Origin of the sequence: Pseudobutyrivibrio sp. UC1225, from assembly GCF_900115215.1 — a bacterium.
Classification (GTDB): Bacteria; Bacillota; Clostridia; order Lachnospirales; family Lachnospiraceae; genus Pseudobutyrivibrio.
Window position 1 is genome coordinate 57,672 of record NZ_FOVQ01000005.1, and the last position, 115,343, is coordinate 173,014.

General features: G+C 39.5%; 96 protein-coding genes and 2 tRNA genes (2 of these 98 cut by a window edge). 89 read left to right on the forward strand and 9 right to left on the reverse strand.

What is annotated here, in order from left to right; all coding sequences use genetic code 11:
* Together BMZ41_RS08015 and BMZ41_RS08020 are read left to right on the forward strand one after the other, a co-directional pair.
* A protein-coding gene (locus BMZ41_RS08015) for a virulence-associated E family protein (protein ID WP_242942028.1) crosses the window boundary here: on the forward strand, positions 1 to 389 show its end. It extends 994 nt beyond the left edge of the window; only the last 389 of its 1,383 coding nucleotides appear in the window; its start codon lies off the left edge, out of view; it ends in the stop codon at positions 387 to 389.
* Positions 390 to 573: 184 nt separating this feature from the next.
* A complete protein-coding gene (locus BMZ41_RS08020; RefSeq protein WP_090528476.1) occupies positions 574 to 2,007 on the forward strand; it encodes a tyrosine-type recombinase/integrase in 1,434 nt (477 codons plus the stop codon).
* Positions 2,008 to 2,022: 15 nt separating this feature from the next.
* Here the strand turns inward: BMZ41_RS08020 and BMZ41_RS08025 are convergent.
* Positions 2,023 to 2,095: transfer RNA gene (locus tag BMZ41_RS08025), tRNA-Gly, on the reverse strand.
* A gap of 180 nt (positions 2,096 to 2,275) precedes the next feature.
* Between BMZ41_RS08025 and BMZ41_RS08030 the strand changes: the two genes are divergently transcribed.
* The 4 genes from BMZ41_RS08030 (at position 2,276) to BMZ41_RS08045 (ending at position 5,261) form a co-directional block, all read left to right on the forward strand.
* Positions 2,276 to 3,511 carry a transglutaminase domain-containing protein gene (locus BMZ41_RS08030; protein ID WP_090528479.1) on the forward strand — a complete coding sequence of 412 codons (1,236 nt, stop codon included), beginning with the start codon at positions 2,276 to 2,278 and terminating at the stop codon, positions 3,509 to 3,511.
* Between the two features lie 20 nt (positions 3,512 to 3,531).
* Positions 3,532 to 4,065: a hypothetical protein gene (locus BMZ41_RS08035; RefSeq protein ID WP_090170142.1), complete on the forward strand. Its 534-nt coding sequence runs from the start codon at positions 3,532 to 3,534 to the stop codon at positions 4,063 to 4,065.
* Positions 4,066 to 4,180: 115 nt separating this feature from the next.
* Positions 4,181 to 4,253: transfer RNA gene (locus BMZ41_RS08040), tRNA-Gly, on the forward strand.
* Positions 4,254 to 4,676: 423 nt separating this feature from the next.
* Positions 4,677 to 5,261: an NUDIX hydrolase gene (locus BMZ41_RS08045; protein ID WP_090528483.1), complete on the forward strand. Its 585-nt coding sequence runs from the start codon at positions 4,677 to 4,679 to the stop codon at positions 5,259 to 5,261.
* A gap of 55 nt (positions 5,262 to 5,316) precedes the next feature.
* On the opposite strand, the gene BMZ41_RS15610 is transcribed toward BMZ41_RS08045, so the two are convergent.
* Complete coding sequence (locus BMZ41_RS15610) at positions 5,317 to 5,478, reverse strand: hypothetical protein (protein ID WP_207646139.1); 162 nt, start codon at positions 5,476 to 5,478, stop codon at positions 5,317 to 5,319.
* Positions 5,479 to 5,659: 181 nt separating this feature from the next.
* Positions 5,660 to 5,905 (reverse strand): hypothetical protein, encoded by a 246-nt coding sequence (locus tag BMZ41_RS08050; protein ID WP_090528486.1) that lies wholly within the window; start codon positions 5,903 to 5,905, stop codon positions 5,660 to 5,662.
* A gap of 199 nt (positions 5,906 to 6,104) precedes the next feature.
* Here BMZ41_RS08050 and thyA point away from each other — a divergent pair, with 199 nt between their 5' ends.
* From thyA to BMZ41_RS08185, 27 genes are all read left to right on the forward strand, one after another.
* On the forward strand, positions 6,105 to 6,956 hold the full coding sequence (gene thyA / locus BMZ41_RS08055) for a thymidylate synthase (RefSeq protein WP_090169471.1): 852 nt from the start codon (positions 6,105 to 6,107) through the stop codon (positions 6,954 to 6,956).
* A gap of 8 nt (positions 6,957 to 6,964) precedes the next feature.
* The gene (locus BMZ41_RS08060; protein WP_090169473.1) at positions 6,965 to 7,450 is read left to right on the forward strand and encodes a dihydrofolate reductase; all 486 of its coding nucleotides are present in this window, start codon (positions 6,965 to 6,967) and stop codon (positions 7,448 to 7,450) included.
* 36 nt (positions 7,451 to 7,486) lie between these two features.
* On the forward strand, positions 7,487 to 9,178 hold the full coding sequence (gene ilvB / locus BMZ41_RS08065; protein ID WP_242870685.1) for a biosynthetic-type acetolactate synthase large subunit: 1,692 nt from the start codon (positions 7,487 to 7,489) through the stop codon (positions 9,176 to 9,178).
* Positions 9,179 to 9,207: 29 nt separating this feature from the next.
* The gene (ilvN, locus tag BMZ41_RS08070; protein WP_090169593.1) at positions 9,208 to 9,717 is read left to right on the forward strand and encodes an acetolactate synthase small subunit; all 510 of its coding nucleotides are present in this window, start codon (positions 9,208 to 9,210) and stop codon (positions 9,715 to 9,717) included.
* A gap of 6 nt (positions 9,718 to 9,723) precedes the next feature.
* The gene (locus BMZ41_RS08075; protein WP_090528488.1) at positions 9,724 to 10,959 is read left to right on the forward strand and encodes a cell wall hydrolase; all 1,236 of its coding nucleotides are present in this window, start codon (positions 9,724 to 9,726) and stop codon (positions 10,957 to 10,959) included.
* A 108-nt stretch (positions 10,960 to 11,067) separates the two neighbouring features.
* Complete coding sequence (gene deoD, locus BMZ41_RS08080; protein WP_090169477.1) at positions 11,068 to 11,784, forward strand: purine-nucleoside phosphorylase; 717 nt, start codon at positions 11,068 to 11,070, stop codon at positions 11,782 to 11,784.
* A gap of 305 nt (positions 11,785 to 12,089) precedes the next feature.
* A complete protein-coding gene (locus tag BMZ41_RS08085; RefSeq protein ID WP_177184184.1) occupies positions 12,090 to 13,331 on the forward strand; it encodes an LCP family protein in 1,242 nt (413 codons plus the stop codon).
* A gap of 14 nt (positions 13,332 to 13,345) precedes the next feature.
* A complete protein-coding gene (locus tag BMZ41_RS08090) occupies positions 13,346 to 14,512 on the forward strand; it encodes a glycosyltransferase family 4 protein (protein ID WP_090528493.1) in 1,167 nt (388 codons plus the stop codon).
* Between the two features lie 16 nt (positions 14,513 to 14,528).
* Positions 14,529 to 15,281, forward strand: a complete 753-nt coding sequence (locus tag BMZ41_RS08095) for a glycosyltransferase (RefSeq protein ID WP_242942029.1) — start codon at positions 14,529 to 14,531, stop codon at positions 15,279 to 15,281.
* Between the two features lie 14 nt (positions 15,282 to 15,295).
* Positions 15,296 to 16,630, forward strand: coding sequence for a hypothetical protein (locus BMZ41_RS08100; RefSeq protein WP_090528499.1), 1,335 nt, complete (start codon positions 15,296 to 15,298; stop codon positions 16,628 to 16,630).
* A 149-nt stretch (positions 16,631 to 16,779) separates the two neighbouring features.
* Complete coding sequence (locus BMZ41_RS08105; protein WP_090528814.1) at positions 16,780 to 17,523, forward strand: ABC transporter ATP-binding protein; 744 nt, start codon at positions 16,780 to 16,782, stop codon at positions 17,521 to 17,523.
* A 1-nt stretch (position 17,524) separates the two neighbouring features.
* Positions 17,525 to 18,286 (forward strand): ABC transporter permease, encoded by a 762-nt coding sequence (locus BMZ41_RS08110; RefSeq protein WP_090528501.1) that lies wholly within the window; start codon positions 17,525 to 17,527, stop codon positions 18,284 to 18,286.
* Positions 18,287 to 18,296: 10 nt separating this feature from the next.
* Positions 18,297 to 19,061, forward strand: a complete 765-nt coding sequence (locus BMZ41_RS08115) for an ABC transporter permease (protein WP_090169488.1) — start codon at positions 18,297 to 18,299, stop codon at positions 19,059 to 19,061.
* Positions 19,058 to 20,110 (forward strand): glycosyltransferase family 4 protein, encoded by a 1,053-nt coding sequence (locus tag BMZ41_RS08120; RefSeq protein WP_090528504.1) that lies wholly within the window; start codon positions 19,058 to 19,060, stop codon positions 20,108 to 20,110. Before BMZ41_RS08115 ends, BMZ41_RS08120 begins: the two co-directional genes overlap by 4 nt.
* A gap of 15 nt (positions 20,111 to 20,125) precedes the next feature.
* Positions 20,126 to 21,214 carry a glycosyltransferase family 2 protein gene (locus BMZ41_RS08125; protein WP_090169492.1) on the forward strand — a complete coding sequence of 363 codons (1,089 nt, stop codon included), beginning with the start codon at positions 20,126 to 20,128 and terminating at the stop codon, positions 21,212 to 21,214.
* Between the two features lie 31 nt (positions 21,215 to 21,245).
* Positions 21,246 to 22,394, forward strand: a complete 1,149-nt coding sequence (locus BMZ41_RS08130; RefSeq protein WP_090169494.1) for a glycosyltransferase family 2 protein — start codon at positions 21,246 to 21,248, stop codon at positions 22,392 to 22,394.
* A gap of 40 nt (positions 22,395 to 22,434) precedes the next feature.
* Complete coding sequence (locus BMZ41_RS08135) at positions 22,435 to 24,678, forward strand: polysaccharide pyruvyl transferase family protein (protein ID WP_090528507.1); 2,244 nt, start codon at positions 22,435 to 22,437, stop codon at positions 24,676 to 24,678.
* 12 nt (positions 24,679 to 24,690) lie between these two features.
* Complete coding sequence (glf, locus tag BMZ41_RS08140) at positions 24,691 to 25,803, forward strand: UDP-galactopyranose mutase (RefSeq protein WP_090528510.1); 1,113 nt, start codon at positions 24,691 to 24,693, stop codon at positions 25,801 to 25,803.
* 5 nt (positions 25,804 to 25,808) lie between these two features.
* Positions 25,809 to 27,929: an HAD family hydrolase gene (locus tag BMZ41_RS08145; RefSeq protein ID WP_090528513.1), complete on the forward strand. Its 2,121-nt coding sequence runs from the start codon at positions 25,809 to 25,811 to the stop codon at positions 27,927 to 27,929.
* Positions 27,930 to 28,164: 235 nt separating this feature from the next.
* Positions 28,165 to 29,166 (forward strand): glycoside hydrolase family protein, encoded by a 1,002-nt coding sequence (locus BMZ41_RS08150; RefSeq protein ID WP_090169501.1) that lies wholly within the window; start codon positions 28,165 to 28,167, stop codon positions 29,164 to 29,166.
* 420 nt (positions 29,167 to 29,586) lie between these two features.
* Positions 29,587 to 30,789, forward strand: a complete 1,203-nt coding sequence (locus tag BMZ41_RS08155) for an acetyl-CoA C-acetyltransferase (RefSeq protein WP_090528516.1) — start codon at positions 29,587 to 29,589, stop codon at positions 30,787 to 30,789.
* A gap of 41 nt (positions 30,790 to 30,830) precedes the next feature.
* A complete protein-coding gene (locus tag BMZ41_RS08160; RefSeq protein ID WP_090163742.1) occupies positions 30,831 to 31,703 on the forward strand; it encodes a 3-hydroxyacyl-CoA dehydrogenase NAD-binding domain-containing protein in 873 nt (290 codons plus the stop codon).
* Positions 31,704 to 31,726: 23 nt separating this feature from the next.
* Entirely contained in the window at positions 31,727 to 32,896 is a 1,170-nt protein-coding gene (locus tag BMZ41_RS08165; protein WP_072918642.1) for an acyl-CoA dehydrogenase, read from the forward strand.
* A gap of 39 nt (positions 32,897 to 32,935) precedes the next feature.
* Positions 32,936 to 33,718: an electron transfer flavoprotein subunit beta/FixA family protein gene (locus tag BMZ41_RS08170; protein ID WP_028246262.1), complete on the forward strand. Its 783-nt coding sequence runs from the start codon at positions 32,936 to 32,938 to the stop codon at positions 33,716 to 33,718.
* A gap of 18 nt (positions 33,719 to 33,736) precedes the next feature.
* Positions 33,737 to 34,783, forward strand: a complete 1,047-nt coding sequence (locus BMZ41_RS08175; protein ID WP_072918639.1) for an electron transfer flavoprotein subunit alpha/FixB family protein — start codon at positions 33,737 to 33,739, stop codon at positions 34,781 to 34,783.
* Between the two features lie 214 nt (positions 34,784 to 34,997).
* A complete protein-coding gene (locus tag BMZ41_RS08180) occupies positions 34,998 to 36,359 on the forward strand; it encodes an MATE family efflux transporter (protein ID WP_090528519.1) in 1,362 nt (453 codons plus the stop codon).
* Between the two features lie 55 nt (positions 36,360 to 36,414).
* Positions 36,415 to 38,169 (forward strand): glycoside hydrolase family 2 protein, encoded by a 1,755-nt coding sequence (locus BMZ41_RS08185; protein WP_090169507.1) that lies wholly within the window; start codon positions 36,415 to 36,417, stop codon positions 38,167 to 38,169.
* Here the strand turns inward: BMZ41_RS08185 and BMZ41_RS08190 are convergent.
* Both BMZ41_RS08190 and BMZ41_RS08195 read right to left on the reverse strand, forming a co-directional pair.
* Positions 38,135 to 38,590 carry a threonine/serine exporter family protein gene (locus BMZ41_RS08190; RefSeq protein WP_090169509.1) on the reverse strand — a complete coding sequence of 152 codons (456 nt, stop codon included), beginning with the start codon at positions 38,588 to 38,590 and terminating at the stop codon, positions 38,135 to 38,137. The genes BMZ41_RS08185 and BMZ41_RS08190 overlap by 35 nt on opposite strands.
* Complete coding sequence (locus tag BMZ41_RS08195) at positions 38,580 to 39,365, reverse strand: threonine/serine exporter family protein (RefSeq protein ID WP_090528521.1); 786 nt, start codon at positions 39,363 to 39,365, stop codon at positions 38,580 to 38,582. Before BMZ41_RS08195 ends, BMZ41_RS08190 begins: the two co-directional genes overlap by 11 nt.
* A 450-nt stretch (positions 39,366 to 39,815) precedes the next feature.
* On the opposite strand from BMZ41_RS08195, the gene BMZ41_RS08200 reads away from it, so the two are divergent.
* The 3 genes from BMZ41_RS08200 (at position 39,816) to BMZ41_RS08210 (ending at position 42,138) form a co-directional block, all read left to right on the forward strand.
* Positions 39,816 to 40,679: an Mrp/NBP35 family ATP-binding protein gene (locus tag BMZ41_RS08200; RefSeq protein ID WP_090528524.1), complete on the forward strand. Its 864-nt coding sequence runs from the start codon at positions 39,816 to 39,818 to the stop codon at positions 40,677 to 40,679.
* A gap of 115 nt (positions 40,680 to 40,794) precedes the next feature.
* Positions 40,795 to 41,316, forward strand: a complete 522-nt coding sequence (locus tag BMZ41_RS08205; protein WP_090169515.1) for a peptidylprolyl isomerase — start codon at positions 40,795 to 40,797, stop codon at positions 41,314 to 41,316.
* Between the two features lie 111 nt (positions 41,317 to 41,427).
* Positions 41,428 to 42,138, forward strand: a complete 711-nt coding sequence (locus BMZ41_RS08210; protein WP_090169517.1) for a hypothetical protein — start codon at positions 41,428 to 41,430, stop codon at positions 42,136 to 42,138.
* Here the strand turns inward: BMZ41_RS08210 and BMZ41_RS08215 are convergent.
* The gene (locus BMZ41_RS08215; protein ID WP_090169519.1) at positions 42,101 to 43,375 is read right to left on the reverse strand and encodes an HlyC/CorC family transporter; all 1,275 of its coding nucleotides are present in this window, start codon (positions 43,373 to 43,375) and stop codon (positions 42,101 to 42,103) included. The genes BMZ41_RS08210 and BMZ41_RS08215 overlap by 38 nt on opposite strands.
* A gap of 176 nt (positions 43,376 to 43,551) precedes the next feature.
* Here BMZ41_RS08215 and BMZ41_RS08220 point away from each other — a divergent pair, with 176 nt between their 5' ends.
* The 19 genes from BMZ41_RS08220 to BMZ41_RS08310 all read left to right on the forward strand — a co-directional run bounded on the left by BMZ41_RS08220 (position 43,552) and on the right by BMZ41_RS08310 (position 68,851).
* Positions 43,552 to 44,505, forward strand: a complete 954-nt coding sequence (locus BMZ41_RS08220; protein ID WP_090528527.1) for a tetratricopeptide repeat protein — start codon at positions 43,552 to 43,554, stop codon at positions 44,503 to 44,505.
* 301 nt (positions 44,506 to 44,806) lie between these two features.
* Complete coding sequence (locus BMZ41_RS08225) at positions 44,807 to 47,194, forward strand: ribonucleoside triphosphate reductase (protein ID WP_090528529.1); 2,388 nt, start codon at positions 44,807 to 44,809, stop codon at positions 47,192 to 47,194.
* Between the two features lie 250 nt (positions 47,195 to 47,444).
* Positions 47,445 to 51,839 (forward strand): Ig-like domain-containing protein, encoded by a 4,395-nt coding sequence (locus tag BMZ41_RS08230; RefSeq protein WP_090528532.1) that lies wholly within the window; start codon positions 47,445 to 47,447, stop codon positions 51,837 to 51,839.
* 150 nt (positions 51,840 to 51,989) lie between these two features.
* On the forward strand, positions 51,990 to 53,525 hold the full coding sequence (locus BMZ41_RS08235) for an FHA domain-containing protein (RefSeq protein ID WP_090169527.1): 1,536 nt from the start codon (positions 51,990 to 51,992) through the stop codon (positions 53,523 to 53,525).
* A 10-nt stretch (positions 53,526 to 53,535) separates the two neighbouring features.
* Positions 53,536 to 54,327 (forward strand): PP2C family protein-serine/threonine phosphatase, encoded by a 792-nt coding sequence (locus BMZ41_RS08240; protein WP_090528534.1) that lies wholly within the window; start codon positions 53,536 to 53,538, stop codon positions 54,325 to 54,327.
* 13 nt (positions 54,328 to 54,340) lie between these two features.
* Positions 54,341 to 56,020, forward strand: coding sequence for a serine/threonine protein kinase (locus BMZ41_RS08245; RefSeq protein WP_090528537.1), 1,680 nt, complete (start codon positions 54,341 to 54,343; stop codon positions 56,018 to 56,020).
* 8 nt (positions 56,021 to 56,028) lie between these two features.
* Entirely contained in the window at positions 56,029 to 56,520 is a 492-nt protein-coding gene (locus tag BMZ41_RS08250; protein WP_090528541.1) for a hypothetical protein, read from the forward strand.
* A gap of 16 nt (positions 56,521 to 56,536) precedes the next feature.
* Positions 56,537 to 57,364, forward strand: coding sequence for an FHA domain-containing protein (locus BMZ41_RS08255; protein ID WP_090169534.1), 828 nt, complete (start codon positions 56,537 to 56,539; stop codon positions 57,362 to 57,364).
* Positions 57,365 to 57,375: 11 nt separating this feature from the next.
* Entirely contained in the window at positions 57,376 to 58,434 is a 1,059-nt protein-coding gene (locus BMZ41_RS08260) for an AAA family ATPase (protein ID WP_090169537.1), read from the forward strand.
* An 11-nt stretch (positions 58,435 to 58,445) separates the two neighbouring features.
* Complete coding sequence (locus BMZ41_RS08265) at positions 58,446 to 58,697, forward strand: EsaB/YukD family protein (RefSeq protein ID WP_090169539.1); 252 nt, start codon at positions 58,446 to 58,448, stop codon at positions 58,695 to 58,697.
* Positions 58,698 to 58,707: 10 nt separating this feature from the next.
* Positions 58,708 to 63,237 carry a type VII secretion protein EssC gene (essC, locus tag BMZ41_RS08270; protein ID WP_242942030.1) on the forward strand — a complete coding sequence of 1,510 codons (4,530 nt, stop codon included), beginning with the start codon at positions 58,708 to 58,710 and terminating at the stop codon, positions 63,235 to 63,237.
* A gap of 2 nt (positions 63,238 to 63,239) precedes the next feature.
* Positions 63,240 to 63,578, forward strand: a complete 339-nt coding sequence (locus BMZ41_RS08275) for a WXG100 family type VII secretion target (RefSeq protein ID WP_090169541.1) — start codon at positions 63,240 to 63,242, stop codon at positions 63,576 to 63,578.
* A gap of 17 nt (positions 63,579 to 63,595) precedes the next feature.
* Positions 63,596 to 64,075 (forward strand): hypothetical protein, encoded by a 480-nt coding sequence (locus BMZ41_RS08280; protein WP_090528544.1) that lies wholly within the window; start codon positions 63,596 to 63,598, stop codon positions 64,073 to 64,075.
* A gap of 2 nt (positions 64,076 to 64,077) precedes the next feature.
* A complete protein-coding gene (locus BMZ41_RS08285; protein WP_090169544.1) occupies positions 64,078 to 65,637 on the forward strand; it encodes a hypothetical protein in 1,560 nt (519 codons plus the stop codon).
* A gap of 27 nt (positions 65,638 to 65,664) precedes the next feature.
* Complete coding sequence (locus tag BMZ41_RS08290) at positions 65,665 to 66,297, forward strand: hypothetical protein (protein ID WP_090169546.1); 633 nt, start codon at positions 65,665 to 65,667, stop codon at positions 66,295 to 66,297.
* Positions 66,298 to 66,371: 74 nt separating this feature from the next.
* The gene (locus BMZ41_RS08295) at positions 66,372 to 67,667 is read left to right on the forward strand and encodes a tetratricopeptide repeat protein (RefSeq protein ID WP_090169548.1); all 1,296 of its coding nucleotides are present in this window, start codon (positions 66,372 to 66,374) and stop codon (positions 67,665 to 67,667) included.
* Positions 67,668 to 67,684: 17 nt separating this feature from the next.
* Positions 67,685 to 67,969 (forward strand): WXG100 family type VII secretion target, encoded by a 285-nt coding sequence (locus BMZ41_RS08300; protein ID WP_090169550.1) that lies wholly within the window; start codon positions 67,685 to 67,687, stop codon positions 67,967 to 67,969.
* 33 nt (positions 67,970 to 68,002) lie between these two features.
* Positions 68,003 to 68,299 (forward strand): WXG100 family type VII secretion target, encoded by a 297-nt coding sequence (locus BMZ41_RS08305; RefSeq protein WP_090528547.1) that lies wholly within the window; start codon positions 68,003 to 68,005, stop codon positions 68,297 to 68,299.
* Positions 68,300 to 68,323: 24 nt separating this feature from the next.
* Positions 68,324 to 68,851: a hypothetical protein gene (locus tag BMZ41_RS08310; RefSeq protein ID WP_090528549.1), complete on the forward strand. Its 528-nt coding sequence runs from the start codon at positions 68,324 to 68,326 to the stop codon at positions 68,849 to 68,851.
* A gap of 101 nt (positions 68,852 to 68,952) precedes the next feature.
* Here BMZ41_RS08310 and BMZ41_RS08315 read toward each other — a convergent pair whose 3' ends face one another.
* On the reverse strand, positions 68,953 to 70,836 hold the full coding sequence (locus tag BMZ41_RS08315) for a glycoside hydrolase family 11 protein (RefSeq protein ID WP_090528551.1): 1,884 nt from the start codon (positions 70,834 to 70,836) through the stop codon (positions 68,953 to 68,955).
* A gap of 305 nt (positions 70,837 to 71,141) precedes the next feature.
* On the opposite strand from BMZ41_RS08315, the gene BMZ41_RS08320 reads away from it, so the two are divergent.
* From BMZ41_RS08320 to BMZ41_RS08360, 9 genes are all read left to right on the forward strand, one after another.
* Entirely contained in the window at positions 71,142 to 72,194 is a 1,053-nt protein-coding gene (locus BMZ41_RS08320) for an ABC transporter substrate-binding protein (RefSeq protein WP_090169560.1), read from the forward strand.
* A 20-nt stretch (positions 72,195 to 72,214) separates the two neighbouring features.
* Positions 72,215 to 73,162, forward strand: coding sequence for an ABC transporter permease (locus BMZ41_RS08325; protein WP_090528557.1), 948 nt, complete (start codon positions 72,215 to 72,217; stop codon positions 73,160 to 73,162).
* On the forward strand, positions 73,155 to 73,955 hold the full coding sequence (locus BMZ41_RS08330) for an ABC transporter ATP-binding protein (RefSeq protein WP_090528561.1): 801 nt from the start codon (positions 73,155 to 73,157) through the stop codon (positions 73,953 to 73,955). The genes BMZ41_RS08325 and BMZ41_RS08330 overlap by 8 nt, the downstream gene beginning before the upstream one ends.
* 101 nt (positions 73,956 to 74,056) lie before the next feature.
* The gene (locus BMZ41_RS08335; RefSeq protein ID WP_090528564.1) at positions 74,057 to 75,379 is read left to right on the forward strand and encodes an aspartate kinase; all 1,323 of its coding nucleotides are present in this window, start codon (positions 74,057 to 74,059) and stop codon (positions 75,377 to 75,379) included.
* Between the two features lie 76 nt (positions 75,380 to 75,455).
* Positions 75,456 to 76,745, forward strand: a complete 1,290-nt coding sequence (locus tag BMZ41_RS08340) for a dihydroorotase (protein WP_090528567.1) — start codon at positions 75,456 to 75,458, stop codon at positions 76,743 to 76,745.
* Positions 76,726 to 77,646, forward strand: a complete 921-nt coding sequence (gene pyrF / locus BMZ41_RS08345) for an orotidine-5'-phosphate decarboxylase (protein ID WP_090169572.1) — start codon at positions 76,726 to 76,728, stop codon at positions 77,644 to 77,646. The genes BMZ41_RS08340 and pyrF overlap by 20 nt, the downstream gene beginning before the upstream one ends.
* Positions 77,646 to 78,410: a dihydroorotate dehydrogenase electron transfer subunit gene (locus BMZ41_RS08350; RefSeq protein WP_090528570.1), complete on the forward strand. Its 765-nt coding sequence runs from the start codon at positions 77,646 to 77,648 to the stop codon at positions 78,408 to 78,410. Before pyrF ends, BMZ41_RS08350 begins: the two co-directional genes overlap by 1 nt.
* Entirely contained in the window at positions 78,410 to 79,318 is a 909-nt protein-coding gene (locus BMZ41_RS08355; protein ID WP_176754539.1) for a dihydroorotate dehydrogenase, read from the forward strand. Before BMZ41_RS08350 ends, BMZ41_RS08355 begins: the two co-directional genes overlap by 1 nt.
* 270 nt (positions 79,319 to 79,588) lie before the next feature.
* Entirely contained in the window at positions 79,589 to 80,287 is a 699-nt protein-coding gene (locus tag BMZ41_RS08360; protein WP_090169580.1) for an adaptor protein MecA, read from the forward strand.
* 991 nt (positions 80,288 to 81,278) lie between these two features.
* On the opposite strand, the gene BMZ41_RS08370 is transcribed toward BMZ41_RS08360, so the two are convergent.
* A complete protein-coding gene (locus tag BMZ41_RS08370) occupies positions 81,279 to 81,476 on the reverse strand; it encodes a YjfB family protein (RefSeq protein WP_072915921.1) in 198 nt (65 codons plus the stop codon).
* A gap of 307 nt (positions 81,477 to 81,783) precedes the next feature.
* Here BMZ41_RS08370 and BMZ41_RS08375 point away from each other — a divergent pair, with 307 nt between their 5' ends.
* From BMZ41_RS08375 to BMZ41_RS08460, 18 genes are all read left to right on the forward strand, one after another.
* On the forward strand, positions 81,784 to 82,704 hold the full coding sequence (locus tag BMZ41_RS08375) for an alpha/beta hydrolase (protein WP_242942031.1): 921 nt from the start codon (positions 81,784 to 81,786) through the stop codon (positions 82,702 to 82,704).
* Between the two features lie 105 nt (positions 82,705 to 82,809).
* Entirely contained in the window at positions 82,810 to 84,057 is a 1,248-nt protein-coding gene (locus BMZ41_RS08380; RefSeq protein ID WP_090169584.1) for a condensation domain-containing protein, read from the forward strand.
* Positions 84,057 to 84,725: a DUF6320 domain-containing protein gene (locus BMZ41_RS08385; RefSeq protein WP_090169586.1), complete on the forward strand. Its 669-nt coding sequence runs from the start codon at positions 84,057 to 84,059 to the stop codon at positions 84,723 to 84,725. The genes BMZ41_RS08380 and BMZ41_RS08385 overlap by 1 nt, the downstream gene beginning before the upstream one ends.
* A gap of 49 nt (positions 84,726 to 84,774) precedes the next feature.
* Positions 84,775 to 87,351 (forward strand): EAL domain-containing protein, encoded by a 2,577-nt coding sequence (locus tag BMZ41_RS08390; protein ID WP_090528576.1) that lies wholly within the window; start codon positions 84,775 to 84,777, stop codon positions 87,349 to 87,351.
* 85 nt (positions 87,352 to 87,436) lie between these two features.
* On the forward strand, positions 87,437 to 88,240 hold the full coding sequence (locus tag BMZ41_RS08395) for an enoyl-CoA hydratase-related protein (RefSeq protein ID WP_090528579.1): 804 nt from the start codon (positions 87,437 to 87,439) through the stop codon (positions 88,238 to 88,240).
* Positions 88,241 to 88,364: 124 nt separating this feature from the next.
* Positions 88,365 to 88,862 (forward strand): DUF4190 domain-containing protein, encoded by a 498-nt coding sequence (locus BMZ41_RS08400; protein ID WP_090528582.1) that lies wholly within the window; start codon positions 88,365 to 88,367, stop codon positions 88,860 to 88,862.
* A gap of 103 nt (positions 88,863 to 88,965) precedes the next feature.
* Positions 88,966 to 92,124 (forward strand): isoleucine--tRNA ligase, encoded by a 3,159-nt coding sequence (gene ileS, locus BMZ41_RS08405; protein ID WP_090528585.1) that lies wholly within the window; start codon positions 88,966 to 88,968, stop codon positions 92,122 to 92,124.
* Positions 92,125 to 92,247: 123 nt separating this feature from the next.
* The gene (locus tag BMZ41_RS08410; RefSeq protein WP_090528587.1) at positions 92,248 to 94,704 is read left to right on the forward strand and encodes a glycogen/starch/alpha-glucan phosphorylase; all 2,457 of its coding nucleotides are present in this window, start codon (positions 92,248 to 92,250) and stop codon (positions 94,702 to 94,704) included.
* A 17-nt stretch (positions 94,705 to 94,721) separates the two neighbouring features.
* The gene (locus BMZ41_RS08415; protein ID WP_090170487.1) at positions 94,722 to 95,606 is read left to right on the forward strand and encodes a CPBP family intramembrane glutamic endopeptidase; all 885 of its coding nucleotides are present in this window, start codon (positions 94,722 to 94,724) and stop codon (positions 95,604 to 95,606) included.
* 160 nt (positions 95,607 to 95,766) lie between these two features.
* Complete coding sequence (locus tag BMZ41_RS08420) at positions 95,767 to 96,792, forward strand: hypothetical protein (protein WP_090170489.1); 1,026 nt, start codon at positions 95,767 to 95,769, stop codon at positions 96,790 to 96,792.
* 45 nt (positions 96,793 to 96,837) lie between these two features.
* Positions 96,838 to 97,890: a sugar ABC transporter substrate-binding protein gene (locus BMZ41_RS08425; protein WP_090170490.1), complete on the forward strand. Its 1,053-nt coding sequence runs from the start codon at positions 96,838 to 96,840 to the stop codon at positions 97,888 to 97,890.
* Complete coding sequence (locus BMZ41_RS08430; protein WP_242942032.1) at positions 97,877 to 99,355, forward strand: sensor histidine kinase; 1,479 nt, start codon at positions 97,877 to 97,879, stop codon at positions 99,353 to 99,355. Before BMZ41_RS08425 ends, BMZ41_RS08430 begins: the two co-directional genes overlap by 14 nt.
* Entirely contained in the window at positions 99,348 to 100,937 is a 1,590-nt protein-coding gene (locus tag BMZ41_RS08435) for a response regulator (protein WP_090170492.1), read from the forward strand. Before BMZ41_RS08430 ends, BMZ41_RS08435 begins: the two co-directional genes overlap by 8 nt.
* A 36-nt stretch (positions 100,938 to 100,973) precedes the next feature.
* A complete protein-coding gene (locus tag BMZ41_RS08440) occupies positions 100,974 to 102,017 on the forward strand; it encodes a sugar ABC transporter substrate-binding protein (protein WP_090528590.1) in 1,044 nt (347 codons plus the stop codon).
* A 174-nt stretch (positions 102,018 to 102,191) separates the two neighbouring features.
* Positions 102,192 to 103,313, forward strand: a complete 1,122-nt coding sequence (locus BMZ41_RS08445; protein ID WP_090170496.1) for a substrate-binding domain-containing protein — start codon at positions 102,192 to 102,194, stop codon at positions 103,311 to 103,313.
* Between the two features lie 171 nt (positions 103,314 to 103,484).
* A complete protein-coding gene (gene mmsA, locus BMZ41_RS08450; protein WP_442960246.1) occupies positions 103,485 to 104,990 on the forward strand; it encodes a multiple monosaccharide ABC transporter ATP-binding protein in 1,506 nt (501 codons plus the stop codon).
* A gap of 14 nt (positions 104,991 to 105,004) precedes the next feature.
* Complete coding sequence (mmsB, locus tag BMZ41_RS08455) at positions 105,005 to 106,174, forward strand: multiple monosaccharide ABC transporter permease (protein WP_090528595.1); 1,170 nt, start codon at positions 105,005 to 105,007, stop codon at positions 106,172 to 106,174.
* 17 nt (positions 106,175 to 106,191) lie between these two features.
* Positions 106,192 to 107,373 carry an ABC transporter permease subunit gene (locus BMZ41_RS08460; RefSeq protein ID WP_242870708.1) on the forward strand — a complete coding sequence of 394 codons (1,182 nt, stop codon included), beginning with the start codon at positions 106,192 to 106,194 and terminating at the stop codon, positions 107,371 to 107,373.
* 110 nt (positions 107,374 to 107,483) lie between these two features.
* Here BMZ41_RS08460 and BMZ41_RS08465 read toward each other — a convergent pair whose 3' ends face one another.
* Positions 107,484 to 109,010, reverse strand: a complete 1,527-nt coding sequence (locus tag BMZ41_RS08465) for a radical SAM protein (protein WP_090528826.1) — start codon at positions 109,008 to 109,010, stop codon at positions 107,484 to 107,486.
* 239 nt (positions 109,011 to 109,249) lie between these two features.
* Here BMZ41_RS08465 and BMZ41_RS08470 point away from each other — a divergent pair, with 239 nt between their 5' ends.
* The 7 genes from BMZ41_RS08470 to BMZ41_RS08500 form a co-directional block, all read left to right on the forward strand.
* A complete protein-coding gene (locus BMZ41_RS08470) occupies positions 109,250 to 109,837 on the forward strand; it encodes an LURP-one-related/scramblase family protein (protein WP_090528597.1) in 588 nt (195 codons plus the stop codon).
* 79 nt (positions 109,838 to 109,916) lie between these two features.
* Complete coding sequence (locus BMZ41_RS08475) at positions 109,917 to 110,450, forward strand: hypothetical protein (RefSeq protein ID WP_090528599.1); 534 nt, start codon at positions 109,917 to 109,919, stop codon at positions 110,448 to 110,450.
* Positions 110,451 to 110,459: 9 nt separating this feature from the next.
* Positions 110,460 to 110,786: a GGDEF domain-containing protein gene (locus BMZ41_RS08480; protein WP_090528602.1), complete on the forward strand. Its 327-nt coding sequence runs from the start codon at positions 110,460 to 110,462 to the stop codon at positions 110,784 to 110,786.
* A 263-nt stretch (positions 110,787 to 111,049) separates the two neighbouring features.
* Positions 111,050 to 111,565 carry a hypothetical protein gene (locus BMZ41_RS08485; protein WP_143071336.1) on the forward strand — a complete coding sequence of 172 codons (516 nt, stop codon included), beginning with the start codon at positions 111,050 to 111,052 and terminating at the stop codon, positions 111,563 to 111,565.
* A 285-nt stretch (positions 111,566 to 111,850) separates the two neighbouring features.
* Positions 111,851 to 113,374, forward strand: coding sequence for a ribosomal protection-like ABC-F family protein (gene abc-f / locus BMZ41_RS08490; protein ID WP_090528608.1), 1,524 nt, complete (start codon positions 111,851 to 111,853; stop codon positions 113,372 to 113,374).
* A 120-nt stretch (positions 113,375 to 113,494) separates the two neighbouring features.
* Complete coding sequence (locus BMZ41_RS08495) at positions 113,495 to 114,187, forward strand: flavodoxin family protein (RefSeq protein WP_090528611.1); 693 nt, start codon at positions 113,495 to 113,497, stop codon at positions 114,185 to 114,187.
* Between the two features lie 154 nt (positions 114,188 to 114,341).
* Positions 114,342 to 115,343: the 5' portion of an alpha/beta fold hydrolase gene (locus tag BMZ41_RS08500; protein WP_090528614.1), read on the forward strand. The gene runs 63 nt beyond the window's last position; the window shows 1,002 of its 1,065 coding nt (coding positions 1–1,002); it begins with the start codon at positions 114,342 to 114,344; its stop codon lies off the right edge, out of view.

Here is a 115,343-nt window from a genome sequence, read left to right on the forward strand (position 1 = left end):
CTGAAGCCATGGAGATATATCGAAGTGGTAACTACAAGCTTGCATTTACAAAAGAACTTCAAAAGGAGCTTGTAAGGCTTCAATCAAAATATACACCTGAAGATCCTATGGAAACTGCAATACTAAATTTCATAGAAGAAAATCAGCCTGAATACGTTTGTGCAAAGATGCTATATGTGGAAGCTTTAGGCAATAGCCCGTATTCATCCACAGCGTCATGGGAATCTAAGGCTATAGGCGAAATAATGAATCAGAAATGTCCTGATTATAGAAATATTGCAAGCCATGTATTCAAAGACTATGGCAAGCAACGAGCCTGGGTTAATACAAAAAAGCCTGATTTTAAACCAATAACTGATGATGAGGAGAAGGAACTACCTTTTAAGTAGACCTTCTCCTTTTTTGTTGCCCTTTTTTCTTAGAGCAACAGATAAACGGATAAACACACAAAACTGAACATTTTGATTTTCATAAACAATGATTCTTCTTTTTGGAAAATCGCTGTTTATGTGTTGCTCGGAGTAGTTAAGCCTTTGTCGGCTTGCTTCTCCTTTTTTATTTGGAGGAGGATACATGAAGCAGAAAGGAAAAAATATTGAGATTATTAAACTAATGTACAAACTTCAAGCTGATGTAGAGAGCTTGAATTCAGAGATTAATCTAGGTATCATTGATGCAAGCGGTGCTAGAGATGAATTAGAACTATTGAACATTAAACAACAGAGGTTACGTGACCAGCTGGTCTTTTCAAATCATGTAACAAACGATGGACAGCCACGTAATATCAAGCATCACACACCAACCGATGGTGATCCAAAAGATTACTACATCACCATTATGGCTGATGGCAAAAGAATTAAGGCTGTTAGTTATGACAAGCTTATTGATAAGCTTTATAACTACTACGCTGATGGTTTGTTGGATTTTTCTGTTGCATCAGTATTTAATGCCGCTCTAAATGAAAAGGCAGTTACTGAAAATCCAAAACCTAGAACTATCGAAAAGAATAGGGGTGATTTCAAGCGATTCATAAGTGATGATTTTGCAAAAAAAGATATCAGGACTATTTCTGAAGTTGATTTGAAGAAATTCATCCAAGAATGGGTCACTGAGACTACTCCAAAGAAAAAGACTTTTCTTAGTTTCAAAGGAATTCTAAATATGATTTTTGAGTATGCTTACATGCACAAGATTATTGTAGAGAATCCTGTTAGCTATGTTAAAAACAGACCTTATATGAAATCCTGTGATACTTCTAAGGCTAAGTCCGAAGAAAAGATTTTTTCTCCAGAAGAAATCCAGATGTTAAAGGATGAGGTTAGAAGACGTATCAATTCAGGATTAAAACGATTTGGCGATTATTACATCAATGGATATGCAATGCTATTTGCTATCGAAACTGTTGTTAGAGTTGGTGAATTGTGTGCACTAAAGTGGGAGGATATCCACGAAAACTATATCCACATTCATTCTCAGCAATTATTTCAAAACGTAGATGGTAAAAAGGAAGTATATTATGCTCCTTACACCAAAAACGAGAAAGGCATATCTGAGGACGGAAGACAGTTTCCACTGACTAATGCTATTGCATCATTACTTGGTGAAATCAAGGAAAAGCAAAAGAAACTAGGGATTGAATCAGAATTTATCTTCTGCAATGAAGATGGAAGATGGATTATTGAAGAAGCCTACACTTCATTCCTTAGAAGGTTATGTCGTTCAAAAGGACTTACCGTAACTAATAACCACGCTTTTCGCATGTCCCTTAATTCAAATGTGTTAATTCCTATGGGAATATCTGTAGCTGATAGAGCTGCTATGTTAGGACATTCAATTGAGACTAACTTGAAGTACTACAGCTATGCACAGAAGGATTATCTAGAAGATGTGAAAGCAAAGCTGGATGCGATGGGTTCTACCACTCAGGGAACACCTGGGGGTCACCCAAAAATCGTTCCTTTCGCAAAAAAAGAAAGCCTAGAAAACTTGAATTATCAAGCATTCTAGACTCTCTAAACGTCGAGCGCGAGACGGGACTCGAACCCGCGACCCCCACCTTGGCAAGGTGGTGCTCCACCAACTGAGCCACTCGCGCATAACCTGTCGTTCCTGACGACAATGGTTATTCTATAGGAAGATTAAGCATAAGTCAAGAAGAAATTTATATTTTTTTTGATATATGTTAATATTTGTTAGGATAATGATAATACCGCTTGTTTTTTGGTCGAATTTAGGTTGCATTATCATAATTAAATATAGAAAAAGGAATTACTAAATGAAGAAAAAAAGCTTAATTATATTAGTAATAATTCTGCTCATCACCATCATTGGTGCAGGAGTTGGATTGATTGTCTTCTATAATATGAAGTCGGATCTTGTTTACTCCGAAGTTTATGTGGAGGCTGGCACATCAGAATGTGATGTAACTGAGTTCCTGAAGCGTAGTGAACCAAGCGCTCACTTTACGGATGATTCCAAATTTGATCCTAGAGTTCCTGGTGATTATGAATTAAAAATCGCATGGAAGATGCCAATCTTTGGAAATGTGACAAACACAACTACTCTTCATGTACAGGATACAGTTGCTCCTGAGGTTACTCTTTCTGAAGATACTGTTGAAATGTATGTAAATGCACAGGCGCCTTCTGCTGCTGATTTGGTGGAAAGTGTTAACGATGTAACTAATTGCACTATTGATTTTGCAGAGAAATATGATTTCACTAAAGATGGTGAATTCGACATTGCTATTGTTGTAACTGATGAAGCAGGCAATCAGACCGTTTGTACTGTTCCTTGTAAAGTTATTGCAGACACTACTCCGCCTGTAATAAACGGAGTTGAGCCCTTACAAATTGCCCAAGGAGATGCTATTTCTTTCAAGAGGAATATAGAGGTTATTGATGATATTGATGACAATCCTACACTTGAGGTTGATAGCAGTGAAGTAAATGCTGATAAACGTGGAGTTTACAATATTACATATATAGCAAGAGATGCTGCTGGAAATGAGACTAAGAAATCAACAACAGTAAAAATAGTTTCAGCGAAGATTTCTGAGGCCACTGAGGAAAATGTTAATGCTTTAGCAGATGCTGTCCTAGAAGACATTATTAAGGACGGGATGGACCAGAAGGCTCAGGCTAAAGCGGTATTCAACTGGGTAGTTAATAATATTACTTATTCAGAGTCCGCAGGAATTGATGATTTATATTCTGCAGCATATAAAGGAATGTATTACCATGTTGGTGATTGCACCGTAAAACAAAAGACCGCTGAGGTATTACTGAATCGTCTTGGAATCAAAAATATGGAAATCGAAAAGATTCGTGATACAAGAGGGCATTACTGGTTGCTAATTGATATCGGTGAGGGCTGGTATCACTATGATCCTAATTTACAGCTGGATGGTACTTTGATATTCTATTGGCATGATGCAGATTTGTGGGCATATTCAAATGCGCACAAAAACACACATAATTATGATCCAAGTAAGTACCCTATTATACAATAAAACTCGGAGGAAAATTGACAATGAAAAAGAAGCTTTTAACACTTGGAATGATTGGAGTAATGGCACTTTCGTTTGTTGCTTGTGGTGGTTCATCTGACACAAAGGTTATTGAAGGAAGCAACAGCACAACAGCTTCTGCAGAAGCTACAGGCTCTGCAGGATATGTGTTTTCTTACAATGGAATTGATATGCCAGTAGACGCTGATGTTGCACCTATTCTAGAAAAGCTTGGAGAGCCTAAGGAAGAATTTACATCACCTAGTTGTGCTGGACAGGGAGATGGTCATCTTTACACATATGATGATTTCCAGATTCAGACATATCCAGATGGTGATACCGATTTAATTCTTTATGTATCACTCAGAACAGACAATGTTGCCACAAAAGAGGGCATCGATTTGGCAAGCTCAAAGGATGATATCCTTGCTGCTTATGGTGAGCCTTCAGAAGAATCAGCTACCTCATTAAAATTCGAAAAAGATGGTGTAAAGCTCGTCTTCATTTTTGATGGTGACAGCCTTATTTCTATCGAATATGACAGTCCTAAAAACTAATAGAATATTCTGAAAAACAAAGGGATTTTTTAAAGCTTTGCAACTTTAGAAAATCCCTTGACTTATACCGTTTTATCCTATAGAATAACCATTGTCGTCAGGAACGACAGGTTGTGCGCGAGTGGCTCAGTTGGTGGAGCACCACCTTGCCAAGGTGGGGGTCGCGGGTTCGAGTCCCGTCTCGCGCTCTTTTTATTTGGCTCAGAAATGTTGAGAAATCAATATTTCTGAGCTTTTTTGTTATCATCTAACCATTTACAAAGTGGGTACAATAAGGGTACATCAACAATTTGAAATCTCACCATTCCTTTTTTTAACAATTTTAGCAATCTTTAAACCAAAATATAGGGTATATTTATGGACACCAACTTGGGTTACCCTGTACATAGTTACAGTTGACACAGGGAACCTATGGAGGTGTTTTTATGAAAGGATATGTTGTTTCAGAAGGTTATATGGGACTAGTTGATGGTGTATATGAGCTTTTTGCTACAGAAGATGAATACTATGAATATGTTGCTTAACTTTATTGTTCTATAAATTATCTTTACATCCAACTCAAACTACATAATAATATATTCATTGATAGTTCATGACAGGAGGGGCATATAATGCAATCAGACAAAGATTTAGAGTGGGAGTTAACATCCTGCGAGCATATAGTGGAAGATGAGTATATTGATTTTAGAAAATGTGCATACAAGCTTCCAGATGGAACTATCTTCGAGCCATTCTATAATTATAGTAGAAGAGATTACGTTGTTATCGTTGCAACAGATGAAGACGGTAAATTCATTTGTGTAAAGCAGTTCCGTCACGGCATTAACAAAGTGACTGTTGAGTTTTGTGCCGGTGGACTTGAGAGGCTTGATGGCAAAGAATATGGAAGCTGTAATGATCCAGCTCAGGTGGAAGATGGTTTGGAAGCGGCAAAGCGAGAACTGCTTGAAGAGACTGGCTATGAGTCAGATGATTGGAAATACATTTTTAGAGTTCCTTCCAATGCTACAATGGCAGACAACTATGCGAATATCTATGTGGCAAAGAATTGTCGTAAGGTTGCAGCGCAGAACCTTGATGATACAGAATTCCTGAACGTACATCTGTATACCAGACAGGAAATTGATAATCTGATTCAGTCAGGGGATTTTCCACAGATGTCCCACATACTTGCACTTTTGCTTTCGGAAAAATAAGGATTAAAAAAGCGGGTACCCTGTGGTATCCGCTTAAATTCTATATTTAATTCTATTATTTGTTGAAGGTATTAGGAGTCATAAAAATTCCCCAGGTGGCAGACTGTGCATACATCTGATCTTCCTTCTGTTGAATACGCTCGCTTATACTCTCAATCAATTCTTTACTAATCCCTTCGGCCTTAAGGTCCTGGAATAAACTTACATCAAACATCACAGATCCCCTCCTTGCAAAAGTTATATATAAAGTAATTGCTTTGCTTTTTCTATAGTCATTATAACACCACAAATAGTTAAAGTGTGAAAGAACTGTGATTTAAATGTGAATTTTAAGACAAAAATAAACAACTGTCCGCACATGGCGAACAGTTGCAAAAATCATATCATTTGTTGTGGAATTAATTCAATGATGAAAGATAATCCTGAATAGCTGCAGTATCGATGTCATAGTACTCATATGTAGCATTCTCGGCAGCTGAATCCTGAACCTTTGTATATACTGAATATCCAACCCAACCTAAAATGGCAATTCCAATAACTGCAACAATTGCGAGGCTTAATACTTCCTCGATTTTTTTCTTTCTAAGTGTTGATCTACGATTCTTTTTATCTAATTTCTTCTGATCTACCTTCTGTTGACTCATTTCTTCTCCTATTTGTCAGGCCCTAGATTTTCCCGTGGAAGACCCAACACAACTATAAAATATAGTAACGCAACAGATATGTATTTTCAAGGATTATCGAGTCTTCTTGAGAATAATCTCTATCAAAACACAATTCATTGTGATAAACTTTTATTAGTGTATTTAGACTAGGATAACTATAGGTAAAAGGAGAGAATTAATGAGCAAAGCTGATGTGATTTTTAAGGCTATGTGCCGTGATATCTTGGAAAATGGTACTGATACAAAGGATGAAATTGTACGACCAATCTGGGAGGATACAGGTGAAAAAGCCTATACTATCAAGCAGTTTGGTGTTGTTAATAAATATGATTTAAGAGAGGAATTCCCAGCTCTTACTCTTAGAAAGACTGCCCTTAAGACCGCCATGGATGAGATTCTTTGGATCTACCAGCGCAAGTCAAACAATATCAAAGATTTAAAGGGCCACATTTGGGATGAATGGGCAGATGAAAATGGTTCTATCGGTACAGCATACGGTTATGTTGTAGGAGAAAAGTTCGAATTTAAGGGCGAAATGATTGATCAGATGGATTATGTCTTAAAGCAGCTTAAGGAGACACCTTATTCACGCCGCATCATGACTAATCTTTATCAGTTCCACGATTTGGCTACAGGCCATCTTGATCCATGCTGCTATTCAGCTACATATAATGTTACTAAGGACAAAAATTCAGATAAGCTTGTTTTAAACATGGTTTTAAATCAGCGTTCACAGGATATTCTTGCAGCTAACAACTGGAACGTGTGTCAGTATGCAATCCTTCTTATGATGGTTGCACAGGTTAATGATATGATTCCAGGTCAGCTTATCCATGTTATTGCAGATGCACACATCTATGACAGACATGTGGATATTATCAAGGAGCTCATCGAGCGCCCAGAGCTTCCAGCACCTACCGTCCGCCTCAATCCAGAAGTGAAGAATTTCTATGACTTCACCACAGATGACCTTATCGTAGAAGGCTACGAGGCTGGAGAACAAATACGTAATATACCTATAGCTGTTTAGGAGGACATATGAATTTAATAGTTGCAGTAGATAGAAACTGGGCAATTGGCAAGGATAATAAGCTTCTTGTGAGCATCCCAGATGATATGAAGTTTTTCCGTGAGACTACTACAGGAAAGGTGGTCGTCATGGGACGAAAGACACTTGAAAGCTTCCCAAATGGCAAGCCTCTTAAGAATCGCGTGAACATCGTGCTAACCCGTGATCCTAATTATCAGGTGAAGGACGCAATCGTTGTTCATTCGAAGGATGAGCTTGATAAGGAGCTTGCAAAATATAACTCCGATGATGTTTTTGTTATCGGTGGAGAGAGTATTTACAGAATGCTTCTTGATGATTGCAATCGAGCATTTGTTACATACATTGATTATGCATACGATGCAGATACATTCTTTCCAAATCTGGATGAAAAGCCAGAGTGGAAGCTTGCAGAGGAATCAGAAGAGCAGACATATTATGATATAGAGTTTTATTTCAGAGCATACACAAAATAGCAACCGCAAACCAGCACCTACAGTGAGGACATAATAATGGCATTGAATATTACAGGAAGAAAGTTGTTTGTTAAGGCGTTGAAGGAAGAGGGAGTAGACACTATTTTTGCCTATCCCGGAGGTATGATTACGGATATCGTGGACGAGCTATATAAGACCGAAGGAATCAGGGTCATTTTGGGTCGTCACGAGCAGGCTCTTGTACACGAGGCCGAAGGCTACGCAAGAGCTACGGGGAAGACTGCCGTCGTACTGGTCACCTCGGGTCCAGGAGCTACAAACACTATCACCGGTATCGCAGATGCTTATTATGACAGTATTCCTATGGTGATTTTTACGGGACAGGTTCCACTTCACCTTATTGGAAATGATGCTTTTCAGGAGGTGGATATCGTCGGTATGACACGTTCCATCACAAAGTTTGGCGTGACAGTTCGTAACAGAGAGGATATGGGACGTTTGTTAAAGATGGGATTCCAGATTGCTTCCACAGGAAAGCCTGGTCCGGTTCTCATTGATATTCCAAAGGATATTCAGGTGACTTCTGGTTCTCCGGATTACCCAGATCATGTTGATATCAGAGGATATCATCCAAATGAAAATGTTCATATCGGTCAGCTTAAGAAAGCTTATAAGCTTTTAAAATCAGCAAAAAGACCTTTGATTATGGCAGGTGGCGGTGTGCGTATTTCAGGAGCAGAGAAAGAGCTTCAAGCCTTTGCTACAAAGATGAATATTCCTGTTACTACTACAGTAATGGGTAAAGGTGTTATGCCTGAGGACAGCCCACTTTACATCGGTAACTGTGGTATGCATGGTAGATTCGCTGCCAATAAGGCGGTCACAGAATGCGATGTGCTGTTTTCTATCGGTACTCGTTTTAACGACAGAATTACAGGCGACCTTGAGAAGTTTGCTCCAAAGGCGCAGATTGTTCATGTGGATATTGCATCTGCTTCAATCTCAAGAAACGTAGTAGTAGACGTTCCAGTTACAGCTGATGCAAAGATGGCGTTGGAGAGACTGGTTGAATATGCTGAGGAGATGGACACTGAGAAGTGGCTTGATATCATCAACAGATGGGAAACTGAGCATCCTCTTTCTATGCCAGTTCCAAAGGTTGGTATTTGTCCACAAACCATTTGCGAAGCAGTCAACATGGTTTTCTCAAATGCAAATATTGTAACGGATGTTGGCCAGCATCAGATGTGGGCCAGCCAGTTTATTAAGCTTAAAAAGGGACAGGAATTTATTACATCAGGTGGTCTTGGTACCATGGGATTTGGTTTCCCAGCAGCAATTGGAGCGGCTGTGGGCAATCCTAAAAAGCCAGTAGTATTGATTACTGGTGACGGTGGTTTCCAGATGAATATGCAGGAAATGGCTACAGCTATGACAGAAAAGATTCCTGTTGTTATATGTATATTTAATAATTCGAATCTTGGAATGGTTCGTCAGATGCAGCAGCTTTTCTATGGTAAGCGCTATGAGATTACCAATCTTGCAGCAGAGGATGGCAGCTATTATCCAGATTTCTTAAAATGGGCCGAGAGCTATGACTGTCTTGGAATCAGAGTTACAAATCCCGCAGACGTCGTTCCGGCACTAAAAAAGGCCAAAGCAAATAAAGAGGGTCCAACAGTTATCGATTTTATAGTTTCACCAGATGACTTAGTTCTTCCAATGGTTAAGAGTGGTACACCACTTTCAGACATGATACTTAAATAGCATTTACTGAGGTAGAGGACATGGAAAAGATGAAAAACAGATGGATAGCTTTATACGTTGAAAATCAGGTTGGTGTACTTGCAAAGGTTTCGGGGCTTTTTTCAGCAAAGTCATACAATCTTCAGACCCTTACAGTTGGCACTACAGAGAGAGAGGATGTTTCCAGAATGACTATCTCTGTAAAGGCTGACGATGTGACTTTTGAGCAGATTAAAAAGCAGTTGAATGCGATGGTGGAGGTTATAAAGGTCATTGATCTTACCACTATTCCAATTCATATGAAGGAGATTCTTTACGCTACAGTTTCTGGGCTTGATGTTACAGGAAAGACAGAGGCATTTCAGATTGCAGAGGTATTTGCCAGAGGCGGAAGCGTTAAGATTTGTGATATAGGAGGGGATTCTGTTCTATTTGAATGCACCCTTACAGAAAACAAAAATAATGAGCTGATTTCTCTACTTAAATCGAGATTTAAAAAAGTGCAAATCGTTCGCGGTGGAGCGGTTGCTGTGGAGGCTATCAGCCGTTCTAACAGGTAGGACAATATGGGGGAACGTTTTAAAAAGAGAATTGTATCTGTGTTGGCATTGGCAGTTGCGGTGTGCCTTTGCTTTAGTAGTTCGGTGCAGGCTTCTCAGTCTGAAGTAGACAGGCTGAAGGAAGAATCTAAGAACGCTACACAAAAGGTAGATGACATTAAAAATAAAAAAAAGCAGGCACAGGATTCAAAGGATCAGCTGCAGGGGCAGGCGGATAGTTTGGCTGGGCAGATTACAAGTCTTAATAATCAGATATCCACCGTAACAGGAGAAATATCTGAGACTGAACAGAATATAGCAGTGGTTGAAGCAGATTTGGAAACTTTGTCTGGTGAAATAGAAGAAATACAAAATTCACTGGATGTTCAAAAAAATGCAATGAAACTTCGTATAAAATATATGTACGAGAACAGGACTACAAATACTCTGGTGAATTTCGTGGAAAGTGGCTCCATGGCAGAGTTTTTGCAGCGTTTGGAGTACATGGCTCAGATTACTGCTTATGATCAGAAAGCTATAAAGAAATTTGAAGCAACACAGCTTGATTTGGAAGAAAAGAAGGCAGAAGTAGAAGAAAAAAATAAACAGCTTAGTGCATATCAGGATACGCTGATTTCAAAGAAAAGTCAGTTGGGTTCATTGGTGGGAAGCACCACCTCGGCGCTTAATACTACAAATGGTCAGATCGCTGATACGCAGGCTGCCATCGAGGAGCTTGAAAGGCAGCAGAAGGAAGCTGAGGAATACGAAAAGAAGATTCAAAAGCAGTATCGTGATGCTCAGTTGGCACTGGCCCAAAAACTGGCTGGTGAACATGGTGCATATTCAGGTGGATATAGCACAGACGATGAAGAGACATTATTACTTGCGGCATTGATTCAGGCAGAGGCAGATAATCAGGGAGCCGATGGAAGATTGGCGGTAGGCTCTGTTGTTATGAACCGTGTTGCAAGCTCAAAATTTCCAAATACAATTGCCGGAGTAATTTATTCTCCGGGCCAGTTTGCACCTGTTGCATCAGGACGTGTTGCTTTGATACTTGCCAACGGTCCAAACAGTGGTTGTCAGTACGCTGCGGCTCAGGCAATTGCGGGAAATACTAATACTGACGCGTTGTTTTTCTTTACTGTAAGCTATGCTCAGAATCTTCACGACAGACAGGTTGCAGAAGGTAAGGAAGGATTCCTGGATAGAACAGAGGGTGTTACTATAAACGCTCACTATTTCTACAATTATAAATAGTCTGTAAATAGGCTATTTCATTGAAAAACTAGAACTAATAAGCTAGAATAAAATCCTAGCTTTGAAATTAAAGAATGTTTTAATTAATAATTAATAAGGAGGTCGCATATGGCAACACCACATAATGAAGCGAATAAAGGGGATTTTGCTAAGACAGTTCTCATGCCTGGAGATCCACTTCGTGCAAAGTTCGTAGCAGACAATTTTTTAGAGGATGTTAAGTGTGTAAACACAGTTCGTAACTGCCTTGGTTTTACAGGTACTTACAAGGGAGTTCCTGTATCTGTAATGGCTAGTGGAATGGGTATGCCTTCTATCGGTATTTATTCATACGAGCTTTTCGCATTTTATGATGTAGAAAATATTATCAGAATTGGTTCAGCAGGAAGCTACACAGATAAGCTTAATGTTCTTGATGTAGTTATTTCTGAGAGCGCATTCTCTGAGAGTACATTTGCTAAGTTTACAAACGGAGTAGAGGAGAAGACACTTTACCCAAGCAAGAAGATTAACGATATTGCTATTGCAAAGGCTAAGGAGCTTGGCATCAACGCAAAGGTTGCAAAGGTTCACTCTTCAGATCAGTTCTACACAGCACCAGAGATGGGCGGCTGGAAGGCTGTTAAAGAGCGTTGCGGTTGTGATTGCGTAGAGATGGAGAGCTTCGCTCTTTTCAATAATGCAAACATGCTTGGTAAGAATGCTACATGTATGCTTACAATTTCTGATTCATTTGTAACATCAGAGGAGATTCCAGCTGAGGAGCGTCAGAAGTCATTCACAGAGATGATGAAGCTTGCTCTTGAGACAGCTATTGCACTCTAATAACAATTAAAATTTCTAACACCTGGTAACATTAGTTACTGGGTGTTATTTTTTTACCTCAAAATAGTAAAGAAATTGTTAATAATCCATATATGAAAATTTTGTGAAATATGTTAGAATGTCTAACGTTATGAGAATAATTGGAAAATTCTTTCATATCTACTAGATATTTTCAATTCACTTGAAGGGGAGATTGATTTCCAGAAAATTAATACTAAATTTAATAAAGTTAGGTTCAATAGATGATACGCATTATTATACTCCTAGTTATATTAATACTGATTCTTCTTGGAATAGGCGGATACTTGGTTACACGCAAAAAGACCTCATATAAAGCAATAGGTGCGTTAGTAATATCAGCTTCATTAATCATTAGCATCTATGGAATATATTTTTACGTTAATAGTGTAAAAGCTTTAGAGAAAATAGCCAATCAGACTACTGAAGTAACTACTTACGGAATCTATGTATTAGGCGATTCCAAGATAAAAAATATCGACGATTTCAGTAATGAAAAAATAGGCGTTGCCAAGGATATTACAAACGAAGAGTTGTCAGAAACTCTGAAGGAGTATTCCTTTGATTTGAGTTCTTATGATAGTCAGTTGGATTTAATTGAAGGGCTTAAAAATAGAGAGTGTTTAGGCGCTGTCTTGAGTACATCTTACGTGAGTATGCTTGAGGAAAATGATGTTATTAAAGAACTAGGTGTGGAGCTTAGCTTACTGGATGAAGTAGACGTTTCAAAAGTAGTAGAGGCGCCAGCGGTAATCACACCTGAGGAACCATTTATTGTATATATCAGTGGTAAGGATACTTGGGGACATATTTCAGTGTCCAGCCGTTCTGATGTAAATATTCTTGCGGCAGTTAATCCTGAAAAGAAACATATCCTTCTTGTTTCCACCCCAAGAGATTATTATGTTCCACTTTCAATAGCTGATGGTGCCATGGATAAGCTTACTCACACAGGTATCTATGGAATAGATGTATCTAAAGACACAATGGAAATGCTTTATGGCTTGGATATAGACCATTATTTTAAAGTGAACTTTAGCGGCTTTGAAGGCTTGATTGATGCCATGGGTGGTATTACTGTCTGGTCCGATTACGATTTTGATGTAGAAAATATAGGACATTTTAGTAAGGGCGATAATCAGCTGACTGGACTTGAAGCCTTGGCTTTTGCCAGAGAAAGACATTCCTTCCCAAGGGGAGATATAGTCCGAGGCGAAAACCAAATGAATGTAATACAATCTGTTGTTCAGAAAATGACTTCTAAAAGTACATTGATGAATTATGCAGAGATTTTGAATAAATGCGATGGCACTTTCGCCACCGATATATCAACGGCTGAGATAGCGAATTTGGTTTCATATCAATTGTCAAATCCAGGAGAGTGGGAGATTGAGAAACTAAGTGTTGGGGGTACAGGCTCACACCAACATGTTTACTCACTTGGTAAGAAATCTTATGTAATGAAACCAAATGAAGAAGATATAAATAACGCTAGAGAGAGAATTAGAGAAGTATTAGAGGAAGAGTAACGGGAGAAATATTTGTGAAAGCTTTAATCGTTTCGTCTGTTTATGGCTTTTTATCCAAATTTGAGAGACAAAATGTTGAGCTGTTGGAAGGGATGAACATCGAGGTTCTTTATGCCTCAAATTCTAAGAATGTTGTTTACGAAGATAATGAGGATGTACTAAAGGAATTAGGGGTTAGATATCATGACATTCCAATTACGCAGTCACTAACAGATGCTAGGGCTAATATTAAGGCTACCATAGCCTTAAGAAAGCTTATTAAGAGAGAAAAAATCAATATTATTCATTGTCATACGCCAACAGGCGGTATGGTTGCAAGACTTGCATGTCTGGGAATCAAAGACGTGTATGTAATTTATACTGCTCATGGTTTTCACTTTTATAAGGGTGCATCAAAGCTGCGCAATCGTATTTATTATTTGGCAGAGTATTTTATGAGCAGAAATACAAATGCACTTGTGACGATTAATCATGAAGATGAGACAGCTGCTAAAACTATGCGTGCAGATTGTGTTTATCGCATTCCTGGTGAGGGGGTTGACTCAAAATATTATTGTCTTACCGATGAAGAAGACAAGATAAAAGAACGAATAAAGCTAGACATTAAAAAAGATGATTTCTTTGTAATTAGTGTTGGCGAAGTAAGAAAAAATAAAAACCAGAAAAAGATTATTGAGACTATACGATATTTTGAAAACAATAATCCTAATGGAATGAACATAGTATATGGAATTATTGGAAGTGGTAGTCAGGAACGGGCATTAAAGAAATATGTCAAAAAGTATCATCTGGAACACAGTGTTAGATTCTATGGTTACGAGGTTGATATAAGAAAGTTCCTTCGAGCTGCTGATGTCATGGTATTTCCATCTATCAGAGAGGGACTGGGAATGGCTCCTCTTGAAGCTATGTTTACAGGTCTTCCAGTAATTGCTTCAAGCAATAGAGGTTCAAAAGAATATATTAAAGACAAGAAAAATGGCTTGTTAGTATACGAAGATACGGTAGATGCATATGCTAAAGCGATTCAGCAGATGTATTTATATAAGCTAGAGCATAAAAAATACAACAGAGAGAATATTAGAGAATCAGTTACATCCTTTGAAAAATCAGAATCAGAAAAAGTTATGAGAAAGGTTTACGAAGATGCCTGCAGTAAGTGTAATGTTTCCGGTTTTTAATTGTGAAAAAGCATATTTGAAAAAAGCGGTTGAGTCTATTCTGCGTCAAACTTTCACAGATTTTGAGCTCATTATTTTTGACGATGGATCAGTTACTGACGTAAAGAAAGTTATTAGCGCTTATGCAAAAAAGGATTCAAGAATAGTATTTCTCAGAGAAGAAGAACATCATGGCCTGGCATATGGTCTTAACAGAATGGTGAAAGAGGCTAAAGGACAATATTTAGCTAGGATGGATGCAGATGATATCAGTGCTCCTGACAGATTAGAAAAAGAATTTAAATTTTTGGAGGCTCACCCTGAGTATGGATTTGTTGGGGGAAACCTGCTCCTGATGGATGATGATGACAGGGTGTATGGAAATCGAAAGTATCCTGAGAAGCCAGAGGAAAAAGACTTTCTGAAGTTCCAGCCATATGCTCATCCAACAATGATGTTCAGAAAGAGCATCTTAGAGATGGATAATCCATATGGAAGTGCAGAAAAGCCTCGCCGAGGTGAGGACTACGAGCTGCTTATGAATCTTACTGCTGCCGGAATACGAGGATACAATCTACAGGAGAATTTGCTTTACTACAGGGAGACAATAGCTAGCTATAAACGTAGAAGACTAACAGATCAGATGGCTGAAGTTACCATCAGATGGAATGGATTTAAGAAAATGGGATTGAATCCATGGCATGAAATTGGATATGTAATAAAGCCTATTGCGGTATGGATGGTTCCTGACAAAATTGCTTTTAATATCAGGAATAGTTCCAAGGGCTAAGGGAGTTTAGACTTTTGAAAGAGGATAAAGAAAAGCAGGTTGTTTTTCAAACTGGAAAGAATGTCTTTGCACCAGTATTAAATAGTTACGTTTTATATGTACTAACTGATGCAATGAGTAAGGGAATCAAAACCTTATATTTTTTGGCGAGAGATGCATACTTTGATTACCTGATAGCAGAAAAATATGTTAAAGAGTTTGATCTGGATATTCAATGTAAATATCTATATGTTTCAAGGTTATCACTTAGAATTCCTCTCTATCATTTAGATATTAATCAGGCATTATCATATATTACCTTAAGCGGTGTAGATGTTACGCCGACTAAGGTGATTAATCGTACTGGGCTTTCTTCACAGGATAAGCTCATAGAAAAAATAGCAGATTATCTTGGTGTAGAAAAAGATGAACAAATACCAAGACACAGGCTGGGGGAATTAAAAGATTTTTTAGCGGAAGATGATGAGTTCATAAATCTTCTTGTTGAGAATTCTAAAAAGGAGTTTTCCAAGGCCCTTAATTATCTTAAGGGAGAGGGACTAGGAACAAAAGAAAAAATAGCAGTTGTAGATAGTGGCTGGGTTGGTTCAATTCAGCAAAGCTTGAATGTTTTCCACAATTATCTTGGTGGAAAAGAGCCTTTAGAAGGATATTACTATGGCTTATACGAAATACCTTCTGGGGCTGAAGAGCAATATTATCATTCATTTTTGTTTGGACCAAGATCCAGATTAAAAAAGAAGGTAGCTTTTAATAATTGTCTGTTTGAGTGTGTTTTTTCTGCACCACACGGAATGACTACAGGATATAAGGGGGAAGAGGATAATTATGCTCCAATTTTATCCACTGTATCTAAAAGGCAAATTGACTATTTGAAGCAAATTGAAAAGCTTTTAAGGGATTATCAGTCTGAGGTTGTTAATAAGCACAACAGCTTTCAGGAGATATGTGGATTATTTAATAATCCTTCGGCTCAGAAAAATATAGAAAAAGAATTATTTAGATTCATGGCAAAACCTTCCTATGAGGAGGCTGAGGTGTTTGGGAAACTACATTTTTCAGATGATGTGATTGACTACAACAATGCGGTTTTGGCATCAAAGCTTTCTGAAAGAGATTTGATAGATAATCATTTTTTAGTGAGAGTTTTTCTTGAGTTGAGAGAGATGATTTTTGGACAAAGGTATGTTGTTAATATATCGGGGTGGTACGAGGGCTCAGTTATGCTTTACTCGAAACCATTCAGAAAGCACCATCATTTAACTGCATATAACCATTACAAATATTATATGCAATATAGTAAGCAAAGACGCTGGATAAAAGAGCGTGAAAGAAATGAGAGGACATAATGATATTAGGAAATAGGAAGAGAAGAAAAATAGCTGAAAATAAATCTTCTAGAGGCAATAAGTATTTTAAGGATTCGTTTGAAGTTGAAGATTTGAGTGAACTAAAGGAATCTGAAGAAGAAACAGTCATCTCTGTGCAAAATGTGACAATGAAATTTAGGGTTGCCACACAAAATGTATCTGGCATAAAGGAGTATTTTATACAACTTCTAAAAAGGAATATTACCTATAGAGAATTCAAAGCATTAGATGATGTAAGTTTTGACGTCTATAAGGGCGAGGTAGTTGGAATTATTGGAACAAATGGTTCGGGTAAATCTACAATTCTCAAGATTGTTTCCGGTGTGTTGCGTCCTACCGAAGGAACCGTAAAAGTTGATAGAAAAAAAGTTCAGCTTCTTACATTAGGTACAGGTTTTGATATGGAGCTTACAGGACGTGAGAATGTTTATTTGAACGGGGCTATAATCGGATATTCGCGTGAGTTTTTAGATGCACATTATGATGAAATAGTAGCCTTTGCTGAGCTTGAAGACTTTATGGATGAAAAAGTTAAAAATTATTCAAGTGGTATGGTGAGCCGTTTGGGATTTGCTATAGCAACAGCAGGTGATGCGGCTGAAATTTTAATTCTTGATGAAGTACTTTCTGTAGGTGATGAATTCTTCAGAAAGAAGTCACTTGCTCGTGTAAAGGAAATGATTCATGGCGGCAGCACAGTTCTTTTGGTAAGTCATAGTATGCCTACTATCAAGGAGAACTGCTCAAAGGTTGTATGGATAGAAAAAGGTAAGTTAAGAATGATAGGAAAGCCAGAGTTGGTTTGCAAGGCATATCAGCAGATGCGCGAAACACCTCAAACGACTTCAACTAAGGCTAGTGAGGTGTCCTAGTATGGAATATGGATTGAAGCAATATATCTTTGTAATACGAGAACTTACATCTAGAGAAATAAAGAGAAAATATTCCAGATCAGTATTAGGCATTCTTTGGAGCGTATTACAACCTTTGTTGTTTATGTTTGTTATGACAGCAGTTTTTAGTGGCTTTACTTTAAATGATATATCATACCCAGTTTATTATCTTACAGGATATACAACATGGTCTATGTTTAGTATTGCTACTACTACTGCCATGACAGCATTTGAAGATAATAAATTATTATTTCAAAAGACAAAGCTTCCTAGAGAGGTCTTTGTTCTTTCGCGTGATTATACGTCATTGGTAAATCTTGGATTTTCCTCAATAGCATTACTACTCGTGCTTATATTTTTCAAAGTTCAAATTAAATGGACGGTTGTTGTATTTTTTATAGATGTGATTTTTGAGTTGATTTTTACTATAGGTATTTCATTCCTACTAGCTACGATATATGTATTTTACAAGGATATAAAATTTATTTGGCAAAATATTATTGTTATGTTAGTTCATATGATTGCCATTTTTTATCCAATAGAGAGATATCCTGATTCTGTGAGAGAATTCACAGCACATAATCCTTTATTTATCTATCCGGATATAGCACGTAAAAGCATTATAAATGGAACATGTGAAGTGGACCAATTGATGGCGATGTTTATGTGGGCAATTGGGGCGTTATTAATTGGTTTAATCATATTTAAGCTGGCAGAGAATAGCATTATTAAAAAAATATAGTGGGTGAAGTATGGAAAGAGTAAAACAATATTTTTTTGTTCTGCAGCAAATTGGATACAAAGAACAACGAAAAAAAAGTTCAGAGACTAATTTGGGAGTTGTTTGGAATGTGTTAAATCCACTGTTGTATATGGTGATTTTATCTACCTATTACAACAATATCATTATTCATGATATAGATAGATTCCCAGTTTTCGTTTTCACCGGAATCACAATTTACAATTTTTATAATTCTGCAACCAAGAGTGCGATGAAATCGCTAGTTAATAATAAAAATCTGTTGATAAAAACTAAATTACCTATTGAGGTGTTTGTAGTAAATAGCATTTACTCAGGCTTTAGGGAGTTTTTATTCTCCTCTATAGCGCTAATCCCAATATGTATATATTATCAAGTACACATAACCTGGAGAGTTATTTTTGTTATCCCTATATTAATTATTACCGCCAGTATTATAACTAGCATAGGAAGAATTCTAGCAATTTGTTATACGTTTTTTGGTGACATTGAGTACTTGTATTCTGTATTAATGTCCATGTTGGTATTTGTATCAGGTACATTTTTGCCGATGGCTAATTATCCGGAGAATATCAGATATATTTTGACGTATAATCCGATTTTCCTATCAATCTTTTTGTATAGAAATAATCTTATGTATGGACTACCTTCACATTGGTCTGTATGGGGCAAGTTTTTAGGTTGGTTTGTGGTGCTTCTGGTTTTATCTCGTCTTTTATTTGATAAAAAGAAGGACAGTTGTGTAAGCATGCTATGATTTCTAAAAAAATATTATTAGTAAGTTTTGAAATGACATACTCTGGTTCACCTGTTGCCACCCTAAAAATGGCACGGGTTTTGAGAAAAATGGGATACCAGGTTGATATTTGGACATTAAATGAGGGGCCATTTGCACTTGAGTTTAGCCGGGATGGCTTTGAGGTTAAAAATATCAATTTCCCAGCAGATGCAGGTCAGGAATTAGAAGATCTGCTAAGTGAGTATAAGCTATGTATCTGTCATACAATTTTTTGCTCAGAGATAGCCTGCTACATCCAACGAATTGTTAACACCGTTTTGTATATTCATGAGGCAGGCAATATTAGTGACCTGATTGATGATTGTGATATTAATCTGGATGACTTTTTAAATATTAAAAGATATTGGTGTGTCAGCGAATACGCAAAAGAGAAGATATTAGAAAAATATAGTCTCAATAAACTGGATATTCTACCTAACTATGTAGATAGATATTTAGTGGATAGAAAACCACGCTCAGATACAAAGCTTAGATTATGTATCGCAGGAACAGTGGAATATCGCAAAGGTTTAGATGTTGTGGTAAAGGCCTTGGACTTATTGCCTGAGGAAAAACAGGAGTGTGTTGAGCTGCACGTAATTGGAAGAATTCCAGTGTGGGCAGAAAGCTATGCATCAGATAATTTGAATCACAAATGTATTCAATATCATGGTGAGATTCAGGATGTCAGTACACTGTTTGATTTATATGCATCAATGGACCTGTTCATTGTAGCTTCAAGAGATGAATCCTGTTCATTGGTGGCATTGGAGGCTGCCATGTTAAAAAAGCCATTATTAGTGACTGAAAACACAGGAGCTAAATATGTCGTTGATAATCCAAAAATGATTCTTAAAACAGAAGATGAACGTGAACTTGCAGATGGAATAATGAATTTCATGGAGAATCGGTCATTAATAAGCTATGAGGGGAATAAAAATTATAAAAGATATAAAAGAAAAGCATCCTTAAGGAATTATAAAAAACAGCTTAAACATAATATTTATAAAATAAAATTTTCATTATAGGGAGGATTTTGAAAAATGAATGAAAATGTAGAAATATCTATCGTTGTGCCAGTGTGTAATGTGGCTGCATATTTGGGAGAATGCCTGGATAGTATTTTAAATCAAACATTCAAGAACTTTGAGGCTATTTGCGTAAATGATGGTTCCACTGATAATTCACTTGATATTTTACGTGAATACGAGAAGAAGGATAAGCGAATTAAGGTTATAACCAAGGCAAATTCTGGATATGGAAATACCATGAATGTTGGTATGGATGCTGCACAGGGTAGATACATTTGTATCATCGAGTCAGATGATTATGTTGATAAGCATATGCTTGAGAGATTATTTGATTCTATTGAAAAGTACGATGCAGACGTAGTTAAATCTGACCATTATATCTTCTCTACAAAGAATGGAAAGAATAGAAGCACATTCCAGCCAGTATGTCCTGAGGAGTACTACAACAGAGTATTGAACGTTACAGTATGTCCTGAGATTTTCACATTCACAATGATGAACTGGACTGGCATATATAAGACAGAATATTTACGTGAGAATAACATTAGACATAACGAAACACCTGGAGCTAGTTTTCAGGATAATGGATTTTGGTTTCAGGCAATATCTTTGGCTAGTAAAATTGTGTTCATTAATGAGGCATTCTACTACTACAGACAGGATAACCCAAATTCTTCTATCAACAATAAGAAGAAGGTTTTCTGCATTTGCGATGAGTACAAATTCATGCGTGAAATATTAGATAGTCACAAGGAGTTTGGCGAGGAAGTACATAAGCGTTTCTTTGAGAAGAAGCTCTTTAATTATCTGAACTCATACAACAGAGTGGCTATCGACTACAAGCTTGAGTTTTTAGAGCATATAAGTAAGGAATTTGAAGAAGATTTAAAGGACCCATTATTGAGAATTGAGTCTCTTGATCCATGGATTTTCATGCAGGTGAATCGTATTATTGACTCTCCAAAGTTATTTATGATTGAGGATTGTTCGGTTAGATATAGAGATAAATACAATGAGTGCCATGAAAAGCTTATGAAGATTAGAAATTCAGAAGAGTTTAAGAGAGGCATTAAAGTAAAAGAATTACTACATGTTAATTAATCGAAAAAAATAGAACGGAGAAATAAAGGTTATGGATAATGAAGTAATGGTTAATGAATCAAATGACGTAGAGAGTGAATACAATCCTGTAATATCAGTAATTATTCCTGTATACAACGCTGAGAAGTACGTAAAAAAATGTTTGGAAACTATTATAAACCAGTCATACTGGCATCTTGAAATCATCTGTGTTGATGATGGTTCTACTGATCATTCATTGGAGTTATTGGAGTTATTTGCCAAGAAGGATGACAGAATCAAAATTATTAAACAGAAGAACTCAGGGCCTGCTGCTGCCAGAAATGCTGCACTAAGAGAGGCTACTGGTGATTTCATTAGCTTTGTTGATGCAGATGATTATCTGGAATACAACGCATATGAGATTCTCATGAACAAGATAAAAGAAAATAATAGTTGGGATTTGGTTATTTTTGGTGGAAATGTTGTTGGCGAGCCTAATGATTACATTTCAGGAGTGTTAACTACACAGTACAGCGAGCATATTAATTGCAGACCAAGTGAAATAATCTTTAGAGAAAAGGCTGCCAAGCCATTCCTTTGGTTGCATTTAATCAAAAGAGAATTACTAACAAATCCTACAGAGTTGTTCTTTGATGAAACAATGAATTTGGGAGAGGATCAGATATTCCAATTCGGTTACGTGCCACGTGCTAAAAATGTTCTTGTTATTGAGGACAAGTTATACAACTACAGAATTACTAAAAATGCATCATTAATGCAGTTGTATAGCCACAGACGTGTTAAGAAAACTGAAATGCACTTTGAAATCATTCGAAAAGTCGTAAGTGAGTGGAAGGACATGGGCTACTATGATTCAAACAAGGATGAGCTTTGGACATGGGCTGTTAGTTTCATTTATTGGACTATCATAGATTTCCCTGTAGAGTATAGAAAAAAATATGCTCAGGAATTTGTGGACCTTTTTGAAAAGGAAAATCACGAGGGTGCTTATATCATTCTTGAATATGAGATTGACCATTACGATGAGATGCGTGAATGGACTCTAAACGATTATTCAGAAGAAAAAGAGTTAGCCAGATTAATAAAAAAGATTGAGCATGATAATTATGAGGTTCAGGAGACTCTTAAATCAAGAGCATTTAAGATTGGAAGAATATTAACACCTGAAAGCAAGCGCTTAGACTTGTCTGCTTTTTAATCGACACAGACGATACTAAGAAAAGAATGGAATGATATAAATGGATAAATCAATTATTAATGTTAAAAGAATAGATTGTACTGGCTGTGGGGCGTGTAAGGTTGCATGTCCTGTGGATGCCATCAAACTAGAGTATGACAACGATGGATTTTTATATCCAGTAGTAACTGACGCCTGCATTAATTGTGGTAAGTGCGCAAAGGCATGTCAGGTTATACATCCAGTGGAGAAATATCCTACACCTAAGGCATACGCATTTATGGCTACACAGCAGATTAGAGAAGTAAGCTCCTCAGGTGGATTATTCTCATTATTAGCTACTTATGTCATTGGTCAGGGTGGTGCAGTTTTTGGTGCAGTATATGGAGATGGATTTAAAAGCGTATACATGACAAAAGCTGAGACTATCGATGAGATTGCTCCAATGAGAGGTTCTAAGTATGTATTCTGTGAGACAAGAGATACATATAAGGAGGCAAAGGAGTTACTTGAAGCAGGACGTCAGGTGCTTTATACAGGAACTCCTTGTGAAATCGCTGGATTGAGAACATATCTTGGCAAAGAATACGACAACTTATTATTAGTGGATTTTGTTTGCCACGCAGCAAATTCTGTTAAGGCTTATAAGGCATGGCTCAAGGAATTTACAGAAGGAAAAGAGCTTAAAAAGCTGGATTTCAGAGATAAGAATTTTTATAAGTGGTCAACGCCAGCTGTAGCATATTTTAAGGATGGAACAGTCAAGAAACAGCCATACAACGAATGCTTCTGGTACAACGGATTCCTTGAGGGTGTTATCAATAGAGATAATTGTGCTCATTGTGAGTACGCTTGTGCAGAACGTGTTTCAGACATCACCATGGGTGATGCATGGCAGGTTTCACGCATAAATAAAGATTATAGTGATGGTATAGGAACCTCTTTAGTTCTGGTAAATTCTGAAAAGGGTGAAGAGATATTCAATAAGATTCAGACAGAGTTAAAGAATATTATCACATTATGCGAAGAGATTCCATTGGAGGAAATCAGAAAGTATAACGGAAATATCAATTTCCCTCAGAAGCAGAGCCCAGCAAGAAAGTTCTTCTTCTCTCACTTAGATTCCATGGGTTATCACAATGCGTTATGGTATGGCAGAGGAAGAAGATGGGATTTCGGTCTTGTAGGCTGGTGGTTTGCATCAAATTACGGAAGTGCTCTCACATATTTTGCACTTGCAAAGGTGTTAGAGAAGATGGGCAAGGCTTCTATCTTTATTCCTATTCCAAAGCTGGATGGAACACCTTGGGATGATGATACAAAGAATGTTGAAGCCTTTATCGGAAAGCATTTTCGTATTGCTAAAAAGAGAGACAAAGAGCATATGCATGAAATGAATCATTTTTGTGATGCCTTCATGCTTGGCTCAGACCAGATGTGGAGAGAGTCTACAACAAAGCTTGTAGGACATACATTCTTCCTTGATTTCGTAGCTCAGGGAAAAAAGAAGATTGCATGTGCACCTTCATTTGGCGCTGGCAAATATTCAAAGGATGCCAACCTGAGAATGGAAGCATCTGTTTTGCTTGATAGCTTTGATGCTGTAAGTGTCAGAGAAACAAGTGGTGTAGATATTTGCAAAGAAGTGTTTGGCGTAGAGGCTCAGCAGATAATCGACCCAATTTTCTGGGTAGATACAGATGTATATGACGAAATTGCAGAGCAGTCAACAGTGAATGATCTTCCAGAGAAGTACCTGTTTTGCTATGTGCTTGATCCTACTGACGAAAAGATTAAGATTGCAGAAAGAATTGCAGCAGAGCGTAATCTTGAGGTTATTACAATTCTTGGAATGCGCGAAGCTAAGTATACTCGTGATAAGTGGACTGTTGGAAGAATTATTGATAATGCTTCAGTGGAAGACTTCGTAAATGCGATTCGTAAATGCGAATATATGTTTACAGATTCACACCATGGTGTTTGCCTTGCAATCAAATACAATAAAAATTACGTTGCCATTGGAAATGTGGCAAGGGGCTTAGACCGATTTACCACTGTAGGTGGATTGTTAGGATTAAATGAAAGAATTATTTCTCTTCCAAATCAGGGAGAGGATGATGTAGTTGCACTTGCAGATATTGATTACGCACCTGTTAACGAAAAACTTTCATATGAGATTAACCGTGGAATAACATGGATGGACGAAGCTATAAAGCGACCAGTAAAACCAGAGACACCAATGTATTCAATGCTTCGACGTATAGTGTCTTTAGAGAAAGAAGTAGCGGCATTAAAAAACAGATAGGAGTGTAAGACAATGTACGATTATTTGATTGTAGGCTCAGGTCTTTTTGGAGCTGTATTTGCAAGACAGGCAACAGACGCAGGTAAGAAGGTTCTCGTTATTGATAAGAGACCTAATATAGCAGGTAATGTTTATACAGAGAAGATTGAGGGGATTCATGTGCACAAATATGGTGCACATATCTTCCACACAAACATGAAGCATGTTTGGGATTATGTTACTAAGTTTGCTACCTTCAATCGTTTCACTAATTCCCCTGTAGCAAACTATAAGGGAGAGCTTTATTCTCTTCCATTCAACATGTATACCTTCAACAAAATGTGGGGCGTGGTTACTCCTGAGGAGGCTGCAGCAAAGATAGAGCAGCAGAGACAAGAGGCTGGTATCACAGAGCCTAAGAATCTTGAGGAGCAGGCTATCTCACTGGTTGGAACAGATATTTATGAAAAGCTTATCAAGGGATACACACAGAAGCAGTGGGGACGTCCTTGTACAGAGCTTCCAGCATTCATTATCAAAAGACTTCCTGTAAGACTTACTTTTGATAACAACTACTTCAACGCCCTTTATCAGGGTATTCCAGTAGGTGGATATACAAAGATGGTTGAGAACATGCTTGAGGGCATTGAGGTTCGTCTCAATACAGATTACTTTGAGAACAAGGCAGAGCTCGATGCACTTGCAAAGAAGGTAGTCTACACAGGTCCTATTGATGCATATTATGATTTCAAGCTTGGTACACTTGAGTATCGTTCAGTCAGATTTGAAAATGAGACACTTGATAAGCCAAACTTCCAGGGTAATGCAGCAGTCAACTACACTGATGCAGAGACTCCATGGACAAGAATCATCGAGCACAAGTGGTTTGAGTTTGGAAAAGATGATGAAGGTAATGATATTCCTAAGACCATCATCAGCCGTGAATATAGCTCAGAATGGAAGCCAGGTGACGAGCCATACTATCCAGTTAATGATGAAAAGAATGGCAAATTATACCAGCAGTACAAAGAGCTTGCAGACAAGGAAGAAAAGGTTCTCTTTGGTGGTCGTTTAGGAGAGTATAAGTACTACGATATGGATGCCGTCATTGATTCAGCGTTAAAGTTTTCAGAGAATGAATTATAAAAATTATGAGACTAAAAATTTATAACGCATTAGTTAATAAACATATAGGCATCAGACAGCGATATCATGCCATTCATGACAGCTCTACAGGAATCGTTAAGGTGCTGTCCTGGTTATATCTTCTTTGGCTCAATTTTGCTTACTATGTTTTGTTTATGCATTTCCTTGGGAAAGATGATAAGACCAAGACCTATGAGTACAAAAATGTGGAATATAAGACTTCTGAGATGGGACATTTCAAGAAGGAATTTCCATATATAACCGTCGAAAGTTTTGTGGAAAAGCTTTCAGGGTATGATGTGATTTCCTTTGATATTTTTGACACTTTGATATTCAGACCTTTTTCTGAACCAGCAGATTTGTTTTATTTGATTGGCTGCAGATTAGATTTCCTCAACTTCAAAGATCTTAGAGCGCGTGCTGAATATGAGGCAAGAATAATCAGAGCCGATAAGCTGAAAAAACAAAAGAAGTACGTTGATTACGAGATTGATATAAATGACATCTGGAATCGTATGTACGATATTACTGGTTTGGATGCAGCTAGAGGAAAGGCCATCGAAGAAGAGCTGGAATATGATCTTTGCTACGCTAATCCATTTATGCTTAAAGTTTTTAAGCGCCTTCAGGAAATGGGAAAGCGAATCGTTATTACTTCGGATATGTATTTGACCAAGGATTTCCTTATCAAGATGCTTGAGAAAAATGGTTATTCCGGATACGAGAATATTTTCATTTCCAACGAATATCATAAGAGCAAAAGTGACGGACGTCTTTATGAAGTGGTTAAGAAAAAGGTGGGCGAGGATTTGTCTTATATCCATGTGGGCGATAACACTCACAGTGATATAAAGATGGCCCAGAAGAGTGGCTTCAAAACTCTGTATTATCCAAATGTAAACAGATCGACCTTACTATACAGGACCTTTGATATGTCACCTATTATAGGCGGAGCTTACAGAGGTATTGTAAATAATCGCATCTATTCGGCGACGGATGAAAAGGCCGCTTCTATGGAGTACGAATACGGATATATTTATGGTGGACTTTTTGCCATGGGGTATTGTTCGTATATCCACGAATATGCAAAGCTTCACAATGTAGATAAGTTGGTTTTCTTATCACGTGATGGAGATACCTTAAAACAGGTATATGAAATGATGTATCCAGAGGATAAAGCTTCTGGAAAAATAGAGTATGCCTATTGGTCTAGAAAGGCTGCCACGATCCTTACTTTTGATTTGGATAAAAATGATTATTACCGCCGTTTCCTCTACCATAAAGTTGACCAGGATTATAAGATTTCTGAGATAATATCATCCATGGAATTGGATGTCCTTGCAGATAAAGTTGATGGTTACACAATAGGAAATAGAAAAGTTGATTTAATTGGCAAAGAGGGACGACAGCTTAAGATTCATTTGAAGGATGAACTTACTGTTAAGAATGTTGAGGTTCTAAGAGTGTTCCTGGAAGAGAATGCCAATAGAATTGTGACTCTTTATCAGCAGAGAGACAAGGCTGCAAAACGATACTATGAGAAAATGTTTGCTGGCTGTCAAAAAGCACTCCTGGTGGATATTGGCTGGGCTGGTAGTGGTGCCATAGCTATTCGCCGTTTGTGCCGCGAAAAGTGGGATATTCCTTGCGACATCGTAGGCATGATTGCGGGTACCAACACGGTTCATAATGCTGAACCTTATCAGACAGAAACCTTCCTTCAAACAGGCGTAATGAACGCTTATCTATATTCTCAGAGCTTTAATCGTGACCTGTTGAAAAAGCATGATCCGTCAAAGGATTATAACGTTTTCTGGGAATTAATTCTTGGCTCTCCTACAAAGCAATTTAAGGGCTTTAAATTGTTGGAGAATGGTTCGATAGGTTATGATTTTGGAGATTACGATGATAATCTTGATGGCATAAAAGAAACCCAACAGGGAATCTTTGATTTTTGTAAAGACTACCTTGCCTCCTTTGGTTCACCAGAGAATGGTCTATATAAACAGCTGTATAGAATCAGCGGTAGAGATGCATATTCACCATTAATTGCTGCATCTGGAAACAAAGAAGTATATCTTAAAACTATACGAGATAAATTTAAATTGGAACCAAATGTCGTATAAAAATTTATCAACACCGTGTGTCAAATCGGACACATGGTGTTTTTTATATAAATGATACTAAATCGGTAGGAAAGCAACAGAAAATTTTCGTTTCTGAAAGTTCTGTTAAATATTTATTAATAGAAGGTTAATCTTTGGTATAACTACTGTGAACTTCCGTTTTTAAGCTATTTCACATGCTATTCTTTGTAAAAGAACTATTATTTATCCCCCTGTAGTTTGGGAGGAACAGGTTATGTGGAATAAGCTATTTAAAAAGAAAAATTTACGCTCATTATTAGGCGGTACTCTCATTGCAAGTATTATTATTTTTAGTGCGGTGGGAGCCATTAAAAGCTATCTTGATTCATCCTATTTACTTAGTATCAAGGAAGATGCTGTGCCTTTGGCAATGCAGGGAATTTACAAGTATTGTCCAACCAGCATAAACGGACAGGTACTGTATTGTTCTAATCAGGCGACGCCCGGAGAGGTAAAGGATGGCATATGCTTTAATGAAACTAAAGTCATGTCTACCACGGCAGGTTCGTGGGATTCTGTGCAGGTATGCGATCCCTCTGTTGTAGAAGGTAACTTTATTTATATGGGAAAACCGTATAAGTATTTGATGGCATATTTAGGCTGTGCCACATATGATTGCACCGCTAATGAAATTGGCTTTGCAGTATCAAATAATCTGGCAAGCTGGCGTAAAACTGGACGTGTAGTAGAAGCTATCAGAGATGGACACTGGGGCGTAGGTCAGCCATCGTTGATAAACTATAACGGTATAATTTATCTGTTCTATACCAGCGGAACTGTATCCCAGACCACAACCTTTGTAGAACAACTAGACTGCACTGATTTAGGAAATGTACAGCATCTTGGAAAGAAACAGATTACATGCAGCTATGACTTTATAAGCAACGCTGATTTTGCCTTTACAGATGATGCATTATATATGACCTGTGACACACATCCTTTCCCTGGTGGAGCTTTGAACTTTATATCTGGAACACAATCAGTTTATATGGCGCCATGGAATGGAACCTTCGAATCACTAGATAGCTTGGCATGGGATAGAATAGCATTGATTGGAGCAGAGACTACCGGTCATGGACGTAATCACAATGGCTGCTTCTCTAGAGATGGTTCGGGAAGACTGGCAGCAAGGGTATTATATGTATCAACAGCAGATGAGATAGGAACCTGGAGTCAAAATCTGTTTACTTACAGATTTACGGCGGTGGCCTTTTAAATGGCTTGTTAAGAATTTAACGTAAATTTTCATACGTATAGACACAATTTGGAAACCGTAGATATATACTGCGGTTTCCATTTTTGCGTAAAATCAAGGTTTTTTGATAATTATTTAACGAGCGGAGTGTGAGAATTGAACGAATAGAATTGATATATTCTGAAAATAACTTATTCTGTGATTATTCTGTGAAAATTTTTATTTGAAAATGTGTCTCACATATGATAAGATTTTACCATCGACGGCGTATTGAGGTTTATTTTTTTTGTCCGAGCTCGTTAAAAAATTAACAGTTTGAGTAGTGCTAAATTGTACAAAATGCACAAGCTGGTAATAAAAGGAGCTGAGATATTTAAAAGTAATGCCCGCAATCGACCGAAAACAAACAAAAAGTATTTCTTAAAAAGGAGAAAGAAAAACATGGGAAAAAAAGTAGTTATTGCTAGCGCATGTAGAACAGCCATTGGTACAATGGGCGGATCACTTAGCAACACTCCAGCAGCAGACTTAGGTGCTATCGTAATTAAGGAAGCAGTTAAGAGAGCTGGTATCAAGCCAGAGGACGTAGATCACGTATACATGGGTTGCGTTATCCAGGCAGGTCTTGGACAGAACGTTGCTCGTCAGGCTACATTAAAGGCTGGTCTTCCAAATGAAGTAACAGCAGTTACAACAAACGTTGTTTGTGGTTCTGGTCTTAACTGTGTTAACCAGGCAGCACAGATGATTATTGCAGGTGATGCAGACGTAGTAGTAGCAGGTGGTATGGAGAACATGTCATTAGCTCCATTCGCACTTCCAAATGGTCGTTATGGTTATAGAATGACATGGCCATCAAACAGCCAGGGTGCTTTAGTAGATACAATGGTAAAGGATGCTCTTTGGGATGCATACAATGATTACCATATGATTAAGACAGCTGATAACGTAGCTGAGCAGTGGAAGCTTACAAGAGAAGAGCTTGATGAGTTCGCTGTTAACTCTCAGAACAAGGCTTGCGCAGCTATCGAAGCTGGTGCATTCAAGGATGAGATTGTTCCTGTAGAAATCAAGAAGAAGAAGGAAACAATCGTATTCGATACAGACGAAGGCCCAAGACCTGGTACAACAATCGAAGGTCTTGCTAAGCTTAAGGCTCTTTATCCAGACGGAGTTGTTACAGCTGGTAATGCTTCAGGTATCAACGATGGTGCAGCTGCACTCGTAGTTATGTCTGAGGAGAAGGCTAAGGAGCTTGGTGTTAAGCCACTCGTTACATTCGTAGCTGGTGCTCTTGGCGGATGCGCTCCAGAGATCATGGGTGTTGGTCCTGTTCCAGCAACAAAGAAGGCTCTTGCTAAGGCTGGTCTTACAATCAATGATCTTGATGTATATGAGGCTAACGAGGCATTTGCAGCACAGTCTGTAGCAGTTGGTAAGGAGCTTGGCTTCGATCTTAACAAGCTCAATCCAAACGGTGGTGCTATCGCTCTTGGACATCCAGTTGGAGCTTCAGGTGCTCGTATCCTTGTAACTCTTATTTACGATATGATTCACAACCCAGAGTACAAGAAGGGTCTTGCTACTCTTTGCATCGGTGGTGGTATGGGATGTGCTACTATTATCGAGAAGTATGAAGGTTAATTTAGAAAGTATTTAATTTTAAATATACGGAGGACATTAAAATGAAGGTAGGCGTAATTGGCGCAGGTACAATGGGCCAGGGCATTGCTAAGGCATTCGCTCAGGTTGATGGCTATGAAGTAGCTCTTTGCGATATTAAGCAGGAGTGGGCTGAAGGCGGAAAAGACAAGATTGCTAAGGGTTATGCAAGACTTGTTGAAAAAGGAAAGATGGAGCAGGCAGCAGTAGATGCTATCCTCGCTAAGATCACACCAGGTCTCAAGGAGAACCTTTGCAAGGATTGTGACCTTATCGTTGAGGCTGCTTTCGAGAATATGGAAGTTAAGAAGACAACATTCAAGGAGCTTGATGAAATTGCTAAGCCAGAGTGCATCTTCGCTTCAAACACATCTTCACTTTCAATCACAGAGATTGGTAACGGTCTTAACCGTCCAATGATTGGTATGCACTTCTTCAACCCAGCTGACAGAATGAAGCTTGTTGAGGTTATCGCTGGTGTTAACACACCTGCTGAGACAGTAGATGCTATCAAGAAGATTTCTGAGGAGATCGGAAAGACTCCTGTACAGGTTAACGAGGCTGCTGGTTTCGTAGTAAACCGTATCCTTATCCCAATGATCAACGAAGCTGCTTTCATCAAGATGGAAGGTGTTTCTGATATCGCTGGTATCGATGCTGCTATGAAGCTCGGTGCTAACCACCCAATGGGACCACTTGAGCTCGGCGATTTCATCGGTCTTGATATCTGCCTTGCAATCATGGACGTTCTTTACAACGAGACAGGTGACAGCAAGTATCGTGCTTGCCCACTTCTTCGTAAGATGGTTCGTGGTGGTAACCTTGGATGCAAGTCTGGTAAGGGATTCTACGTATACAACGCAGATCGTACTAAGACAGCAGTTGATGCACAGTAATTAAAAAAAAGGAGATTCAGATCATGGATTTTACATTAGATAAGAAGCATGAGATGGCTAGACAGTTGTTCAGAGAGTTCGCTCAGAACGAAGTTAAGCCAATGGCTCAGGAAATTGATGAGACAGAGCAGTTCCCACGTGAAAACGTAGAGAAGATGATGAAGTACGGTTTCATGGGTATTCCAATTCCAAAGGAGTACGGCGGACAGGGCTGTGACGTTCTTACATACGTTATGTGCGTAGAGGAGCTTTCAAAGGTTTGCGGTACAACAGGTGTTATCGTTTCTGCACATACATCACTTTGCTGCGATCCTATCCTCACATACGGTACAGAGGAGCAGAAGCAGAAGTACTTAGTACCACTTGCAAGTGGTAAGAAGCTTGGTGCTTTCGCACTTACAGAGCCAGGTGCTGGTACAGATGCACAGGGCGCTCAGTGTAGAGCTGACGAAGATGGAGATTCTTGGGTACTTAACGGTTCTAAGTGCTTCATCACAAACGGTAAGGAAGCTGATGTTTACATCGTATTCGCTGTAACAGATATCGTTGAGGATGCTAAGGGACGTAAGTCTAAGAAGTTCTCAGCTTTCATCGTTGAGAAGGATACACCTGGATTTACATTCGGTACAAAGGAGAAGAAGATGGGTATCCGTGCTTCTTCTACATACGAGCTTATCTTCCAGGATTGCCGTATTCCAAAGGAGAACCTCCTCGGCGCAAGAGGCAAGGGCTTTGGTATCGCTATGCACACACTTGATGGTGGACGTATTGGTATCGCTGCTCAGGCACTTGGTATTGGCGAAGGTTCAATCGATGCAACAATCGAGTTCGTAAAGGAAAGAAAGCAGTTTGGTCGTCCAATCGCTGCATTCCAGAACACAGCATTCCAGCTTGCTGATATGAAGGCTCGTATGGATGCTGCTAAGTATCTTGTATACAACGCTGCTTGCACAAAGGACGTTTATACACAGGATCACAAGACAAGCTACTCTATCGAGGCAGCTGAGGCTAAGCTTTTCGCAGCTGAGGCAGCTATGGCTGTTACTACAAAGGCTGTACAGCTTCACGGTGGTTACGGTTATACAAGAGAGTACGATGTTGAGCGTATGATGCGTGATGCTAAGATCACAGAGATCTACGAAGGTACATCTGAGGTTCAGAGACTTGTTATCTCTGGCGCTATGCTTAAATAAGATTGTTTATTATCGTGTAAATAAAAGGAGATTAAATACATGAATATCGTAGTATGTATTAAACAGGTTCCTGACACAAAGGGCGGCGTAAAGTTTAACCCAGATGGAACTCTTGATAGAGCATCAATGCTCGCAATTATGAATCCAGATGATAAGGCAGGTCTTGAGGCTGCTCTTAGAATTAAGGATGAGACAGGCGCAAAGGTTACAGTTCTTACAATGGGACTTCCAAAGGCTGATGATATGCTCCGCGAAGCACTTGCTATGGGTGCTGATGAGGCAGTTCTTGTTACAGATAGACGCCTTGGTGGTGCTGATACTTGGGCTACATCTTCAACAGTTGCAGCAGCAGTTAAGAAGCTTGATTATGACCTCATTATCACAGGTCGTCAGGCTATCGATGGTGATACAGCTCAGGTTGGTCCACAGATCGCTGAGCACCTTGCACTTCCAGTTATCTCTTATGCAGAGGATATCAAGGTTGAAGGCAACAGCGTAATTGTTAAGCGTCAGTATGAAGACAGATATCATGAAGTAAAGGCTCAGATGCCATGTCTTATTACTGCACTTTCAGAGTTAAATGAGCCACGTTACATGACTCCAGGCGGCATCTTTGATGCATATGACAAGGAAGTTACTGTATGGGGCCGTGATGATCTTACAGATCTTGATGATGCTAACATCGGTCTTGCTGGTTCTCCAACAAAGATCGCTAAGGCTTCTGACAAGGTTCGTAAGGGAGCTGGCGAGAAGGTAGCTCTTGACCCTAAGGAGTCAGTAGAGTATATCATGAACAAGCTTAAAGAGAAGCATGTAATTTAATAAGAGGAGGCAAAAAGAATGTCATTAGAAGAATACAAGGGCGTAGCTATATTCGCTCAGCAGGTTGATAATAAACTTAGCTCAATTGCCTTCGAACTTATCGGCAAGGCACATGAGCTTGCAGCAGATTTAGGAACAGACGTTACAGCAGTTGTACTTGGTAAGGATATCGCAGGTCTTGCAGATAAGCTTGGCGAGTACGGTGCAGACAAGGTTGTTCTTATTGACGATCCAGCACTTGAAACATATCGTACAGAGCCATACGCACAGGCTCTTACAGCTTATATTAATGAGTACAAGCCAGAGATCATGCTCGTTGGTGCAACAGCAATCGGTCGTGATCTTGGTCCTACAGTTTCAGCTAGAGTTAAGACAGGTCTTACAGCTGACTGTACATCACTTGAGATTGGTGATTTCCCACTCGTAGCTAAGGAAGGACAGGAGCAGAAGCACAATCAGCTTCTTATGACTCGTCCAGCATTCGGTGGTAACACAATCGCTACAATCGCTTGCCCAGACAACCGTCCACAGATGGCTACAGTTCGTCCAGGTGTTATGCAGAAGCTTCCTAAGGAGGCTGGTAGAAAGGCTGAGGTTATCAACTTCAAGCCAGAGCTTAAGGAGAACAACAGATTCGTTGAGATCCTTAACATCGTTAAGAACGTTACAAACACAGTAGATATCATGGATGCTAAGATCCTTGTATCTGGTGGTCGTGGTGTTGGTTCTCCAGAGAACTTCAAGCTTCTTGAGGATCTTGCAGAGGTTCTTGGTGGAACAGTATCTTGCTCACGTGCCGTTGTAGATTCAGGCTGGAAGCCAAAGGATCTTCAGGTAGGTCAGACAGGTAAGACTGTACGTCCTAACGTATACTTTGCAATCGGTATCTCTGGTGCTATCCAGCATACAGCAGGTATGGAAGAGTCTGATATCATCATCGCTATCAACAAGGATGAGACAGCTCCTATCTTTGATGTAGCTGATTACGGTATCGTAGGAGATCTTAACAAGATCGTTCCAGCTCTTACAGAGGCTCTTAAGGCTGAGCTCGCTGCTCAGAACTAATTTCACGATTTATCGAGTTTACGAAGAAAAATCGTGAACCCCGACAATCCCTTCACCGAAGGTGAACTTAAAATGGGATTGTCTCCTAAAAAAAGGGGCAATATCTCTTCATACAGAGTATGATTAGATTTTTCCTATAATTTCTTTCTTTAATTTTTTTAGAGGCGGGTCCATTGGACTCGCCTTTAGTATTTATAAGTGGTAAAATCAACATATGAACAGTTCAAAAATCGATATGACTCATGGCCCTCTCTTGGGCAAATTAATTATCTTTACTATCCCTATTATTTTGTCAGGTGTGTTGCAGCTCCTTTTTAATGCAGCTGATGTAATTGTTGTGGGCCGTTTTGCGGGCGAAGCCAGTCTTGCAGCTGTAGGTTCCACTAATTCATTGATAAATCTTATGACAAACCTGTTTATAGGTATGTCTGTTGGAGCTAATGTTTGTGCAGCTCAGTTTTATGGCGCAGGACATATAGACGATGTAAAAAAGACGGTACATACAAGCACGGCATTTTCATTGATATGCGGTATTATTCTTATATTTATAGGAGCAGTTGGTGCAAGACCAATGCTTGAGCTTATGGGCTCTCCAGCAGATGTTATTTCGCTGGCAGCTCTCTATGTACGTATATATTTCGTAGCTATGCCAGCTATCATGCTTTACAACTTTCTGGCGGCAATACTTCGCTCATCAGGTGATACAAAGCACCCACTTATTTTTCTTACTATCGCAGGAATAATTAACGTTTTATTTAATCTTGTTTTAGTAATTGTATTTAAGCTTGGAGTGGCGGGCGTTGCCATTGCCACAGTTACATCCAACTATATTTCCTGTGGATTACTTGTAGGCTTCTTTATGAAGCAGGAGGATGCTCTGAAGCTTGAAATCCCAAAGATTTCAATAGATGGAAGGATTCTAAGAAAGATTGTCCGTATAGGTCTTCCAGCAGGTATTCAGGGTACTGTATTTTCACTGTCAAATGTAGTTATTCAATCAGCAATTAATTCTTTCGGTACAGCCGTTATAGCAGGCTCATCAGCCGCAGGGAGTATCGAGGGATTCGTATATATCTCAATGAACTCTGTATCTCAGACCTGTGTCACATTCGTAGGACAGAACTATGGTGCAGGAGATGAGAAGCGAGTTAAACGTGTAATCTTTGAATGCCTTGGAATTGTTACTGTTGTAGGTCTTGTTATGGGAAATCTTGCCCATGGATTTGCAGGAACACTTCTTGGCATTTACACAGACAGCCCAGACGCCATAGCTGCTGGTACACTTCGTCTATTCTGGGTTTGCTGCCCATATTTTCTTTGTGGAGTCATGGATACACTTACAGGCGGACTCCGCGGCTTGGGCAATTCCACATTACCTATGATAGTCTCATTGCTTGGAGCTTGTGTCACAAGACTCATTTGGATAGCCACATATTTCCAGGTTCATCACACACAAAATGTTTTGTTCTTCTCATACCCTGGTAGCTGGTTGCTGACGTTAACCGTCCACGCCATTTGCCTTACAATTTTGTATCGTAAATGGGTAGCGAAGAAGTCATCAGAAATACGTATATAAAAAGGTATATAGATGAGCATCAGTTATCTGATGCGGATTATTATGGAGGGGATTTATGTATTGGAAGGAAATGCTTTCCGCTATCGCAAAGCCGGATAAAAACGCCAAAAGATATGAGCTTTCCACAGACTTTAAATATACAGGTCTGCAGGAATATCCGCGCCCTCAGATGCAGCGTAAATCCTATATAAATCTGAACGGTCAGTGGGATTATCGCATTATAGATGGCAAAGGGCAGGTGGTATGTGCCGGTCCTATAGAGGTTCCATTTTCTCCTGAAACAAGGCTTTCAGGGACAGAGAGGCATATCCTTCTTCCAGAAGAGACTCTTGAGTATACCAAGGTTTTTGATATTGATAAGATAAAGAATAATAAACATCTTCTGATTCATTTTGGAGCCGTTGATCAGGTGGCTCAGGTATTTCTTAATGGTATAAATCTTGGCATACATGAGGGAGGGTATACCTCCTTTACCTTTGACATTACTGATTATGTGGTGGAGGGAGATAATGAGCTGAAGGTAAAGGTTCGTGATTATACAGATAAGGTGGGTTATGCCCGTGGAAAACAGAGCCTTGAGCCATGCGGAATGTGGTACAGCGCCCAGAGTGGAATCTGGCAGACAGTATGGATGGAATGGGTGCCTGATGCTTACGTCAGCAAGATTCTCATTACGCCAGATATCGATAACGACAGACTCACACTGGAGCTTAAGGTTTCAGAGATGAAGGGACAGGTGAAGATAGATACATCAAATCCTGATTTAATAAAAGAGTTTAGCGTAGATAAGATAAGCGATGACAAACTGCTTGTGAGAATTGAACTAAACGATTATAAGCTTTGGACACCGGAAGATCCGCAGCTTTATTTCATAAATGTACACTATGGTAAAGATAGTTTTTCTACTTATTTTGCTATGAGGCATTTTGGAGTAGAGAAAGATGATAAGGCTATTCCACGTCTAAGTTTGAATCACAAGCCATTATTTATGAATGGAGTTTTGGACCAGGGATATTATCCAGAGAGTCTCATGACGCCACCTAGCGATGATGCAATGATTTATGATATCGAGACCATTAAGGGGCTTGGTTTTAATATGATTCGTAAGCATTGCAAGGTGGAGCCTATGCGTTGGTATTTCCACTGTGACAGACTTGGAATGATAGTGTGGCAGGATATTGTAAATGGCGGTACAAAGTACGATATGAACATGATTTGCAATATTCCTACAGTGGTGCGTCCATTTGGAAATACAAAGGATAAAAATCGACTTTTCTTGAGATTTACAGGGCGAAATACAGCAAAATCCAAGGAAGTTTGGCATAAAGAATGCAGAGAAATTATGGAGCAGCTGAGAAATGTTCCATCCCTGGGACAGTGGTGCCTTTTTAATGAAGGCTGGGGTCAGTTTGATGCTAATGATTGTCTGAAATTCGCGTTGAAATTTGATGATACAAGACCTATAGATGCTGCCTCAGGCTGGTTCCATGAGGGATGCGGAGATGTTTTCTCTGAACATAAATACTTCGAAGAGCTTAAGGTAAAGCTTGGTCAGCGACCTTATGTTATATCAGAATATGGAGGTTTCTCACTTAAGGTGGGAAATCATGTGACCAGAGATGTAGTATACGGTTATAAGAAATATAGTCATCAGAAGGATTTGCAGGATGCCTACAACGAATTGATGGCAAAAATAAAGTCCCTCGAATTTGAGGGACTTGCAGGTGCTGTGTTTACTCAGGCCACCGATATAGAGGATGAGGTCAACGGCCTCATTACTTACGATCGGAAGGTGCAAAAACTGTATTAAACCAGCTTTGTGGGAATGCCATTCCAAGAATGATTCCCATTACGATAGCACCAGCTGTCTTAAGTGTAGACAGACCTGACTGACTGAAGTTGTTCATGTCATTCATGATTAAATAGAATGAAGTATAGTAGATTCCTGCGCCGGGTACCAATGGGAAAATTCCTGATATAAGGTAAACGGTGACAGGATTCTTTCTTTTTGAGGCAATAGCTCTTGAAAAGAAGGTAAGGGCTAAAGAACCGACAACATTTCCAAGAGTAGGAGCGCCAAGTGCGTTGGAAATAATTGAATAGAAAATCCAACCGATGGCACCTGAAATACCACAATACCAAAGCTCAGAACGAGGAGCCGAGAAGACGATGGCAAAGGCAACCGTTGCCACCATGGCGACTACAAATTCAATAATATAATTAACGTACATATAAGAAGGCACCTCCTCCGCAAATCTGAACTATTGTGATAACAATACCTACGCCAACTGCGATACAGAAGGCAGTGAGGAGGGCGTCAATTAATCTTATTGAGCCTGAAAGATAATCGCTATTAATGAAGTCTCTGATACTGTTTGTAAGTGGAATACCAGGAACAAGCGGCATGATTCCGCCAATGATAATCTTATCGGAATGGATAGGAAGTCCTGTAAAAGCAAAGGCAAAGGCCAATACAGAAATAACTATACTTCCAAGAACATTAGTGACGGTTTTGGAATTGTTCATTCCTGCTTCAAAATGAAGGAATATGCGAAGTAGACATCCAACAATTGTAGCGATAACTCCGTCTAATGCAGTACCTCCAAAAAGGTATGCGAAGCCACCGCAGCCGATTCCTGTTGCAAGTATCATGATAGGAAGATTATAGCAAGGAAGCTTTTTATATTCTGCAAGCTTTACCCAAGCATCTTCTATAGAAATGTTCTTAGCACAAACTTCTCTGCAAAGACTGTTAAGCGCTGCAATTCTTGCTAAGTGCATAGGGTACATAGGTACATGACGAATCATTGAGCTGGCATGCTCTGTCACCTCATCTGCACTGGCGAAAATTCCATTACTGAGAACGTAAACGTCACAGTCAGTAATATCATATGAATTTAAAATGGCAAGGACACTGTCCTCTACCCTGTAAACCTCTGCGCCATTTCGCAGGAGAATATCTCCTAATTCAACAGCAAAGGATAAGACTTTTTGTGTATCTGTCATAGTGTCTCCCTTAGAAATTATTTCTCAAAATGATTATGTATGAAATTTGTTTTTTTTTCAACACCGGTGGATAAATTTAACGATTGTGGATAACTTTGTGGGAAAAATTTGTTCGTTGATTTATGACTCACTTGGGTTGAAAAGATTGCTGAGACCTTGTGGTTTCTAGATTCAGGAGACAGAAGATTCAGATATTTAACACTTATTTGCACACATGATTGAACTTATCCTCAATTCAGAAAACATAATTGTGGATAATGTGGATAACTGAATATTTAAGTTGATACATAAATCAACGGTATAAAAATCCGACTTTTTGTAAATTAATATAAGAGATGTATTAAGAAATATACTCAAAAAAGAAAACGATTATGTTATACTATTCTGCGGATATTTTTCATATAAGATATGTAAATATATAATAAGTAATACAAAGTAGGAGGTCTAATAATGGCAGAGAATAGTTCATGTTCTTCAGCAAGCAGCTGCTCACGTGGCTCCTGTGAAGGATGCCCATCAGCAGAGGCAGCAAAGGCTGGAGTTAGAAATACAGCTTTTCTTGAGGCACCAAATGCTAATTCAAATATTAAGCATGTAATCGGTGTAGTTTCAGGTAAGGGTGGCGTTGGTAAGTCACTCATCACATCATCACTTGCAGGTGTTATGGCACGTGCTGGCTATAAGGTAGGTATCCTTGATGCCGATATCACAGGTCCATCTATTCCAAAGATGTTTGGTGTTCATGGTCCTGCAGCAGCAAGCGCAGAGGGCGAGATGCTTCCTGAGATTGCTGAGGATGGCACAAAGATTATGTCAGTAAACCTTATCCTTGATGATGAGGAGTCTCCAGTAGTATGGAGAGGTCCTGTTATCGCAGGTGTTGTAAAGCAGTTCTGGACAGACGTAGCATGGGGCGAGCTTGATTATCTCTTCGTAGATATGCCACCAGGAACAGGTGATGTTCCACTTACTTGCTTCCAGTCACTTCCAGTAGACGGTATCGTTATCGTTACAAGCCCACAGGAGCTTGTACAGATGATTGTAAAGAAGGCTTACAACATGGCTGATATGATGCATATCCCAGTTCTTGGTCTTGTAGAGAATTACTCTTACATCAAGTGTCCAGACTGCGGAAAGAAGATTGAAATCTTCGGTGAGAGTCATATCGATGAGGTTGCTGCTGGTCTTAATATCCCAGTTATTGGAAAGCTTCCAATGGATAGAGCATTTGCTACAGCAGCTGATGCAGGTCGTATCTTTGACGTAGAAAACGAGTACCTCGTTAGTGCGAAAGAGATATTAGAGAATTTATAAATTTAGATGAGCTGGTAGGAAACAAGCTCTTAGATTTCTCAAGCGAATCGTGTTAGATGAGCGGAGAAATACTAAGGCTTGTAGCCGTGACCAGCGGATTAAAGGAGAGAGAAAAATGGCACAGAATCCAGTAGTTACAATTGAGATGGAAAATGGCGATATCATGAAAGCTGAGCTTTATCCTGAGATCGCTCCAAACACAGTTAATAACTTTATCAGCCTTATCAACCACAACTTCTATGATGGTGTAATCTTCCACAGAGTTATCAATGGCTTTATGCTTCAGGGTGGAGATCCAGACGGAACAGGAATGGGTGGCCCAGGCTACTCTATCAAGGGTGAGTTCTCAAATAATGGTTTCAAGAATGACCTTAAGCACGAGCCAGGTGTTCTTTCAATGGCACGTACAATGATTCCTGATTCAGCAGGAAGCCAGTTCTTCATCATGCACAAGACAAGCCCACATCTTGATGGCGAGTACGCTGCATTCGGTAAGGTTATCGAGGGTATGGATGTTGTTAATAAGATTGCAGAGGTTCCTACAGATTGGTCAGATCGCCCAACAGAGGAGCAGAAGATGAAGAAGGTTACAGTTGAGACTTTCGGTGTTGAGTATCCAGAGCCAGAGACAGTATAATTCTATTTGCAATTTATAAAATATCATGGTATTATAACGGCACGCTTTTGGCGTGTCGTTTTTTTCGTTTTATATTCTATAAGTCATTCGACTGTGTTTCACAGGAGAAATATGAAATTTAATACTATTTTTTTATGCTGCACGGTATGGGCGGTAGCTGGAGTGTTGGCTATTGTTTTTGCTCTTATGGGAAGTCTTAAAGAAAAAAGAAAGCATTCAGTTAAGATGATTTATTTAAGGCAGTTTATATTAATGGCTCAAAGCGGTAAAACCTCGGGAGAAATCATTAAGGAGCTATACTATTTCTTTGTTGGTAATGAGCCAATGAGAAAAATTATGCTTAGGGCAATGAATATGCCAAATGTCAAAGGTCTGGATTATATTAATAGAAAAATCGGGTGTGATCCAATGAAGATTCTGCATGGGTTTCTGATAAAAAGGGAAGCGCAAAACAGAAGCAGACCACTGCCTTCGATTCCAGATGATATTATTCAATATTTCATTGATTTGACAGACCAGTGGGAGGAAGATTATCAGGAGACACTGCGTCTAAGGAGACAAAGAAAGATTAGAGGTACTCTTGAGATTTGCGCTTTCATGCTGGTGAATTATCATCTATATAGCTGGTTGAGAACGGATTTGAGTTTGTGGATATTTGCAATTGTAAACACCCTTGGTGTGGTTTTCTTTATTATTCTTGAAAATGAAAAGACCCAATCGCCATCCAGAGGAATACAGGGACTGTATCATCTGGCAAGTGGAATGGGTCTCATAATCAATATATTTACTGTTGTGTCTGGGTGGCTTGGGCAGGTAGCTTGATGCGAAGCTTTGTGATTCGCTTTTTTTCTACTGCAAGCACACGGATGATGGTGCCATCCTCGGAAACATAGGTCTCACCCACATTAGGGAAATGGTCGAAAGCACCTACTATGTAGCCGCCGATGGTATCGTAATCATCACTTGTAAAGCCCAGTGGAATCAGCTGGCATAAATCTTCTAGATTCATAGAGCCCAGCACCTGATATTCTCTGTCGCTGATTCTAACAAGAGGATCTTCCTCATCTTCATCATATTCATCACGGATTTCGCCTACGATTTCCTCCAGCAAATCTTCAAGTGTAATCATGCCAGAAAGCTCGCCGTATTCATCTAATACGATAGAAAGTGAAGCGGATTCTTCACGCATTTCATCGAAGAGGTCTGATACGTTTTTCATTTCATAGGTGAAGTAGGTATCTCTCAGATAATCTCTTACAGAGAAGTTATCTGAAGGGCCAACCCCAAGAAAATCCTTCATGTTGATGATACCCAGAACCTTATCGGTATCTGGCTCGCAGACAGGAATACGTGTATACATATCCTCTTTGAATACGGCCATCAGCTCATCATAAGTGATATCAGCATCCACCATTGTCATGTCGATTCGAGGAATCATAACCTCCTTGGCACATGCATCTGAGAAATCAAACACCTTGTGAATCATGGTGCGCTCATCCTGTTCAATGGCGCCACTTTCATGGCTTACATCTACCATGGTACGGATTTCTTCTTCAGTGATGGTCTCATCCTTGAAATCTGGGTCAATGCCAAAGAGCCGGATAAAAAGACCTGCAAGGAAATTAACGATGGCAATCACAGGAGTGAGTATCCACATGAGACCGCCTACTGCAGGTGCATATCTGAGGCTCAGCTTAGTGGAATTTAATGTAGCCAGAGACTTAGGAGTAATCTCACCAAAAATTAATATCAATAGAGTAAGAATTCCTGTGGCAATTCCAGCACCATAGTTACCAAAAATCTGAATTGCAAGAGTGGTAGCAAGTGATGACGCTGACAGATTAACTATATTATTCCCAATAAGGATAGCAGAAAGCATCTTTTTGGGACGGTTAATAACGTTTAACACTCTAGAAGCTTTTTTGTCTCCATCATCAGCCATGGTCTTAATCTTAATTTTATTTACAGTTGTCAGAGCTGTTTCTGCTGATGAAAAGAACCCAGACAAGCCCAAAAGAATAAAAAGAATTATCAACTTAATTAACAAGTGAACATCCAAATGTAAAAATCCTCCTTAAAACACAAAGATAATATCTCTATTTGCGACATATTATAACACATAAGGATAGAAGTGGGGAAATTTACATGAACTGAATTTAATGCATATTTAGTATAGTATTTTCTCTTAAATTGCTTTAAAGTTATTATTAGATTTTTAAGAGAGAAGAAGAGTTTATGAAGAAAAAACTGCTTATATTAGCATTAGCTATAGCTGCAACAGTCGGTTTTGCTGGATGCAGTAGGTACAATCAAAAAGAGATTGAGCTTAGAGACCAGGGCATAGCAGCCATGGATGAGGGTAGATATGAAGATGCCATTGCACTTTTTGATGAGGCCTTGGGTTGTTCCATTGGAAAGGTGACAGACCTGGAGCTGGATGTAGATTATTTTAAGGCAGCAGCCCAGTTTAAGAATGGACAGTTTGAGGATGCAGCCACTACATATTCATACCTTATTAAATATGATGAGAAAAACTATAAGCCATATTTCTTAAGGGGCAGCATATATGCCAGCGAGGGAGAGATTGGTCAGTCTATAAAAGATTATGATGCTGCAGTAGCCATAGATGAGAAGAACTACTTACTTTACATAGAGATTTATGAAAACCTTAATGCTTTGGGATATACAAATCAGGGACTTGCCTATTTGAACAATGCTTTGGAGGTTACAGATAAATCTCCTGAAGCAAAATACTTTAAGGGTAGAATTTATTACATGCTGGGTCAGACCGCAGAGGCGGAGAAGCTTCTGAAGGAAGCCATCGAGAAGGATGTAATAGATGCAAAGCTTTATCTTGCCAAGATTTATCAGGACACTGGGGATTATGTTTCAGCCCAGGATCTTTTGGAAGAATATGCAGAATCCGATCAGGTAACAAGCGATGCTCTGGGTACACTTGGAGATATTGAATTATCCAGTGGCAATTATGATAATGCGCTGGGGTATTATGACGCTGGGTTGAGTCTCGATTCCATCGGCAATATGCCTCAGCTCATGAAAGGCAAGGCAGCAGCCCTTGAAAAGCTATACAGATTTGATGAAGCAAAAGAGGTTATAACACAATATCTTGAGTCTTATCCTAACGATGAGGAGGCAGCAAAAGAGTTAGTGTTCTTACAAACCAGGTAATTTTCTGAAAAGACGCACTACAATATGTGGTGTGTCTTTTTTGTGTTTAAATACTAAATATTGTGTGTGTTGAATCGTGATTCTACTTAGAAAATTATCAAAACTCAAAATCAATTTTAGGTAATTATGACGAAAAACACTATATATGGGTTTAATCATTGACCCACCACCCTATATTTTGTAAACTATAATCAGTCGAGAAAACCTTGGAAGAACGCTTTAGTTAGGACATCGGACAGGTTCATTGGGGAGTCCTTTTAGGGGAGATTTTAATATGAGAAAGGAATATTGGTGAGAAGAATTGTTTGAAGTTGTAAAAAGAGATGGGGAAATTGCAGAATTTAATTTAGGCAAGATTAATGATGCCATCGCAAAGGCATTTGAGGCTACTGGGAAGGAATACAACGACGATATAATTGGCTTACTATCACTTCGTGTTTCAGCAGATTTCCAGAGTAAAATCAAATCTGGCAAGATTTCTGTTGAGGATATCCAGGACTCTGTTGAGAACGTATTAGAGCAGACTGGATATACTGACGTTGCAAAGGCTTACATTCTATATAGAAAGCAGCGCGAAAAGATGCGTAACATGAAGTCTACCGTTCTCGATTACAAGAACGTTGTGGACAGCTATGTTAAGGTAGAAGACTGGCGTGTAAAAGAGAACTCTACAGTTACATATTCTGTAGGTGGTCTCATTTTATCTAACTCTGGTGCTATCACAGCTAATTACTGGCTTTCAGAGATTTACGATGAGGAAATCGCTAATGCTCACCGTAGCGCAGATATCCACATTCACGATCTTTCTATGCTTACAGGCTACTGTGCAGGCTGGTCCTTAAAGCAGCTTATTCAGGAAGGCCTTGGCGGCATCACAGGAAAGATTACATCAGCACCAGCAAAGCACCTTTCAGTACTTTGCAATCAGATGGTAAACTTCCTTGGTATTATGCAGAATGAATGGGCAGGAGCTCAGGCTTTCTCTTCATTTGATACATACCTTGCGCCATTTGTTAAGACTGATAATCTTTCATATGAAGAAGTTAAGAAGTGCCTTGAGGCATTTATATATGGTGTAAACACACCTTCACGTTGGGGTACACAGGCTCCATTCTCAAACATCACTTTAGATTGGACAGTACCAAACGACCTTGCAGAGCTTCCAGCTATCGTTGGAGGCAAGGAGCAGGACTTCAAATATAAGGACTGCAAGAAGGAAATGGATATGGTTAACAAAGCCTTCCTCGAGATTATGATTGAGGGCGATGCTAATGGACGTGGTTTCCAGTATCCTATTCCTACATATTCTATTACTCGTGATTTTGATTGGTCAGATACAGAGAACAATCGTCTCTTATTTGAAATGACAGCTAAGTACGGTACACCATACTTCAGCAACTATATTAATTCAGATATGGAGCCAAGCGATGTTCGTTCTATGTGCTGCCGTCTTCGCCTTGATCTTCGTGAGCTTCGCAAGAAGTCAGGTGGATTCTTCGGTTCAGGCGAGAGCACCGGTTCTGTAGGCGTTGTTACTATCAACCTTCCTCGTATTGCATATCAGGCAAAGGATGAGGCAGATTTCTATGCTCGCCTTGATAAGCTTATGGACATCAGCGCTCGTTCACTTAAGATTAAGCGTGGTGTTATCACAAAGCTTCTTGATGAGGGATTATATCCTTACACAAAGAGATACCTTGGTACATTTAACAATCACTTTTCTACAATCGGTCTTATCGGTATGAATGAAGTAGGTCTTAATGCTAACTGGCTTCGTGCAGATATGACTAGCAAGAAGACACAGCAGTTTGCAAAGGATGTTCTTAATCACATGCGTGAGCGTCTCTCTGATTATCAGGAGATGTACGGAGACCTTTACAATCTCGAGGCTACTCCAGCAGAGTCTACTACATACCGTTTTGCAAAGCATGACCGTGAGCAGTTCCCTGATATCATCACAGCTGGTAAGGAAGGCGATACACCATTCTACACAAATAGCTCACACATGCCAGTAGAATATACATCAGATATCTTTGATGCTCTTGAGGTTCAGGATGAGCTTCAGACGCTTTATACATCAGGTACTGTATTCCACGCTTTCCTTGGCGAGAAGCTTCCTACATGGGAGTCAGCAGCAAACCTTGTTCGCAAGATTGCTGAGAACTACAGATTACCTTATTACACCTTGTCACCTACATACTCAGTATGTAAGGAGCATGGCTACATCTCTGGCGAGCACTACACATGCCCACACTGCGGAAAGCCAGCAGAGGTATACAGCCGTATCACAGGCTACTACCGTCCAGTACAGAACTGGAACGAAGGTAAGACACAGGAGTTCAAGAATCGTAAGCTTTACGATATCGCAGGTTCTGTATGCCGTCGTGCAGGAGAGCAGTATCAGGAGCGCGTAGCAAAGGAAATGCCTAAGGTTAATCTTGAGATTGTATCAGAGGAGCCAAAGACAGGTGTTAAGTATCTCTTCACTACAAAGACATGTCCAAACTGTGCACGTGCAAAGGAGATTCTTGAGGACGAGGAGTACATCCTTGTAGATGCTGAAGAGCAACAGGATCTTACAAAGAAGTATGGCGTTATGCAGGCACCTACACTTGTAGTTGTTAACGGAGATGACGTTAAGAGATATGCTAATGCAAGCAACATTCAGAAGTATGTTGATGAAAATTAGTCAATAAAATCGAGATAATACACAGGAGATGTGGCTATAATGCTACATCTCCTTTTTTGTGTGATTCTTATGTAGAAAACTCATGGCAATAAAACACGTTTTTTGGCAAGAAAGTCGGATTGACCCTCTTAGATAATCATGATAAATTATCATTTGTGATAAATTTGTGAAAAAAGTATGTCCTATATGCGGAAATGACACACAATTGAGCTTTTCGTATAATTTGTCACGAAGTATTGAGAAAGGGAAAATGATATTGAAAAGGCACTTCAAAATCGCCACGTTAAGACGGCTAGTGGCGTTGACGATGCTTTCGGCATTGTTATTTAGTAACACCGCCGTATACGCCGATACGGTCAGTGAAGGCGAGCCTTCACAAGAAGAAGTAGTAAGCGAAACAGGTAATACAGATAGTTTAAGTAGTACATCATCAAGTAATTCTAGCAATAATCTTAACAATACCGTTTCTGGTACAGACATCACAGAAGACAACAACAGTAATACTACAACAGAAGAAAATACAGATTCAGATTCATCTGAGAGAACAGTTTCTTTAGATCTCTCTGATGAGGAAGAAGAGTTTGATTTAGCAGATCTTATTTCAGAATCAAAGTTTGAGATAAACTTTGGTGGATTTGGCAAACAAGATTGCGAGCATGAGAAACTTAATGAGGAAAAGGTTTGTTATGACGTAGATCCTGATAATGATGGACAGCACATTGTTTGCTATTTGTGTGAGGATTGTGGAGAATATGTTTCTTCAGGCAAATCTGTAAAGTGTACATCAGACGAAAAGAATCACTACAAGAAGGCTGACGATAAGCAGCACGTTGTATATAACAAGTGTACAGAATGTGGAAGAGTTCTTAATGAAAAGACAGTTGATTGTACACCAGTAGTAGTTCGCTATGAGCGCAAATCTGATACAAACCACACAGTACACGAAAAGTGCTCTGATTGTGGAAGAGAGTTCCATCATGAGGAAGATTGTGAGTGGGTAGGCCTTGAGGATAATAAGAACCTTAGACACTGTTCACATCAGGATCAGGGTTGCACAAATATCAACGACCAGAGATCACATGATGTTGTTATCTCAAATGTAAAGGTAACACCAGCAGCTAATGCTAAAAATGTAAAAGACGGAGTTACAACATTCGATGAGAAGATTGTTGTAGATTTTGAAGTTAAGTGCGAAGTATTTAACACACTTTCAAAAGAAGAGGTTCAGAGATACTTAACTGTATACGCAGCATACACTGATTATAACTGCAGAAATAATGGTAAAACAAAACGTTTAGAGATGCAGTCTTATGATAAGGGTGTTGCAACATATCAGTTGCGTTCAGAAGATATTAACACTAATGAAGAGCCATTCTACATCACATACATTGCCGCTGAAAGCACATTTGATGGAAGAGATAAGGATAATCTTAAAACTGCTACTGAAGAGCTTAATTACTATATGACATATGGTGATCCAGCAAAGCAGGTTGATAAACTTACTAAATCAATTGTAAGCGGAGATGGTTCTAATTATGTAGAAGGTACTTGGTATTCAAAGCACCTTCATGGTGAGAAAAACTTATTTGTTTCTTATAAGGGTGGTACAACAAAGCAGATTACTAATCCTGTTTTATGGGAATTAGATGAGGCTGGTAACACTTCAACAAAGGTAAAAGAAATTAAAGCAGAATGCGTGGATAAGTCTGTTCGTATTCCAGTTTATTGCCTGTGGTGGCAGGTAGGAGAAATCACTATTCCATACTACGAGAATGATTATGAGTACGAATTAGAGTTATCTGATACAGATGAGAGTGAGCATAGATATGAATTCAGATTCGAGATTGATGGAAAAGAATTCAAGCAGCCTGTAGTTACAACAAAGATTGATAATGTTGCACCTAAACTCAAGCTTACATTTGACAATAATAAGTTTGAGAATGAGAAGTACTATAAGAAAGATAGAAAAGCTACTTTTGTATTAGTAGACAAAAACATTGATTCTAGCATTAAGAATAATGTAGTTATTAATTCTTGTGAAGGTAGCGCTACCATTAACGAAATGACTGGTTCAAATGGCAGCTACACAGGTTCTATCGACTTTAACGAAGATGGTATTTATTCTATTGGAGATATTAAATTTACAGATTATGCTGGTAATGCGTTTGTATTTACAGATGATACTGACAAGAATTACTGCAAAGAGTTTGTAATCGACAAGACAGCTCCAACATTAAAGATTACATTTAATGATGTTAAGCCTAAGAATGAAAAGTACTACAAGGAAGGCAGAATTGCTACATTTGTATTAGAAGATAGAAATATCGATACAAACGAAGCAAAGATGGATGACATTAAGGTACATACTAAAGAAGGCAAAGTAACTAAAGTTAACGAATTCGAATTTAATGAAATGACTGGCTCAAATAGTAAGTATGTTGGTTCAGTCGAATTTAATAATGATGGTATCTATTCAATTGGTGAAATCAAAGACCTTAACTTAGTAGATAAGGCTGGAAACGAGATAGTATTTGCTGATGGTCAGGATATGAACTATAGCTCAGAGTTCGTAATCGATAAGACACCTCCAAAGCTTGATATGATTACATACTCAAAGCCTACTAGCAAAACTGGAAGATACTACAAGAACAATGTAGATATTTCAGTACATGTTTCAGATAGAAACCTTAGCACAGATACTTACATTGGTACTAAGTTAGACGGCAAGTCATTAGAGAAGCAGGTAAACTTATCAAAGGTAGAGGAGGACAATTCAGCTACAATTAATTATGTTGCAGAAGCAGAAGGCAAGCACGTATTAACTGGTAAGATTTACGATTTAGCAGGAAACTGCACAGATATCAACGATGAAAGCAATGAATTCGTAATTGATAAGACTGCACCTACAGTTGATAAGATTACATATTCAGAGCCTACTGGAAGAAGCGGACGTTTCTATAAGAATGATGTACAGGTTTCAGTACAGATTAACGATTTATATCTTAGCGCTGATTCTTATATCACTACAGTGTTAGGAAAAGATTCTTCTGTTGAGTCAGGAGAAAAGGCAAACTTATCTAAAGATACTAACGGCGCTGGCGCTATCGATCTTCTTGTTAAGAAAGAAAGCGAGCACAAATTAATTGGTAAGATTTATGACTTGGCAGGAAACTGCACAGAAATCAATGATTCAGCTAATTTCTTTGAAATCGATAAGACTATTCCAGTTATCGACGTTAAGTTTGATAATAACAGCTCATTAAACGGCAACTACTTCAAGGCTGCACGTAAGGCTGAGATTACATTTACTGAGAAGAACTTTACAGCTGACCAGGTAACATACGACAGAGTAAATGGTAACTTAAGTGTTCTTCCAGGGCTTCAGAGATACTCAAATAAGGATATTAAGAACATTACACACATCGACTTTGACGCAGATGGTCGTTATGCTTTCACACTTGTTTGTGAGGATAAGGCTGGAAATATCTCAGAGAAGTTCGTTTCAGACGAGTTCGTAATTGATATGACTCTTCCAGAGATTGAGATTTCTGGTGTTGAGGATATGTCAGCAAACAATGGCAAGGTTGCTCCTGTAGTTGTTTCTAAGGACGCTAACCTTACAGATGCTTGTACAGAAATTTCCCTTGTTGGTTCAAACAACGGAAAGGTTACACCAAGCATTTCAAAGACAAATGGTACAGAGACATTTACATACTCATTTGCTGATATGGCACATGAGAAGCAGAATGACGACCTTTACACATTGTCAGTTAAGCTTACCGACCTTGCTGGTAATACAGTAGAGAAATCAGTTAAGTACTCACTTAACAGATTTGGTTCTATCTTCGTTCTTAGCGATGCAACAAAGGCTATGGTTGATGGTTACTATGTAACAAAGCCACAGGATGTTGTTATCACGGAGATTAACGTAGATAGCCTTACAAAGAAGGAAGTTTCAGTAGCTTTCGACGGTAGCGTTAAGGAGCTTAGAGAGGGTGCTTCATTTACAACAAATGACACTACAAACTCTAACGGATGGCATTCAATCAGCTACAACGTTGGCAAGGCAAACTTCAAAAAGGACGGTATTTACTCAGTAACAGTATTCTCTGAGGACAGAGCTTCTAACAAGCAGAGTAATCAGTCAAAGGATGCTGAGATTGAGTTCCTTCTTGATAAGACAGCACCAAGTGTTATCGTTTCAGGTCTTGAGGATGGTGGAATCTACGAAGAGGAGAGCCACGACTTCTCAGTAAACGTAACAGACACAATCGGTGTTACAGACATGAAGGTATTCTTAAATGACGAGAAGCTTGCTAGCTTCACAGCTGCAGAGCTCAATGAGAATGGTGGTACAGCAGTACTTACTATTCCTACAATGGATGATTACCAGAAGGTAACAATCAAGTGTACAGACGTTGCAGGTAACGTTGCAAAGCTCGAGTACAACAACCTTCTTGTATCAGTTAAAGCTGAGGAGTTATTACTTGAGGACAACCTCACACCTACAGCTAAGCTTGATGCAGGTATTCCAGCAGTTGCATCTGCTCTTAGATCATCTAAGACTCTTGTAGCAGGAATCATTCTTATTATTGCAGCTTTTGGTTTAGCAGGCGCTACAGTTTATAAGAAGAAAAAGCACTAATTAAAATATATTTGTTACTGCTCACGGTCAGATATTCTGACTGTGGGCGGTAGCAATTATTTAATAATTTGAACCAATAGCTGAGCCTTCAGTTATTAGCTGAGATTATTAATAATGTTATGAAATAAAAAGGAAGAGTAGGAGAAAAAAATGAAATTATTAAAGAGACTTTGTACATTCCTCGTTGCTATGGGGATTGCCTTAGCACCAGTAACACCTGTTGCAGCAGTAGACAGTGTCGTAGATGCAGAGACAGCTAAGCAGGGCGTTGTTCAGGTAAACACAGTTATCGTAGATGAGAATTCAGAAAAGCGTCTTGTTATCGGTGGTGCAGGATTCATCATCGGTGATGCAGAAGGCACTGAGTATGTTATTACAAGCAAGCACATTGTTAGCCCTGATCAGGAGACATTAGGTGCAGCATGCCAGTACTATGGATTAGTTAGCGGCAACGATACTTCTATCAACCTTAGAATTGCTACAGAGGTAGTTATCGAGGGTGACGTTGTATTAAACGCTTCTGTACTTACATCTAGCAACGAGCTTGATATGGTAGTGCTTCAGCTTCCACAGCCTATTTACACAAGAACACCACTTAAGCTTCTCACAAACAAGAAATATGACGTAAATAATCTTCCATATGGTGAAGAGGATGCTGTATATGCATTAGGTCTTCCAGAGATGGTTTCATATGAGTCAGAGACACAGTATTACTCTGATCAGCAGGTTCAGATGTCTTACGGTGAGATTAAGAGCCTTGGCATGTTCGAGGGTGTTCAGGTAGTAGAGAGTGATGCTGCTACAGATTTAAATAATTATGGTGGTCCACTTGTAGATCAGAACGGATATGTCATCGGAATGAATTTACCAATGCATGACGGTGAGAACAGCTGTGCTTTAGATTCTACAAAGATTGCAAAGATTTTAGATGGACTTGGAGTATCTTACTCTCAGGTAAACAGTGTTCCAAAGGACGAAGTAGAGGATGAGGAGACTGTTGAGGCTAAAGCTAAATTTAAACAGCCAGTAGCTACTCCAGCAGCAAAGTCTAACAAGGGCATTTCAGAGACAATGATAGTTGTAATCAGCCTTGTAGCTGTATTCGTCGTTGTATGTGGTGTGGCAGGTCTCATTCTTTTCTTTGTAAATAGAGATAAGAGTGATAGTGCAAAGCCAAAGAAGGAAAAGAAGGTATACAACGGTCCAGTTTTCGATATGGATACTACACCTAAGAGTTCAGTAAAGATGACTGCATCAAAGACTCCACAGCGCAATATGTTAAACATGGCTCAGCCTAAGACAGCTGCAAGTGATGAGACTACAATTCTTAGTGCAGTACCTTCAAACGATGGCGAGACATCATTACTTAGCGAGGAGCTTAACGTACCACAGAATCTTGGAACTCTTGTTAGAAAGAGAACATCTGAGAAGATTTCCCTTTCTAAGTCAGATTTCGTTATCGGTAAGGACGCTTTACATGCTGATTACTGCATCGAAAAGAACAGCTCAATCAGTAGAAAGCACGCCATGATTACAAGCGGAAGAAATGGTGCGTACATTCAGGATTGCAATTCAACAAACGGTACTTTCATCAATGGAACAAAGCTTGAGAGCGAGCGTGCCGTACTTTTAAATAATGGAGATATTATCAAGCTTTCAAATGAAGAGTTCGAGTATCTTGCATAGGAAATAAATTATGGGTTTTAAAGTAGATGCCTATTCAGATATAGGCACCAAAAAAAGTGTTAATCAGGATGCTTTGTTAATAAAACAGGCAAAGGCCGCAGGCTATGGGAATATCTGCATGGGTGTTCTCTGTGATGGCATGGGAGGTTTGTCCTGTGGAGAGGTAGCCAGCTCTGCCTTCGTAAACAGGATGGACACTTGGTTCAAAACAGAGCTTCCACAGTTACTTTTAGATAGAAATATAACTGAGCCATTGAAGGGAACAGCTGATATTAGTGCTACAGGTCATCTCCTTACAAAGGTAGAGGGGCAGTGGAAAAAGGTTGTCACAGAAATGAATGACAGGCTCAAGGTTTACGGAAATGAGAACGGCATTCGCTTAGGTACAACTGTTGTAGCAATCATCATAGTCGGAGAAGAATACATGACTATGAATGTCGGAGATTCCAGAGCATATCGCTTCAATAAAAAGCAGCTTGCTCAGGTATCTCACGATCACAGCTACGTTCAGCAGCAGCTGGAGCTTGGCAGGATGACAGAAGAGGAAGCCATCTACAGCGATAAGAAGAGTGTACTTCTTCAGTGTATAGGGGCCTCAGAGACTGTATCACCGGAGTTCTTTGGTGGTAGCATAGAGAGAAATCTTCATTTTCTTTTATGCTCCGATGGTCTCTGGAGAAAGCTAGATAATAAAGAGATTATGGGGATTGCCCCACAGCGTAACGGTATTAAGAAGTTGACCGAAATGGTTATGAAGCGTGGAGAGACAGACAATATTTCAGGTCTTATTATCTCCATTTAAGATTTAGAGTTATATGTTAGAAATTGGATCAGTAATTGATAATAAATATAAGATATTAAATAAGATTGGCCAGGGTGGAATGAGCGTTGTTTATTTGGCCATGAACGAAAGAGCCAACAAGCAGTGGGCTGTCAAAGAAATCCGTAAGGATGCAGCAGCTGCGTCAGAAATCAATATGGTCAGCATCAAGACAGAGACAGAGATGCTTAAGAATCTTTCCCACCCAAACCTTCCTAGCATCGTAGATATCATCGATCATGAGGATTCAATCCTTATCGTTATGGACTACGTGGAAGGTAATACACTTAGCAAGGCTGTTAATGAGCTTGGCCCTCAGCCACAGGAATATGTTATTGAGTGGGCAAAGCAGCTTTGCGATGTGCTCGGATATTTGCATTCGCAGAATCCACCTATCATCTACAGAGATTTAAAGCCAGGCAATATCATGCTTAAGCCAGACGGTACTATAGTCCTTATCGATTTTGGTACAGCCAGACAGTATAAGGAGGAGAATCTTGAGGATACTACATGTCTCGGTACCAGAGGCTATGCAGCACCAGAGCAGTTCGGCGGTCGTGGACAGACAGATGCCAGAACAGATATCTATTGCCTTGGCACTACTATGTATCATCTCGTCACAGGGATGAATCCTAGTGAGCCTCCATACGAAATCAGAAATATACGTTATTGGAACGAGTCTCTTTCAAAGGGATTAGAGCAGATTATCGCAAAGTGTACTCAGCTTGATCCAGAGAAACGTTACCAGAGTTGTAATGAGGTGCTTTATGCCCTTGAGCATTATGATGAGCTGGATGAGACCTACCGTAGAAAGGAAAGGGTAAAGCTAGGTATTTTCCTTACCACAGCTTTCCTTGCCATTGCATCAGGAATTGGTTCTCTTTCATGCTACAGCTATGCTAAGCACGTGCAGCAGGTAAATCATGACAAGCTTTTAGAGGATGCCAGCCGTGGTGTTACAGCAGCGGATTCAAAGGAAGCGCTGATTAATTCCATCGCGGTATATCCATCACAGGTGGATTCATACATTAATCTGATCGACAATGTCTACCTTGCAGATGAGAACTTCTCGGCAGATGAGGCAGCGGAGCTTCGTGAGATCCTCATTCGCACCAGCGGCAAGAACACTTACGAGCAGATATTGGCTCAGGACACAGACAGTTACAGCCTGTTTGCCTATAGACTTGGCCTTGCCTACTACTACAGCTATGAAGGTGAAGGCAACAAGCAGCAGTCAGCTTACTGGTTCAAAAAGGCAGCAGAGGGCAATCTTAACCCTAACCAGATGGAACGTGCTAAGCGTCTTGGAGCTATTGCAGAATACTATGTGAACTTAGGAGCTGTTGATAAAACAGGAGACAGCGATGTCACATATAAGAATTACTGGGATGACTTGGTAGCTCTTTGTGAGGGTAACATCACCGAGTCCGACAATGCCAATACAGCCCTTGCCATTTACAAGGAGATGGCATCTCAGATATGTGTCAGTGCAAATCAGTTCAAGAAGGCAGGAGTCTCTACTTCAGATATGCAGCTCCAGCTGATGAATATTGAAAAGCACGTAAGAGAAGATATTGATAGCGCTCCTGAAAAATCAGAGCGTGTTGTTGAATTGGAGCAGGAGCTTGCCACAAACGTAGAAAAGGCAAAGCAGACTATTTCAATGTTAGAGTAGGTAGATTTATGAATTTACAAACAAACGTAGAAACAATTACAGAGCAGACACAGCTATTCCAAAGCATAGCAGTTATTTTGCTTGCATTAGCAATAGTGTTTCTAATAGCATCGATTGTTATATTTATAGTTTTTAAGATTCCACATTCCTTCAGAGTGCTTACTGGAATGGGAATGAATAAAGAGATTAGCAAAGCAGCAGCTGGAGACAGAAAGAGACAGAAGGCTACCCTTAACTGGGGTACTTCGGGTCCTCTAAATTCTGATGAAGAGACCATGCTTCTGGCTGATAGTGATGCCACTACAGTACTTGGTTGTGATGAGACTACAGTTTTAGGATGTGACGAAACCACAGTATTAGGCTGTGATGAAACAACAGTACTGGGCTGTGACGAGACAACTGTTTTAGACAGTGATGAAACAACAGTACTTACTGGAATAAATGATATTTTCCAAATGGAAGATGATATCAAGATTACAGGAAGTAACATGAATATTTAGGTTTTAGGAATACACAATGAACGCATTAATTGACAGGGGAATTATTAAGGAAATTGCTAGTGGCAACAACTTCGAGTACATCATCACAGGTGATGCGACTTTTGTTGATACAGACTACAAGGTATTACAGAGTCAGAGCAATGACATATTTGTTAAGTGCATGAAGATTACAAGAAATGGATTGGTTGATTTGTGCTATCTCGGTAACGACTACCGTACATTAGCAGGAATGTTGCCTGGCCTTTCTTTAGAAAATGCCAATACCATTGTGGCAGAAATCTTGTCATGCATCACAAAGGTAAAGACAAATGGTTTTCTTTCATGTCAGAGCATGGTGCTCGATAAAGAAAAGATTTTTGTTGATCCGAACACCATGAAGGTAAAGATGGTTTATGTACCTGTCAGTGAAAAATTGTTTTCCACAATGACAGAGTTTGAGGAACATCTTAATAACATTATCAACGAAATATCTCCTGATTTTGATATGGCCGACATTCCAGTGGTACCACAGCAAGTATATGTTAGCGGTAACACAGGCAATCTTTTGGGAGCAATGAAGCTCACAGCCTGTGATGCACCTTATCCATTTGAAATCCGTATTACAGAGGATGATGTGCTGATTGGTAAGAAAGCAGATTTGGTTGATAAGGTCATTGATTTTAACAGCGCCATAAGCCGCCGTCATTGTCGTGTGATAAAGCAAAACGGCACATTCTTCATTATGGATGAGGGAAGTGCAAATGGTACTTTTGTAAATAATGTCAGAGTTGAGATGGGACAAAAGCAGCCATTACAGCAGGGAGACATTGTACGCCTTGCAAATAGTGAATTTAGAGTGAATTAAAGGGGTGTAATATGGCAAATCCAAAGGTAATAATTGCGGATACAGATATTAATTATATTGCACCGCTTCAGTACAAATTTATTACTGATTACTTCAACAATATAGATTTAGAGATTATTACAGACAGACAGTATTTTGAAGATTATTTTTCAATGCCTCGAAATGCTGAAGTTCTTATTGTTTCAGAAGATTTATATAACCAATCAATTAAGCGTCATGACATCAAAAACGTATTTTTGATGTCAGAGCATATGGATGATGGAGCTACAGGCGATTTAAGTATCAATCGTCTTTACAAATACACAAGTATCATGGAAATCTTTAGCGAAATCGTGGCAAAGAGTTCCAAGGAGCTTGCTACAGGCGTAGTAGAGAAGAAGGAAACACAGGTGATACTTGTTACATCTGCATGCGGTGGGGTTGGTAAGACTACAGTGGCAATGGGAATTGCTGCCAGTCTTGCAGAAGGGTACCAGCGTGTTTTGTATATTAATGCAAGTATGCTTCAGAATTTCCAGTATCTTCTTGATAACGAAAGTCCAATTACGGGAATAGAGATGTATTCATCTTTGTATAACCCTACAGAGAATGTTTATCTAGATATAAAAAAGGAAATACGTCAGAACATATTCGACTATCTTCCAGAGTTTAAGGCAGCACTTCCATCTATTGGAATCGATTATTCAGTTTTCCTGAAAATCGCGTTATCTGCCAAGAAAAACAGAGATTATGACTTCATTATCATTGATGCAGATTCAATGTTTGATGAAGAGAAGCTCAATATGATAGATGCTGCAGACAAAGTTATTGTTGTGACAGACCAGTCAGTAAATTCAGTAAATGCAACAAATCATTTTGTTGCAAATGTAAATGGAGTGAATTCTGAGAAATACATATTTGTATGTAATCGTTTTGACAAGGATTCATTCAATGCATTGCTTGCAACAGAGGTTGTACCAAAGTTTGGTATTACTGAATATATCGCTGAAATTGAAACAAATTCATTCATTAAGCCTAGCGAGCTGGCTATGAATAACAGTCTCAGAAAAGTAGCATTTTTAACGATGTAAGGTGATTTGAAATGGATAATAAAGTAGTAGTTATCTTTAACAATTTAAGTAACAACGAAACAGCAGATTTGGAGATTCCAGTTGATATTACAGCAAACGATTTGGTAGTGGCACTAAACACAGCATATTCCCTTGGAATAGATATATCAGATCAGAAAAAATGTTATTTAAAGGCAGAGAATCCATTTGCTCTGCTGAAGGGAAGCAAAAGGCTTTCTGAATTTGGTGTTAGAAATGGTACAGTAATTAACTTTACTGAATAGGTTATACAAGATGGAATCTAATAGATATAGGATTATTTTATCAGGTAAAAGTTTTTATAAGGAAATAGAGATATCCCCTGACATTCAGACAATACGTGTTGGAACAGGTATCGAGAATGATGTTCGACTTAACAAAGAATATTTCTTTGAAGAGTTTGAGTTGGTCCTAACTAAAAAGGATAACTGGGCCTTGATTTGCTCAGATAATCTTTATATTAGTCAGGGGGATTCAAGAAAGCTTCTCACAAAAGAGTTTTCTCATGGTGATAATGCATCGATATGCTACCAGAGTTCAGGAATTGAGCTTTTTAATATAGAGCTGTTAATTGATTTTGACTATGAAAAGAAAAAATATGATTTGGCTATCGACTTATCAAATCAGCAGTCTGTATGTATCGGTGGCAGTGGTGATTGTCATGTAAGAATTAATGACGATTATATTGGTAATGACAGCATAATCATTGAAAAGACCAATAAAGGATATGTGGTTACTGACAGAAATACCAAGTATGGTGTACGTGTTGATGGGATTAAAATCAATTCACCAACAGTTTTGTCAGAGAATGATTTTGTATCCTTTGCATCTTTTGGAATGTGCTTAAAGGGAGATTTGCTTTATTGTGATTCTGAAAAGGTTGTTAATCTTAATTCAGTTTCCAGCAAAAAAGTTTCTTTAGATACAAACGAATTAAAGTATCCTAAATTTAACAGAAACCCACGATTTAAATCTGTTCTTCCAGAGGATGAGATTGAGATTCTTGATCCACCTGAGGCACCTCAGAAGCCAGAAGGAAACATTGTTCTTCAGCTTCTTCCAGCCATTCTAATGCTTGCTGTAACAGTAGTGTTGCGTGGCCTTATGGGAAATGGTGGCGGAGCATATGTATGGATTAGTGCTATTTCAATGACTATTGGTATTGTCACATCTGTAATCGGAATTATAAATGCCCGAAAAAAATATAAGACTGATACAGAAGAGCGATTAGCCAGCTACACTGAATACATTGAGAATAAAAAGGTCTACATCGAAGAGTGCAGATGTAATGAAGCAAAAATGCTCAATGATACCTATTACTCAATCGAAAAAGAGAAAGCTTTTGTAAGGGATTTTTCTGATTCGTTGTTCGACAGAACTACAAAGGATGAAGACTATTTAGTAGTTCGTTTGGGAAATGGTAACAAGGAGGCTGTTCAGAAATTAAGCATCAAAAAGAAGGAAGAATTAAACTGCACTGATGAGCTTCTGAAGGTTCCTACAGAGCTTCAGGCACAGTACAGGGATGTTCATAATGTTCCTATTACACTCGACCTAAAAAAGAACAATGCAGTTGGTGTAATTGGTAGCAGAGCCGACCTTAACACCTTCATCAAAACACTTACAACTGACCTGGCAGTAAGACAGTATTACACAGATACCAAACTTTTCTATGTTTTGGATGAAGAGGATGTTGAGGACTTTAAGTGGCTTAGATTTTTACCTCATGTAAAGAATGAACAGCTTAACATGAGAAACATAGTATATGACTCAGATAGCAGAAGTATTCTTTTCGACTTTTTATATAAGGAGTTATCAAGCAGGGAGGCGTCTGAGCAGACACATCCAAATTACGTAATCATGGTATATAGAGATAATGGAATTAAGAATCACCCTATCTCAAAATACATAGAGTACGCAAATATGGTTGGTGTTTCATTTATCTTCTTTGAGGAACATAAGGAGCTTCTTCCAAGCGGATGTAACAGTGTGGTTCAGCTTGAAGGCACACGCGGTATTGTTACTGATACAGAAGATAAAAACAATGTTGCTCGTTTTGAGTACGAGGTTGTCAATACAGGCGATGCAGCATTTATTTCAAATAAGCTTGCTCCAGTGTACTGTGAGGAGGTAAGCCTTGAAGGTTCACTTACAAAGAATATTACACTTTTCGAGCTTATGAATATCCTTAATGTTGAGGATATCAATTTAACAAAGAATTGGGATGAATCCCAGGTATATAAATCCATGGCAGCACCTCTTGGTGTGAAGTCAAAGAGTCAGGTGGTAAGCCTCGACTTAAATGAAAAGCAGCATGGTCCTCATGGTCTTGTTGCGGGAACAACAGGTTCTGGTAAATCAGAAATCCTGCAGTCATACATCCTTTCAATGGCTACACTTTTCCATCCATATGATGTTGGATTTGTAATCATCGATTTCAAGGGTGGTGGTATGGTAAATCAGTTTAAAAAACTTCCACATTTGATTGGTGCTATTACAAATATTGATGGTCGAGAGATTGACAGATCTCTTTCATCAATTAAGGCCGAGCTTAGAAAGAGACAGGCACTATTTGCAGAGCACGATGTAAACCACATTGATGCTTACATCAAGCTTTTTAAGAAGGGTGAGGCAAAGATTCCGCTTCCACATCTTATTCTTATAGTTGATGAGTTCGCGGAGCTTAAAATGGATCAGCCAGAGTTTATGAAGGAGCTTATTTCTGCGGCTCGTATTGGTCGAAGCCTCGGTGTTCATCTTATTCTTGCGACACAGAAGCCAAGCGGTGTAGTTGATGCACAGATTTGGTCAAACTCAAAGTTTAAGCTTTGTTTGAAGGTTCAGAATAAAGAGGATAGTAATGAAGTATTAAAGACTCCTGTTGCGGCCGAAATCAAAGAGCCTGGTCGTGCTTACTTACAGGTTGGTAATAACGAGATATTCGAATTATTCCAGTCTGCCTACAGTGGAGCACCTGCCACATTTGATGCAAGTGCACAGCAGAAGCCATTTACAGTATATTCGTTGGATTTGGCGGGCAAGCATACTCCTGTATACACACGCCAAAAGAGCAAGTCTAATGATGAGGCTGAGACACAGCTTGATGCAATTACAAATTACATTGCAGAATACTGTGAGGAAAACAATATTAACCGACTTCCTGGAATATGCCTTCCACCATTGGAAGAAACTATCGTATATACGGATTCAGATAAGTCTCATAGTAATATCGATGTTGTTGTAGACCTTGGTATTTATGATGACCCAGATAATCAGTATCAGGGAGTTGCCCAGCTTAATATTTCAACTGGCAACACAATCATTATTGGTTCATCTCAGTATGGCAAGACAAATCTTTTACAGATGATTATAAGAGCCATAGCTACAAATTACAGACCATCTGAGGTCAATATGTACATTTTGGATTTCGCATCCATGGCACTTAATGTATTTGCGGATTTGAATCATGTAGGTGGCGTAATATCAGCAGCTGATGATGAAAAGCTTAAAAACTTTATCAGAATGATTCGTAAGGAAATGGCACGAAGAAAAGAAGTTTTTGCAGCCATGGGTATTACATCATTCTCTTCATACAAAGAGGCGGGAAATACAGACATTCCTCAGATTATCATCATGGTTGATAACTTCCTTGCACTTAAGGAGCTCTATGGTGAATATGAAGATGACATTATCAATATTTGCCGTGAGGGTGTAGCTTTAGGAATTAGTCTTATTTTTACATCCATCCAGACTTCTGGAATTAGTTACAAGTACATGAGCAATTTTGCTAATAGAATTTGCCTTTACTGTAACCAGAGTGATGAGTACAGCACTGTATTTGACAGATGTCGTATGTCACCTAAAAACGTTCCTGGTCGATGCTTATATTCTATTGATAAGACAATATATGAGCTCCAGACTTACCTTGCTTTTGAAGGAGAGAAGGAAATCGACAGAGTCCAGAAGATTAAAGAATTTATTACAGTTAGCAACTGCAATAATCCTAATGAAAGAGCAGTTAGAATTCCAGAGGTTCCTAATGTTCTTAATACAGAGTATGTTAAGGAAAATTACTTTGGTAACGGAAATTATATCCTTCCTGTTGGTATTGATTATGACAGCGTTGATTTTGTGGAGCTGGATCTTCTTAATACATACACAATGGGTATTACCGGACGAAAGGGTTATGGAAAGGCATCTCTTGCAAGGTACATTGTAAATTACCTCCAGAGAAATATCTTCAACTTTGAGTCGAAGGTATATGTAATTGATGGATTTGAGCAGAAGCTTAAGAACCTTTCTTCGATGGGAGTAGTTGAAAAATATACAGTTGATTTAAATGACTTCGAACTAATCCTTGAAGAAATCGAAGCAGAGCTCATAAGAAGAATGGATATGGTTAAGACATTGGGATTCGATGCTATTAATAATGAGCCACTTCTTATGGTTATGGTTCACAACAAAGAGATATTTGCCACTGATGGAATAAGCAAAGCGGCAGTTGAGACATATAAGCGAATCGTTAAGACATACAAAAACATGAAGTTGTTATTTGTATTCTCAGATGTAGAAAATGCATCAGGTGGATTTGGCGCTTCAGAAATGCTTAAGCAGACAAAGGAATTCAACATGATGATAGCAATGGAAGATATTGGTGCTATTAAGAATACTGATATTCCAACTGGAGCTGCAAGACAGTTTAAGAAACCTATTGAGACCGGCGATGCATATGTCATTAAGGGGCAGGATATTTCAAAAATTAAAGTTGTTTATGATGGAGAATAATTATGGCAGAAAAAGGCACAAAAGCATGGGGGAATGATAATTCAGAAGGAAACCTCGAGTATCTTGATTCAAAAGCCTTTGGTGCAGCGATTGAAAAGTTTTCTAAAGGGGTCACCACCTACAACGATATAATCGAAGGAATCAAAACTACAACTAGTACTCTTCTGGAAAACTGGAAAGGTGAAGGCCGAACTCAGTTTGAAAAAGATTACAATGTTATTTTTCTTCAATTGAAGGATATAGGTGATATCTTATACGACCTGAGAGATGCATTAATATCAGCCCAGGCAGAATATGAAACTACAGATGATACATACGCAAAATCATTAACTTATAAATAAGACTACGAGGAGACAAAATGGGATTATCAGAATTATATGCTCAGCTCTCTCATCTCAATTCTAGAAAAAGAGAACTAGAATACGCTATTGGGATAAACAAAAAAAGGTTATCTGAAATAGAGGCGATAAAAAAGAATTTAATATCATTTGTCAGTAGAAACTATACTGATGTTAACAGTTCAGCAGATGGAATCGACAGAACATTTCATGATGGTCTGGATGGTCCAGAGACAGTATACAAAATTCTTTTTACTAACAAGAGCTTATATGAGCAGGATAGTGCAGGTGACAGTAACTTATCTTCATGTGTGACAAATCTTACTACAGAAATAAAAAACACTACTGATAAGTTAGAACAGTTGAGACGTGAACTGGATAGTGTAAACTCATCTATTCGCACTACAGAAGCTGCAATAGCGGCAGAAAAAAGAAGGCTTGAAGAGGAAGCCAGAAGACAAAGGGAAGCTGAATTAGCGGCAGCTTCAAAAAGGGGTTAATAATGTCAGCATTAATAATTAATTACTCGGAATTAGCACACACTGAAAAACACGCCAGATCTGTGGTAGACAAAATAGATAACTACATTTCTGGTCTGACAAAGACAGGTACTAAATGTGGTTCTGTTACCGGAGGAAGTTCTTCAGCACTTACATCAGCTCAATACTATATTGATGCAAAGGTTGCTGTGCTAAACAAAAAAAAGGAAAGATACAACGATTACGCTAATCAGATTCATACATTCTCGGAAAATGCAAAGAGAATAGACAAGGAAGTAAAGACAGCCATAGTAAATGAACAGAAAAGCTTTCTTTCAGCACACGAAAATTTAAAGATAAATTCTGTCAAGGCAGCCTTTATCAATTTCCTAACAAGTATGAAGAATTTTTGCCCTGTATTTGATTTTATTGGAACCATGTTCCAAAAGGTCTTTGATAAAATCAAATCCATTCAAGAGGCAATACAGGAATGGTATTACTTACAGGGTGGTCGTGAAAAGCTAGCATTCTGGGGAGCTATAGCAGGTGCAATAGCGTTGATTCTCCTGGCAATAGCAGCATGGCCAGCAGAGATTGGAATAATTGCTATAGCAGGATTTATTGGTGCAGTTATAGCCGCCATAAATGGAATAGTTAATGTTATAACGTCCTATAAGGCATGGAAATCGGCAGAATCTGGTGATCCGTTATGGGCTAAGCGATATGGCAAGATGGATAAATTGAGTGATGTATTTAGAAGCAGAAATCATCATAATAAGTATCTTAATTTAATCTCGGATTGTGGTGCTGATTTAATCGATACAGTTGAATTTGTGTGTGATGCCATCGACATAGTTGGCACAATTAAGAATTTTGACTTCAAGGCAAATATTGAATGTATCCAGAGAGCCTTCAACAAAGAACATGGCTTATTAAAGTATATGTCAGTTACTAAGTGGAAGAGAGTAAAAACTGCAAACGGATTGGAATTAATACGCGATATTGATAAAGAAACTCATATTGCAAAAACAGAAATAACACTTAATTCATTCCTTCACGGAGCACGACAGGTACTAAGAAATGAAAAAGTTTATGATGATGCCAGCTCATTCACATGTGAAGCTCGTAGACTGGCTGGCTGGTATGATTCAAACGGACAAATCGGCCTTCGTACACTTTTATGTAAGAACTTTAAAGAAAATCTAGTATATGACTGGAAGTCATTAAAATATACAGTTAGCGGTGGATATAAGTTAAAGATTTGCGAATTTACTAATGACGTAAAGAGCTTCAAACATATTAATGACACAATATCAAGCGTCAAGAAGTTTACAAGCAGTGGAGATTTAATTAAGAATTCCAAAACATTAGGAAAAGGCATTAACACTGTCAAGAATACATATGAAACTATTGAAAAAATCTCTGTTGGCAAATACAAATTCAAGGAGACTATTATTAGTAATTTCCAGGAGGCAATTGGTTTCGATGGTTTAAAGAAACCAGCTGATAAGGTTGTAAAACTAAAGGGAAAAGCTGAAAAAATAATTAAAAATAGTGTAGCTTACGATTTATGTTTTGACTAAAGCGACACCAGTTATTAGAGGAAAAAGATGAATAAATATTATATTAATCAAAAAAACAAAAAATATTACCAGAAGATTTTTATAAAGAATTTCCCGGATTACAAATGGAAGACAGTAGTAGCAGATATATTCTTTTTACTTGCGATTATCGCCTTTTTAGCATTGCCTGTTATGTATATAGTTCTTACAGATTCGTTTGAAGTGGAAGTGTTAATAGAATTTCTTGGCGGTTCAGTAATTTTTGGATTAATTCCTTTCTTAATCGGATTGTTAATCAAGGACAAGACATTTAAGGATTTACTATGGAACACTGTGAATATTGACTACGAAAGCATTGAAATTACAGAAGACAGCATTATTCATACCTGGCATAGAAAAGGAGACCAGGCTGAGTCAATGCTTGAATACAATATTCACCATGATTATATCGAATCAGTGCATTTAGATAAGGCTTCTAAAATGCTAACAATAGTAGGTTCAGCTACTATCACACCATATGAGAATTATGCAGCCAAGCAGGTTAACAGCCAGTATCCAGCTTACTCAACATCATACAAAAATATAGAGCAGTTTTTCATTGCAGTAGATGATACCAAAAGTGAAGCTGAAATCATGAAGTTAATCAAAGCAGTAGCCGAGGAGAGATATTCTGAAACCTAAGAAGCTTTACAGGTTTATCCTTAGGATATTTAAGAGGTTTACAAAAATGCTTTTGAGAAAGAGAGGTTTTATATATGTCAAAAGCAGATTTTAATGAATACATGATTCAGGCCAAGTCATTACTTGGTGCTGAGAAGTATGAGGAGGCTTTAACTTATTTAGATAAAGCTGAGAAAGAAGAGAACATGGATGAAGAGCTTTACCTTACAAGAGGTATTGTTCTTGCCAACTTAAGCCGTTTTGACGAAGCAAAAGCTGAATTTGAAAAGGTACTTAAGCTAAAGAAAGATAATGGTTTGGCATTGTTCCATATGGGCAATATCGAGATCCTTATAGGCAACAGAGCACAGGGTATTGAATACTTTAATAATGCAATTGCTTATGGTTTTGATGATGCACAGGTATATTACAGCCTTGGTCTTATGCATGAGGAAGATGGAAATGATGAGCTTGCATTAAGAAATTATTCAAAAGCCATCTTAAAAGACCCAACAAGAGCTGATATAAGAATTAGAAAAGTTAGAACTCTTGTTAATAACAAGATGGAAAAGGAAGCCTTGTTCGCATTGGATGAGCTGATTTTATCTAATCCAGATGCTTTTGAAGGTTATCATATGAAATATTTACTTTTGGTTGACCAGAAGAAATATGATGATGCTGCAAAGGTAATTGAAGAAGCAATGACTCTTTTCCCTAAGGATACAGAGTTTGCTTTGGATAAGGCTTCACTTATGGTTGCCAAGGGAGATCTTGACGCTGCTTTGGCTTACATTGATCAGATAAAAGAAGAGATGGAAACTACTCCAGAGATACTTCACGGTATGGAGATGCAGAAGTCTCGTATCTATTCAGCTAAGGAAGATATGGGAAAGGTTGTTGAGCATCTTGAAAGTGCAAGACAAATCGCTTTAGAGAATAATGTTAATGATTTTGAGGAATCATATCTTCTTATGAACTGCTACGTTAGCCAGAAAGCATATGAGAAGGCAATCGAAGCAGCCAAGCATTTAAAAGAAGCTGAAGGACAGGATTATTATTCTTTAGCAGCACATTATTATGAGCCTTACGCTCTCAAGCAGATGGGAAAAACAGAAGGTGTTGACCAGATGTTTAATGATGCAATTGACTATTACAGAAGCGTAACATTGGAGAATCCATCAAACGTTGACGCATATGCATTTAGAATAATGTGTTTAAGAGAAATTAATAAATTTGATAAGGCACTTGAGTTAACTGACTATCTTGTCACAGTAGCTGACCAGTTGCCAGAAACACATGCACTTCGCGCTGCAATCCTTAATGATTTAGGAAGAACAAAGGAAGCAGAAGAAGAGAACAACAAATACCTTAGTATACAGGCTAACTTATAAAAGTAGTGGAGGGCAAAATGCTTTATATTGACAATGAAGCAATTCAAACTGCAAAAGACCAATATTACCAACATGAACTAGATATGGATGAATTAAAAGTCGATTTAGAAACAGCTATTACTGAGCTGCGAAAGTCGTGGAAGTCTGATGCAGGCGATAAGTTTTTTGAGAAATTTGACGATCAGTGGGTTAAGAATATGTCAGATTATATTGTAGTACTTCAACATATGCAGACTAATCTTAATACTGCAAAAACAAAATATCAGGATATTTACGATGAAGCTGGTCGATTAAATTTATAAATTATTATTTTTTATTTTTAGGAGGAACAAAAAATGGGACAGATTAGAATCACACCAGAAGAATTAAGAGAGGCTGCTAACTTCTTACAGCAGAAGCAGGAGGCTATCAACAGCGAGGTTAGCGAGTTAAAGTCAAAGGTTGACGAAGTTACAGGAAACTGGGAAGGTGCTGCACAGAACCAGTTCGTAGAGTCATTCTTAAGCGATATGTATCCAATGTTACACGAGACAATGCCACAGATTATCGAAGGAATAGCTTCACAGATGAACGGTGCAGCTGATGCAATCGAGCAGGCTGACCAGGAAGTTGCTAACGCTTTCAAGGGCTAATATTTCCAGAGAAAGAGATTTTAAATGACTAATTATACTATCAATAGCAAAATATATATTCCACTTACCAAAGGACAATCCTTTATAAAGATCCTCTACAGAGGTGTCTTTGTCATGTACACACTAATCGTTCTATTCCAGACCTGGATTGAAGGATTTAGCTGGTACAGATGTCTTACACTTGTTATGGCTTATTGCATTGTAAAAAGTCTTTTTGCAAGATTTTCAGAAGGATATCAGCATACTTTGGCAGAGATGACTATTTCAGACAAGCTAATAGTAATAGACTATATTAATACTGCTTATAAAGGTGAACAGGCTTCCGTTAAGGTTGAAATTCCTGTTGACGGTGTTTCAGTTGTTGAATATAGTGAAGAACTTAGCGCATTGAGATTTGTTGGAAACATTCAAAAAAGTATCCCTGCTCAAAAGAGTCAGGAATCAGTGAATGACTGGGTTGTTTACATTCAGGAAGGTATTTCTGATATTATCAATTCAGTTGAAGAGATTACCTCTCTCAAGATAAATAAAGTGGATGATGAAATTGATTAGTAAGCTCTGTTATTTAGAGATAAAATCTAAGGGAACCTCTCGACGATGAAGAGGTTCCCATTTTTTTACATGGTTATAAACTTATAATCATTCAATCCATTTTATTTTACATTTGACCAAATCTTGTATTCTACGTTAGGATTTACACCCTTCTTCTCGAATAACTCGCTAACAGTTACGAAGGTGTAACCCTGATTCTTAAGACCTTCGATAATCTGTGGAAGTGCATCTACAGTCTGGCTGTTGCCCTGGAAATCGTGAATGAGAATAATATCTCCATCCTTAGCTGAGCTAAGAACTGAGTTTACTCTCTGAGAAGCTGATGTGCTTGACTCCCAGTCGTTGTGCATGCTTCCCTGAATGAAAGGAAGGTCAATATTCTGATACATTGTGTTGTTTACAGCAATGTATGGAGGTCTGAAAAATTTAACATCTACGCCTACAGTGTTCTTGATAGCTGATGCTGTCCAGTCAATCTGATTTTTGATCTGGGAAGCATTCATTCTTGTCATGTCCTCGTGTGTGTATGAGTGGCATGCAAGCTCGCAGCCCATGTTTACCTGACGCTGCATGATAGCTCTTGTGTTTGAGTTAACATTCTGGCCAATAAGGAAGAATGTAGCTTTAACACCATACTTTTCAAGAACATCAAGAACCTGACTTGTAGTGCTGGAAGGACCATCATCAAATGTAAGTGCAATAAGCTTCTGGTTTGTTGTGTTTGTATTCTGATTGTTTCCTGTATTAGAAGAGCTGCTGTTTCCAGTTCCTGCTGCAGCACCTGCGCCGGCACCAGCTCCTGCTCCACCAATTGCAAGATAATCAAGATAAGCATCCCACTGACCATCATCAGCAGTAACCACAAGCTCTACAGTCTGATTACCAGTACCGTGGCTTACATTCTTGATTGTGTACTCTGCTGGGTAGTTATCTCCATAATAGAAAGTACCCTTGTTCTGGCCACCAATCTTCAAATCAACGCGAGCCATCTTGTTATTGTTAGAGCATCCGCGAAGTGTGAAATCGTGTGTGCCTGAAGCAAAGTACTGTGTATATTTAACTGCGTCATTATTAGCATAGAGGGCTACTCCGTTGAAAGGAGAAGAGATGTTGCCAGTGTACTGGCCACTCTTTGTCATGTTTTCGCACTGAACTACAGTTGCGCCAGAAGAAGCTCCTGTATTACCAGAGTTTCCAGAACCACCCTGGTTGCCAGTGTTGCCGCCCTGGTTACCACCCTGATTGCCAGTGTTTCCACCTTGGTTACCGCCCTGGTTGCCAGAACTGCTAGAAGAACCACCGATTGTCATGTTGTTCTTATAAACGCTGGCAGAACCGCTACTCTGATATCCTTCGATATTCAATGCAGCTTCGTAAAGCTTACCGCATCTCATACCCATGTTTTCCCAAGCCTTAAAGTGCTCTGATACGCTAATTGTACCGCTGGTTCTCTTAGAGGTACGAACGCTAAAGTACTGTTTAAATGTAGTGTCACCCTGAATAGAAGGTGCGTTGTATCTAGTTGTTTCATAGACATCATATGTGCCGCCATCTACCTGGATCTGACCCTTTGGTGTTCCTCCTGGTGGACGCCATGTTCCCCAACTGTCTACGATGTAATACTCAACAAGCGGGTCTACAGTCCAGCCATAGACACAAAGATAAGAATTACCGTTAGGTCTGTAATCACAGCCGTAATCAAAGGTAATATTTCCTATTTGCTGATAAGTCTGTGTACTATCGAATTTTTTACCCTTTCGGAAAAGAGCATTGTTAATGTTGCTCCATGAACAATCGAACGTTCCCCCAGCGTTCAAAGTCATGCTAGTGTTTCCCGAATCTTTCCATAACTCATAGTCATACCCATCCTGGGTACCTGTCTTATTGTTGTAGATTGTGTCAGCTGCATGAACTGTCATAGATGGAACTACCATCGCAGCTGTCATAACAATCGCCAACAACGCCGCTGTTAATTTGTTTTTCACTAATTACCTCCTCACTTTTTCATATACATCGTTCGTTTATAACCATGTAATTATTTTAAGTGTAGAATATGCCACAAAAACGGGACAAATTATACTTAAATACCCGAAAGATTATATAAATGTTTCAGAAAAATTACAAGGATATTACACAAAAATAAATTAATTTAGAAAAAGCTAAAGAAAAATGAGATTTTTTTAGACGAAATTAAATCACATTTATACTTTAACTCACTAAAGCGTTATGGTAAAATGTATGCATTAGTCGAGCGATTATGTCGAACGGAATGATATTGAGGAGGACTACTATGAAAAAGAAAATTATTTCAATGCTTATGATTATGACCATGGCAGCAGCATGCTTCGCTGGATGTGGCGGCAAGAAAGCAGAAGATAATGGCGCAGGTGCTGACACAGCTGCTGATGGAAAGGTATATAAGGTTGGTATTATTCAGTATGTTGATGATGCATCTCTTAATCAGATTGTAGACAATCTTGAGAAGGAGCTTGATGCTATCGCAGAGGAGAAGGGTGTTACCTTTAATTACAAGGATTACTACTACAATGGTCAGGCTGATTCCACAACTATCAACCAGATTGTTACAGAGCTTATCAATGATGAGGTAGATGTACTTGTTCCAATCGCAACACCTACAGCGATGATTTGCCAGTCTGCTACAGAGGACAATCAGATTCCAGTTGTATTTGCAGCAGTATCTGATCCAGAGGGCGCAGGTCTTGTGGCTTCAAACGATGCACCAGGTGCCAACATCACAGGTACATCAGATGCTCTTAATACAGAAGCTATTCTTGATTTAATGCTCGAGCAGGATAGAGATTTACAGAAGGTTGGTCTTCTTTACGACAAGTCACAGGATTCTTCAACAGCTCCAATTAAGGCTGCTAAGGCATACCTTGAGAATGCAGGTATCGAGGTTGTTGAGAAGACTGGTACAACAAACGATGAGGTTATGCTGGCAGCAGATGCCCTTTGTGCAGATAAGGTTGGAGCAGTATTCACACCAACTGACAACACCATCATGACAGCTGAGCTTGCTATCTATGAGAAGTTCATCGATGCTGGAATTCCTCACTATTGTGGTGCTGATTCCTTTGCGCTCAATGGAGCTTACCTTGGATATGGTGTAAACTATGCAACACTTGGTTCTGAGACTGCAAAGATGGTTGCAGAGATTTTAGTGGATGGCAAGGAGCCAGCTACACTTGCTGTTAAGACTCTTGATAATGGTACAGCTACTGTTAACACAGAGACTGCTGCAGCACTTGATTTGGATTACGAAAAGCTTCGCGATATGTGCGATGGCTTCGTTGAAATCCAGACATCAAAGGAGTTCAAATAAATAATTAGGGGTTTAATGTAATGTCAGGTATTTTTACAATTTCGATTTTTCAGAGTGCTTTAGAACTAGGGTGTATTTATGCCCTAGTTGCTTTAGCACTTTTTATTTCTTTTACAATTCTTAACATCGCAGATTTGACCACAGATGGATGCTTTACATTAGGTTGTGCAGTAGGTGCTGTGGTTACTCTCGTAGGTCATCCATTCCTTGCACTTATAGCAGCAATGATATCTGGTGCTATGGCAGGTTTTATCACTGCATTCCTTCAGACAAGACTTGGTGTGGAATCAATCTTAGCAGGTATTATCGTAAATACGGCTCTGTATACTATTAATATTGCCGTCATGGGATTCTCATCTCTTATTAATCTGTTCGGTTGTGATACTATTTTCTCACTTGGAAAAGATGGATTCGTAAATACGATATTTGGAGACTGGTACAAGGTTGTGACAGTAGCTCTTATTGTGGCTGTTATTGCATTGGCACTCTGGTGGTTCCTTGGAACTACACTTGGTATGTCTATTCGTGCTACAGGTGATAATGCGGAGATGGTAAAATCATCATCTATCAATCCTACCTTTACAATCACTGTAGGTCTTTGTCTTGCCAATTCACTTACTGGTCTTTCAGGCTGTCTCATTGCCCAGTATCAGAAGTCGGCAGATATCAATATCGGTACGGGTATGGTTACAATTGCGCTGGCTTCACTTATCATCGGCCAGACTCTTATTGGCAATAAGGGAAGTACAATCAGAAGAATCTTGGGAACTATTCTTGGCTCCGTTCTTTATAGATTTATCGTGGCAATCGCTCTTAGAATGAGTGTGCCAGCAGAGGCTTTAAAGCTTGTTTCTGCAATAATAGTTGCAGTTGCAATCGCAATGCCTTATGTTAGAAAGAAGGCAGCCCTCAAAAAGAGAGAGTTTGCTAACTATAGAGGTAACAGGGAGGTGAAGGACAATGCTTAAAATCGACAACATCTCAAAGACCTTCAATCCCGGCACCGTCAATGAAAAGGCGGCACTTACCAATCTTTCTTTAGATTTAAAGGATGGAGATTTTGCTACTATCGTTGGTTCAAACGGAGCAGGCAAATCTACCATGTTCAATGCCATTGCAGGTACCTTCATTGTTGATGAGGGAAATATTTATCTTGATGGGGAGGACATCACCTTTAAGAAGGAGCATGTTCGAAGCAAGGTTATAGGTCATCTTTTCCAGGATCCATTAAAGGGCACTGCGCCAAACATGACCATAGAGGAAAATATGGCATTGGCTTACTTACGTGCAAGCCATGCTTCAAGCCAGTATTTCTCACGAATCAGCGGCAAGGATAAAGCAAAGTTCAGAGAGCAGCTTTCACTTCTTGGTATGGGCCTTGAAGATAGAATGAAGCAGCCAGTTGGATTATTATCTGGTGGTCAGCGTCAGGCTCTTACACTTTTGATGGCTACATTTGTTACACCTAAGCTTTTGCTTTTGGATGAGCATACAGCAGCCCTTGATCCAGCCACAGCTGAAAAGGTGCTTGAGCTTACAAAGAATATTGTGGCAGAGCGTGGCATTATCTGTCTTATGGTTACCCACAATATGCATCAGGCACTTGACGTAGGAAACAGAACCCTTATGATGAATGCTGGACGAATTGTTTTCGATACTTCAGGCGAAGAGAGAGCGGGACTTACCGTAAATGATCTGCTTGAGAAGTTTAAGGTAGGCGCTGGAGAAGAATTAGATAATGACAGAGTACTTTTGTCGTAGTTTTTTGGGCAATTTAGCACTTTAATTCGATAAAGTATTGGTATACAATGTTAAAAGTTATTTCATACGAAAAATATTAGAACAATGAGGTTTTGATTATTATGAAGAAGGTAGTAAAATTTGGCGGTAGCTCACTTGCGGACGCCGGCCAGTTTAAGAAGGTTGGCGATATCATCCGCGCTGATGAGAATCGTGTGTTTGTAGTTCCATCTGCACCAGGTAAGCGTAACAGCAAGGACACAAAGGTTACAGACATGCTTATCGGTACCTATGAGGCTGCTAAGGCAGGCAAGGATGTTAAGGAGAATCTTAAAGCTATCAAGGCTCGTTACGACGAGATTATCACAGGTCTTGAGTTAAATGATTTCTCACTTGATGAAGACTTCAAGGAAATTGCAGCTCAGATTAAAGAGGATTTATCACTTGATTATCTTGCAAGCCGTGGTGAGTATCTCAACGGAAAGATTATGGCTAAGTACTTAGGCTATGATTTCATCGATGCAAAGGACGTTATCTTCTTCAATGAAGAGGGAATGCTCAATTCCTACAAGACAGAAAAGACAATGGCTAAGGCTCTCGAGGAGCATCCACGTGCAGTTATCCCAGGCTTCTATGGTTGTGGCAAAGACGGAAAGGTAAAGACCTTCTCACGTGGTGGTTCTGATGTGACTGGTTCTATCGTGGCAGGTGCTGCAAAGGTTGATGTTTACGAGAACTGGACAGACGTTTCAGGCTTCTTGATTTGCGATCCACGTATCGTTAAGAATCCAGTAGGAATGCAGACAATCACATACCGTGAGCTTCGCGAGCTTTCATACATGGGCGCAGGTGTTCTTCACGAGGATGCTATTTTCCCAGTTCGTTCAGCAGGTATTCCTATCAATATTAAAAATACAAACAAGCCAGAGGATGATGGTACTTGGATTGTAGAGTCTACAGCTCAGAGAAATGAATACGTTATCACAGGTATCGCTGGTAAGAAGGGCTTCTGTACAGTACTTATCACAAAGTCACTTATGAACTCAGAGGTTGGTTTCTGCCGAAGAGCACTTCAGGCTTTCGAGGACAACGGAATCAGCATCGAGCACATGCCTTCAGGTATCGACACAATGACAGTTGTTGTTCACGAGGATGAGTTCATTAACAAGGAGCAGGCAGTAGTTTCTGCTATCCACCGTAACTGCTCACCAGATTCTATCGAGATTGAATCAGACCTTGCACTTATCGCAGTTGTAGGTCGTGGTATGAAGAGTACACGTGGTACTGCAGGTCGTATCTTCTCAGCCCTCAGCCATGCACATGTAAATGTACGCATGATTGATCAGGGTTCTTCCGAGTTGAATATTATCATCGGAGTTCAGAATGAAGATTTCGAGGCTGCTGTGAAAGCAATCTATGATATCTTTGTACTTACAAAACTTTAAATAAAAATGTTAGCTCTAGTCCTAGACTAGAGCTAATTTTATGTTATACTATTCTAAGTTTAACGGAGGGTAATGTATGAGTCTCATCATTAAAAATGGCAGGGTGCTAAACCCACCTACAAATACAGACGAAATATTGGATATTAAGATAGACGGGAACATTATCTCAGCTGTTGAGGCTGAGATTGTTCCCGTCTCTTTTGATGAAGTAATTGATGCAGCAGGCTGCTACGTTATGCCAGGCTTCATCGATATGCATGTCCACTTCAGAGATCCGGGACAGACTGCAAAGGAAGATATCGAGACTGGCTCAAAGGCGGCAGCGAGAGGCGGAGTCACCACAGTTCTTGCTATGCCAAACACCAAGCCTGTTGTGGATAATCCAGAGCTTGTGAAATATGTTCACGATAAGGGGGCACAGGTAGGACTTACACGAGTGCTTCAGGTAGGTTCTGTTACAAAGGGCATGGAAGGAAAAGAGCTTTCTGATTTACAGGGAATGATTGATGTGGGAATTCCTGCTATTTCAGAGGATGGCAAATCTGTTATGGACTCAGGTCTTTACAGAGAGGCAATGAAGTTCGTTGCCACAGCTGGCGTCCCAGTGCTTGCTCACTGCGAGGATATCAATCTGGTGCAGGGTGGCGTTATGAACATGGGTGCCAAATCTGATGCCATGGGTGAGAAGGGTATCAGCAATGCTGTGGAAAACATCATCGAAGCCCGCGACATAATGTTGGCAGAGGAGACTGGTGCCACACTTCATTTGTGTCACTGTTCCACAAAGGAGAGCTACCAGATTTTAAAAGAGGCAAAGGAAGCTGGTATCAAGGTGTCAGGCGAGGTTTGCCCACATCATTTCACACTTACCGAGGATGACATTGTGCCAGGAGATGGCAATTACAAAATGAATCCTCCTGTTCGTACAAAGGAAGATAGAGAATTTCTTAGAAGAGGTTTGGCTGAGGGCGTTTTTGAGGTCATTTCTACAGACCATGCGCCACATACTGCCGAGGAGAAAGCCAAGGGCTTTGCTTCGCCATTTGGTATTGTCGGCCTTGAGACCTCTGCAAGTCTTACATACACAGAGCTTGTTTTATCAGGCCTGATTACACCACTTACAATGGCAGCTTATATGAGCAGCAATCCAGCTCGTATCTTGGGTCGCGACGATTTAGGAAACCTCGCACCAGGAAAGGCAGCCGATATCACAATTTTTGACCCTACAATTTCATATGAGATTCATGCCGCTGATTTTGTTGGTAAATCTAAAAATATGCCTTACGAAGGCCGCAAGGTTCAGGGTAAGGTTGTTAAAACAATATATGGAGGAAGAGTAGTTTATTATGATTCAGAAGCTAATTAATCAAATCCAGGAAAAGAATGCGCCAATCGTTGTGGGACTTGATCCTACAATGAAATTAATGCCAAAGAGCTTAGTTGATAAATACATCAACGAGTACGGCCAGACCTTGGAAGCAGTGGGAGAAGCCATGTTTGACTACAACCGTCAGATTATGGATGCCTGCGCAGATTTAATTCCAGCAGTAAAGCCACAGATTGCCATGTACGAAAGCTACGGCATTCCTGGCATGATTGCATATAAGAAGACAGTTGATTACGCTAAGGAGCTTGGTCTTATCGTTATCGCTGACATCAAGCGTGGTGACATCGGTTCAACATCTACGGCCTATGCTCTTGGTCATCTTGGCTCAGTTCAGGTTGGCGATTACAAGTATCAGGGCTTCGATGCAGATATGGCTACTGTAAATCCTTACCTTGGCTCAGACGGTGTAAAGCCTTTCGTAGATGTTTGCAAGGAAGAGGACAAGGGTATTTTCGTACTTTGCAAGACTTCTAATCCATCATCAGGCGAGTTCCAGGACAGACTCATCGATGGCAGACCTCTCTACGAGCACATGGCTGAGAAGATTGAGGACTGGGGAATGGAGACAAGAGAAGGCTACTACTCAAATGTAGGTGCAGTTGTTGGCGCCACATATCCAGAGCAGGGCGCAAAGCTTCGTAAGCTCATGCCTCACGCATACATCCTCGTTCCTGGCTACGGTGCACAGGGCGGAAGAGGAAAAGACCTTGTACACTTCTTCAATGAAGATGGTCTTGGTGCTATCGTAAATTCCAGCCGTGGAATCATTGCAGCATATCAGCAGGAGAAGTATGCATCATTCGGAGAGGCAAACTTTGCAGGTGCCAGCCGTGCAGCAGTTGAAGATATGCTTGAAGACATCAGAGGAGCTTTGAAGTAATGAAGATAAAAGAAAAAGCAGTAGTATTATGGCAGGAGAAACTGGCCGAAGGCGTTTACAGCCTCACACTTGAAACAAGCATTGTTGACCATGCAATTCCGGGCCAGTTTATCAGCATTTTTTCAAATGATGGCAGCAAGCTGTTGCCACGTCCAATCAGCATCTGCGAAATCAACAAGGATTACGGCACACTTCGTGTGGTTTACCGTGTTGTTGGTGCAGGAACAGAGGAATTCTCTCAGCTGAAAATGGGGGACAAGATAGAGGTTATGGGACCTCTCGGAAATGGCTTCCCGCTTGAGGGGAGAAATGCAATTGTCGTTGGCGGCGGTATCGGTGTACCCCCAATGCTTGAGCTTGCAAAGCAGCTACCAGGCACAGTCACAGCTGTTATGGGTTATCGCAACAATGATCTGTTTCTTACCGAGGAATTTGAAAAGGTAGTGGCAAATCTTTTCATTGCCACAGATGACGGCTCAGTAGGAATCCGCGGCACAGTTGTTGATGCCATGAGAGAAAACGATTTGGTGGCAGATGTAATCTATGCCTGCGGTCCAAAGCCAATGCTTCGCGCAGTGGCAGATTTTGCTTTAGAGAATCAGATTAAGTGCTACGTTTCTATGGAAGAGCGCATGGCATGTGGAGTCGGCGCATGCCTTGGTTGCGTTTGCAAGTCTAAGGAAGTGGACGACCATAGTCATGTTAATAATAAGAGGGTTTGTAAGGACGGCCCAGTATTCTTGTCAACGGAGGTGGTACTATAATGAACACTAAAGTTACCATTGCAGGAGTTGAGTTTCAGAATCCTATTATGGAGGCCTCAGGCACCTTCGGTTCAGGCATGGAGTACTCCGAATTTGTTGATTTAAATAAGCTTGGAGCAGTCGTTACAAAGGGTGTGGCAAATGTGCCATGGCCAGGCAATCCAACACCTCGTATCACTGAGGTTCGCTCAGGAATGCTTAATGCAATCGGTTTGCAGAACCCTGGTGTAGAGGTTTTCTGCGAGAGAGATTTAAAATTTCTTGAACAATATAAAAACACAAAAGTAGTGGTTAATGTTTGCGGTCATTCCGCCGAAGAATATATTGAAGTGGTAGAAAGATTAGCAGATGAGTCAAGGGTAGATATGTTGGAAATCAACATCTCTTGTCCTAACGTAAAAGAGGGCGGAATCGCCTTTGGACAGGACCCTAAAGCAGTTGAAGAAATCACTCGTCTTGTTAAGTCTCGTGCCAAGCAGCCAATCGTCATGAAGCTTTCGCCAAACGTTACCGACATTAAGGTTATGGCAAAGGCCGCAGAGGCTGGTGGTGCAGATGCCATTTCACTTATCAATACTCTTACAGGAATGAAAATCGATGTAGAACGTCAGAACTTTGTTCTCGCGAATAAGACCGGTGGCATGTCAGGTCCGGCAGTTCATCCAATTGCAGTTAGAATGGTTTACGAATGTGCAAACGCAGTATCAATTCCAATCATCGGAATGGGTGGAATCACTACATGGGAAGATGCAGTAGAAATGATGCTGGCAGGTGCCACAGCTGTCTCTGTAGGCACAGCAAATTTCTTCAACCCAACAGCTACACTGGATATCTTGTCAGGCATTGAAGACTACATGGTTCGCAAGAATATAGAAGACATCAATTCAATCATAGGTATTGTTAAGTAGGGAGGTAAGTCAGAAAGTACAGCTATAATCTGTCTGTGAAAAATGGTAAATTAAACATAGGGGTCTGCTTGTGAAAATTTTGGTAATGTACAATATATAGATAATTGTGTCGTAGTTCACGGATTGTGTCGCAATTCACCGAATGTTCAGACAATATACTCAGAATTATCCGTGACACATTAAAATCTATTTGCTACACTTTATGTACACTCACACAAAAATTATCTTATATATAACGGTTTTACTTAGATTTTGAAAGGAGGGGAGCTGATGAAGTTCAAGAAGATAGGTGAGGACAAAATTCGTTGCGTCATCACCAAAGAAGAAATGGAACAGAACGGCATGGAGCTTGGAGATTTCGTCAGTGACCAGGAAAAGACCCAAAGCTTTATCAGGGATATTTTAGCAGAAGCGTGTGAGACCCTCGGAATAGAGACTCATGCTAAAGCATATAGCGTACAGATGACAGTTATGCCTCAGGGTGATGTAGCATTACTCATATCCCCAGATTCAAGTTCAGGACTTGCAACGGCTATTGAAGAATTAAAGAAACATCTTACAGGTTTACAGGAAACATTATCTACTACCAAAAAGGAACAGGCTGTTTCAGGTAGTACAGCAGATGTTCCAGTTCAGCCAGTACAAAAGCTTAGAGATGACAAGGATGAGATTACATCCCAGTATTTGGATACACCACTGTGGGCAATCCTTCCAAGCTTGGATGCATCCATTGAACTTTGCAAACACATTCCAAAGTTCTCAGGAATCCAGAGTGTGCTGTATCGTTACGGCGATGACTATTATGTAAAGCTCAACTTCGAGCTGACACGTCGCCAGATTTCAGCAGTCATTCTTGTTATTGCAGAATACGCCAGCCAGATGTTCACCGAAAGCTTCGATGGAGCCTTCCTCTTAGAACACGGCGATGTGATCTGCGAAGACTGCGTAAATGTACTGTCACAGATTTAAATATTGAATAATTCATAGGGATAGTCACTAGTGGCTATCCCCTTTTTTTATTTCACTCCTGCTTGCTACAGCATATCAGCCCAGTCGCGGCGTCAATGATGCCCTTCGGCGCTTCGCGTCATTGACTCCTCGCCTTTGCGCTGATATTTGGTAATCAAGCAGGGGTGAAAATGGGGCTGTGGCGATGCCACATCTGCTACTATGCATCCCAAATTGAGGTTTTGCTGTTTTGGGATGCATTAGAAATAAATTTTTTTGGAGCTATGTATCCCGAAATGCAGTTTTATTCTTTTGGGATGCATAAATCTAGGTATTTTTATAAAAATCCAAACATTTCTGAGTTGAAAATGCATCCCAGAGAAGCATTTCCTTGGTTTGGGATGCATTCACTAGCTAAATTATGCATCCAAAACAAGACTTTACTGATTTTGGGATGCATGAGGTCAAAAAAGTATGCATCCCATTTGCGACTTTTAGTTATTTGGGATGCATAGTAGTTGTTGTGGCTGTGCCACAGTCCCATTTTTATTTGAGCTTGTTTGACAACTATCTGCTAAAAGAGGCTCTGTCAGGGGGCGGCGGAGCCGAGCCGTCAGGCCATGCCCTTGACTGGGGCTCTTGGCAGATAGAATAAGCAAAGCTCAAATAAAAAATAAAGTTTTAGCCAAGAAATTTACAAAGGAAATCCACAAACATTTTCGACACAAAGTAAAGAGGACGCCGGCGGGGCGTCCTCTTCAAAAAGGGAGAATAATGTTATGAAAAAAATGGTTCATCGCTTCTGTCTTGCGATGTAATTATAATACTAAGTTATTATGTTGGAACAATGATGAATATGTGAATAAAATTGTAAAAGAAAAAGATTATTTGTGAATTGCTTACCATTATTTTGGTGTGAGGGAATAGGGTAAATAATATAACTTTTGGGCATGAAAAAAGGACCTAAACGGTAGGTCCCTTTCATATCGTAAAACCCAAATACATTTATAACTCATATGCGCATATCTATCATGGTACCAGAAGTAGGGTAGACCAGACTTTCAAGTGATGGTGCATTCATATCGATGCCTTCAGTTAAAAGCTGCGCCTGTCCCTCCATGACATCTAAGGTCTTACCAAGCATTGCTGTCCCCACAGCGGTAAGTAACTTGTTTTGACTTAAACTCATAGAAAGCTCTGATATATCCATAATAAGCGCCTCCCCTAAAAAAGACTACGCTTTTTTAACTCACCTAAAATTCTAACATGACTTGTTCACAAATTGGTGCCAAACTGTGACTAAATTGTGAACAAACTGTGAATTATGGATAATATTGAACATTTAATAGCAAAATCTATCTGATATCGAAGGACGAGTTGAAAATTAGAGTGGATAACACGGAAAAATACCGAAATATTCATATTTTTTTCATTCTTGTTTCATATTTTACATATTTAAAAATTAGTCTAGAATTACTATAATTATAGTTACATTAGTATGATTTCATGGAGAAACTATGTCCTTATTAAACCTGAATCTTAGTGACCCTCTTATGAAGGCGCTGAAAGCTGTAAATTCAATAGCAGGAAAATCTTTGACTGAAGAAGATTTGCGAAGGCAGCGTTCAGCCATGGAACTAGCAGGTAGACTGGCGGCTCCAACAGGAGGTGTAACACTGGAACCATTTCAGGTGGGGGAGATTCCATGTGAGTGGGTGAAGCCGGATTTGGCACATAACCCACAGTATGTGATTCTCTATGCACATGGAGGTGGCTACACCTGTGGCGGTTTGGCCTATGCCAGAATATTGGCAGCTAAGCTTGCTGTATCTACAGGCTTCTCCGTGGTTTCCTTTGAATACAGGCTTGCTCCGGAGAATAAGTTCCCGGCAGCCCTGGAGGATGGAAATCAGGTATGGGATTATCTAATAGAAAAAGGTTATAAGAATGACCGAATTCTTTTGGCAGGTGATTCTGCCGGTGGCAACCTGATGGTTTGCCTCACCCAGAGAATTCTGATGGAGGGAAATGACCCTCCAAGAATGTTGTTATTGTTTAGTCCATGGACTGACATGACGGCAAAATCAAAATCTTATCAACAGTATGATGGCAAGGATCCAATCCTCACAAAGCATTATGTAGAATCTGTGAGAGATGCAGTGATTGGAGAGGATGCAGAACCATCAGACCCAATATATTCGCCGATTTTTGGTGAATTTAAGCATTTTCCACCTACGCTTGTGCAGGTTGGGAAAACGGAAATACTATACGAAGACAGTGCCTCCCTTGTGAAGCAGATTCAGAAGGTTGGGGGCAAAGCAAAACTGGACGTAGAAAAGGATGGATGGCATGTGTACCAGCAGATGCCTCTCCCAGTGGCAAGTCGTGCAATGCGCAGACTCGCAGACTATGTTTCAGATGAAATATATAAAAATTAAGTGAGCTGATAACTAACAAGCTCTTAGGTTTCTGAATGAAGCATTCTATTGCTGAATGAAGAAACACTAAGGCTTGTGAGTGTAATCAGCGGACTAAGAGGTTATATGGCAAGAGATAATTGGTATAAAGTTGATAATGTTGCGAAGGTCTTTCTAGCCACAGCGGCTAAGCGAGACACTCGAACCCTGAGGGTTAGCTGTACACTCTGGGAAGATATAGATCCAGAGCTTTTACAACAGGCTGTGGAGTCAGCGATTCAGCTTCGCCCACAGTTTCATGTGCGAATTCGTCGAGGTATTTTTTGGCACTACATGGAGGATACGGACCTTCAGCCTATAGTTGAAAAGGAGCATGGACGTGTTTGCCCATCTCTTTATCACCCGGGCAGAATGATGCTCCATTATAAAGTAACTTATTATCACAAAAGAATTAATCTTGATTTGTTCCACGCAATTTCAGATGGAACAGGAGCATTAGAGTTTCTAAATATTATTGTTTTTGATTATTTGAAGCTTAAATATCCTGATGAGCTTGAAGAGTTAAATATTCACTCAGGTGCGTCCTATGATGATTTGAATCAGGATAGTTATCGCCAGTTTTTTGGAAATTTATCTTTGAAAGCATCGGCTTTAAAGGTGGCTTATCATCCTAGTGGCTTGAAGCTTCCATATGATCAGCTTCAGTTCTTCGAGATTCAGGTGCCAACAGAGGATATTCTTCCAAAAGCTAAGGAAATCGGCGTTGGTATGACCAGCTACATTGGTGCAAAGCTTATGATGGCAATAAAAGAAGATATGCCTCCACGTAAAAAGCATATGCCAATCAATGTGTCTATGCCTGTAAATCTTAGAAATTATTATCCAAGTCAGACTTCAAGAAACTTTTTCAATAACGTAAATGTGGCACATACATTTACAGAAGAGATTTCCTTTGAAGATTTGGCAAAGGAATTTGACGGCAAGCTTAAGGAAAGCCTGACAGAAGAAAATATTAAAAAGCAGATGGATAACTTTGAGACCATGGAATACTTTATTCCGGTAAGAGCAGTGCCACTGTTTATTAAGCAGATGGTTGTGCGTTATGGTTCAAAGATTATGGATAAAAAGGTGTCAGTTGTTCTTTCAAATCTGGGAGTGCAGCGACCACCGGAGGAGCTTATTCCAAAGATTAAAAATTATAATGGTTTCTGTAGCTCATCAAATCTCTTTGTTGTTATGAGCAGCTACAACGGAAAGATGACCCTCGGAATCAGCTCACCATATTCAAATACAAAGGTAGTAAAAAGCTTCGTTAGAGGCCTCAGTGAGGAAGGCATGAAGATTACTGCTTATGCAACGGAGGTGATTCGCTAATGAAGAATTGTCCATATTGTAAGATTGATGTTGGAGGAAATTTAAAGAAATGCCCATTGTGCCAGAGCCGTCTGGTAGGTGAGGATGAGGAAAAATATTTCCCAACACAGTTAAGATTAAAGTTCCAGTCATTTTTCTTTAAGCTACAGCTATTCATTGTGTGTATAGTGATTATTTCCGCACTATGGCTGGATTACATATTCAAGCTTCCATTCGGAAAATATGGTGGATTCCATTGGAGCTTACTGATATTGATGTGGCTCTTTGCCTTTGAATTCAGTATCATTCATGTCTTTAAAAAGGGTATGGATGCCTCTAGAATCCTGTCCATAGTGGTGGTAATAGTAATGGCGATGGTAGCTGTTACAGCCTATTACTTTGGATATCTGATGTTTGTTTTATATTGGGTTATACCAATTATGGTTATGTGCACAATTGTTGCCAACTTTGTGCTGTGCATGGTGGATAAAAGTGGTAACGCGATGGTATATCTGTTGACAGATTTACTTGTGGGAATTATTCCATACTTTGTGTGCATAACATTAAAGAAGGATTGCCCAATCGAGTGGATGATTTGTTTACTTGTAAGCTTCATTATTTTTGTGGGAGCAATAATTTTTAAGGGGAGAGAAGTCGTTGGTGAAATCCAGCGAAGGCTGAGTGTTTAGGCGGATATTTTTGACAGCGTAAGTAGTGCTACTCGACGGAGGTTATTGCATGAATACCGGAGATAGAATACCTGATAAGAGAAAATATTTATTAGAGAACTTTGGAAGGGCAATGCAGGAAGGCTGGCTGGAGGTATACTATCAGCCTATCATCCGTGGCTCTAGTGGAAGAGTATGTGGTGAGGAAGCTCTTGTACGCTGGGACGACCCTGTCCTCGGTGTGCTTAATCCTGCTGAATTTATTCCTATTCTTGAATCTGTTAATTTGATTGACAGACTGGATCTTTATGTATTGGAGCAGGTTCTCGCAAAACTTGATAAATTTAAGGAAATGGGATTGTACAGAGTAGTTCATTCTGTAAATTTCTCTCAGATAGACTTTTTCTCTTCAGATATAGTAGCAGAGGTAAAACAGCGTGTGGATGCTTCATCGGTCCCGCCTTCACTTATAGCTATTGATGTTATTGAAAGCGCATGCAGTACAAGAGATGAGGCTGTTTTATCTAAGTTAGACCAGTTCCAAAAGCTTGGATTCCAGGTTTGGATGGATGACTATGGGAATGGAGATTTCTCTCCAATTCTTCTCCAGCAGATAAATTTTGATTTGCTGAAAATAAATATGAATCTTGTTAGTCAGGTTCGCACCAGTAAGAGCGCCAAGGTTATTATCACAGAGCTTGTAAGACTTGCGATGGCTCTTGGTATAGAGGTGGCAGCAGAGGGTGTTGAGGACGATGACGAGGCTGAGTTCTTAAAAGAGATTGGCTGTGTAAAGCTTCAGGGCTTCTATTATTGCAAGCCAGTATCTTTATCAGATATTTTGACCAGATATAAGAATGGTACACAGATAGGCTTTGAGAATCCAGATGAGCGTGAATACTATACAGCAGTTGGTCATGTCAGCCTGTATGACCTGGCTTTTACCAATAACGATGAAAATGGTATGGTAGATTACTTTGACACTCTGCCTATGGCCATTTTGCAGGTTAATTCCGAGGAGATTTCACTGCTTCGTTGTAATGCTAACTTTAGGAAATTCTGTAACGCAAACTTTACTGACAAGAGGGGGGTGACGACCTATCATTTTAAAGGCTCAGATAAATTAGTGGGCTTTTATGCAATGACAGAGGTGCGTCAGTGTGGTATAGACGGAAAAAGAAGGATTATTGATGAGCGTACTAAAAATGGAAAGACAGTTGAGTTGCTTATCAACAAGATTTCCGATGACCCTGTTACAGGTATGGCAGCTGTCGCTGTTGTAATTCTTTCTGTTACTGAAAGACCGGGAAACTTAGATGACCTGAGCTATAACTACATTGCAAGAGCTTTGGCTGAGGACTATATAAAGCTTTACTTTGTAGATATGGAAACGGACGAATATACCGAGTATGCTTCTGATGGTAAGAATCGAGACATAACAGCTATTAGACGTGGACAACAGTTCTTCGATGTGCCTGAAGATGAAAGATATAAATTTATCTATAAGGAAGACAGGGCAAGATTTATTGATTCGTTTACAAAAGAACAGATAACACATGATTTGAACAAATACGGAAAGTACACCATTACTTATAGGACTCTAATGAATGGTGAACCTAAATATGTAAATCTTAAGGCGGTACGTGTAAGAACAGATAATAGGCATATAATTATCGGTATAAGTGATGTTGATGCTCAGACACGAGAGCAGGAGGCTTTCCAGAGAATAAAGGAGGAACGAATAACCTTTAATAGAATTGCTGCATTGTCCAGTGATTTTATAAATATTTATAGTGTGGATCCTAACACTGGATTCTATGAAATTTTCAAGATGAATCCTGAAAATATGCAATATGAGCTTGATCCAGAAGGTGGGGATTTCTTCAAAGATAGTAGAGAGAGATTTAAGAAAATTGTCTATGAAGAGGATGTAGATGCTCTTATGAAAATCTTTACAAAGGAAAATATCATAGCATCCATCAAGGAACAAGGCCTATTTACCTACACATGCAGAGTTAAGAGGATTAACGGTGGTTTGAGATATGTAACTATGAAGACAGCCCTTTTGGAAGAGCTTGATGGTCCACATCTTATCTTTGGTCTTATCAATGTTGATGAGCAAGTTCGAAAGGAAAAAGAATACGCTGAAAAGGTTTCAGAAGCCGAGGATAAGGCTATTCGAGACGAGCTTACAGGTGTTAAAAATAAGCACGCTTATGCAATAGCCGAGGAAGAATTCAATGTTAGAATTGAGGCTAAAAGAGCAAATGACTTTGCATTGGTGGTATGCGATTTGAATGGTCTGAAGGATGTAAACGATAACTTTGGACATCAGACTGGAGACCAGTTTATCAAGGACGGCTGTAAGATAATCTGTACAGTATTTTCTCATAGTCCTGTATACAGAATCGGTGGCGATGAGTTTGTTGTTATAGTTCAAGGCGCAGATTATGGAAATCTTGACAAGCTTCTTGAAAACATGGAGAAGGTAAACAATCGAAATGCCAAGAAAAAAGAGGTTACCATAGCTGTTGGCGTTGCCAAGTTTGATGGACAAAGAGAGATGAGCGAGATTTTTGATGCTGCTGACGCTGAGATGTACCTTAATAAAAAGCGTATGAAAAAAGGTGAGCCGACACATCACTAAAGTGATTGACAAAGTTTTAACAATGCACTATGATAGTAAACAGTAGAAAATAATTGGGGCGAACCCCGTAGAGGAGGATTTTGTGATGAGCGAATTCAACAATTTAAAGCTTGAGGTTGCAGACGAGATTGCAGTACTTACTATTGCACGTCCAGCAGCACTTAATGCACTTAACAGCGAGACTCTTGATGAGTTAAACGTTGCACTTACAGAGATCGAGGCTAGAGACGACGTAAAGGTTCTTATTCTTACAGGTGGTCCTGATAAGAAGGACAATGCATTTAAGTCATTTGTTGCTGGTGCAGATATTTCTGAGATGGTTAACTTCACAGCAGCTGAGGCACGTGCTTTCGGTATGAGAGCATCAGTTCCTTTCTTCAAGCTTATGAATATGAGACAGGTTACAATTGCAGCTGTTAACGGCTTCGCACTTGGCGGCGGTTGCGAGATTGCTATGGCTTGTGATATTCGTATCGCTTCAGAGAATGCTACATTTGGTCAGCCAGAGACAGGTCTTGGTATCATCCCTGGTTTCGGTGGCACACAGAGACTTGCTCGTCTCGTAGGCATGGGACGTGCTAAGGAGCTTATCTTCACATGCGATTCTATCGATGCTAACGAGGCATACAGAATCGGTCTTGTAAACAAGGTTGTAGCTTGTGAGGAGCTTATGGACACAGCTAAGGCTATGGCTAAGAAGATTGCTTCTAAGGGAAGCTATGCAGTATCTATCGCAAAGGCTGCTATCAACAACGGATACGATATGGACATCAAAAACGCAGTTGAGATGGAGGCTAACCTCTTCGGAATCACATGTTCTACACATGATAAGGCTGAAGGAATGGGCGCTTTCCTTGAGAGAAGAGCTGCAAATCTTACAGATTTCTAATTTATCGCAATTTTGACCCCTCGCAAGAGGGGTCTTTTTTTACGCCACTTTACCTTGATAAATTATCCATAAACAGTTAAAATACTTAAGATTAGGTGGATTATAAATTCTTATAGGAGAAAATATGAATTACGACTATTACTACACCGACGATGTGGAAAGAGAAATTAAGAATCTTCAGAATGGAAATGGCCGTCCTTCTAATTATGGATTAGCTATTGCCTCATTGATAATGGGAATAGTTTCATTGGTCTTTTTCCTATTTCTTTTAAATATTGTTTCAGCTATAGTGGCTATTATTTTTGGAATCATCTTCCTTATTAACACAAATTCAGGAGCAAAGGGCAGAGGTCTTGCAGTAGCAGGAATCATCACATCCCTTCTTTCTATTGTGTTATGTATTGGAAGCTATGTGCTTATATTCCAGAATGCTGATAACATCAGCAGGATGTTTGAAAATGAGCTTCAGAATAACAATTCTCCATTTTATTACTATGAGGATAATGGAGATGATTCAGACTTATTCAAAGATTTTGATGGCATAGAGGATTTCTATAACAATTTAGAGGAAAATCCCGATGATTTAGAGGATTTTCTTAAGGAAAAGGATGACACACTATAATTTTGATGAAAGCATGAGGGCCTAACCAACCTTCATTCTTTACATATAAAAATAAGGATTAGGTGACGAGAAAGCCTAGTCTCACAGAAAGGAATTACTTTATATGTACAACAAAGTAGACGCAAGTTTAAATTTTGTTGAGCGCGAAAAGCAGGTGCTCAAGTTCTGGAACGAGAATGACATCTTCCAGAAGTCAATGGATTCAAGAAAAGAGGGAGAGACATACACATTCTATGATGGCCCTCCAACAGCAAACGGCAAGCCTCACATCGGTCATGTTGAGACTCGTGCCATTAAGGACATGATTCCTAGATACCAGACAATGAAGGGCAAGTTCGTTCCTCGTAAGGCTGGTTGGGATACACATGGTCTTCCAGTAGAGCTTGAAGTTGAGAAGCTTCTTGGTCTTAACGGAAAAGAGCAGATTGAAGAATACGGTATGGAGCCTTTCATTAAGCAGTGTAAGGAATCCGTATGGAAATACAAGGGTATGTGGGAGGATTTCTCTGGAACAGTTGGTTTCTGGGCAGATATGGACAATCCTTACATCACATATGATGACAATTTCATCGAGTCTGAGTGGTGGGCACTTAAGACAATCTGGGACAAGAAACTCCTTTACAAGGGATTCAAAATCGTTCCTTATTGCCCTCGTTGTGGTACTCCACTTTCAGCACAGGAGGTTGCTCAGGGCTACAAGACAGTTAAGGAGCGCTCAGCAATCGCACGCTTCAAGATTAAGGGAGAGGATGCATTCTTCCTCGCATGGACAACAACTCCATGGACACTTCCATCAAACCTTGCACTTTGCGTAAACCCAGTAGAGACTTACGTTCGTGTTAAGGCAGCAGATGGCTATACATATATTCTCGCAGAGGCACTTGCTGATAAGGTACTTGGCAAGCTTGCAAAGGAAGAAGGAGAGAAGGCTTACGAAGTTCTTGAGACTTATAAGGGAACAGACCTTGAGTACAAGGAATACGAGCCACTTTTCGAGTGCGCTGGCATTGCAGCAGAGAAGCAGCACAAGAAGGCACACTTCGTAGTATGCGATGATTACGTTACTATGTCAGATGGTACTGGTATCGTTCATATTGCTCCTGCATTTGGTGAGGATGATGCTAAGGTTGGCCGTAAGTACGACCTTCCATTCGTTCAGTTCGTAGATGGCAAGGGTGAGCTTACAGCGGAGACACCATACGCTGGTCAGTTCGTTAAGGATGCAGATCCAAACGTACTTAAGGACCTTGATGCTAAGGGACAGCTCTTCGAAGCACCTAAGTTCGAGCACGAGTATCCACACTGCTGGAGATGCGACACTCCACTTATCTACTATGCTAGAGAATCATGGTTCATCAAGATGACAGAGGTTAAGGATGACCTGATTAAGAATAATAACACTGTAAATTGGATTCCAGATTCAATCGGTAAGGGACGTTTCGGAGATTGGCTTGAGAATGTTCAGGACTGGGGTATTTCACGTAACCGTTATTGGGGAACTCCACTTAACATCTGGGAGTGCCCAGACTGTGGTAAGCAGATTTCAATCGGAAGCCGCAAGGAATTAGCAGAGCTTTCAGGACGTGCTGATGCAGAGACTATCGAGCTTCACCGTCCATACATCGATGAGGTTACATGCACATGTCCTGAGTGTAAGGGCACAATGAAGCGAGTACCAGAGGTTATCGACTGCTGGTTCGATTCAGGTGCTATGCCATTCGCTCAGCATCACTATCCATTTGAAAATAAGGAAGTATTTGAGCAGCAGTTCCCTGCTAAGTTTATTTCAGAGGCTGTTGACCAGACTCGTGGTTGGTTCTACTCACTTATGGCAGAGTCAACACTTCTCTTCAACAAGGCTCCTTATGAGAACGTAATCGTACTTGGTCATGTTCAGGATGAGAATGGTCAGAAGATGTCTAAGTCTAAGGGCAACGCTGTTGATCCATTCGATGCACTTGAGAAGATGGGCGCTGATGCAATCAGATGGTACTTCTACACATCTTCAGCACCATGGATTCCAAAGAGATTTGGTGAGAATGCAGTTATGGAAGGCCAGAGAAAGTTCCTTGGAACACTTTGGAATACATACGCTTTCTATATCTTATATGCAAATATTGATGAGTTTGATCCTACAAAGTACGAGCTTGATTTCAGCAAGCTTGCAGTTATGGATAAGTGGATTCTTTCTCGTCTTAATTCAGCAATCAAGGCTGTTGATGAGAACCTTGGTTCATACAAGATTCCAGAGGCAGCACGTGCACTTGATGAGTTCGTAGATGACATGTCAAACTGGTATGTTCGTCGTTGTCGTGACAGATTCTGGGCAAAGGGAATGGAGCAGGACAAGATTAATGCTTACATGACTCTTTACACATGCCTTAAGGATATTGCACTTGCAGCAGCACCAATGATTCCTTTCATGACAGAGGAAATCTACCAGAACATGGTTCGCTCAGTAGATAAGACAGCTCCAGAGTCTATCCACCTTTGCGACTTCCCAGTTGTAAATGAGCAGTTCATCGATAAGAAGCTTGAGGAAGATATGGATGAGCTTCTTAAGATTGTTGTTCACGGACGTGCTTGCCGTAACACAGCTAATATCAAGAATCGTCAGCCAATTGGCCAGATGTACATCAAGGCTGAGCATGAGCTTGATGAGATGTATGTTTCAATCATCGAGGATGAGCTTAACGTTAAGAAGGCTACATTCACAGATGATGTTTCATCATTCACATCATACAGCTTCAAGCCACAGCTTCGTACAGTAGGACCTAAGTATGGCAAGTTCCTTGGTGGCATCCAGAAGGCACTTTCTAGCCTTGATGGAAACGCAGCTTATGCAGAGCTTAAGGCAAATGGGGTATTAAGATTGCCTGAGGTTGATGCATCTATCGAGCTTGCAGAGGAAGATTTACTTATTTCTATGGCTCAGACAGAGGGCTTTGTAGCAGACGGCGACAACTACGTTACAGTAGTTCTTGATACAAACCTTACAGAGGAGCTCCTTGAGGAAGGTTTTGTACGTGAAATCGTATCTAAGATTCAGACAATGCGTAAGGAAGCAGATTTCGAGGTTATGGACAGAATCACAGTTTCTTACGAATCATCTGATAAAATAAAGGACATATTTGAGAGAAATAAAGACGTTATCATGGGTGAGGTTCTCGCAGACGAAATCGTTGTTGGCGGTTCTGGATCTCACACAAAAGAATGGAATATTAATGGAGAAAAGGTAACATTATCTGTAACTAGACAATAAACTTAAGATAGTCTGTAGGTGACAATCTCTTAGTGTTGCACAGCGAGACATGTTAGTCGAGCGGAGCAATATCTAAGGATTGTCTCCGTAACAGGCGTGCTACTGTGTGGAGGGGTAGAGTTTATGAAGAGACAGATGCCTAGCACAAAAGAATTAGAGCGTGAGATTAAGGACCGTGTAAAGTCTATGTTCCGTAAGGACTTTGAGGAGGCTACCAAGGAGGAGATTTACCGCGCCTGCGCCGAAGTTGTTAATGACGTGGTAATCGACAACTGGCTCACCACCCAAAAGGAATTCACCAAGCAGGACCCTAAGTGTGTTTACTACATGTCAATGGAGTTTCTGATTGGTCGACTTCTTGGTAATAACATGATTAACATGCGTGGTTATACAGAAGTCATGGATGCTCTTGCTAATCTTGGAGTAGATATAAACCTTATCGAGGATCAGGAGCCAGATCCTGCCCTTGGAAATGGTGGTCTTGGTCGTCTCGCAGCTTGCTTTTTAGATTCACTTGCAACCTTGCAGTATCCAGCCTATGGCTGTGGTATCAGATATCACTACGGTATGTTCAAGCAGAAGATAGAAGATGGATTTCAGCAAGAGGTGCCTGATGATTGGCTCCAGACACGCTATCCATTTGAGCTTGAGCGTACAGAGTACGAGTTTGAGGTAAAATTTGGCGGGTGGGTTCGCTATGAGAACCAGCCAGACGGCACCACCAAATATATCCATGAGGGCTACAATTCTGTCCTTGCCACACCATACGATATGCCTATTACAGGCTTCGATAATGGTATGGTTAATACTCTTATGATTTGGGACGCCAAGCCAAAGGAAGTATTTAGACTTCAATCCTTTGATCGTGGCGATTACAGCAAGGCTGTTGAGGATATGAATCTGGCTCGCAACCTTACTGAGGTTCTTTATCCTAATGATAATCACATTCAGGGTAAGGAGCTTAGATTAAAGCAGCAGTACTTCTTTGTATCAGCTTCTCTTCAGCGTGCAATCGCAAAATACTTGCGTTTTCACAATGATATTATGCGTCTGCCAGAAAAGGTAGTATTCCAGATGAATGATACGCACCCTACACTGACAGTTGCTGAGCTTATGCGACTTTTGATGGATGAGCATGGTCTCGGTTGGGACGATGCCTGGGAGGTTACCACTCATTGCGTAGCCTACACAAACCATACCATCATGGCAGAGGCTCTTGAGAAATGGCCAGAGGATATTTTCAAAGGCCTGTTACCTCGTATCTACATGATAGTTGAAGAAATCAATCGTCGTTTCTGCGAGGAAATCAGAGCAAAGTTCCCAGGCGATGAAGAAAAGGTTCACCGCATGGCAATCCTTGCTGATGGTCAGGTAAAAATGGCTCACATGGCTATCTGTGCCGGCTTCTCAGTAAACGGTGTTGCTGCTCTTCATACAGAGATTTTGAAGAATGTTTCTCTTCATGATTTCTATGAGATGTATCCAGAGAAGTTTAATAACAAGACCAATGGTATCACCCAGAGAAGGTTCCTTATGCACGGCAATTACAAGCTGTCTGACTGGGTAATCAAGAAAATTGGTCGTGGCTGGATTACAGATCTTTCTCAGATGGAGAAGCTTACTATGCTTCTTGATGACAAGAAGTCGCTTCAGCAATTTATGGAAATTAAGCTGGAGAACAAGAAGCGACTTGCAAAATATATATTTGATCACAACGGCATCGTAGTTGACCCTAACTCAATCTTTGACGTTCAGGTTAAGAGACTTCATGAGTACAAGCGTCAGCTTCTAAATATTTTGCATGTAATGTATCTGTACAATCAGATTAAAGAGAATCCAGAGATGGAGTTTTATCCAACAACCTTTATCTTTGGAGCAAAGGCATCTGCAGGTTATGAAAATGCCAAGCTTATCATTAAGCTTATCAACAATGTAGGTGCAGTAATTAATAATGATAAATCTATAGATAATAAGCTTAAGGTTGTATTTATCGAGGATTACCGGGTTTCTAATGCTGAGTGGATTTTTGCAGCAGCAGATGTTTCAGAGCAGATTTCTACAGCATCAAAGGAGGCTTCTGGTACCGGTAATATGAAGTTTATGCTTAATGGTGCAGTCACAATTGGTACTATGGATGGTGCCAACGTGGAGATGTATCAGGAGCTTGGAGGAAAGGATATTTTTATCTTCGGTATGAGTTCTGATGAGGTTATCGCCCACGAGAAGAATCATGACTACAACCCTGTTGATGAGATGAACAAGAATCCTCATATTCAGAAGGTTCTGTCTCAGCTTGTTAACGGCAATTACAGCATAGACAACCCAGAGTTGTTCAGACCTATCTACAATTCACTTCTAAATACAGAGTGTACTGAGAGGGCTGATACATACTTCGTTCTTAAGGATTTCGCTTCTTACTGTGAAGCACATGAGAAGATTCAGGAAGCCTATAAGGACAGAGAAAAGTGGGCAAAGATGGCTCTTTCTAATGTTGCTCACGTTGGAAAGTTCTCTTCAGACAGAACTATCCAGGAGTATGTAGATGATATCTGGCATCTGGATAAGCTTGAGCTTAAATAGAATATTGGAGACTTAAAATGAATCAGAACAATACTGACAGAAGAAGATATATTCCATGGATTTTTCTGCCAACCATCGTTGCAATACTTATTCAGACAGCAGTATCTATAATGGCACTGGAGTTTTATATAGTTGCAGGGATGTGCAATTATACTGGTAGCGATTATACAAGCTTTATTATCCAGGTAATAAATACATATTCAAATGGCGACGGAGTAGCCTGGACATCTGTTATGTATGCAGCAGTTACTGCATTTATTGCCTTTTTGGTTTATAAAAAGCAGTACAGAGATGGCAAGCTTTCAGGCCTTTCAGGTAAATCAAATAATATGCCACTTACAATCGCAGGCCTTCTGCTTTTTGCAGTAAGTATGCAGTATGTGACAGTGTATCTTATGAATTCACTGGCTTCAGCATTTCCTTCATGGCTGGAAGAGTATGAGGAGCTTATGGAGTCTGCAGGAATTAGCACCAGCATGACACCAATCATGATTGTGTATGCTATCATCTTAGGACCTGTTTGTGAGGAGCTATTATTCAGAGGCCTTACCTTCTTTGCTGCCAAAAAGGTTATGCCAGTTTATTATGCAATTCTGATTCAGGCTATAATGTTTGGCGCATTCCACATGAACAAGCTTCAGGGAGTATACGCCTTTGTATTAGGCTTAGGTTTAGGATACATAATGTACCTTTACGACAGTCTTGTAATTACAATAATTATTCATATCCTGTTTAATTTTATCGGTACAATCTGTGCAGATTATCTGCCAGTTGGAGGAGATGGACTTTTTTCATTCTTCTTCTGTACATTAGGCGCACTTGTAGCTGCATATTTTTCAATTATCTGTTTGAAAAAAGCTTCTGCAGTAGTTAATAATGATGGTAATATTGCCGATATATAATTACACGGACGAGGATCATAGAGACCAGGAAGGCCTAAAGGTTTTCCTGGTTTTTTCTTTTATTTGAGGTACAGTGCCACCTGAAATAAGAGAGTCTATGGGGCAGAAAAAGGACTTTCTTCTTTTAACGCTATTTGGTTTTTAAAAAGGAGGAAAGCGAATGGTAATTAACAATTCTGAGGTTTCTATGGCCTCAACCACTAGCTACACTAGTGGAATGCGTCTCACTGTTCAGTCAGAGACAAAACCCGTCTTTAATCTGAAGGAAATTAATCTTTTGGGGGATGAACTTCAGGCAGAGGAAACTGAAAAGGAGGAAAAGACAGAAGCGGTTGATAACAATGAGATCAAAATCGACACGCCCAGCAAGATAAGGCTGAAGACAATTGAATATCTTCTAAAGATGTTCATGCTGGGAAGGTATTTTGATGAGGACTCTGAATTTGGACGTATGCTTCGGGAAATTTATGGTGAAGGCGATGATTATGGCGATTATAGCATTTCAGGAAATCAGCCTACATTTGTGCAGACCACCACGGTATCCTACGAGCACTGGGAGAGTCAGAGCGTGGAATACTCTTCAACTGGTACGGCTGTCACCGCTGACGGCAGAAAGCTAAACTTCAATTACAGCTTTGCACTTTCGGATTCCTTTGTGGAGAAGTATGAGAATGTTAGCACAGCCCTTAGAAATTGTGTTGACCCACTTGTAATCAATCTTGACGATTGTCCAACATCTATTGATAATCAAACCTTCTTCTTCGATTTAGACGGGGACGGAGAGGAGGATGAGATTCATAATCTTGGCAAGGGCTCAGGCTTTTTGGCACTGGATAAGGATGACGATGGTTTTATCAAAAATGGTCTTGAGCTGTTTGGGGCAAGAACTGGAGATGGATTTGGCGAGCTGGAGGAGTACGATTCAGATAAGAATGGCTGGATTGATGAGAACGACCCAGTGTTTGCAAAGCTAAGAATCATGACCATTAATGAGAAAGGAGAGCAGGAGCTGTATGGGCTGAAGGAGTCTGATGTGGGTGCAATATTCCTTGGCAGACTGGATACTCAGTTCATCCATCGAAGTGATAACTACGATGCAAATGCAGTCACCCGCAAATCTGGCATGTATCTTCATGAAAGTGATGGTCGTGCAAGTGGTGTGCAACATGTAGACTTTATCACCTAATTTATTTATAATAATTCAAGATGTATTTGGGAGAATTAATGTATTATGAAATTGGGTGGTAATAAAATTAAATTCAAAAGCAACGGTGCACTTGTCATTGCGGCAGGTTGCACTGTTGCTTTTATGTTTTTAACCACCATTATCAGCTTCGTTTTATACCAGCAGCGAATGCACGAAGCCAATAATCTTCTTAAGGAAGCCAAGTATAGCCAGTATGATTCCTATGTGGTGCTGATTTCCTCAGATGACAGGAGCGATTTCTGGCAGAATGTATATCAGTCAGCCAGCGAATACGGTAGAGAGAATGGCATTTATGTTGATATGATTTCTGACAACGTGGATGTTAACTACAGCAAGACTGAGCTTCTGGAGATGGCTATTGAATCAGGCTGTGATGGCATTATGTTGGAGGGAGATGATTCTCCTGAGACAGCAGAGCTTCTTACTAAGGCATACTCTGCCCATATCCCAGTTATTACCCTTGAAACAGATATTGCATCAGAAAGTCGTGTCAGCTATGTAGGCGTAAACAATTACACTATTGCCAATCTTTACGCTGATGCCATCAAGAAAAATCTTGTAAAGCAGAAGCACGTTATGGTGATTGCCAATAGTCTTTATGATGAGGCTACCTTAAATACCTTCATCAACAATATTCAGGAGTCCTTTTCCGACGAGGAGCTTCCTAACGGGCCTCTTGAATTTGAGATAAGAAGAATTGAAAGCACAGATGTTTTTGCGACAGAGGAATATATCCAGAATCTGTTCCAAAAGAATGAAATACAGCCAGTGGTAATCTGTCTTGATGAGCTTTCTACAGAGAGCTTCTATCAGGCTATGATTGATTACAATAAGGTTGGTCAGATACTGCTTTTCGGAAACTATGAGTCACAGTCCATATACACTGGAATCAAGCAGGGTGTTATCAAAAGCACAGTTACCATGAATGCATCCAGCATGGGTGAGGCTGCTGCAAAGGCTTTTATAGAGTATCGACAGACAGGACATGTTTCCGACTATATCAATGTTGAGCCTGAGATTATTGACGGTAATAACATTGAGTCATATCTGGAGGAGGTGGAAGATGCAAACAATTAGATCCCTCTCCCTCAGAAAAAAGATGATTATAGTTTTCTGTCTGCCTATTATTTTGCTTTTCATGGTAAATATAGTTTTATACATGGGTACGGACAGAATGTTGAAATCTCTAAATGAGGTTTACGCCAGCAACAATTCCCTCAATGAGCTTACTACAGCGTTGGATGGTCTTCACAGTGCAACAATCGTGTACCTTGGTACCAAGACCAGTAATGCTTTGGAGGAATACTATATTGCAGAGCAGAATTACAGCGATCTCCTAAAAAATTTGGATGACAATAATGATGTAAACGATAGCAGAGTGCTGGAGCGTAATATCCTAAAGCTTTCTGCAAATTATTTGGAGCTGACAAATCACGCTGTTGAAAGTAAGCGTGGTGGAAATGTAGAGAAGTACAAGAGCTATTATGAGGAAGCTACCAGAGTTTATCGCTACATCGATTCGAATATAACAAGCCTTAATAATCAGCAGTTTATCAACAACTCAAAATCCTACAGCACAATGATGTCTGCCTTGCAGACTCTTGAAGAGTTGAATATTTTGACCCTGATTATTATCGGAGTGGCGAATCTGTCCTTCGTCGTTTTGATTGCATCAACAATTACCAGCCCACTTGTAAAGCTGGCTCAGGCGGCAAACAGTGTGTCCCATGGTAATTTCGATGTTGCGCTTCCAGCTGTAATCAATAATGATGAGGTCGGCGTTGTGACCCGTGCCTTCTATAAGATGGTGGTTTCACTGAAGGCATACATCACCAAGCTTACCGAGTCTATGGAGACCGAGCGAAAGCTTAAGGAAAATGAGCTGATTATGGCAAACCACATTAAGGATGCTGAGCTGAAATATCTTCAGTCACAGATTAATCCTCATTTCCTTTTTAATACGTTGAACGCAGGTGCTCAGCTTGCCATGATGGAAGGGGCAGACCGCACCAGTGAATATATGCATAATGTGGCTAATTTCTTCCGTTACAACATCAAGAAAAATAAGGATGTGGTAACTCTTAAGGAGGAGATTGAGCTTGTAGATATCTATATTTACATCATCAATGTTCGTTTCGCTGGAGAGATTCAGTTTGAAAAGAATATAGATGAGAGTCTGCTTGGGGTAAAAATACCAAGTATGATACTCCAGCCTATTGTTGAAAACAGTATCAACTATGGTGTTAGAAATATTGAATGGAATAAGAAAATCAGCCTTTCTGTCTATGAATTAGGCGATTATATCTGCGTCAGCATCAAAGACAATGGAATTGGAATGACAAATGAGACCATCACCAAAATTCTTGAGGGCAGTTACGAGGGCAATCCTCAAAAGTCTGATTCAAATGGAGTTGGACTTGCAAACTGCATCGAGCGCTTAAATATTTTTTATGAGCGGGATGATGTACTGGATATTATTTCAGAAGGAGAAAATAAGGGTACAGAGACTATTCTGTATCTTCCGGGGTTAGAAGATGTATAAAGTAATGTTAGCGGACGATGAGGGAATCGTCATCGACTCTCTCAAATTCATAATTGAAAAAGAATATGGTAGCCAGTGCGACATCCGCGTTGCCAAAACAGGCCGTCAGGTTATCGAGCTTACAGAGGAGTTCCAGCCAGATATCGCTTTTATGGATATTCAGATGCCAGGTATCAACGGCATCGAGGCTATGCGCGAGATTCGTCGTACCAATAAGCACGTGGTGTTTATTGTAATGACAGCCTACGATAAATTTGATTATGCCAAGGAGGCAATCTCTCTTGGAGTACTGGATTATTTGAATAAGCCTGTCAGCCGGGAGGCGATTCTTGATATCCTCCAGAAGGCTATGGGTAGAATTGATGGAGAACGTACAAAGCGTAGCAATGATTTAAAGGTACGAGAGAAGCTAGAGATAGTTGTTCCTATTATTGAAAACGGTCTTATTCAGGATTTGTTGTTCAAGGAGTATTTTCAAGAAGATATTGATAACTACAAGACTCTTCTTGGCATAGATTGTGATTACGGCTATATGGCCTGCATGACCTTTGGTCGTGAGCTTGTGGGCAACTACATGACAAGTGCTGTTGCGGCATCTATCCAGGCACAGAAATCTTACAAGGAGATACACACAATTACTGAGGATTATATAAAGGGAATTATGGGAAATGTTATGTCAAACAAAATTCCTATTCTCATCCCATGTCACAACGACACTCTTTCCTATAATGAGAGAAATGCGATCGTGGAAAATGCCAGAGTACTTTGCAGAAAGCTGGCAGATCGCTTTGACATGGACTTTAGAGTGGGATTTGGTTCTGTTAAGCCACTTGAAAGAATGTGTGAATCTTACGAAGAAGCTAACTCTGTGTTGATAAGTAACACCAGTCACGTAGCTCATGTGGATGACATGCCTGTTGCATGCCAGTACGAGGAAAATTATCCAATGGATTTGGAGAAACGCCTTTTTGACGAGATTACTCTTGGAAATGTCAGCGAGTCTGTTTCAATTGCCCAGACTTTCTTTGACTGGATGGAAAGCACCTATGCTAACGATAACGATAGTGTTCGCCTGAAATGTCTGGAATTTGTCCTTTGGGCAGAGCATCTTGCATATGAAAAGACAGGTCGTATGTATGAATTTAAAAGTAGAGCAAATTATTTGTCAGAGCTTATGAGTTTAAGCGGTCTTGCAGATGAAAAAATCTGGTTTACCGAAAAGATTAAGGACGCTGCCTTCTGGGTGTCAAACAAGCATGAAGAGCAGTCTATGAGTGCAGTAAATCAGGCAAAGCAGTACATAGATGAGAATTACATGAAGGAGCTTACACTAGATGATGTTTCTCGTGTTGTTAATATCAGCTCTTATTATTTCTCAAAGGTGTTCAAGGAGGAAACAGGAGAAAACTTCATTGATTACCTTACCAAGCTTAGAATAGAGGCTGCAAAGAAGCTTCTTAAAACTACAAACAAGTCTATGAAGGAGATTTCTGCGGAAGTGGGCTATTCAGATCCAAATTACTTCTCACGAAATTTCAAAAAGTATACGGGCAAAACACCTACTGAATATCAAAAACAGTAGATGTTGTAAGAAGGGTGAATTAGGAGAATAACAGGTATGAAGGGTTTTTTGAAGAAGGTGGCAGCATGTCTGTTGATGGGGTGCCTGTTCTGCGGATGTACCACCAAAGCAGGGGAAGCCAAACAGGCACAGCCTGAGGAAGATGAGTTGGAAATTGGAATGTGCTTTGATTCCTTTGTTATAGAAAGATGGGAAAAGGACAGGGACGTTTTTGTTTCCACAGCATCATCACTTGGCGCTACAGTTAATGTGCAGAATGCTAATGGGGATGTGACAAAACAGATTGAGCAGATTCGCTATTTGATAGAAAAGAAAGTTGATTGTATTGTAACCATAGCCATCGATGCAGAAGCACTGACAGATGTAGTAGCAGATGCAAAAAAGGCAGGCATTCCAGTGGTATGCTATGACCGACTTATTGCTAACGTAAATGCGGATTTATATATTTCCTTTGACAACGAGAAGGTTGGAAATATGCTTGGAAGTGCCATAGTCAGCTCAGGAGCAAAAAAGGTCATCATGATTTGTGGACCACTTACAGATAAGAATGTTCCTATGGTAAATCAGGGCTTCACTAAACTGATGAATGCTAATAATGTAGAGATTATTGATACCTATAATTGTGAGGGTTGGAAGGCAGAGCTTGGCGGTGCCTATGTATATGACCATATGGATGTTGTCAGAAATGCTGACGCCATCATGTGTGGAAATGATGATGTTGCCACCTCAGTAATAAAGGCTCTTGCAGTAGCACAGCTTGCAGGAGAGATTCCAGTGGTAGGACAGGATGCAGACCTTCCCGCCTGCCAGCACATTGTTCAGGGCACTCAGCTTATGACAGTTTATAAGCCTGTAGGAAAGCTTGCCGAGGAGGCTGCAAAGCTTTCAGTTCAGCTGGCACAGGGACAGACTCTCAACGTAATGAATAAGATTAATGATGGAGAACACAACATCCCATATGTAGCCATCGAACCAGTTGCAGTTGATAAGGATAATCTCGATGAGGTAATCATCGATGGAGGCTTCCACAGTCGAGAGGACGTATACTTAAATACATTAGACAGTGAAAAGAGCCAGTAGCATAAAATTGCAATTTGGTATCAGGACTAGCACAAAAATGTGCTAGTCCTTTTTTAATCGTAAATACGGAATAGACAAAAATGTGAAGAAAGTGACAACCATTTTCAGAAAGTGAAATGATATATTATCTACAGTAACAAACATAACCTAATTGAAAGGGAGGTTTTTTAGGAAATGAAAAAGAAATTATTAAGTGTACTCTTAACAGGTGCTATGGCAGCTTCTATGTTAGTTGGCTGTGGAACAAGCACAGAGACAACAGATTCAGCTCCAGCAGCAGATGCAGGTGAGGCTACAGAGTCTACTACAACAGCTGGTGGCACAAAGGTTGGTGTAGCAATGCCTACAAAGGACCTTCAGAGATGGAACCAGGATGGTGCTAACATGGAGAAGGAGCTTAAGGCAGCTGGATTTGATGTTGACCTTCAGTACGCTTCAAACGATGTTCAGACACAGGTTTCTCAGATTGAGAACATGATTAACTCAGGATGTAACGTACTCGTAGTTGCAGCTATCGAGGGTTCTTCACTTGGTGAGGCTATGGATATGGCAGCTGAGAAGAACATCCCAGTTATCGCTTATGACCGTCTTATCATGAACTCAGATGCAGTTTCTTACTATGCTACATTTGATAACTACAAGGTAGGTCAGGTTCAGGGTCAGTACATCATCGATCAGCTCGACCTTGAGAACACATCAGATACATTCACACTTGAAATTACAGCTGGTGATCCAGGTGATAACAACGCTGGTTTCTTCTATAACGGTGCTATGGATCTTCTTAAGCCATATATTGAGAAAGGAACACTTGAAGTTAAGTCTGGTCAGGTAGAGTTCGCAGAAGTTGCTACTCCTTCATGGGCTACAGAGACAGCTCAGTCACGTATGGAGACAATCCTTTCTTCTAACTACGCTAGCGATGACCTTGATATCTGCCTCTGCTCAAACGATTCTACAGCACTTGGTGTTGAGAACGCACTTGCAGCAAACTACAAGGGTAAATATCCAATCATCACAGGTCAGGATTGCGATATCGAGAACACAAAGAACATGATCGCTGGAAAGCAGTCTATGTCAGTATTCAAGGATACACGTACACTTGCTTCACAGGTAGTTAAGATGGTAGGTCAGATCCTTAACGGTGAGACAGTAGATGTTAACGATGAGAAGACATACGACAACGGAAACGGAATCGTTCCTTCATACCTTTGCGAGCCAGTATTCGCAGATGCTAACAACTACAAGGAACTCCTTATTGATTCTGGTTACTACACAGAGGATCAGTTAGCAGACTAATTAGATGCTTTCACATCTAAAACCCAAAACAGCTTTATAGGGCAGGGAAACCTGCCCTATATTTAAGGCTAAAACAAAAGAGAATATTTTGAAGAGAATACACTAAGGTTATTCTTTTATAGAAGTTTTATTTATAGGGAGGTAATACAAGTGGGAAAAACAATACTTGAGATGGTCAACATCACCAAAGAGTTCCCAGGCGTAAAGGCCCTTGATAACGTTAATCTTAAGGTAGAAGAAGGTGAGATTCACGCTCTTGTAGGCGAGAACGGTGCTGGTAAGTCTACTCTGATGAATGTATTAAGTGGAATTTACCCATTTGGTTCTTACACAGGCGACATTGTATACAATGGAGAGGTTTGTAAGTTCCAGAAGATTAAGGACTCAGAGGAAAAGGGAATCGTAATTATCCATCAGGAATTAGCCCTTATTCCTTACATGTCAATTGGTGAGAACATGTTCCTTGGTAATGAGCAGGGAAAGAAAGCAGCTATTGATTGGGACAAAACATACGCAGAGGCTGATAAGTATCTGAAGATGGTTGGTCTTTCAGAAAGCAGCCGTGTACTTATAAAAGATATCGGTGTTGGTAAGCAGCAGCTTGTTGAAATTGCGAAGGCACTTGCAAAGCATGCTAAGTTACTTATTCTTGATGAGCCTACTTCATCTCTTAATGAGACAGATTCAAAGGCACTTCTTGATTTACTTCTTGAGTTCAAAAAGCAGGGAATGACATCTATCATTATTTCCCACAAGCTTAATGAGGTTTCTTATGTAGCAGATAAAATCACTGTTATCCGTGATGGTTCTACAATTGAAACGCTTAATAAGACTAAAGATGATATTTCTGAAGACAGAATTATCAAGGGTATGGTAGGTCGTGAAATGACAGACCGTTTCCCAAAGCGTCATGATGTTAAAATCGGCGATATCGCTATGGAGGTTAAGGATTGGACAGTATTCCATCCACAGTTTGCAGAGCGTAAGGTTGTTGATGGTGTATCCATGAACGTTCGTAAGGGTGAGGTTGTTGGTATTGCAGGACTTATGGGTGCTGGCCGTACAGAGCTTGCCATGAGTATCTTTGGTAAGGCTTATGGAACAAACATCTCAGGACAGCTTTTCTTAAACGGAGAAGAGGTTCACCTTAAGAATATTAAGGATGCTATCAAGCACAAGATTGCATACGTTACAGAGGATAGAAAGGGTAACGGACTTGTTCTTACAAATCCAATCAAGATTAACACAACTCTTTCAAATCTTTCAGAGATTTGCTCAAAACGTGTAATCGATCAGGATAAGGAATATCAGGTTGCTGAGGATTACAGAGATAAGCTTAAGACAAAGTGCCCAACAGTTGAGCAGAACGTTGGTAACCTTTCAGGTGGTAACCAGCAGAAGGTTCTTCTTGCTAAGTGGATGTTTGCAAACCCAGATGTACTTATTCTTGATGAGCCAACAAGAGGTATCGACGTTGGTGCCAAGTATGAGATTTACTGTATTATCAATGACCTTGTAGCAGCAGGAAAGTCAGTTATCATGATTTCTTCTGAGCTTCCAGAGGTACTTGGTATGTCAGATAGAATTTATGTTATGAACGAGGGCAAGATGGTTGGTGAAATGGCTGGTTCTGAGGCTTCTCAGGAGAGCATCATGTCTTGCATCCTTAAGTCATAGAAGGGAGAGAAAACATGGTTTCAAATAATATTGGAAATACATTAAAAAAGTACACCATGGTTATCGCCCTGGTGATAGTTATTGGAATTTTCTACGTTGGAACAGGCGGAACAATCCTTCTGTCTCAAAACGTTAACAACCTTCTTTCACAGAACGCATATGTATTCGTTCTTGGAACTGGTATGTTACTTTGTATTTTAACTGGTGGTAACATCGATCTTTCTGTTGGTTCAGTTGTCTGCTTCGTAGGCGGTATCGGAGCAATGCTTATGGACAAGAAAGTAAACGTATGGGTAGCAGTAATCGTAATGTTACTTGTAGGTATTCTCGTTGGTGCATGGCAGGCCTTCTGGGTTGCATATGTAAATGTTCCACCATTCATCGCAACACTTGCTGGTATGTATGCTTTCCGAGGACTTTCAAATGTAGTTCTTAACGGATATGCGGTATCAATTTCAAACAAGACATTCCTTAATGTTTTTGGTGGTGGTGCTGACTGCTACATCCCAGATTTCTTCCACGGCGAAGGACTTAATATCACATGTATTTTAGCAGGCGTTATCGCCGTTGTTTTATATGCTTTCTTCTCAATCAGAAAGAGAGCAAGAGCTTCTCGTAAGGGTTACGATACAACAAGCGCAACTGGCTTCTATGTAAAGCTCGTTATTATTTCATTAGTAATTTTATTCCTTGCATACAAGCTTGCTGGTTATAAGGGAATCCCTACATCACTTCTTTGGATTATCCTTATCGTACTTGTTTACAACTACGTTACAACAAAGACTACAATCGGTCGTTACTTATATGCAGTTGGTGGTAACGAGAAGGCTACACAGCTTTCTGGTATCAACACAAAGAAGGTTTACTTCTTCGCATATACGAATATGGGATTCTTAGCAGCCTTTGCTGGTATCCTTACAGTTGCTCGTGCAGCATCAGCTCAGCCTACATACGGTCAGTTCTATGAGATGGATGCTATCGGTGCTTGCTTCATCGGTGGTGCTTCAGCTTACGGCGGAACAGGTTCAGTATTCGGAGCGATTGTCGGTGCTCTTTTAATGGGTGTTATCAACCAGGGTATGTTAATCATGGGTGTTGATGCCAACTATCAGAAGGTTGTAAAAGGCCTTGTACTTCTCGCAGCGGTAATCTTTGATGTTATGTCTAAGAGAGAGAAGAAATAGGAAGGGAGGAGCGAAAAGTGAAAGACAAAATTTTAAAGATAGTTAAAGAAAACACTATGCTCATTGTACTGGTCCTGGTTGTTCTCTTCTTTAACGCTACAACACATGGCACAATGTTAATGCCAAGTCAGTTCAATGCACTTATCACACAGAACGCATACGTTTATGTTCTTGCAACTGGTATGTTGATGTGTATGTTAACAGGTGGTAACATCGATCTTTCCTGCGGTTCATTCGTTTGCTTAGTAGGTGTTATCGGCGCAAAGGTTATGGTAAATATGGGAGCTCCAACAATCGTTGGTATTCTCGTTATGCTTCTCGTTGGTGTAATTTATGGTTGTGTTCTTGGATACGTAATTGCGTATATCAATATTCCACCATGGATTGCTACACTTGCAGGTTTCCTTGCACTTCGTGGATGGGGTGTTGCATTACTTAACGGTAATTCAAACATCAGCCCACTTCCAGCAGATTTCTGTGGTCTCTTCTCGGGAAAGATGAACGATCTTTTCGGTGGCCCAAGAATCGGTGGTGTTCAGTACAACATGACAAGTATTGTAATTGCTCTTATTGCATCTGTACTTGTAGTATTCCTTCTCTTCAGAGAACGCGCGACAAAACTTAAGAAGGGATATGTTGCTGACAGCTTTGTAAAGGTTGTTGTTAAGTCAGTTCTTATCTGCTTTGTAATCATGCTCTTTGGTTACAAGTTCGCTCTTGCAGGTGGTGTTCCTTATTCCCTTATTTGGGTAGCTGTAATCGTTCTTATCTACAGCTTCATCACTTCTAAGACAGATATTGGACGTTACTTCTACACAATCGGTGGTAACAAGGAAGCAACAAGACTTTCAGGTATTGATACAAAGCGTATCATGTTCATTGCATACCTTAACATGGCAGTACTTACAGTTGTATCTGCATTCCTTACAATGGCTCGTTTCCAGGCTGCAAACTCTACAGCTGGTACAAACTACGAGATGGATGCAATTTCTGCCTGCGTAGTAGGTGGTGTATCTGCTTACGGTGGATCAGGTTCTGTATTTGGTATGATTGTCGGTGCTACACTTATCGGTGTTATCAACCTTGGTATGTCCCTCATGGGTATCGATGCTAACTGGCAGAAGGTTGTTAAGGGTGTCGTTCTTCTTGGCGCCGTAGTATTCGAAATTCTCAATAATAAGAAAACAGCATCTAAATAAAAAGCCTTCCCCTTGAGGGAAAGGTGTCAGCGAAGCTGACGGATGAGGTGTCTATTTTCTTCATTATATTCTCTTGGTCTGGGCTTGTCCCAGACCTTTTTTTATGTTTGTTATGCGGTTCTATGTGTATGAGAATGATGATGCTTTGTCGTGTGGGTTTTGTGGGTAACACTTTGTTGTCTTTGATCAAAGGCTGCAAGCTCAGGATTATCTCTATGATACTTAGAGTAATTCTGATAAGCAGGAGTCTTGTGAGTCTGGCTAGCCCATATTTCATCTGCTACAGGAGCCCATTCTTTTGCGTAATCATCAGCCTTTTCACAAAGATGGTCTACAGATTCAGGTGATTCCAAATTTGTCTGGTGAGCGCCTGTTTCGTTTACCATTTTGCGCAGAAGCTCTGGGTTTTCCAACATTGGACAAGGACGTAAGTGGTTTCTGTTAAAAGGTTGACCATCATGATATGCCATAAACAAAGGACTCTGTAATATCTCAAGGATGGACTTGTCTTTTATATTAGAATCAGAGTAGTGGATAAATACGCAAGGCTCGGCGTCGCCATTTGAATTGATGTGGAAGTAATTTCGTCCACCTGCAATACATCCACCTACGAATTCACCATCATTCTGAAAATCCATAGGGAAGAATTCGATATCACTATTGTTTGAGCGAACATCTCGGATTCTTTCAATCATTTTTCTACGCTGCTCTACTGTAGGCATCAGCTCTTTTACAGCATTGTTTCCTACTGGCATATAGTGGAAATAGAAGCCAAAACGAGCGCCTTTAGAGGCTATAAAACGAAGGAATTCATCACTAGTTACAGCTTCAATATTATCTCTGGTATAGCAGATAGATGTACCATAGACGATGCCATATTTCTGAAGTAAATCCATGGCTTTCATTACAGCTTCATAGTGTCCTTCACCTCTACGCTTATCATTAGTTTCTGGTGTGCCCTCGATAGAAAGCATAAAAGTAAGGTTTCCTAACTCAACGACCTTTTTACAGAGCTCCTCATCAATAAAAGTTGAATTTGAATAAGCAGCAAAGAAACAATCATTATGTTTCTCGCAAAGCTTGAGGATATCGTTCTTTGCACACATTGGCTCTCCCCCAGTCATCATGTACAGATAAACACCAAGCTCTTTTCCCTGAGTGACAATTTTATCCATTTCTTCAAAGCTAAGTCTTACTTTATGACCATAGGTGCCAGACCAGCAGCCTACACAATGCATATTACAGGCCATTGTGGGATCAAAAAGAATTAGCCAAGGAATATTGCAACCGTATTTTTCACGGTTTGAGCGAATCATTTTTGTACCTCTGAAAAAGGCTTCATATCCAAGATTTAACGCCATTTTATGAAGATATTCTGGATTTGATTCGTCGATTACCTTATTAATGAAATTTACCCAACGATTATCAGGGGATTGGAATGCTGCTTTTACCTTATCAAGGCTTTCTTTTTTAGCACCATTTTTACCCCAAAACTTCTCAGCATAATCAACAAGTGTAAGATAATAATCTGTTCGATTTGTTTTATCGTCATCGAGGTTCTTAAGAAACTTGTTGATAGCAATAGAAAAAGCTTTTCGTTCAAGGGAATGATTGAATTTCGATAAAGAATTTGTCATATATTTACCCTCCATTAATTCTCCCATCTACCTTAATAGTAGTCAGCTGTTTATATTTCAACAATAATCAACAAATAGTGATTGTTTGAGAATCTATACATTTTTATGAAATTGTATAAACAAATATGTGTTGCCGTAGGAATTATAGGGAAATATTGAAAAGAAATTTCTATGCCACAAAAATTGTAATATATGGAGAATTAAGGTAAAATCCATATAAATTACAGGAGGTAAGTGAGATGGGATTATTTTCAAAGTACAGGGAAGCAGGAGAGTCTGCGAATGATAGTAATGTAGAGAGATTTGGTGCACTAGTACGCTCATTGTTTACAAGTACTAAGGTGATTACACTTCGTCATGAAATTACAATAACAGATGATAATGAGAATGTAGTTTATGTGGCACGCACTAAGTTTCCTACTATAAAAGATAAGACAGATATTTTTGATGCTAATGACCATCAGGTGGCTCACATTGAAAAGCAGATTTTTTCTTTCCATGAGAGACATTTTGTTAACATGGCTGATGGTACAGAGTTCCAGCTATCCAATGAGATTTTCCATATAATCAAGGATGTTACAAATATCGAAGGTTTAGGTTGGCAGCTTAAGGGCAATTTTGTTGGATTAAATTTTGAATTATTTGATGCTAATGATGAGATATTAGCAGTCATATCTCAGAAGATGATATCTATCCATGATAAATATTGCATCGACATCTATAAGCCTGAGCATGAGAAGACTATAGTGGCTATTCTCATTGCGTTACAACACATGATGGTGGATAGAAAGAATTCCGAGGCGGCTTCGTCTACAGTTTCTAATTAACTAGAATTTCAACACAGATTTTACATATGAATTCGATAAAATATCTACGGAATAAGTGTTGGTAGGATGGTTTGGAGCTATGAATAAATCCTTTAATCGTAAAGTAATTATAGGTGTTATTCTTGTAATAGCTGCATTGTGCTTTGTGCAGTCTCTTTACCATGTTGACATTTACTTCGAAAAGAAGTCTAACCATGAAAAAGTAACCGAATTAATTAATAATGATTTGGTATTTTCGTGGGATACAATGGATGATGAATTATCGCAAATTCTGGACTGGATTGATTCAGGACATTTTTATAATGGAGATTTAGGAAGACTCTACGAAAGAGCCAGTCTAATATATATGCAAAAGGGCGAGCCCATGTCTTATTATAGATACTTGGGCTATGCTCTTTTTTATTTGGAACAGAGTGACGATAAGGATTACACGGTTAATATTTATCTGGATCAGTCCCATACAAATATATACGAGGAAACCTATAGGGCTATTAATGATGCCTGGCTTGCCAGAGTGTATGTAGAAACCGGCAGATTTGATGAGTGTAGGGAAAAGTTGGATAAATGGGAAGGTCATGATATGTGTTCTACACGGACGTTTATCGTGAGATAATGCTTTGTTATGTTATTAAATAGTAGATATGATGGTTTGACACTTCTCTTGAATAGAAAAGTATTTACAAGACAATTATTTAGATGTAAGAAAAGCAATGTCCGATATGGCGTTATCATGATGGATATTGATGATTTCAAACATGTTAACGATACCTATGGGCATATAGAAGGTGATAGAGTATTACAACGCTTAGGGCAGCTTCTCCAAACTGAGATAAAATCGGATGTTCAGTGTTTCCGTTATGGTGGTGAGGATGTGCTAAGACGCGCAGACGAAAATCTATATACTTCAAAGCAAAATGGAAAAAATCAGGTAACTATGGGAGAGTTATAAATACTTAGGGAAACAAAATGTATCTAAACACACGTAAACATTATCTTTCTAAATCAATATGTTTATCTGCATGTATAGGATTGCTTTCGCAATGTCTTAATGCCATGTCCAGATTCTTTTTCAGTTCAAATCTAAGTGAGCCAGATATGCTCAATAGCACCATTTTTGTTTTTAATATATCTATTCAGATAATAGTTATTCTGCTGATTGCTATTATTTTTGGACATAGTTTAAAGCAAATGAAAAACATCATGAGTATAGTTATGGAAGACGATATTGAAAAAATGGGATTATTGCAAAAGCAGTATATTCCTGATGGAATCTCTACCCTTAAGGCATCTGATATTTATTCCCTTCTTGAGATTTGGGCGTCCATAATGATTTTTATACAGGTGATGTCTATAGTATCAAGTTATCAATACAAGCGTTTTGTAAGTGATTTATATCGACTTATCCCAATGGATACTTTCGAGCATGCGGTGGATTTTTCAGCTATTTATAATTCCACTCATGGCTTTAAATATATTGGAATGTTTTCCGCATTAATTATTGGAATATTTGTATCGGCAGTATTTTTGAAAGACAGATTTTTAAAGATTTTGTCTGTGATTATAACCGCAGTTTTTATATTAGCTTTTTGTATTTTTCAGATGATAACCTTTGATATGGAAATCAAAATTATCAGTATCGTCTGGACTTCGGTAATTTATCACGGCATGGAAACCATAGGTCTTTTGCTATTTTCATTTTATCTGGCGAAGCATTATAAAGGACTTTAATAAAAAACTGTTGCATTACTATTTAGAGCGTATTATACTGAAGAAAATATTAGGAAAGAACACACTGTATATGTGTGTGGGTGAGGAAATGAGAACAAGATAGTTTAATTTAAGTAATCACATAGGTTTTTATGGCCTGAGAAACAGGCTGGTTTGTGTACGCTTAAATTAGATTATCGCTTTATTCATCCTTGTCTGCACCAGTAGGTGATTATATAGGATTTTTTAGCGAGTCTGTTTTGCGTATGCAAATACAGACTTTTTTTATTGGGTATTGGAGGTTTTATGGCACAAATTAATGTTACAAATCTTACTTTTGCATATGAGGGAAGCTTTGACGATATTTTTGAGAATGTTTCCTTTTCTATAGATACCAATTGGAAGCTTGGATTCATCGGTAGAAATGGTAAAGGAAAGACAACATTTTTGAATTTGCTTTTGGGAAGATATGACTACGAGGGAAGCATTTCTACAAATGTCGTTTTCGATTATTTCCCATATAAGGTCAGTGGGACGGATATGGAAAAGACGGCAGATGAGCTTATGGAAAAATGGAAGCCATCTGTGGAAAGCTGGAGAGTTATGTGTGAACTGCCTCAGCTATCAATAGATGCAGAACTGCTTTACAGACCCTTTAAGACCTTGAGTTTCGGGGAGCGTACCAAGGTTATGCTTGCTGTATTGTTTTCTGGAGAGAATGACTTCCTGTTGATTGATGAGCCAACAAATCATTTGGATATGGAGGCTCGTGAAATCATAAAGAATTACCTGGCATCAAAGAAGGGATTTATCCTTGTTTCTCATGACAGAGATTTGCTAGATGCATGTATTGACCATGTGCTGGTTTTAAACAGAGCAACAATAGAGGTTCAGTCAGGAAACTTTTCAAGTTGGTGGGAAAATAAAGCAAAAGCAGATGCATTTTCAAAGCATGAGAATGATAAGCATTTAAAAGAAATTGGAAAGCTAAAGGCTACAGCGGACAGATCTTCCAGATGGGCGGAGAAAGGTGAGGCAAGAAAGATTGGTTTTGACCCAATTAAGGAAAATGACAGAAGCATAGCAACCAGATCCTACATTGGCGCTAAGACCAAGAAAATGCAGGCGAGAGTGAAGTCTTTCGAAAAGCGTATGGACCGTGAAATAGCTGAGAAAGAGGGCTTACTTCAGGATTTGGAGGAACCAATCGACCTGAAAGTTATGCCAATGGAGCACTATAAGAAGGTGTTGGTTGATTGCAAGGATTTGACTTTGAAATATCAGGATGGCACAGAGCCTGTCATTAAGGATTTATCCTTTGATTTGCTTCAAGGAGAGAGAGTATTTTTAAGTGGCGAGAACGGTTGTGGAAAATCCACATTAATAAAGGCGATTTTGGCAAAAGCCAGTGCTGGCGATGTATCAAATCTTGACATCGAAGGAACGCTGAATGTGGCACCAAATCTTGTCATCTCTTATATTAATCAGGATACCTCCTGGCTTAAAGGCGGTTTGAAAGACTATGCCCTGAAAAATGGATTGGATTATAGCCTTTTTCTTTCAATTCTGAGCCAGCTGGATATGAGTAGAGTTCAGTTTGAAAAGAATATAGAGGACTATTCTGAGGGGCAAAAGAAGAAGGTTCTCATAGCGGGAAGTCTGCTTACTTCAGCTCATTTGTATATCTGGGATGAGCCACTAAATTACATCGATGTGTTTTCCAGGATGCAGATAGAAAAGCTGATTGAGGAGTATCAGCCTACCATGCTTTTGGTGGAGCATGATGTGAGATTTAGAGAAAAGCTTGCCACAAAGGAAATAGCGCTATAGGTGGATGGAGTAGAGCATTAATCTTTTAGATATTTAGATGATTACCATGTTATAGGGTTTGTTGATTTAAACCTTGTAATCAGATATAATTCAGCGTAATTTAGGAGTGGAGGTAAAGTTATGAAAACATTAGTAATTAATGGGCAGAATCATCAGGGGTCGACTTATCATATTGGTAAGGAGTTGGCTGATAAAATTGGTGGCGAAACAAAGGAGTTTTTTCTTCCAAAAGATTTTGGAGAGTTTTGCCTGGGGTGTACAAGCTGTTTTACAAAGGGCGAAGATACTTGCCTACATTATGAAAAGCTGAAGCCTATTGTAGATGCTCTTGATGAGGCTGACGTAGTAATACTTACAAGTCCTGTTTATGTTATGCATTCAACCGGTTCCATGAAAGCGTTTTTGGATCATCTTGGCTATCGCTGGATGGTGCACAGGCCAGAGGAAAAGATGTTTAAAAAGCAAGGTGTTTGCATAAGTACTGCAGCAGGGGCAGGCATGAAGTCTACCAACAAGGATATGGCAGACAGCCTATTTAATTGGGGAATTGCAAAGATTTATAAATATGGAATGGCTGTGGCAGCTACAAGCTGGGAGGACGTTTCTGAAAAGAAAATGGCTAAGATACACAAGGACATGGATAGACTTGCGGCTGATATAAAAAGCAATAATGGGAACGTGAAGCCAGGAATAAAATTAAAGGCTTGGTTTATGCTATGTCGATTTATACAAAAGAATGGATACAATCCTAAGGACATGGAGTATTGGAAGCATAAAGGATGGACAGAGGGAAATCGTCCTTGGAAGGCATGATTTTCAATATAAGCTACTTATAGTCGTATAGTGAAAAACTATAGAGCAAATTCATATTTGTAGGGGGGAGACTATGCTTCTGTCATTTTATATCCAGCTCTGGCAGCATTAATATCATGGCTTATTTGGGGATAATAGAAAGTAGAAATTACGGATGATACGAAGAATAAAAAAGATTTTTAAAGTGATAATAATTGCTATCATTTCCTTCATAGCAATTATTCTAGTGGCACATTTCATAGGCAGAATAATTAATAACAGAACACCTGAGGGTGGGATAAATGAATCAATGTATGTAGATATTAATGGAACAAAGCAATGGATAAATATCTATGGACAGGATAAGGATAATCCAGTTTTACTTTATCTTCACGGCGGTCCAGGTTCATCAACGAGTATTTTTGATTATGTGTTCACAAGAAAATGGAGTGATGTTTACACGGTAGTCACTTGGGATCAGCGTGGCTGTGGAAAAAGCTACAACACTTCTAAAACAGAAACTATAACAGTAGATATTTTGATGCAGGACGGCAAGGAGATTACTGAGTTCCTACTTGACTATATGGGTAAAGATAAGATTACTCTTCTAGGACATTCGTGGGGGTCCTTGTATGGTGCCAACTTAGCTCTGGAGTATCCTGAATACTATGAAGCATTTATTGGTACAGGACAATTTATCGATCCTAAGGAGAATGAGCAAAGGCTTTACGATGCAGCACGGGAATGGAGCGAGGGCGACGAAGAAGGGAAGGCAATACTTGCAAAATGGTCTCCTGACAAAGAAGATTCCTTAGAGGCTTTACAGGCAAGAAACGCTACTCTGGAAAGATATGGCTATGGCATGATGAAAGATGGTTCTGACTATAATCTCTATACCACAGTGATTTTCAATCCAAACTATTCGATAAAGGATTATGTTAGATATCTGACAAATGGTAGTAAGGAGTTCGAACCGTATTTGGCTTTTTGGGCTAATGATGAAATGTCAAAGCTATCTCTACTTCGTAAATACGAATACAAAGTAGCCTACTACAATATAAATGGAGATATGGATTATCAGACCAACTATCAGCTTGCCTGTGAATACTTTGATAATGTGAACGCTCCATATAAAGAAATGTTTGTGATGAAAAATGCAACTCACGGTCTTTTGGAA

What these genes read in the sequence shown, in the direction of transcription:
- BMZ41_RS08275 (WP_090169541.1), top strand. Translation starts at nt 63,240, where the DNA reads ATGGCAGAAAAAGGCACAAAAGCATGGGGGAATGATAATTCAGAAGGA.
- BMZ41_RS08035 (WP_090170142.1), top strand. Translation starts at nt 3,532, where the DNA reads ATGAAAAAGAAGCTTTTAACACTTGGAATGATTGGAGTAATGGCACTT.
- BMZ41_RS08110 (WP_090528501.1), top strand. Translation starts at nt 17,525, where the DNA reads ATGGAATATGGATTGAAGCAATATATCTTTGTAATACGAGAACTTACA.
- BMZ41_RS08300 (WP_090169550.1), top strand. Translation starts at nt 67,685, where the DNA reads ATGCTTTATATTGACAATGAAGCAATTCAAACTGCAAAAGACCAATAT.
- BMZ41_RS08485 (WP_143071336.1), top strand. Translation starts at nt 111,050, where the DNA reads ATGGAAGACGATATTGAAAAAATGGGATTATTGCAAAAGCAGTATATT.
- BMZ41_RS08465 (WP_090528826.1), bottom strand. Translation starts at nt 109,010, where the DNA reads ATGACAAATTCTTTATCGAAATTCAATCATTCCCTTGAACGAAAAGCT.
- glf (WP_090528510.1), top strand. Translation starts at nt 24,691, where the DNA reads ATGTACGATTATTTGATTGTAGGCTCAGGTCTTTTTGGAGCTGTATTT.
- BMZ41_RS08375 (WP_242942031.1), top strand. Translation starts at nt 81,784, where the DNA reads ATGTCCTTATTAAACCTGAATCTTAGTGACCCTCTTATGAAGGCGCTG.
- BMZ41_RS08480 (WP_090528602.1), top strand. Translation starts at nt 110,460, where the DNA reads ATGTTATTAAATAGTAGATATGATGGTTTGACACTTCTCTTGAATAGA.
- BMZ41_RS08075 (WP_090528488.1), top strand. Translation starts at nt 9,724, where the DNA reads ATGGGGGAACGTTTTAAAAAGAGAATTGTATCTGTGTTGGCATTGGCA.
- BMZ41_RS08495 (WP_090528611.1), top strand. Translation starts at nt 113,495, where the DNA reads ATGAAAACATTAGTAATTAATGGGCAGAATCATCAGGGGTCGACTTAT.
- BMZ41_RS08340 (WP_090528567.1), top strand. Translation starts at nt 75,456, where the DNA reads ATGAGTCTCATCATTAAAAATGGCAGGGTGCTAAACCCACCTACAAAT.
- BMZ41_RS08265 (WP_090169539.1), top strand. Translation starts at nt 58,446, where the DNA reads ATGGATAATAAAGTAGTAGTTATCTTTAACAATTTAAGTAACAACGAA.
- BMZ41_RS08190 (WP_090169509.1), bottom strand. Translation starts at nt 38,590, where the DNA reads ATGTACGTTAATTATATTATTGAATTTGTAGTCGCCATGGTGGCAACG.
- BMZ41_RS08130 (WP_090169494.1), top strand. Translation starts at nt 21,246, where the DNA reads ATGGATAATGAAGTAATGGTTAATGAATCAAATGACGTAGAGAGTGAA.
- BMZ41_RS08150 (WP_090169501.1), top strand. Translation starts at nt 28,165, where the DNA reads ATGTGGAATAAGCTATTTAAAAAGAAAAATTTACGCTCATTATTAGGC.
- BMZ41_RS08295 (WP_090169548.1), top strand. Translation starts at nt 66,372, where the DNA reads ATGTCAAAAGCAGATTTTAATGAATACATGATTCAGGCCAAGTCATTA.
- BMZ41_RS08395 (WP_090528579.1), top strand. Translation starts at nt 87,437, where the DNA reads ATGAGCGAATTCAACAATTTAAAGCTTGAGGTTGCAGACGAGATTGCA.
- BMZ41_RS08245 (WP_090528537.1), top strand. Translation starts at nt 54,341, where the DNA reads ATGTTAGAAATTGGATCAGTAATTGATAATAAATATAAGATATTAAAT.
- BMZ41_RS08135 (WP_090528507.1), top strand. Translation starts at nt 22,435, where the DNA reads ATGGATAAATCAATTATTAATGTTAAAAGAATAGATTGTACTGGCTGT.
- BMZ41_RS08240 (WP_090528534.1), top strand. Translation starts at nt 53,536, where the DNA reads ATGGGTTTTAAAGTAGATGCCTATTCAGATATAGGCACCAAAAAAAGT.
- abc-f (WP_090528608.1), top strand. Translation starts at nt 111,851, where the DNA reads ATGGCACAAATTAATGTTACAAATCTTACTTTTGCATATGAGGGAAGC.
- BMZ41_RS08370 (WP_072915921.1), bottom strand. Translation starts at nt 81,476, where the DNA reads ATGGATATATCAGAGCTTTCTATGAGTTTAAGTCAAAACAAGTTACTT.
- BMZ41_RS08475 (WP_090528599.1), top strand. Translation starts at nt 109,917, where the DNA reads ATGAATAAATCCTTTAATCGTAAAGTAATTATAGGTGTTATTCTTGTA.
- BMZ41_RS08350 (WP_090528570.1), top strand. Translation starts at nt 77,646, where the DNA reads ATGAAGATAAAAGAAAAAGCAGTAGTATTATGGCAGGAGAAACTGGCC.
- BMZ41_RS08145 (WP_090528513.1), top strand. Translation starts at nt 25,809, where the DNA reads ATGAGACTAAAAATTTATAACGCATTAGTTAATAAACATATAGGCATC.
- BMZ41_RS08335 (WP_090528564.1), top strand. Translation starts at nt 74,057, where the DNA reads ATGAAGAAGGTAGTAAAATTTGGCGGTAGCTCACTTGCGGACGCCGGC.
- BMZ41_RS08410 (WP_090528587.1), top strand. Translation starts at nt 92,248, where the DNA reads ATGAAGAGACAGATGCCTAGCACAAAAGAATTAGAGCGTGAGATTAAG.
- BMZ41_RS08230 (WP_090528532.1), top strand. Translation starts at nt 47,445, where the DNA reads ATGATATTGAAAAGGCACTTCAAAATCGCCACGTTAAGACGGCTAGTG.
- BMZ41_RS08440 (WP_090528590.1), top strand. Translation starts at nt 100,974, where the DNA reads ATGAAGGGTTTTTTGAAGAAGGTGGCAGCATGTCTGTTGATGGGGTGC.
- BMZ41_RS08360 (WP_090169580.1), top strand. Translation starts at nt 79,589, where the DNA reads ATGAAGTTCAAGAAGATAGGTGAGGACAAAATTCGTTGCGTCATCACC.
- BMZ41_RS08420 (WP_090170489.1), top strand. Translation starts at nt 95,767, where the DNA reads ATGGTAATTAACAATTCTGAGGTTTCTATGGCCTCAACCACTAGCTAC.
- BMZ41_RS08030 (WP_090528479.1), top strand. Translation starts at nt 2,276, where the DNA reads ATGAAGAAAAAAAGCTTAATTATATTAGTAATAATTCTGCTCATCACC.
- BMZ41_RS08175 (WP_072918639.1), top strand. Translation starts at nt 33,737, where the DNA reads ATGTCATTAGAAGAATACAAGGGCGTAGCTATATTCGCTCAGCAGGTT.
- BMZ41_RS08445 (WP_090170496.1), top strand. Translation starts at nt 102,192, where the DNA reads ATGAAAAAGAAATTATTAAGTGTACTCTTAACAGGTGCTATGGCAGCT.
- BMZ41_RS08320 (WP_090169560.1), top strand. Translation starts at nt 71,142, where the DNA reads ATGAAAAAGAAAATTATTTCAATGCTTATGATTATGACCATGGCAGCA.
- BMZ41_RS08220 (WP_090528527.1), top strand. Translation starts at nt 43,552, where the DNA reads ATGAAGAAAAAACTGCTTATATTAGCATTAGCTATAGCTGCAACAGTC.
- BMZ41_RS08260 (WP_090169537.1), top strand. Translation starts at nt 57,376, where the DNA reads ATGGCAAATCCAAAGGTAATAATTGCGGATACAGATATTAATTATATT.
- BMZ41_RS08160 (WP_090163742.1), top strand. Translation starts at nt 30,831, where the DNA reads ATGAAGGTAGGCGTAATTGGCGCAGGTACAATGGGCCAGGGCATTGCT.
- BMZ41_RS08290 (WP_090169546.1), top strand. Translation starts at nt 65,665, where the DNA reads ATGAATAAATATTATATTAATCAAAAAAACAAAAAATATTACCAGAAG.
- ilvN (WP_090169593.1), top strand. Translation starts at nt 9,208, where the DNA reads ATGAAAAACAGATGGATAGCTTTATACGTTGAAAATCAGGTTGGTGTA.
- BMZ41_RS08430 (WP_242942032.1), top strand. Translation starts at nt 97,877, where the DNA reads ATGCAAACAATTAGATCCCTCTCCCTCAGAAAAAAGATGATTATAGTT.
- essC (WP_242942030.1), top strand. Translation starts at nt 58,708, where the DNA reads ATGGAATCTAATAGATATAGGATTATTTTATCAGGTAAAAGTTTTTAT.
- BMZ41_RS08180 (WP_090528519.1), top strand. Translation starts at nt 34,998, where the DNA reads ATGAACAGTTCAAAAATCGATATGACTCATGGCCCTCTCTTGGGCAAA.
- BMZ41_RS08020 (WP_090528476.1), top strand. Translation starts at nt 574, where the DNA reads ATGAAGCAGAAAGGAAAAAATATTGAGATTATTAAACTAATGTACAAA.
- BMZ41_RS08155 (WP_090528516.1), top strand. Translation starts at nt 29,587, where the DNA reads ATGGGAAAAAAAGTAGTTATTGCTAGCGCATGTAGAACAGCCATTGGT.
- BMZ41_RS08330 (WP_090528561.1), top strand. Translation starts at nt 73,155, where the DNA reads ATGCTTAAAATCGACAACATCTCAAAGACCTTCAATCCCGGCACCGTC.
- BMZ41_RS08280 (WP_090528544.1), top strand. Translation starts at nt 63,596, where the DNA reads ATGGGATTATCAGAATTATATGCTCAGCTCTCTCATCTCAATTCTAGA.
- BMZ41_RS08125 (WP_090169492.1), top strand. Translation starts at nt 20,126, where the DNA reads ATGAATGAAAATGTAGAAATATCTATCGTTGTGCCAGTGTGTAATGTG.
- BMZ41_RS08210 (WP_090169517.1), top strand. Translation starts at nt 41,428, where the DNA reads ATGAAATTTAATACTATTTTTTTATGCTGCACGGTATGGGCGGTAGCT.
- BMZ41_RS08470 (WP_090528597.1), top strand. Translation starts at nt 109,250, where the DNA reads ATGGGATTATTTTCAAAGTACAGGGAAGCAGGAGAGTCTGCGAATGAT.
- BMZ41_RS08425 (WP_090170490.1), top strand. Translation starts at nt 96,838, where the DNA reads ATGAAATTGGGTGGTAATAAAATTAAATTCAAAAGCAACGGTGCACTT.
- pyrF (WP_090169572.1), top strand. Translation starts at nt 76,726, where the DNA reads ATGATTCAGAAGCTAATTAATCAAATCCAGGAAAAGAATGCGCCAATC.
- BMZ41_RS08195 (WP_090528521.1), bottom strand. Translation starts at nt 39,365, where the DNA reads ATGACAGATACACAAAAAGTCTTATCCTTTGCTGTTGAATTAGGAGAT.
- BMZ41_RS08255 (WP_090169534.1), top strand. Translation starts at nt 56,537, where the DNA reads ATGAACGCATTAATTGACAGGGGAATTATTAAGGAAATTGCTAGTGGC.
- BMZ41_RS08045 (WP_090528483.1), top strand. Translation starts at nt 4,677, where the DNA reads ATGCAATCAGACAAAGATTTAGAGTGGGAGTTAACATCCTGCGAGCAT.
- BMZ41_RS08390 (WP_090528576.1), top strand. Translation starts at nt 84,775, where the DNA reads ATGAATACCGGAGATAGAATACCTGATAAGAGAAAATATTTATTAGAG.
- BMZ41_RS08305 (WP_090528547.1), top strand. Translation starts at nt 68,003, where the DNA reads ATGGGACAGATTAGAATCACACCAGAAGAATTAAGAGAGGCTGCTAAC.
- BMZ41_RS08185 (WP_090169507.1), top strand. Translation starts at nt 36,415, where the DNA reads ATGTATTGGAAGGAAATGCTTTCCGCTATCGCAAAGCCGGATAAAAAC.
- BMZ41_RS08285 (WP_090169544.1), top strand. Translation starts at nt 64,078, where the DNA reads ATGTCAGCATTAATAATTAATTACTCGGAATTAGCACACACTGAAAAA.
- BMZ41_RS08120 (WP_090528504.1), top strand. Translation starts at nt 19,058, where the DNA reads ATGATTTCTAAAAAAATATTATTAGTAAGTTTTGAAATGACATACTCT.
- BMZ41_RS08355 (WP_176754539.1), top strand. Translation starts at nt 78,410, where the DNA reads ATGAACACTAAAGTTACCATTGCAGGAGTTGAGTTTCAGAATCCTATT.
- BMZ41_RS08310 (WP_090528549.1), top strand. Translation starts at nt 68,324, where the DNA reads ATGACTAATTATACTATCAATAGCAAAATATATATTCCACTTACCAAA.
- thyA (WP_090169471.1), top strand. Translation starts at nt 6,105, where the DNA reads ATGAGCAAAGCTGATGTGATTTTTAAGGCTATGTGCCGTGATATCTTG.
- deoD (WP_090169477.1), top strand. Translation starts at nt 11,068, where the DNA reads ATGGCAACACCACATAATGAAGCGAATAAAGGGGATTTTGCTAAGACA.
- BMZ41_RS08400 (WP_090528582.1), top strand. Translation starts at nt 88,365, where the DNA reads ATGAATTACGACTATTACTACACCGACGATGTGGAAAGAGAAATTAAG.
- BMZ41_RS08170 (WP_028246262.1), top strand. Translation starts at nt 32,936, where the DNA reads ATGAATATCGTAGTATGTATTAAACAGGTTCCTGACACAAAGGGCGGC.
- BMZ41_RS08250 (WP_090528541.1), top strand. Translation starts at nt 56,029, where the DNA reads ATGAATTTACAAACAAACGTAGAAACAATTACAGAGCAGACACAGCTA.
- mmsA (WP_442960246.1), top strand. Translation starts at nt 103,485, where the DNA reads ATGGTCAACATCACCAAAGAGTTCCCAGGCGTAAAGGCCCTTGATAAC.
- ilvB (WP_242870685.1), top strand. Translation starts at nt 7,487, where the DNA reads ATGGCATTGAATATTACAGGAAGAAAGTTGTTTGTTAAGGCGTTGAAG.
- BMZ41_RS08325 (WP_090528557.1), top strand. Translation starts at nt 72,215, where the DNA reads ATGTCAGGTATTTTTACAATTTCGATTTTTCAGAGTGCTTTAGAACTA.
- BMZ41_RS08200 (WP_090528524.1), top strand. Translation starts at nt 39,816, where the DNA reads ATGGCAGAGAATAGTTCATGTTCTTCAGCAAGCAGCTGCTCACGTGGC.
- BMZ41_RS08165 (WP_072918642.1), top strand. Translation starts at nt 31,727, where the DNA reads ATGGATTTTACATTAGATAAGAAGCATGAGATGGCTAGACAGTTGTTC.
- BMZ41_RS08435 (WP_090170492.1), top strand. Translation starts at nt 99,348, where the DNA reads ATGTATAAAGTAATGTTAGCGGACGATGAGGGAATCGTCATCGACTCT.
- ileS (WP_090528585.1), top strand. Translation starts at nt 88,966, where the DNA reads ATGTACAACAAAGTAGACGCAAGTTTAAATTTTGTTGAGCGCGAAAAG.
- BMZ41_RS08050 (WP_090528486.1), bottom strand. Translation starts at nt 5,905, where the DNA reads ATGAGTCAACAGAAGGTAGATCAGAAGAAATTAGATAAAAAGAATCGT.
- mmsB (WP_090528595.1), top strand. Translation starts at nt 105,005, where the DNA reads ATGGTTTCAAATAATATTGGAAATACATTAAAAAAGTACACCATGGTT.
- BMZ41_RS08380 (WP_090169584.1), top strand. Translation starts at nt 82,810, where the DNA reads ATGGCAAGAGATAATTGGTATAAAGTTGATAATGTTGCGAAGGTCTTT.
- BMZ41_RS08385 (WP_090169586.1), top strand. Translation starts at nt 84,057, where the DNA reads ATGAAGAATTGTCCATATTGTAAGATTGATGTTGGAGGAAATTTAAAG.
- BMZ41_RS08105 (WP_090528814.1), top strand. Translation starts at nt 16,780, where the DNA reads ATGAAATTTAGGGTTGCCACACAAAATGTATCTGGCATAAAGGAGTAT.
- BMZ41_RS08235 (WP_090169527.1), top strand. Translation starts at nt 51,990, where the DNA reads ATGAAATTATTAAAGAGACTTTGTACATTCCTCGTTGCTATGGGGATT.
- BMZ41_RS08115 (WP_090169488.1), top strand. Translation starts at nt 18,297, where the DNA reads ATGGAAAGAGTAAAACAATATTTTTTTGTTCTGCAGCAAATTGGATAC.
- BMZ41_RS08060 (WP_090169473.1), top strand. Translation starts at nt 6,965, where the DNA reads ATGAATTTAATAGTTGCAGTAGATAGAAACTGGGCAATTGGCAAGGAT.
- BMZ41_RS08415 (WP_090170487.1), top strand. Translation starts at nt 94,722, where the DNA reads ATGAATCAGAACAATACTGACAGAAGAAGATATATTCCATGGATTTTT.
- BMZ41_RS08205 (WP_090169515.1), top strand. Translation starts at nt 40,795, where the DNA reads ATGGCACAGAATCCAGTAGTTACAATTGAGATGGAAAATGGCGATATC.